The following is a 115,343-nucleotide window of genomic DNA, read 5'->3' on the forward strand; positions in this document are numbered from 1 at the left end:
AGGTATCGGCTTTGGCGTGCTGTTCGCGCTGGCGATCGCGGCGCTGTGGATCTGGCAGCGCCGGCAGGCATCATACTGAGTGAATATGCCGGGCGGCGAGTGCGTGTTATCCGGCTTACATTGTCTCTGTAAGCCCGGAAGCGTAGCGCCACCGGGCACTGACCATCACGGCGCCGGATAGGTATAAACCTGATGCGCCGCCTCAATCTCCGCCAGAACCTCTTCGCTTAACGTCAGATGCAGACTTTCCACATTCGTCTTGAGCTGCGCCATCGTGGTTGCGCCCAGTAACGTACTGGCGACAAACGGCTGGCGGCGAACAAAGGCCAGCGCCATTTGCGCCGGATCAAGATTGTGACGCTTCGCGATATCGACGTAGGCGGCAACGGCTTTTTGTGCCTGTTCGCCGCTGTAACGTGTGAAGCGGCTGAACAAGGTATTCCGCGCGCCTGCGGGTTTGGCCCCGTTCAGGTATTTACCGGTTAATGTGCCAAACGCCAGACAGGAGTAGGCGAGCAATTCAACACCTTCATACTGGCTGACTTCCGCCAGTCCGACCTCGTAGCTGCGGTTTAACAGGCTATAGGGGTTCTGGATCGTGACAATACGCGGCAGGTCATGTTTTTCCGCCAGGTGCAGATAGCGCATAACGCCAAACGCTGTCTCATTTGAAACGCCAATATAACGAATCTTACCCGCTCGCTGAAACTCACTTAGCGCGTCTAACGTCTCCAGCAGACTTACTACTGGCGTGGAGTCCGTCCAGTTATAGCCGAGTTTACCGAAGCAGTTAGTGGGGCGCTGCGGCCAGTGCACCTGATACAAATCCAGATAGTCGGTCTGCAACCGGGTCAAACTGTCGTGTAGCGCTTCGCGAATATTTTTACGATCCAGCGCCTGATGAGGCCGGATGCCTTGATCATTATTACGTGCCGGTCCGCTAACTTTGCTGGCGATGATCAGTTTTTCACGGTTGCCGCGTTTGGCGAGCCAGTTACCGATATAGGATTCCGTCAGCCCTTGTGTTTCCGGGCGCGGCGGTACCGGATACATCTCGGCGGCGTCGATAAGGTTAATGCCATTTGCGATGGCATAGTCGAGCTGTGCGTGAGCGTCGGCTTCGCTGTTTTGTTCACCAAATGTCATTGTGCCCAGCCCTAGCGTACTTACTTCGAGCGAGCTGTGGGGTATACGGTGATAGTGCATAGCCGTTTCCTTTTTATTATGAAGTCAGAAATTCCCGACAAAGGACAATAAAAATGGCAGAGGGAAGGCAAAAGGGAAAGTAAAATTGCAGGCTGCGCGGCGTAATTGTTACCGGGCGTGGTCGCCACGCACCGTTACGGGACGCAGCCTGAAGGCCTGCAGAACGCTGACCTTGATCACAGGCCACCGCTTAACGTTCGATGATTTGGGATACTTCGTCACGGTTGATTTGCATCTCGTTTCCCTGTGCATCGGTATAGCTGACCAGACCGGTATCATCGTCAACTTGCGGTTTTCCATCGGTCAGGATCATACGACCATCTTTCGTCGCCATTACATAATCGCTGCTGCATCCGGATACCGCAAAAGCCAACCCTACTGCGGAAATTACAACTGCCCACTTTTTCATCCGTTTGTCCTCACGTAGCCTGCATCTGATAATAGTCTGTTAATCATATGTCTGATAATAGTCTAGTAATAACGCGCAGCTCTGCATGTCGGAAGCAGCAAAATCTTAATCTGTGAGAAGAAAGGAAATAAAGTGAGTATTCGCTCCCCGGCGGGGGAGCGAGACAGGATTACAGCGGATTCTTTTTATTACGCAACAGGTTCAGGCTCTCTACTGCGATAGAGAAGAACATGGCGAAATAGATATACCCTTTCGGAACGTGAACGTCGAAACTTTCCAGAATCAGGGTAAAGCCAACCAGAATCAGAAAGGAGAGCGCCAGCATTTTTACCGACGGATGGCGATCGACAAACTCGCCGATGGGCCGTGCCGCAAACATCATGACGCCCACGGCAATAACGACTGCCGCCATCATAATAAACAGATGATCGGAGAGGCCAACCGCTGTGATAACTGAATCAAGGCTGAAAATAATATCCAGCAGCATAATCTGCACTATTGCGCCCAGGAAAGAAGAAACCCGGGTTTTTAACCCTTCTTCTTCGCCTTCGATGGACTCATGGATCTCCTTGCTGGCTTTCCAGATTAAAAATAACCCGCCCAGTAACAGAATGAGATCGCGGGCGGAAATCGCTTCGCCGAAAAGCTCAAACAGCGGATTAGTCAGACGAGTGACCCAGGCGATTGACGCCAGCAGCGCCAGGCGCATGACCATCGCCGCCGCCAACCCAAGCCGCCGTGCGTGGTTCCGTTGCGCCGTAGGAAGTTTTGCTACCACCAGAGAAAGAAAAATAATGTTGTCGATCCCAAGTACAATCTCCAGCAGCGTCAGCGTACCGAGCGCCAGCCAGGCATTAGGATCGGTTATCCATGCAAATAACATCGAACAAAGTCCTGCCAAAAAAAGAAGCGGTAATTATAGGCCCGTCGAGTGACGGGCGAAAGCCCAGGCTGAATTTGCGCAACCAGGAACGGTGTAAAATAGCGGCGACAATACGCTTACGTTTATCCGGCGCCGGCCCGATGCGTAGCCATAGCGGAGGCGCATTTGCGTGTAATGGACGTTACGGATTCTGCAATAAAAAATGGCGAGCCAGCAGCGCCTGCGTAAAATTTTTTTTCAGATAAAATCCACGCGGTAGCGTCAAAATAGGTTCCCCGCGCGCGCCGATAGCCTCGGTGAGCGCCCTGGCATTGGCGGCTTTGGGTCGCAGTTGCAAGACTTCGCCATGACGGGCGGTAATGCGTTCCACCTGGCCCAGCACTATCATGTCCATCAGCTCTTCCCAGTCGAGGCGTAGCTGCCTGTCCTCTTCTTCACTCGGACTCCAGAGTAGCGGCGAACCTACGCGGCGTTCGGCTAACGGTATGCTGCGATCGCCTTCGACCGGCACCCATAGCACGCGCTTCAATTTATGCCGTACGTGACTTGTCTCCCAGGTCACGCCGCTGTTACCGGTTAACGGCGCCACGCAAACAAAGGTTGTTTCCAGAGGACGACCCAGACTATCCACCGGGATGGTTTTCAGTTCTACGCCTAATGCGGCGAAATCCTGCTCCGGCTTGCTCCCGGCGCTGGCGCCGAGCCAGATCTCCAGCAAGACGCCGATCCAGCCTTTGTCTCGCTTCAAATCTTTAGGTGTGGTAATGCCGGCCATCGCCGCCAGCTCGCCTAACGTATAGCCGGAAAGCTGCCGCGCCTGGGCTAACAGCAATGCTTCCGAAGCAGGCGGAGTCAGTAGCGGACAAAGAGCGGACATGACAATTACCTTAGGTCAAAAAATGAGCAGTGATTTTATACCGTATGGGCAGAGTTTATCTTTTTCTGTGTCTTATATTCAATAGACTGATTTTTATTGCCTTTTTTGTGTTGTTTCTTCGTGTTGCGCAACGCTGAAGCGGGTTTTCCAATTCTGGTCACTGACAATAAACAGGATCTTACACTATGTTATCCACAGAAAGTTGGGATAACTGTGTAAAACCACCACTACTGTTTCCATTTACAGCCTTGACGTGCGACGAAAATCGAAAATTCAGACAAATAGTGCGTAAGTTATTGGCACAATCTGTGGATAAAACCGACGCTGGTTGATCTTTCATCAGCATAAGGATCTTAGATGTGATGCTGGTCACGCTTTATGAAGGTAGCATGTAAGATTTGTCTATAACGCAATGAATATAAGGCACTATTTTTACTGTTTTCCGCATGAGGAATTCAGACTGTTCTGGGTTTTCCCGTGGTAATTCCATACTTCTTCACAACTATATCCACAGAAAAGGTGAATAAAATGGCGCAAGGGCGTCATCATCTGTTTATAACTCGGCTATTTACTGTGAGTTATTCAATTGTTATTAGGCTGTGTCACTATTACAGAGTGGTTTACCGCCTCACTGGAGTATGAAACAATCGTTCATATATAAGGTTTATGTTGAGGTAGTCCGGTGATTGATGACGATGGCTACCGCCCAAATGTAGGTATCGTAATTTGTAATCGTCAGGGGCAGGTGATGTGGGCCCGGCGATTTGGTCAGCACTCCTGGCAGTTCCCGCAGGGCGGGATAAATCCAGGGGAGTCGGCAGAACAGGCGATGTACCGGGAACTGTTTGAAGAAGTTGGGTTAAGCCGTAAAGATGTGCGGATCCTTGCTTCTACTCGCAACTGGTTGCGTTACAAGTTACCAAAACGTTTGGTGCGTTGGGACACAAAGCCGGTATGTATCGGCCAGAAACAAAAGTGGTTTCTTTTGCAGTTAATGAGCGCCGACGCCGAAATCAATATGCAAACCAGCAGTACGCCGGAGTTTGACGGCTGGCGCTGGGTAAGTTACTGGTATCCGGTTCGACAAGTGGTGTCATTTAAACGCGATGTCTACCGCAGGGTAATGAAAGAGTTTGCAAGTGTTGTCATGGCGCTTCAGGATAATCCCCCTAAGCTACAAAGCGCGCCTGCTTATCGACGTAAAAGAGGTTAAGCCACGCAAATTATGCTCACTCGCCTGCGCGAAATAGTCGAAAAAGTGGCCAGTGCGCCGCGTCTGAACGAGGCGCTGAATATTCTGGTCACGGATATCTGTCTTGCGATGGATACAGAGGTTTGCTCGGTTTACCTGGCCGATCATGACCGACGCTGTTATTACCTGATGGCGACGCGGGGGTTGAAAAAACCGCGTGGTCGAACCGTTGCGCTTGCGTTTGATGAGGGGATCGTCGGTCTGGTGGGCAGACTGGCGGAACCCATTAACCTTGCCGATGCGCAAAAACATCCCAGCTTTAAATACATTCCTTCGGTAAAAGAGGAGCGTTTTCGCGCGTTTCTCGGCGTGCCGATCATTCAGCGTCGCCAACTTCTCGGCGTGCTGGTCGTACAGCAGCGCGAATTGCGCCAGTACGATGAAAGCGAAGAGTCTTTCCTCGTCACGCTCGCTACGCAGATGGCGGCTATCCTGTCACAGTCGCAGGTCACAGCGCTGTTCGGGCAATACCGGCAGACGCGAATCCGCGCGCTTCCTGCGGCGCCGGGCGTGGCTATCGCAACGGGCTGGCAAGACGCGACCATGCCGCTGATGGAACAGGTTTACGAAGCGTCTACGCTGGATACCTCTCTTGAACGCGAACGATTGACCAGCGCGCTGGAAGAGGCGGCGAACGAGTTCCGACGATACAGCAAACGCTTTGCCGCCGGCGCGCAAAAAGAGACGGCGGCCATTTTCGATCTGTACTCACACCTGCTTTCAGACGCCAGACTGCGTCGCGAACTCTTCGCCGAGGTCGACAAAGGCGCTGTTGCGGAGTGGGCCGTTAAAAAAATCATCGAAAAATTTGCCGAGCAATTTGCGGCGCTAACCGATAACTACCTCAAAGAACGTGCGGGAGACTTACGCACGCTGGGGCAGCGGCTGTTATTCCACCTTGATGATTCAGTTCAGGGGCCAAACGCCTGGCCGGAACGTTTTATTCTGGTCGCGGATGAGCTGTCGGCGACCACCCTGGCGGAGCTGCCGCAGGACAGGCTGGCGGGCGTTGTGGTGCGCGACGGCGCGGCAAACTCGCATGCGGCGATTATGGTGCGCGCGCTCGGTATCCCGACCGTCATGGGCGCGGATATCCAACCTTCGGTGCTACATCGCCGTACGTTGGTGGTGGATGGCTATCGCGGTGAATTACTGGTCGATCCTGAACCCGTGCTTATTCAGGAATATCAGCGGCTCATTAGTGAAGAGATAGAACTCAGTCGTCTGGCGGAGGACGACGTCAATCTTCCCGCCCAACTGAAAAGCGGCGAGCGAGTCAAAGTGATGCTGAATGCCGGGCTCAGTCCCGAGCATGAGGAAAAGTTAGGCAGTCGGATCGACGGTATCGGCCTGTACCGTACTGAAATTCCCTTTATGCTGCAAAGCGGGTTTCCCTCGGAAGAAGAGCAGGTGGCGCAGTATCAAGGGATGCTGCAAATGTTTAACGATAAACCGGTGACGCTGCGGACCCTGGATGTGGGAGCGGATAAGCAACTGCCCTATATGCCGATCAGCGAGGAGAACCCGTGCCTGGGCTGGCGCGGGATCCGCATTACGCTGGATCAGCCGGAGATCTTTTTGATCCAGGTCCGCGCGATGCTGCGCGCCAATGCGGCGACTGGCAACCTCAGCATTTTGCTGCCGATGGTCACCAGTATTGATGAAGTCGATGAAGCGCGACGTCTGATCGAACGCGCCGGGCGCGAGGTCGAGGAGATGATCGGCTATGCGATCCCGAAACCGCGTATCGGCATTATGCTGGAAGTGCCATCAATGGTATTTATGCTGCCGCATCTGGCTAACCGGATCGACTTTATCTCGGTCGGCACCAACGATTTAACGCAATATATCCTGGCGGTAGATCGCAACAATACCCGCGTGGCCAGTATTTACGACAGTCTGCATCCGGCTATGCTGCGCGCACTGAGCATGATTGCGCAGGAAGCCGAAAAAAATGGCCTCGATCTTCGCTTGTGCGGCGAGATGGCGGGCGATCCGATGTGCGTGGCGATTCTTATCGGTCTGGGATATCGCCATCTTTCGATGAATGGCCGTTCGGTAGCGCGTGTGAAATATCTGCTGCGGCATATCGATTTTGAAGACGCGCAAACCCTTGCCAGACGCAGCCTTGAGGCGCAGATGGCGACCGAAGTGCGTCATCAGGTGGCGGCGTTTATGGAGCGCCGCGGGATGGGGGGATTGATTCGAGGAGGGTTGTAACGACTGGAGCGGGAAAAGAGAGTGACTGTGGATTCACGGCGCAGACAACACGCCTGCAAGATGAAAGACAATGCGTATACATATCTTTTAACGGTAATCGGCATCTCGCTTTTAACCCTTGTGCTATTATTCGCACCTTTGGAGCGTCTGCAACGCGCAGGCGCGCTTATCAATCGCTATCTCTTCAGCGAAATAACAAGAAATTGTGGTGACAGATGACCAGTAGCTATCTGCATTTTCCGGACTTTGATCCGGTCATTTTCTCAATTGGGCCCGTCGCGCTTCACTGGTATGGCTTGATGTATCTGGTGGGGTTCGTTTTCGCGATGTGGTTGGCGGTGCGTCGCGCTAACCGTCCGGGAAGCGGTTGGACCAAAAACGAAGTTGAAAATTTACTCTATGCAGGTTTCCTGGGGGTCTTCCTGGGGGGGCGTATTGGCTATGTCCTGTTTTATAACTTCCCTCTGTTTCTGGATAACCCGCTCTATTTATTCCGCGTCTGGGACGGCGGCATGTCCTTCCACGGCGGGCTTATCGGCGTGATACTGGTGATGATTATCTTCGCCAGGCGCACGAAGCGCTCGTTCTTTCAGGTGTCTGATTTTATTGCGCCGTTAATTCCGTTCGGCCTGGGCGCCGGGCGTCTGGGCAACTTTATCAACGGTGAATTGTGGGGGCGCGTCGATCCTAACTTCCGGTTTGCCATGCTCTTTCCTGGCTCACGCGCGGAAGATATTGCGCTGCTGCCGTCACATCCGCAATGGCAGCCTATTTTTGATACCTACGGCGTATTGCCGCGCCACCCTTCCCAGTTGTATGAACTGGCATTAGAAGGCGTGGTGCTGTTTATCATCCTTAATCTCTTTATTCGCAAACCGCGTCCGATGGGCGCAGTCTCCGGATTATTCCTGATTGGCTATGGCGCGTTTCGTATCATTGTTGAATTCTTCCGCCAGCCGGACGCGCAATTTACCGGCGCGTGGGTACAGTACATCAGCATGGGGCAGATTCTCTCTATCCCGATGATTATCGCTGGCGCGATCATGATGGTTTGGGCATATCGCCGCCGCCCGCAGCAACACGTTTCCTGAGGAACCATGAAACAGTATTTAGAACTGATGCAAAAAGTGCTGGATGAAGGCACACAGAAAAACGACCGTACCGGCACCGGCACGCTTTCCATTTTTGGCCATCAGATGCGTTTTAACCTGCAGGAAGGCTTTCCTCTGGTGACGACGAAACGCTGCCATTTACGTTCAATTATTCACGAACTGCTATGGTTTTTGCAGGGCGATACCAACATCGCTTACCTGCACGAAAATAATGTCACCATCTGGGACGAATGGGCTGATGAGAACGGCGATTTAGGCCCGGTTTATGGTAAGCAGTGGCGTGCATGGCCAACACCGGATGGCCGCCATATCGATCAGATCGCCACGGTCTTAAGCCAGCTTAAAAACGACCCGGACTCTCGTCGTATTATCGTTTCTGCGTGGAACGTCGGCGAGCTGGATAAGATGGCGCTGGCGCCGTGTCACGCCTTTTTCCAGTTTTATGTCGCAGATGGAAAACTCTCCTGTCAGCTTTATCAGCGCTCCTGCGATGTGTTCCTCGGTCTGCCGTTCAACATTGCCAGCTACGCGTTACTGGTGCATATGATGGCGCAACAGTGCGACCTGGACGTCGGCGATTTTGTCTGGACCGGCGGCGACACGCACCTGTACAGCAACCATATGGAGCAGACGCACCTGCAATTAAGCCGTGAACCTCGCGCGCTGCCGAAATTGGTGATTAAGCGTAAACCCGATTCGCTTTTTGACTACCGGTTCGATGATTTCGAAATTGAAGGCTATGATCCGCACCCCGGTATTAAAGCGCCGGTCGCTATCTAAGCGCTGACGATCCTGCCATAACCGACGTCATTGCGCGTCGGTTTTTTTTACCCTTCGTCTCAATCTTCGGCGCGGATTCCTGAAATTTTGCAACGCGCTGCAAGACATGAACTTTTTCTCGTAACGCGCCGAACAATCTGTATTTGGCGCTCGTTATTTTTCCCCCGCCCGCCATACTGCCGACATGAAAAAACAACAGGGCTATACGCTCATTGAAACGGTGGTCGCGATGTCACTCATTATCATTCTCAGCGCCACAGGACTTTATGGCTGGCAACGCTGGCAACAGCAACAGCGCCTGTGGCAAACCGCATGTCAGGTGCGGGATTACCTGCTGCAACTTCGTGAGGACGCTCACTGGCATAACCGCGATCACATTCTTCGCGTGGTCAGCGAAGGTGGTTCATGGTGCTTTGTCAGCTCTGTTGCTACGCAAACATCGTGTACGCCATCTTCCCCCTTTGTGTTTACGCCCGACTGGCGTGATGTCGTCCTTGCCGATATCACGCCGTCGTTAGCCTTCTTTGGCCTGCGCAATACGGCATGGGCAGGGCACATCGTACTGAAAAACGCTGCCGGAGAGTGGCGTCTGGTCGTCTCTTCCTGGGGGCGAATCAGGCTATGTGAGCGTAACGAGGCCGCCACGTGTCAATAACCACGCGGGGGTTCTCGCTACTGGAGGTTGTGCTGGCGATGGCGATAGGTTCCATTTTACTGCTTGGGTCCGCACGATTTTTACCGGCGCTACAGCGTGAGATCTGGCACAACACGCGACAGTTATCGCTGGAAGATGAAATCTGGCAGCGAACCTATACCGTAGCGAAGCATCTTCAACGTGCGGGTTACTGTCATGGCCACTGCATTGGCGAAGGGTTACATCTTGCCGAACAGGGGCAATGCGTTATCGTTCAGTGGGACGGGAATAATAACGGGGTCTGGGATACCATACCGGCGAAAGAGGCCGACCAGACCGGGTTCCGTATGAAGGATAACGTTCTGGAGACATTACGCGGAGCAACATCTTGCCAGGGGAAGGGATGGGAAAAAATGACCGATCCCAATACGGTACTCATCACGGCGTTTACCGTTGAGCGCCAGGATATAACGGGATTCTCGCCAGTGCTCATGCTGCATCTGCGCGGTGCCAGCAAAGCCGAGCCTCAGACGGTTATTGACGCGCAATACAGCGTAACGGGATTTAATCTGTGAATCGGGAACGTGGCGCTTCTTCGCTAATACTGGCGCTTTTAATACTGATTCTGGGTAGTCTGCTACTGCAAGGCGTAAATCAGCAGCAGGCCAGCTATGCCGCCCGCGTAACGACGCAGAGCATGGCGATACAACGCCAGGCGCTCGTACAGTCGGCGCTGGAATGGGGGCGGGGGCAGCTATGGTCAGGCGTAACCGAAATGGAATGTCGGCGCTATTCCCCTTCAGGAGCGAGGGTCTGTTTGCGGAGATTATCGGGGGATGAGGTGGTGATGGCGGCGCAAGATGATGGCATGACGTTATGGCGTTTGGGCAACGTCATTCAGGGAAGCATTGTCTTTTCTCCCCACGGCTGGAGCGATTTTTGTCCGTTAAAAGAGGTGGCGTTATGTCGCATCCCCTGAATTTACAACGCGGGTTTAGCCTCCCGGAAGTTTTAGTGGCGATGGTTCTAATAGTAATGATCGTCACCGCGCTGTCAGGCTATCAGCGGGTATTAATGCACAGTTTTGCATTGCGACACCAGTATCTTCAGATCTGGCGGCAGGCGTGGCAGCAAACGGCGCTGTATCCATTTTCGCCTGCTGAGGACTGGAAGGCCAACCGGATGCAGACAACGCAATCGGGATGTGTCAGCATCAGCGTCACGATGGTTTCACCCTCTGGCAGGCAGGGGCAGATGACGCGCTTGCATTGTCCAAATCGTTAATCGTCAGGAGTAATTATGTTAAGGGTCTACCACTCCAATCGTCTGGATGTGCTGGAAGCGTTGATGGAATTCATCGTCGAACGCGAGCGGCTGGATGATCCCTTTGAACCAGAAATGATTCTGGTACAAAGCACGGGTATGGCGCAGTGGCTGCAGATGACCCTTTCACAAAAGTTTGGTATTGCGGCGAATATCGCTTTTCCGTTACCGGCGAGTTTTATCTGGGAGATGTTTGTCCGCGTATTGCCTGATATCCCCAAAGAAAGCGCTTTCAGCAAACAAAGCATGAGCTGGAAACTGATGACCTTGCTGCCGCAGTTGCTGGATAAGGATGAGTTTGTACTGCTGCGCCATTATCTGACCGACGACACCGATAAACGCAAACTCTTTCAGCTTTCCGCGCGCGCCGCCGACCTGTTCGATCAGTATCTGGTTTATCGGCCTGACTGGCTTACGCAGTGGGAAGCGGGAAAAACCGTGGAAGGTCTGGGGGAGGCGCAAAACTGGCAGGCGCCGTTGTGGAAAGCATTGGTGGAATATACCGCCGCGCTGGGGCAGCCGCGTTGGCATCGCGCCAATCTCTACCAACGCTTTATTCAGACGCTGGAGCGCGCGACCGCCTGCCCGCCAGGGTTGCCGTCCCGCGTTTTTATTTGCGGCATTTCCGCGTTACCGCCAGTGTATCTCAGCGCATTGCAGGCGCTGGGTAAACATATTGAAATCCATCTCCTTTTTACTAATCCGTGCCGGTATTACTGGGGGGACATTAAGGACCCAGCCTGGCTGGCAAAACTCATGGCTCGCCAGCGTCGTCACAGTTTTGAAGACCGTCATTTACCGTTGTTCCGTGAAAACCAGAATCCGGAAGCCTTATTTAACAGCGACGGTGAACAGGATATCGGTAATCCGCTACTGGCCTCATGGGGAAAACTGGGGCGGGATTATATCTACCTGCTATCTGAACTGGAAAACAGCCAGGAGCTGGATGCGTTTGTTGATATTACGCCAGATAATCTTTTGCATCGGATTCAGGCGGATATCCTTGAACTGGAAAGCCATGCGGTGGCGGGCGTAAATATTGAGGAGTATTCGCGCAGCGACAATAAGCGTCTGCTCGATCCCGAGGATAACAGCCTCTCTTTTCACGTTTGTCACAGCCCGCAGCGCGAGGTGGAAATACTGCACGATCGCCTGCTGGCGATGCTGGAAGCCGATCCGACGCTAACGCCGCGCGACATTATCGTTATGGTGGCTGATATTGACAGCTATAGCCCGTTTATCCAGGCGGTATTTGGTAGCGCGCCAACGGAGCGCTATCTGCCTTATGCCATTTCCGATCGGCGGGCGCGTCAGTCACATCCGGTGTTACAGGCATTTATCAGTCTGCTTTCGTTACCGGACAGCCGCTTCGTCTCCGAGGATGTTCTGGCGTTGTTAGACGTACCGGTATTGGCTGCCCGCTTTACGATCAACGAAGAAGGGCTGCGTTATTTGCGCTTGTGGGTCAATGAGTCAGGCATTCGCTGGGGAATTGACGATGACAACGTACGCGAGCTGGAACTTCCTGCCACGGGGCAGCATACGTGGCAATTTGGCCTGACGCGTATGCTGCTGGGGTATGCGATGGAAAGCGCCCAGGGCGAGTGGCAGTCGGTTCTGCCTTATGACGAATCCAGCGGTCTGATTGCTGAGCTGGTCGGGCATCTGGCTTCGCTGCTGATGCAGCTTAATATCTGGCGGCGCGGTCTGGCGCAGGAGCGACCGCTGGAAGAGTGGTTGCCCGTTTGTCGCGATATGCTCAATGATTTCTTCCTGCCCGATGCGGACACGGAAGCGGCAATGACATTGATTGAACAGCAGTGGCAGGCCATTATCGCCGAAGGCGTCGCGGCGGAATATGGCGACGCGGTACCGATTTCGCTACTGCGGGATGAGCTGGCGCAGCGTCTGGATCAGGAACGTATTAGCCAGCGCTTCCTGGCGGGCCCCATCAATATTTGTACGCTGATGCCGATGCGTTCCATTCCGTTCAGAGTCGTTTGCCTGCTGGGAATGAACGACGGCGTATACCCGCGCCAGCTTGCGCCGTTGGGCTTTGACCTGATGAGCCAAAAACCCATGCGCGGGGATCGTAGCCGTCGCGACGATGACCGCTACCTGTTTCTGGAAGCGTTAATTTCGGCACAGCAGACGCTGTATATCAGCTACATCGGTCGCTCCATCCAGGATAATAGCGAACGCTTTCCCTCTGTACTTGTGCAAGAATTGGTGGATTACATCGGGCAAAGCCACTATTTGCCGGGCGACGAAACACTGACCTGTGATGAGAGCGAAGCACGAGTCAAAGCGCATATTACGCGTCTGCATACCCGTATGCCTTTTGATGCGCAAAATTACCAACCCGGCGAACAGCAAAGTTATGCCAGAGAGTGGTTGCCCGCGGCGAGTCAGTCGGGAAAAGCGCATTCTGACTTTGTGCAGCCGCTTCCTTTTACGATGCCGGAAACATTGACTCTGGAAAGTCTGCAGCGTTTTTGGGCCCATCCGGTACGCGCATTTTTTCAGATGCGGCTTCAGGTTAATTTCCGCTCGGAAGAGAGTGAGATTCCTGATGCGGAACCGTTTGAATTAGAGGGATTGACGCGATATCAACTTAACCAACAGTTGCTCAATACGCTGGTTGAAGAGGACGATGCCGAACGCTTGTTCCGCCGTTTCCGGGCTGCGGGAGAGTTGCCTTACGGCGCGTTTGGCGAAATATTCTGGGATGCGCAATGTCAGGAGATGCAGCAACTGGCAAGCCGGGTTATCGCCTGTCGTAAGCCGAGCCAAAGCCTGGAAGTGGATCTGCTTTGCAATGGCGTTCAGCTAACCGGCTGGCTACCGCAGGTACAGGAGGATGGATTATTGCGCTGGCGTCCCGCTTTAATCAGCGTGGCGCAAGGTGTGCAACTTTGGCTGGAACACCTTGTCTATTGTGCCAGCGGCGGGAGTGGCGAAAGTCGCCTGTTTTTGCGCAAAGAGGGAGAGTGGCGATTTCCGCCTCTTGATAAAACGCAGGCAATGGCTTACCTGGCGCAACTGATTGAAGGCTACCGGGAAGGCATGTCTTCTCCGCTATTGGTACTGCCGGAAAGCGGCGGCGCATGGATAAAAGCCTGTTATGACGCTGAAAATGATGTCATGTTAGACGACGATGACACCTTACAGAAGGCCAGAACAAAGTTTCTACAGGCTTATGAAGGCAACATGATGGTGAGCGGCGAAGGCGAAGATATCTGGTATCAACGTCTTTGGCGTCAGCTGGAATCTGAAACGTTGCAGGCTATCATTGCGCAGTCACGGCATTACCTGTTACCGCTGTTTCGTTTTAATCAGTCTCGTTGATTGTATGAAAATCGCGCCATTAAAAGGCTTCGACTATGATGCGCTCTTCGTCACGGACTGATTACTGATAAAAAATGCTGCCTGGTTCAGCACAATAATATCCCGTTCCGCTCAGGTCGATGGTTTACGTGACCATACAGATGAGTGGGAATGAAAGTTAATGATGAGGTCCGTGAATGCCCCGCAGCACCTGGTTCAAAGCGTTATTGTTATTGGTCGCCCTCTGGGGGCCTGCAGTTCAGGCGGATATCGGTTGGCAACCGCTGCAAGAAACTATCCGTAAAAGCGATAAAGATACCCGGCAGTATCAGGCGATACGTCTTGATAATGACATGGTGGTGTTGCTGGTATCCGATCCGCAGGCTGTAAAGTCGCTTTCAGCGTTAGTGGTGCCCGTTGGATCGCTTGAAGATCCTGAGGCTCATCAGGGGCTTGCTCATTATCTTGAGCATATGTGCCTGATGGGGTCAAAAAAATATCCGCAGGCGGATAGCCTTGCCGAATACCTTAAAAGACATGGCGGTAGCCACAACGCCAGCACCGCGCCTTATCGAACAGCCTTCTACCTGGAGGTTGAAAACGACGCGCTTCCAGGTGCCGTAGATCGACTGGCCGACGCCATTGCCGCGCCATTGCTCAATAAAAAGTATGCCGAACGCGAACGAAACGCGGTGAATGCCGAGCTGACGATGGCGCGCACCCGCGACGGTATGCGTATGGCGCAGGTAAGCGCCGAAACCATTAACCCGGCGCATCCAGGCTCGCACTTTTCTGGCGGCAATCTGGAAACGCTAAGCGATAAGCCGGGAAATCCGGTGCAACAGGCGTTGATCGCTTTTCATGAAAAATACTATTCATCTAATCTGATGAAGGCGGTGATTTACAGTAATAAACCCTTGCCGGAACTGGCGAGTATTGCCGCCGCAACCTATGGTCGCGTGCCGAATAAACAGATTAAAAAACCGGAAATTACCGTACCTGTCATCACCGAGGCGCAGAAGGGCATCATTATTCATTACGTGCCGGCGCTACCGCGTAAAGTGCTGCGCGTGGAGTTTCGTATTGATAACAATAGCGCGCAGTTCCGTAGCAAGACCGATGAACTGGTCTCTTATCTGATTGGCAATCGTAGCCCGGGGACGCTCTCTGACTGGCTGCAAAAACAAGGACTGGTCGAAGGTATTAGCGCGGATTCCGATCCGATTGTTAATGGTAACAGCGGCGTATTTGCCATTTCGGCAACGCTGACCGATAAAGGTTTGGCCAATCGTGATGAAGTCGTCGCGGCTATTTTCAGCTATCTCAATACGTTACGTGAAAAAGGGATAGATAAACGTTACTTTGACGAGCTGGCGCATGTGCTGGATCTCGACTTCCGCTATCCGTCGATTACCCGCGATATGGACTATGTCGAATGGCTGGCGGACACTATGATCCGCGTCCCGGTAGCGCATACGCTGGATGCGGCGAATATCGCCGATCGTTACGATCCTGCCGCTATCAAAAATCGCCTGGCGATGATGACGCCGCAGAATGCGCGCATCTGGTACATCAGTCCCCAGGAACCCCATAATAAGACGGCGTATTTTGTGGATGCGCCTTATCAGGTCGATAAGATTAGCGAACAGACGTTTAAAAACTGGCAGCAAAAAGCACAGAGCATTGCGTTGTCGCTGCCGGAGTTAAACCCCTATATTCCTGATGATTTCACGCTTGTTAAGAATGACAAAAACTACGTGCGGCCAGAACTGATTGTCGATAAAGCGGATTTGCGCGTGGTTTATGCGCCGAGTCGTTATTTCGCCAGCGAGCCAAAAGCTGACGTGAGCGTGGTATTGCGTAACCCGCAGGCGATGGACAGCGCCCGCAATCAGGTACTGTTCGCCCTTAATGATTATCTGGCGGGAATGGCGCTCGATCAGCTCAGCAACCAGGCGGCAGTGGGCGGCATTAGCTTTTCCACTAACGCCAACAATGGTCTGATGGTCACTGCGAACGGTTATACCCAGCGTTTGCCGCAGCTTTTCCTGGCGTTGCTGGAAGGATATTTTAGCTACGACGCCACGGAGGAACAGCTGGCGCAGGCGAAATCCTGGTATACGCAGATGATGGATTCTGCGGAGAAGGGAAAAGCCTACGAACAGGCGATTATGCCGGTGCAGATGATTTCGCAGGTGCCTTATTTTTCCCGTGATGAACGTCGCGCTTTGCTGCCGTCCATTACGTTAAAAGAGGTGATGGCCTATCGTAATGCGTTAAAAACGGGCGCTCGTCCGGAATTTCTGGTTATAGGGAATATGAGCGAAGCCCAGGCGACCTCTCTGGCGCAAGATGTTCAAAAACAGCTCGCGGCGAACGGATCGGCGTGGTGTCGTAACAAAGACGTGGTGGTTGAGAAAAAGCAGTCCGTAATATTTGAAAAAGCGGGCAGTAGCACCGACTCCGCGTTAGCCGCGGTCTTTGTCCCGGTCGGCTACGACGAGTACGTCAGCGCCGCCTACAGCGCGATGTTAGGTCAGATTGTTCAACCGTGGTTTTACAATCAGCTACGAACCGAAGAGCAACTGGGATACGCTGTTTTCGCCTTTCCGATGAGCGTTGGCCGTCAGTGGGGAATGGGGTTCCTGCTACAGAGCAACGATAAACAGCCCTCTTACCTGTGGCAACGCTATCAGGCATTTTTCCCTGACGCCGAGGCGAAGCTGAGGGCGATGAAGCCGGAAGAGTTCGCCCAAATTCAGCAGGCGATCATTACGCAAATGCGCCAGGCGCCGCAAACGTTGGGCGAAGAAGCATCCCGTTTAAGCAAGGATTTCGATCGGGGTAATATGCGCTTTGACTCGCGTGATAAAATCATCGCTCAGATAAAATTGCTGACGCCACAAAAGATTGCCGACTTCTTCCACCAGGCGGTGGTGGAACCACAAGGTATGGCAATATTGTCACAGATTGCCGGTAGCCAGAATGGAAAAGCAGAATACGTGCATCCGACAGGCTGGAAAGTGTGGGATAACGTCAGCGCATTGCAGCAAACGTTACCTCTAATGAGCGAAAAGAATGAATGATGTCGCCGAGACTCTTGATCCTCTGCGCTTGCCCCTTACAGGCGAGCGTTTGATTGAAGCATCAGCGGGCACAGGCAAAACGTTTACTATCGCGGCGCTGTATCTGCGGCTACTGCTCGGTTTAGGCGGCAGTGCCGCATTTCCCCGTCCGTTGACCGTTGAAGAACTGCTGGTGGTAACCTTTACGGAGGCCGCCACTGAAGAGCTGCGTGGGCGAATCCGCAGTAATATCCATGAGTTGCGCATCGCCTGTCTGCGGGAAAGCACGGATAATCCGCTGTATGCCCGCTTGCTGGAAGAAATTAGCGACAAAAAGCAGGCCGCGCAGTGGTTATTACTGGCGGAACGACAAATGGACGAGGCCGCGGTTTTTACCATCCACGGTTTTTGCCAGCGTATGCTCAGCCTGAACGCTTTCGAATCCGGTATGTTGTTTGAGCAACAGCTTATTGAAGACGAATCTTTGTTGCGTTATCAGGCCTGCGCCGATTTCTGGCGGCGTCATTGCTATCCGCTGCCGCGCGACATCGCGCAGGTGGTGTTTGACGTGTGGAAGGGACCGAAGGCGCTCTTAAAGGATATCGATCGTTATCTGCAGGGCGAAGCGCCGGTCATTAAAGCGCCGCCATCGCAGGAGGAGACGCTGGCATCGCGTCATGAACAGATCCTGGCGCGCATCAACCAGGTGAAGCAGCAGTGGTGTGAGGCGGTTAGCGAGCTGGACGCGCTGATCGAATCATCCGGCATCGATCGCAGAAAGTTCAACCGCGGCAATCAGGCGAAATGGATCGAAAAGATCACCGCGTGGGCGCAAGAAGAGACGAAAAACTATCAATTACCCGAGGCGTTGGGAAAATTTTCACAGCGTTTTTTAGCTGAGCGCACCAAAGCTGGCGGCGTGACGCCCCAGCACCCATTGTTTGTCGCCATTGATAACCTGTTGGGCGAACCGCTATCGATTAAAGATCTGGTTCTTACCCGAGCGCTATCAGAGATCCGTGAAACGGTGGCTCAGGAAAAACGCCGGCGCGGCGAGCTGGGGTTTGACGATATGCTCAGCCGTTTAGATACCGCGCTGCGTAGTGAAAGCGGCGAGGCGCTGGCTGCGGCGATTCGTACCCGTTTTCCGGTGGCGATGATCGATGAATTTCAGGATACCGACCCACAACAGTACCGTATTTTTCGCCGTATCTGGCGACATCAACCCGATACGGCGCTATTGCTGATTGGCGATCCTAAACAGGCGATTTATGCGTTTCGTGGCGCGGATATCTTTACCTACATGAAGGCTCGCAGCGAAGTGAGCGCGCACTATACGCTTGACACTAACTGGCGCTCCGCGCCGGGGATGGTGAATAGCGTTAACAAGCTGTTCAGTCAGATGAACGACGCCTTTATGTTCCGCGATATTCCCTTCAGTCCGGTAAAGTTTGCGCCCAGAAACCAGTCGCTGCAATTTAAAGTGAATGACGCGCCTCAACCGGCGATGACCCTGTGGCTAATGGAGGGAGAAAGCTGCGGTTCGGGCGATTATCAAAGTTATATGGCGCAGGTGTGCGCCACACAAATTCGCGACTGGCTGCGTGCCGGGCAAACGGGCGACGCGCTGCTGACGAACGGCGATTCGTCGCGGCCCGTTCGTGCCTCGGATATCAGCGTGCTGGTGCGCAGCAGGCGGGAAGCCGCGCTGATACGGGATGCGCTGACCTTACTGGCGATCCCCTCCGTCTATCTTTCTAACCGCGACAGCGTATTCGAAACGCTCGAAGCGCAGGAGATGCTGTGGGTGTTGCAGGCGGTGATGGCGCCCGAACGTGAGAATACGCTGCGTAGCGCTCTGGCGACATCAATGATGGGCCTTACCGCGCTGGATATCGAAACGCTTAACAATGATGAAAATGCGTGGGATGCGGTTGTCGAAGAGTTTGATGGCTACCGACAGATTTGGCATAAACGCGGCGTGATGCCTATGCTGCGCGCGCTAATGTCGGCGCGCAATATTGCTGAAAACCTGCTGGCGACGGCGGGAGGCGAACGTCGGCTGACGGATATTTTGCATATTAGCGAGCTGTTACAGGAAGCCGGTTCGCAGCTGGAAAGCGAACATGCGCTGGTGCGTTGGCTGGCGCAGCATATCCTTGAACCCGATAGCAATGCTTCCAGCCAGCAACTACGTCTGGAAAGCGATAAGCATCTGGTGCAAATCGTCACCATTCATAAATCGAAAGGTCTGGAATACCCGCTGGTCTGGCTACCTTTTATCACCCATTTCCGCGTGCAGGACCAGGCTTTTTATCACGACAGGCACTCCTACGAGGCGGTGCTGGACCTTAGTCACGCCGAAGAGAGCGTAGCACTGGCGGAAGCCGAGCGCCTGGCGGAAGACCTGCGCCTACTTTATGTCGCGCTGACCCGTGCAGTGTGGCATTGCAGCCTCGGCGTCGCGCCGCTGGTACGGCGTCGCAGCGATAAGAAAGGCGAGACGGATGTGCACCAAAGCGCGCTTGGGCGACTCCTGCAAAAAGGCGAACCGATGGATGCCGCAGGCCTTCGCGCCTGTATTGAGGCGCTATGCGACGAGGATATCGTGTGTCGAACGCCAGGCAATACGGATAACGACCGCTGGCAAATTGCCGCTGCATCGCACGCGGAACTCAGCGCCAGAACGCTGCAACGCCTGCTTTATGATAGCTGGCGCGTCACCAGTTATTCCGGTTTGCAGCAGCGGGGACATAGCGTGGCGCAAGATCTTATTCCTCGTCTCGACATTGACGCCGCAGGCGTTGGCGAAGCGGCGGAAGCGCCGGCAATGACGCCGCATCACTTTCCTCGCGGGGCATCGCCGGGAACATTTTTGCACAGCCTGTTTGAAGAGCTTGATTTTACTCAACCGATAGACCCCCAATGGGTACAGGAAAAACTGGAGCTGAGTGGTTTTGAAACGCGATGGGAGCCCGTACTTACCCGCTGGCTGGACACCGTGTTGCACGTTCCCCTTAACGAGACGGGCGTTAGTCTGAGCGTGCTGACCGGGCGTGAAAAACAGGTCGAAATGGAGTTTTATCTGCCGATTGCCCAGCCGCTTACCGCCGGAGAGCTGGATGCGTTGATTCGTCGATACGACCCGCTTTCAGCAGGTTGCCCTGCTCTGGATTTCATGCAGGTTCGCGGCATGTTAAAGGGCTTTATCGACCTGGTGTTCCGTTATGAGGGGCGCTATTACCTGCTCGACTATAAATCTAACTGGCTGGGCGAGGATAGCGCCGCTTATACCCAGACGGCGATGGCTGCGGCGATGCAGGCGCATCGCTATGATTTGCAGTACCAGCTTTATACGCTGGCATTGCATCGTTACCTTCGTCATCGAATGGCGAATTACGACTATGAACGCCATTTCGGCGGCGTCATCTATCTCTTTTTACGCGGGGTGGATAGCGAACGTCCGCAGCAGGGTATTTTTACCACTCGCCCTGCGGCGGCGTTAATTAACCAACTGGATGATATGTTTGCAGGTGAAATGAGTGAGGAGGCGCAATGACAATCCAGGAGCGGTTGCTGGAGGCCGTTGGACAAAAACTATTACGGCCCATTGATGCCCAGTTTGCTTTAACCGTCGCCGGTAACGACGATCCCGCCGTGACGCTGGCGGCAGCGCTGCTTAGTCATGACGCAGGTGAAGGTCACGTGTGTCTGCCGTTGTCGCGTTTAACGTTAACGGAGGAGGCGCATCCCTTACTGGTCGCCTGGATAAGCGAAACGGCTACGCCAATCGACTGGAAAAAGCGGTTACTGGCGTCTGCGGCGGTTAGCTGCGGCGATAGCCCCGCGCCGTTAATTCTGTGCGGCGAGCGTCTCTACCTGAATCGCATGTGGTGCAACGAACGTACGGTTGCGCGCTTTTTTAACGAGGTTAACCAGGCCATCGCCGTAGATGAAGATCAGTTATCCCGTATTCTGGACGCGCTATTCCCTCCGACAGACGAGGTGAACTGGCAAAAGGTGGCCGCCGCCGTAGCGCTAACTCGCCGTATCTCCGTGATTTCAGGCGGTCCCGGCACCGGTAAAACCACCACCGTCGCGAAGCTGCTGGCGGCATTAATTCAAATGGCGGATGGCGAACGTTGCCGTATCCGGCTGGCGGCGCCGACCGGGAAAGCGGCCGCACGCCTGACGGAGTCGCTCGGCGCGGCGTTGCGTCAGCTTCCTCTTACCGATGCGCAGAAAAAGCGTATACCGGAGGACGCCAGTACGCTGCACCGACTGCTGGGCGCACAGCCCGGCAGCCAGCGATTACGCCATCATGCGGGCAACCCGCTGCATCTGGACGTGCTGGTGGTCGATGAAGCATCAATGATTGATTTGCCGATGATGTCACGTTTGATTGACGCTCTACCGCCTCATGGGCGGGTCATTTTTCTTGGCGATCGCGATCAGTTGGCATCCGTTGAGGCGGGCGCTGTGTTGGGCGATATTTGCGCCTATGTCAACGCAGGATTTACGGCGGAACGCGCCCGACAGTTAAGTCGACTAACAGGGAGCGCCATTCCGGCGGGGGCCGGAACGCAAGCCGCATCTTTACGCGATAGCCTCTGTTTGTTGCAAAAGAGCTATCGTTTCGGCAGCGATTCTGGCATCGGCAAGCTGGCGGCGGCGATTAACTGCGGCGACAGGTCGGCAATCCAGGCTGTTTTTCAGCAGGGGTTTAGCGATATAGAGAAGCGTACATTGCAAAGCAGCGACGATTATGCCGGGATGCTGGATGAAGCGCTGGCGGGCTATGGTCGCTACCTGCGGTTGCTGCATGAGAAAGCGACGCCGGAGGCAATCCTTCAGGCTTTCAATGAGTATCAACTGCTTTGCGCGCTGCGTGAAGGCCCATTTGGCGTGAGGGGACTGAATGACCGCATTGAGCAGGCGATGGTGCAGCAACGAAAAATTCAGCGGCACCCGCATTCTCGCTGGTATGAAGGGCGTCCGGTAATGATTGCGCGCAACGATAGCGCGTTGGGGCTATTTAACGGCGATATTGGTATTGCGCTCGATCGCGGGCAGGGGTTACGCGTCTGGTTTGTGATGCCGGACGGCACGATCAAGTCCGTTCAGCCCAGCCGTCTGCCGGAACATGATACAACCTGGGCGATGACGGTACATAAATCTCAGGGGTCTGAATTTGATCACGCCGCGCTGATTTTACCCAGCCAGCGTTCGCCGGTCGTGACGCGGGAGCTGGTGTATACCGCTGTTACGCGGGCGCGGCGGCGGTTATCGCTGTATGCCGATGAACGGATCCTGGCAGGCGCGATTGTGACGCGCACGGAGCGGCGCAGCGGATTAGCCACCTTATTTGATGAAGTCAGTCGTACCGGATAAGACGAGTTCTCGCCGGATGGCGACGCGTAGCGTCTTATCCGGCCTCCAAATGATGCTTTCGAGCGTAGGCCTGATAAGCGCAGCGCCATCAGGCCCCTCTTGTTATCCTAAATCCGCCATCAGCACCTTTGAACGTCGCTGATAGTTATACATTTTTTTCTTGCTCTCAGGCAGTAACTCAATATCGACAGGCGTGAAACCGCGCTCCTGGAACCAGTGAATACTGCGCGTCGTCAGCACAAACAATTTACTCAGCCCCATTTGCCGCGCCTGGGCGGCAACCCGCTCCAGAAGCACTTCTCCACGCGATGAGCTGCGATAATCCGGATGCACCGCTACGCAGGCCATTTCGCCTATTTTCTCTTCCACAAAAGGATACAGCGCCGCGCAGGCGATAGTCATATTATCGCGCTGAATAATGGTAAATTTATCGATCTCCATCTCCAGTTGTTCACGGGAGCGGCGTACCAGAATGCCCTGCTGCTCCAGTGGGCGGATAAGCTCCAGAATACCGCCAATATCGTTGATGGTAGCGCGGCGGATCTGCTCGGCGCTCTCCATGACGATCTGCGTACCGATACCGTCACGCGAGAACAATTCCTGTAATAGCGAGCCATCTTCCTGATAGCTGATCAGATGGCAACGACGAACGCCGCTACGACAGGCTTTTACCGCGCCGCGCAAAAAACGTACGGTTCCGGAGTTGTAATCGCCCTGCGCTTCCAACTCTTCCACCCGCGCCTGTGCTTCATTCGGGAAGAGTTCAGAAATGATGCCGCCCTCGCTATTGGTAACGCCCTGAGAAGAACAGAAACCGATCATTTTTTCCGCTTTCAGTTTAACGGCGAGTTGAGTGGCAATCTCTTCTGAGGTCAGATTAAAACTTTCACCGGTCACTGAGACGGCGACCGGCCCCATCAGAACGATCGCGCCGTTATCCAACTGGCGGTTGATCGCATCTTCATCAATGCGCCGGATACGGCCGCTATGACAGTAGTCCACGCCATCATCAACGCCCAGCGGCTGCGCAATGGTGAAATTGCCGCTGACGACATTAATGTGCGCGCCCTGCAACGGCGTATTGTTCAGACTCATCGACAGACGGGCGGTAATATCAAGCTGGAGTAAACCGGCGGCCTGTTTCACCAGCTCCAGTGCTTTGGCGTCCGTCACCCGCGTGTTTTTGTGGTAAATCGGTTCATGATGATGCGCGGCCAGATTGGCGTCGATTTGCGGTCGCGCGCCATACACCACGACAAGGCGAATACCGAGGCTATGCAGTAGCCCGATATCGCTAACGATGCTGGAAAAATTGTCATGCTCAATGGCTTCGCCGCCGAGCATAATGACAAAGGTTTTTCCGCGATGGGTATTGATATAGGGAACTGAATGGCGAAACCCTTCTACCAGTTCGGTTTTACGTTCCTTTATCATTGCGCGCCCCACTATTGAATTATTATTCGAAATTAGTGTATTTTTATTCTGTTTTTGCCCTCTGTGCAAGCGTAAATTTTATGCGGTCCGATCGCTTTTCTTAGTAATGCCGTGAATATAAAAAGAATGTTTACCCTTTTATAGATGACAGATTATGCGTCATTCGCTAAAGTTTCCGGTCAATTTGGATGAACTTTGTATGATCTCTATTTAGTTTTTGCTCGGGAGAAGCATGTCGGGAGCCAATTCAGCAATCAGCCGTCGCCGTTTACTACAAGGCGCGGGCGCCATGTGGCTATTAAGCGTGAGCCAGGTCGGGCTGGCTGCCGTAAGCCAGGTCGTTGCGGTGCGTATCTGGCCTGCGTCCAGCTATACCCGCGTCACGGTAGAGTCGAATCGTCTGCTGAAATATAAACAATTTGCCTTAAGTAACCCGGACCGCGTGGTAGTAGATATTGAGGATGTGAATCTGAACTCGGTGCTTAAAGGCATTGGCGCGCAGATTCGCAGCGACGATCCGTATATCAAATCCGCAAGGGTAGGGCAGTTTGATCCTAAGACTGTGCGTATGGTCTTTGAGCTAAAACAAAACGTGAAGCCGCAGCTATTTGCGCTGGCGCCTGTGGCAGGCTTTAAAGAACGTCTGGTGATGGATCTTTATCCTGCCAATGCGCAGGATATGCAGGATCCGCTGCTGGCGCTGCTGGAAGACTACAATAAAGGCGATCTGGATAAGCAGGTGCCGCCTTCGCAAAGCGGGCCGCAGCCCGGTAAAGCGGGGCGCGACCGCCCCATTGTTATTATGCTTGATCCGGGACACGGCGGCGAAGACCCCGGCGCGATAGGCAAATACAAAACACGTGAAAAAGACGTGGTGCTCCAGATAGCCCGCCGCCTGCGCGCGTTGATCGAAAAAGAAGGCAACATGAGGGTCTATATGACGCGCAATGAAGACATCTTCATTCCGTTAAAAGTCCGGGTGGCGAAAGCGCAGAAACAGCGCGCCGACCTGTTTGTCTCTATTCATGCGGATGCCTTCACCAGCCGGCAGCCTAGCGGTTCATCCGTATTCGCGCTATCGACCAAAGGCGCCACCAGTACCGCGGCGAAATATCTGGCGCAAACGCAGAACGCCTCGGACTTAATTGGCGGAGTGAGCAAAAGCGGTGACCGTTATGTCGACCATACGATGTTCGATATGGTGCAATCGCTGACCATTGCCGATAGTTTGAAATTCGGTAAAGCGGTGTTGAAGCAGCTTGGTAAAATTAATGACCTGCATAAAAACAAGGTCGAGCAGGCGGGGTTTGCGGTGTTAAAGGCGCCCGATATTCCGTCTATTCTGGTCGAGACGGCGTTTATCAGTAACATTGAAGAAGAACGCAAGCTCAAGACCGCGACGTTCCAGCAACAGGTCGCAGAGTCGATTCTGGCGGGCATTAAAGCGTATTTTGCCGATGGGGCGACGCTGGCGAGAAGAAGTTAACCTGAGATGACGGCGAGTTTATTGCGCGGGTAAGTAGGATGCTGCCCGCACTGTCGTTGCGGACCAGACGACAGATACAAAAAAACACCCGTAAGGGTGTTCATTAAGTTGGTTGCGGGGGCCGGATTTGAACCGACGACCTTCGGGTTATGAGCCCGACGAGCTACCAGGCTGCTCCACCCCGCGTCCGTCTAAACTTGCATTCTCATTGTAATTGGTTGCGGGGGCCGGATTTGAACCGACGACCTTCGGGTTATGAGCCCGACGAGCTACCAGGCTGCTCCACCCCGCGTCCGTGGATGCGCACTATACTCCGCTGAGCTTTTGTTGCAACCCTTTTTTCATATAAATCGCTAATTTCTCATGAATTGCGCAAATACACCGCAGATAGCGCGATTTTTAAACGAATTTACATAATGAGATCGCGATCGCATTTCATTACTCCGGACGGTTTGTTATCTTCACCGGGCACTTTCGATTACGCAGAAGACGAGACACCATGAAAGGACGTTGGGCAAAATATGTGGCGACAGGCGTAATGCTGGCAATGCTGGCTGCCTGTTCATCAAAACCGACCGATCGCGGTCAGCAATATAAGGACGGGAAATTTACCCAGCCCTTCTCCCTGGTAAACCAGCCGGACGCGGTGGGCGCGCCGATTAATGCTGGAGACTTTGCCGAGCAGGTCAACCAGATCCGTTCCGCGTCGCCGCGTTTATACACCAATCAAAGCAACGTCTATAACGCTGTCCAGAACTGGTTACGTTCCGGAGGCGATACGCGCACTATGCGTCAGTTTGGTATTGATGCCTGGCAGATGGAAGGCACCGACAACTACGGTAACGTCCAGTTCACGGGCTACTATACGCCCGTCGTTCAGGCTCGCCATACGCGCCAGGGCGCGTTCCAGTACCCTATCTATAGTATGCCGCCAAAACGCGGACGCTTACCGTCCCGCGCCCAGATCTACGCAGGCGCGCTGAGCGATAAGTACATCCTGGCCTGGAGTAATTCGCTGATGGATAACTTTATTATGGATGTCCAGGGCAGCGGTTATATTGATTTCGGTGATGGTAGTCCGCTGAACTTCTTTAGTTATGCCGGTAAAAACGGCTGGCCTTATCGCAGTATTGGTAAAGTGCTTATCGATCGCGGTGAAGTGAAAAAAGAAGATATGTCGATGCAGGCTATACGCGAATGGGGAGAGAAGCACAGCGAAGCGGAAGTGCGTGAATTACTGGAGCAGAACCCGTCGTTCGTCTTCTTTAAGCCGCAATCTTTTGCGCCGGTCAAAGGCGCCAGCGCTGTACCGCTGATTGGGCGAGCATCCGTCGCCTCCGACCGCAGCATCATTCCGCCTGGCACGACCTTGTTGGCGGAAGTACCGTTGCTGGATAACAACGGTAAATTTAGCGGTCAGTATGAGCTACGTTTGATGGTCGCGCTGGATGTCGGCGGAGCGATTAAAGGCCAGCACTTTGATATTTACCAGGGAATTGGCCCGGATGCCGGGCATCGTGCCGGATGGTATAATCACTATGGTCGCGTCTGGGTGTTAAAAAGCGCGCCGGGCGCCGGTAACGTGTTTAGCGGCTGATTGTGGTATTCTGCGACAACCGGATTGCCCGATAACGCGATTGCTATCGGGCCTGAAAATAGTGAGCAGGGGTGAGGAATAACCTCACCTTTTTTTATTCTGAGGTCATATGTCAGTGGTGATAAGTGATGCCTGGCGCCAACGCTTTGGCGGCACCGCGCGTCTGTACGGTGAAAAAGCGCTGCAGCGGTTTGCTGAGGCGCATATCTGCGTCGTGGGAATCGGCGGGGTGGGATCATGGGCGGCAGAGGCGCTGGCGCGTACGGGCATCGGCGCGATTACGTTGATTGATATGGACGATGTCTGCGTGACCAATACGAACCGCCAGATCCATGCGTTGCGTGATAACGTTGGGTTGGCGAAAGCGGAAGTGATGGCCGAACGGATTCGGCAAATTAACCCGGAGTGCCGGGTAACGGTTATCGATGATTTCATCACGCCGGATAATGTGGCGGGTTATATGAACGCGGATTTTACCTATGTCATTGACGCCATTGACAGCGTTCGTCCAAAAGCCGCGCTGATTGCGTACTGTCGCCGATATAAGGTTCCTTTAGTGACCACAGGCGGCGCGGGCGGGCAGATCGATCCGACGCAAATCCAGGTCGCTGATTTGGCGAAAACTATCCAGGATCCGCTGGCGGCAAAACTGCGTGAGAGATTGAAACATAATTTTGGCGTAGTGAAGAACAGTAAAGGTAAGCTGGGCGTGGACTGCGTTTTTTCCACCGAAGCGCTGGTTTACCCACAGGCGGACGGTTCCGTATGCGCGATGAAAGCTACCGCAGAAGGGCCAAAACGGATGGATTGCGCCTCTGGCTTCGGCGCGGCGACGATGGTGACGGCAACGTTCGGTTTTGTCGCCGTTTCCCATGCGCTGAAGAAGATCATGGCTAAAGCGGCGCGACAAGAATAAAAGGACGGGGCGGAGTGTCACGCAGACGCGTATCCGGCCCTGCGCCCTTCGTTAGCGAAAGAAGCGCTGTACCCTGCCGAACACCGGTTTCAGACGGGCGCGGAGATAATGGGAATATAAATTTTCAGATATGCATAGAAACAACCCGAACCATACTGCACAAAAGCAGAGCAGTTCCGCATAATTAATGTGTTCGCCAAATATCATAATGGCAAGTAAGAACTGTAAAGACGGCTCTATATATTGCGCCAGTCCGGTCACAATCAACGAGGTGTGATTTAACGCGATGGCAAATAATACCAGTGGAATGATCGTCACTGGCGCCGTCATGACATACAAAAAGAAAGGAGTATTAGCGGATATAATTGGTCCGCTATCGCTAAAGAGAAAAATTAATAGTGAGACAGGCAATGCCCATAATGTTTCAATCGTTATCGATGTCATCACATCATAATGTATAAACTTTCGCGCCAGGCCATATAGCGCAAATGATAATCCCATGGTTAGCGCCAGCGCCGGGAAATGCCGTAGCATGATAATTTGAAAAGTCAGGCCACAGACACCAGAAAAAACGGCGATGGCCTGAAACAACGACAGTTTTTCTTTAAGAAAAATGCATCCCAGCGCAATAACAAATAGCGGGTTGATAAAATAGCCGAGGCTGGCATCAAGTACCAGATGATGGGTTAGCGCATAAATAAAAGATGACCATGAGACAATCATCAAAAGTCCGGCGATCATGCAGAAGAAAAAAGATTTTTTATCTTTCCAAGCATCATGGAATCGCGTTCGCTGCCGAAATAACAACCTTACTACCAGTAATAATGGTATTGACCAGAACACCCGGTATATCAATATTTGTGCGAGGTTCCCCCCTGATAAATATTGATAGTATAAAGGTGTTAATCCCCATAATATAAATGCCAGCACCACAAACATGGTACCGTTACGCAGATATTTTTCCACTTATCCATATCCTGTTATAACTTCACCCGATGCGTATGAATTTTCCAGTTCTCCTGCTACGCTACATCGAGTGGCTTTATTTACTCTAAAATCTTCACGCCGTTTTAACATGGATTCTAACATTGTAATTTCATTGTGATAGCTGATAAAAATCAAAAGAATGTTTATCAGGGAAATCTGACGCCGAAACTAATAAAGTGACTGGATTATTTTATCTGCATCGCCTGACCGCCGCGGACGGCACTGTCAGGCGACAGGATATTTACGCTATTTCAACGCTTATGCGTTGCGGCAACAATCGCTTCGCTCAGCGCGTTCAGCCCCTGACTACGTGAGGCGCTAAGCTGGGCGCGTAAACCCAGCTCATCAAACAGCGCCAGCGGTGAACGAGCCTGCAACTCGGCGGCGTTTTTTCCTTCCACCGCGGTGAGCAATACCGCCAGCAGGCCGCGGACAATCCGCCCCTCACTGTCGCCGAAAAAGTGCATCGTTCCGTTATCTGACCGGGTAAAGCCCAGCCAGACGCGGTTCTCGCAGCCGGCTATCTCCTTCGCCTGCGCTTTGCATTCATCCGGCAGAGCGGGGAGCTGTTTTCCTAACAGAATCAACTGACGATATTTATCCTCCCACTGGGTCAGCGGGAGAAAGATAGCGCGTAACGTCTCTTCCGTTACCGTTGTGCCGAACGGGTGTCCGGTATAAAGAGGGTTTGTCATTAATCCACCAGCAGTTCCAGCGCGCGGTCAACGGCGTTAACCAACGCATCCACATCATGTTGGGTATTATACGGCGCAAAAGAGGCGCGCAGAGTCCCTGTGACGCCAAGTTCCGCCAGCAATGGCTGGGCGCAATGTTGCCCGGCCCGGAGCGCAATACCGTATTCCGCCAGCAGCGTCACCATATCGCCGTGGTGCACGCCGACAAAATCAAAGGCCAGCAGGCTGGAGTCCTGGCAGCGGAACGAACGAAAGCCCGGACGTTTCGCCAGTGCGTCTTCCGCCAGCGTCGCCAGCCCCCGGCTCCAGTTTTCGGCCTCTTCAATATCGATATCGGACAGCCATTCCAGCGCAGCGCTCAGGCCGATGACCCCGGCGACGTTCGGCGTCCCCGCTTCCAGCTTCCAGGGAGCGCTTTGAGTGGTGAAGCCTTCAAAGCTAACGTCACGGATCATCTTGCCGCCGCCAAGCCAAGGTGACATCGCCTCAAGAAGCTCCGGCTTACCGTACAGCACGCCGATACCGGTCGGGCCATACAGTTTGTGAGCGGAAAAAGCATAAAAATCGATATCAAGCTGCTGGACATCCGCCGGGAAGTGTACCGCGCCTTGCGCGCCATCTACCATCACGACCATTCCCGCTGCGTGAGCGGCGCTGATAGCGCTTGCGAGATCCGGGCAGCCGCCCGTTACGTTCGACATTTGCCCCAGCGCCAGAATCCGGCTGCGCGACGTGATCAGTTCCGGCAGACGCTCAACATCAGGAAGACGCCGGTCATTAAGCGGCAGTTTTATGACCTGCGCGCCGGTTTGTTGCGCCACCATCAGCCAGGGCACAAAGTTGGCGTGATGCTCGGCGACGCTAACGATAATTTCATCGCCGGAGCGCAGACGAGGACGGGCGTAACACTGCGCCACCATGTTGATCGCTTCGGTGGTGCCGCGTGTCCAGACGATACTTTTTTCATCGGGCGCGTTTAACAGTCGCGCTGCTTTTGCTCTGGCCGCTTCATATTGCGCCGTCAGGCGCTGCGCCTGCGCAAACTGGCTACGGTGAACGTTACCGGCGCTCAAACAATAAAACTGGTGCGTGGCGTCAATGACTGCCTGTGGCTTTAATGCCGTGGCGGCGCTATCGAGATAAACACCCGCATCGGCTAGCGCGGGAAACTGCGCGCGAAACTGCGTGGGATTAAAAGCGTTCATGATATTCCTCGGTTCAGTTTACCGATCGTGGCGTAAAAGCGCGGCTGATACAAGGTTTGTCCTAACCATCGGAATCGTCTGTATATCCTGGCGAATTATGTAAAGGAGGTTATGCTGAATAATGTTAGGCGAATGTTTAAGCCTGTTACGGAGTCCGCTTTAAATAGCACAAACAGCTTTAAGGAGAAGAAGATGAAAAAGACTGCCGCAATTATCTCTGCATGTATGCTGACTTTTGCCCTGAGCGCCTGTTCCGGTCCTAATTACGTTATGCACACCAATGATGGACGTAGCATTGTGACCGACGGTAAACCCCAGACCGATAACGATACCGGTATGATTTCGTATAAAGACGCTAATGGCAACAAACAGCAGATCAATCGTACTGACGTGAAAGAGATGGTGGCTCTGGAAAACTAACCGTTTGTTATACAAAAAAAAGCACCGCAATATGGCGGTGCTACATTAATCACTATGGACAGACAGGGTAAATGTACAGGAAGTGAAAAAGGGTAGTCTCGCTACCGTGGTCTGAATCGCAGACCAATTGCAAACACAACAACACAACATCACAACCGTAAGCCAAAAGCCCATCAGAACACGCATTCCGATAAAACTTTTCGTTCCGGCTCAGGAAGTGCCGCCACTATAGGTATTTGCTGGTAGAACCTCAACGGACAATTTATAATGTCTCAGATTAAAAAAACTAATAGGTTACATATTGTTACCTGTTTGTTAAATTCATTCGACATTAAGTCCAGAGGCCATGTCAAAACGATTACCTCCTTTAAATGCGTTACGTGTTTTTGATGCTGCCGCGCGCCATTTGAGCTTTACGCGAGCAGCGGAAGAACTTTTTGTGACGCAGGCCGCAGTAAGCCACCAAATTAAGTCACTTGAGGATTTTTTGGGGCTAAAACTGTTCCGCCGCCGCAATCGTTCGCTGCTGCTGACGGAAGAAGGCCAAAGCTATTTTCTCGATATTAAAGAGATATTTTCCCAGCTCACGGAAGCAACGCGTAAGCTCCAGGCGCGCAGTGCCAAAGGGGCGCTGACGGTGAGTTTACCGCCCAGTTTTGCCATCCAGTGGCTGGTGCCCAGGCTCTCCAGCTTTAACTCAGCTTATCCGGGAATTGACGTTCGGATACAAGCCGTTGACCGTCAGGAAGATAAACTGGCAGACGATGTCGATGTCGCGATTTTTTATGGCCGGGGAAACTGGCCGGGCTTGCGCGTCGAAAAATTATACGCAGAATATTTACTGCCCGTCTGTTCTCCTTTATTACTCACAGGCGAAAAACCGTTAAAGACGCCGGAGGATCTGGCGAAACACACGCTATTGCATGATGCCTCCCGGCGTGACTGGCAGGCCTATACTCGTCAGTTAGGGCTCAACCATATTAACGTTCAGCAAGGGCCGATATTTAGCCACAGCGCGATGGTGCTACAGGCCGCTATTCACGGACAGGGGATCGCGCTGGCGAATAATGTTATGGCGCAGTCGGAAATTGAAGCCGGGCGACTGGTGTGTCCATTTAACGATGTTCTGGTGAGTAAGAATGCTTTTTATCTGGTTTGTCATGACAGCCAGGCAGAACTGGGTAAAATAGCCGCCTTCCGTCAGTGGATTTTGGCGAAGGCGGCGACGGAGCAAGAAAAATTCCGTTTTCGTTACGAACAATAATTAACTTAGGGTATGACCATGACCAGCCGTTTTATGCTGATTGTCGCCGCTATCAGCGGTTTTATTTACGTTGCTCTGGGCGCGTTCGGGGCGCATGTTTTGAGTAAAACCCTGGGCGTGGTTGAAATGGGCTGGATTCAGACCGGCCTGCAATATCAGGCGTTCCATACGCTGGCGATCTTTGGCCTGGCGGTGGCGATGCAGCGCCGTATCAGCATCTGGTTTTACTGGAGCAGCGTTTTTCTGGCGCTGGGCACGGTGCTGTTTAGCGGCAGCCTGTACTGCCTTGCGCTTTCGCATTTGCGCCTGTGGGCGTATATCACGCCTGTCGGCGGTGTCAGTTTCCTGGTGGGCTGGGCGCTATTGCTGATTGGCGCCATTCGTATGAAACGTAAGGGCGCGAGCCATGAATAAAGTTGTCTTGCTCTGCCGTCCGGGATTTGAAAAAGAGTGCGCTGCAGAAATTACCGATAAAGCGGGAAAACGGGAAATATTTGGTTTTGCACGCGTAAAAGAGAACGCAGGCTATGTCATTTATGAATGCTACCAGCCGGAAGATGGCGAAAAGCTGATTTCAGAACTGCCGTTCAGTTCGCTGATTTTCGCCCGCCAGTGGTTTGTGGTGGGGGAACTGCTGCAACATTTACCGCCGGAAGACAGAATTACGCCGATTGTCGGCATGTTGCAGGGCGTAGTGGAAAAGGGCGGCGAGCTGCGGGTTGAAGTCGCCGACACCAATGAAAGTAAAGAACTGATGAAGTTCTGCCGCAAATTTACGGTGCCGCTGCGCGCGGCTTTGCGTGATGCGGGCGTATTGACGAATTATGAAACGCCGAAGCGTCCGGTCGTTCATGTCTTTTTTATCGCGCCAGGATGCTGCTATACCGGCTATTCGTTCACACATAACAATTCACCGTTTTATATGGGCATCCCGCGTTTGAAGTTTCCGTCTGATGCGCCGAGCCGCTCAACGCTGAAACTGGAAGAGGCGCTCCACGTTTTCATCCCGGAAGATGAGTGGGATGAACGTCTGGCGAACGGCATGTATGCGGTGGATTTGGGCGCCTGTCCCGGCGGATGGACGTACCAGTTAGTGAAGCGCAATATGTGGGTTTACTCCGTAGATAACGGCCCGATGGCGCAAAGCCTGATGGACACCGGACAGGTGACCTGGTTGCGTGAGGATGGCTTCAGGTACCGTCCGAACCGGAATAATATTTCATGGATGGTCTGCGATATGGTGGAGAAGCCGGCCAAAGTCACCGCGTTAATGGCGCAGTGGCTGGTGAACGGCTGGTGTCGGGAGACGATTTTTAACCTTAAACTGCCGATGAAAAAACGCTATGAAGAGGTGTCGCATAACCTGGCGTATCTTCAGGCGCAGTTGGATGAGCACGGCGTTAATGCGCAGATCCAGGCGCGTCAGCTTTATCACGATCGCGAAGAAGTGACGGTACACGTGCGTCGGTTGTGGGCGGCTGTTGGCGGGCGTCGCGACGAGCGATAAAAACGCGCTGCCGTCATCCGGCGCGTCATCAGCGCCGGATGACGCACGCTTATCCGGCCTATGACTGCGGCGCATCTGAAACAATATGCGTCACGTCATCCAGATGGCCGATGCGCGCCTCTCCTGAACGATTAAATTTACTTTTATCAATCAATAATAAAGACTGCGAGGCGCGCCTGAGCAGGATAGATTTAAAATCGGCGTTGATCGCATTGGAGTCCCACAGATCGCCGCCGCCGTCGATCCCCTCACAGGAAAAGATGAACAGATCGATATCAAGCGATTTTAGCTGTGAGATAAGCGACGGATTAACATAACAGCCATATTTACGTTCAAGCTGGCCGCCGGAACTTATCAGCGTAATGCGTTCGCGTTTTCCCAGCTCCTGACAGATAGGATGGCTATTGGTAAAAACCTGAATGGGAATATCCGGCAACTGGCGGGCCAGATACCAGCAGGTTGAACTGGCATCCAGCGCAATCGTCATTCCTTCTTCTATCCACGCTAACGCTTCACGGGCAATATCGGCTTTGTGCGCATAATGGCTTTTCAGGCGGATATGGAATGGATCGCCGCTGTCCTGATTTTCACGATGAATATATTTAGCTCGTCCGTGATTACGCAGCACTTTTCCCTGCGTCTGTAGTTCACTGAGATCGCGGCGGATGGTCTCTTTACTGACGTTAAGCCGGGTGGCCAGCGCTTCGGTGGTCAGACTTTTATGATTGATCAGCAGATCGACTATCGCTTGTTGGCGTGCCGCTTTCATTTTTCTCACCCCATCATTCGATGAACGCCCGCGTCATGCGGGCGCACCGGCAAGAGATTACGGCGTTACCCCTTTTTTTAAAAGAATATTTCCGTACTTCGCGCACTCACCTGTGATAACGATCGCAAACGCTTTTTGCGCCCGCTCATAAAACGCATAGCGGTCGATACGAACGATATCCGGGCACGGCGCTTCTAATGACAAGGCATCACGATAGCGCGCTTCAACGCTGGGGTCGAGCGTGTCGCCTTCCACGGCGGCCATCATCACCAGCGGCGGGGCGTAGCTATCCAGCTCAAAGAGCGGAATAATTGCCCGCAGTAGATCGCTGACGCTAAGACCATCGGCGCGAATCACCTGCGGGCCCAGGCTATGCGCGGGAAAGTGAGCGTCGGAAAAAATGATTTCGTCCCCGTGGCCCATCTCGGCCAGCACTTTGAGCAGTGTCGGGGAAATTAACGGTGAAATGGTTTTTAGCATTTCATACTCCCTCAATAATTTCAGGTTCGGTTTGCGGCCAGAAATAGCGATACTGATAATTGACCTGCGCACGCGCCTGCTCCGGGCTACTAAATTCGCCTACGCCGTACCAGCCAAACATGGCAGCGCCGGCCACGGTGGTTTCCGCGTCGTCCAGCACCTTGATAGGGAGAGCAAGCTGATTCGCTTTAATTTGATTCCACAAAGCGTTGCGACTGCCGCCGCCAACCAGTAACAGTTCTGTGGCGTTAAAATGACCGATTTTCTCCAGCGTGCGCAGATTACGCTGAAGTTGCGCCGTCAGGCCTTCCAGCGCGGCGCGATAGAAATGGCCGCGGGTGGTATTGAGCGTCACGCCCTGCCAGCCTGCATTTTGGCAGGCGAGCAGATCGCACTGCATCCGCACGCCTTCCGCGCCTGCGGGAATAGCGCGCGCTTCGTCGATCAGCGTTTGCCATGGTGTTTCCGGCGTCCACAGCAGTTTTCGTACCCATTCGAGTACGCCGGAGGCCAGCCACTGCATTCCGGGGTTATAAAGCCCCGACTGACTGTCCAGTTCACAGGTCGAGCCCGGATACTGACTGAGCAGCGAGGTATCCACCTGACCGCTGCGCACCATCAGAATCTCCCAGGTTCCGGAGGAGAGCACCGGTTCACCTTGCTGCGCGCCAGCGCCGAATAACGCGAACTGAGTATCGTGTCCGGCAGAGATCACCGGCACACCCGCCGGGAGACCGAGTAGCCTGGCCGCGTCTGTCTGTAGCGTGCCTATCGGGGCGCCCGCTTCCACGATACGCGGGAACAGGCGGCGCGCCAGGCCCGTCGCCTGCAGGATTTCCGGACTAAAGTCGCGCTGATGGATATCCAGTAGTTGGCTGGTGCCTGCCATAGTGATATCGGTCGTAAACTCACCGGTCAGACGGTGGTTAATCAGCGACGAGATAAACAGCCAGCAGTGAGCTTGTTCCAGCAGGCGCGGATGATTCTCTTTAAGCCAGACCAGTTTATACAGCGTGTTAAAGCTGAATGCGCCGACGCCGGAGAGCGTCTGCAATTGCCGGGGCGAGATAAAGCGCTCAATCGTTTCCATCACGGCGGCGGTTCGCGGGCATTTCCAACTGATGACCGGGTAGAGCAGCTTACCCTGCGCATCGACCAGCGCGCCATCGACGCCGAAAGTAGTCACCGTAATACCGCGAACAACACACTCCGACAGGGCGCTGGAGAGTGACCTGCAGCAGTCGGCGAAACGTTGCAGGATGGCGTCCAGCGACCACTGATGCCAGGCGCTATTTTCTGCGGCAATGTCGCTGGCGTTAGCGGTTGAGGCGCGGGCGACAATTTTCCCCTGGCGATCAACGGCGATCGCCCGAACGTTTGTCGCACCGCAGTCGAGAACCAGGATAACGTCTTGTTTCATAGATAACTCCATAAACGCCGCCCGATGGCGCTACGCTTATCCGGCCTACGGTTCACGCGCCCGTAGGCCCGGTAAGCCTGCGCCACCGGGCTAAGCCGCATTAACGTTTATACAGCGGGCCATAATTCTGGCAGGCGCGATAATCCTGGCCTTCGATATCCATACCGTGAGCCGCCCAGGCGGAAGGACGGTAGATCTTCGCCTCCTCCACGTTGTGCATACATACCGGGATACGCAGCATCGCGGCGAGAGTAATAAAATCCGCCCCTACATGGCCGATGGTGAGTACGCCGTGGTTAGCGCCCCAGTTCGCCATCACCGAATAGACATCGGTAAACGGGCCTTTGCCGGTAAGACGCGGCGCAAACCAGGTGGTAGGCCAGGTAGAGTTGGTGCGGGCATCAAGCTGATCGTGCATCGCTTTCGGCAGTTCGACGCTCCAGCCCTCGGCGATTTGCAGTACTGGCCCCAGGCCTTTGATGATATTCACGCGGGTCATGGTGAATGGTACGCCGCCTTCGGTCAGGAAACGGGATGAGTAGCCGCCGCCGCGGAAGTATTCGTGAATCGCCGGGCACCATTCGGTGGCCGCCAGACACGCATCCGCCTCTTGTTGGCTGATTTCCCAGTGCGGTTTCATGGTCGGCTTGCCTTCGCTGTCGCGCTGTTTACAGGCACCGTCCAGAGCGGCAGAACCGGAGTTAATCAGGTGAATAATGCCGTGCTCCGCCAGTCCGCTGAGTGCCTGGCCGGTGACGCGTTCTACGGCTTCCGGCGACCAGTAGGTTCGCACGTCGGCGAAGATCTGCGCGGTACCGGTGAGTTGATGGCCGAACAGCATCGCTACGCCGTTCAGACTGTCATTTTCGGTGGCGACGACAAACGGTTCGCGTACGCCGTTCCAGTCAAAAGAACTATTGAGCAGCGCTTCGGCGGTATCGCCGTTCGGGTATTGATCGGTCCAGTGGCGCTGGCCCTGGAAGCCGGCGGCAATGGCGTTGTAGCCCAGCGATTCTTCAACTAACCCTTTGTCCGCCAGCGTCTTGTTGCCCTGCATCATGTCGCGAATACACATCGCCATCAGCAGGCTCTCTTTTAGCACCGCGCGGTTCTGGGCTTCATTGCGCTTATACTGCGAGGCGTTTTGATCTTCGCCGTAGCGGAAGTTTTTATCCGCCCACGCCAGCGCCATCTCCAGTTCGGCCTCATCATAAATTTTTTGATCGATACGGCGGCGCAGTTCGGTCATATCTACCGCTTGCACCTTCATGCCCAGCCAGGATTCAAAGAAGTTATGATCGACAATGGAACCCGCGATCCCCATCGACACGCCGCCGACGGAGAGGTAGCTTTTGCCTTTCATACTGGCAACCGCTAACCCTGCCCGCGCAAAACGCAGCAGTTTTTCTTCGACGTCGGCTGGAATGGAGGTATCGTCGGCATCCTGCACGTCATGGCCATAAATGGAGAACGCCGGAATGCCTTTCTGGCTGTGCGCCGCCAGCGCTGCGGCAAGGTAAACCGCCCCGGGACGCTCTGTGCCGTTAAAGCCCCAGATGGCTTTCGGACGCATCGGGTCCATATCAATGGTTTCGCTGCCATAGCACCAGCACGGCGTAACGGTAATGGTCACGCCCACGTTCTGGCTACTGAATTTTTCTTCACAGGCGGCGGATTCCGCCATTCCGGCAATACAGGTATCCGCAATGACGCACTCCACCTGTGCCCCACAGGCGTGGCGGATTTTCTCGGTGATGAGCGCCGCCGTCGCTTTCGCCATATTCATGGTTTGCTCTTCGAGCGACTCGCGTACGCCCATACGACGTCCATCAATCACCGGGCGGATACCGATTTTCGGTAAGCTGATTTTTTTCATGACAGATTCCTCACGTTATTCGGATAAATGTTCAGTTTGTCGCCGCTTGTGAACGGAAACGGGCAAAAATGAAGATGACGGCAAAGCACAATGCCGGAACCAGTTCGGCGGTCGGGATTTTGCCTGCGGCGTCGCTAACGAAGCCCATTACTGGCGTGACAATACCGCCGCCAATAATGGTCATGACGATAAAAGACGAGCCGTACTTAGTGTCCTGTCCCAGATTTTTGATACCCAGCGAGAAGATGGTTGGGTACTGGATTGACATAAATGCGCTACACAACGTCAGCGCCAGCAGGCCGATATGTCCGCCGCTAAAGGCGGAAATCAGACACAGGAGCATGGCAAACAGGGCGTAGGCGGCCAGCACTTTATGCGGCGCGAAGCGGCTGATAAGCCAGGTCCCGGTGAAACGGCCGATAAAGAAGCACACCATCGTGCCGGTCAGGTAGTTGGCGGCGAAACCGGGCGTCATTCCAGGGATCTCCTCAATGGCGTAGCGGATCAGATAGCTCCAGCAGGCGGTTTGCGCCCCCACGTAGCAGAACTGCGCCAGCACCGCCCAGCGCCAGTGGCGGATACGGATGAGTCGGGAGAGAGAAGATAAGAAAGAGCTTTGTTTAGCATCGCTATGATCGTCACTTTGCAGGGCCGGAAATTTGGTCAGCATAATCAGCAGCGCAACTACTAATACGATGGCGACGATAATCATGTATGGCGTTTGTACCGATAACACCAGGCTGTGTTTATAGGCGCTAAGCTGATCCGGCGTCATTTTATCAAGCGCTTCTTGTGATTGATGCGGCACGTTAGACAAAATAAGGCTTTGCCCAAACACAACGGCGATAATAGCGCCAAAGGAGTTAAAAGTTTGCGCCAGATTAAGCCGGAAATGTCCGCCGCTTTCTGGACCTAATACCGTCACAAAAGGATTGGCCGCAGTTTCAAGGCAGCCTAAACCGGCGGCGATGATAAACAGGCCAATTAAAAATAATGTGTAATTCATTATCTCGGCGGCAGGCCAGAATAATGCGGCGCCAAAAGCATACAAAAAAAGCCCAGTGATAATCCCTGCTTTATAACTGAGTTTTTTCATCAAAATCCCAGCGGGAATTGGAATGACGAAATAACCGAAATAAAAGGCTGACTGAATAAGTCCGGCCTGGAAGTTAGTTAGCGTAAAAGCTTGTTGAAACTGCGGTAATAAAATGTCATTCAGATTATTGGCGACGGCCCACAGAAAAAATAGCGAGCAAAGTAAGGCGAATGGAATAATGTAGCGCTTGCTTTTGCTTTGCTCTGCATCCACAGCACGAAAACTCTGTGTTTGTATTGTTGTGTTTCCCATAGCATCCTCATCGGTTCAGAAGCTTTTGCGTGCGGTCGGTTCTGGTCACCAGACCGTAAAATTAGGTGAGTTCGCTTTTCTTACCGGTAATAAATTGGCGTCCGGAATGAACTCATGGAGTCATTTTCAAATAAAAAAGGCCTTTTAATATGATGGCGGTCACATTTATACCTGAGAGCATAGCGTTCTGTGATTATCATCACTTTAATTTTCATAAAAAAATGACCGTTTGAGATGTTTAATTTAAAAAACCACAGGCTGAATGCCCGAATTAAATTATTGCTACGAAAACGGTCAGTGGTAACTTATTTTTCATCTTTGCCCGTTTTGAAAAATATTATTAAGAGCGGGCATTTATCGGCGAGAGAAATGGCAGTCGTCTGGTTTATCGTGGCGAATTAATTGATGTGTATCACAAAATATTGTTATTTAAATTCCCTTCTCTTTATTCAGTATGATGATAGTTGCTAACTATTCGATTATTTCAACAGGACAGCAGCGTGATGCGAAAGGCGGTTTTGTTGTCTCATTTTGAATCACAGAGAGAGGTAAATAATGGAACGAAATAGACTGGCGCGGCAGATTATTGATACCTGTCTGGAAATGACGCGGTTAGGGTTAAATCAGGGGACGGCAGGTAACGTGAGCGTACGTTATCAGGGCGGATTGCTGATTACGCCGACGGGGATCCCCTACGAGAAGCTGACAGAGTCGCACATTGTCTTTATTGATGCAGACGGTCAGCATGAGCAGGGCAAGCTGCCTTCCAGCGAGTGGCGTTTTCATATGGCGGCATACCAGACGCGCCCTGACGCCAATGCCGTGGTACATAACCACGCTGTCCATTGTACGGCAGTCTCGATCCTGAATCGCCCGATTCCGGCGATTCACTACATGATTGCCGCCGCGGGTGGGAACTCTATTCCCTGCGCGCCCTACGCCACTTTTGGCACCCGCGAACTTTCTGACCATGTTGCTGTGGCGCTTAAAAATCGTAAAGCGACGCTGCTACAGCACCACGGGCTTATCGCTTGTGAAGAAAATTTAGACAAAGCGTTGTGGCTGGCGCATGAAGTGGAAGTGCTGGCGCAGCTCTATTTAAGTACGCTGGCCATTGTCGATCCGGTACCGGTACTGGATGACGAGGCGATCGCTATCGTACTGGAGAAATTTAAAACTTACGGGTTACGTATTGAAGAGTGATGTCAGGAGACAGGCGATGGCGAACAGAATGATTCTGAATGAAACGGCATGGTTTGGCCGGGGAGCGGTGGACGCATTAACCGATGAGGTGACGCGCCGCGGTTATCATAAAGCGCTGATTGTTACCGATAAAACGCTGGTGCAATGCGGTGTGGTCGATAAAGTGACAAGCAGAATGGATGCCGCAGGGCTGGCGTGGGAGATCTATGCGGGCGTGATCCCTAATCCTACGATTTCCGTTGTCCAGGAAGGGCTTAAGGTCTTTACCCAAAGCGGCGCGGACTATCTCATCGCCATTGGCGGCGGTTCTCCGCAGGATACCTGCAAAGCGATCGGTATTATCAGTAACAATCCGGAATTTGCCGATGTGCGCAGTCTGGAAGGGCTATCGCCGACCCGTAAACCCAGCGTGCCGATTATGGCGATCCCGACAACGGCGGGAACCGCGGCGGAAGTCACTATCAATTATGTGATTACCGATGAAGAGAAACGGCGCAAATTCGTTTGTGTCGATCCGCATGATATTCCGCAGGCGGCATTTATCGATGCTGATATGATGGACGGTATGCCGCCCGCGCTGAAAGCGGCAACGGGCGTGGATGCGCTAACCCATGCTATTGAAGGCTATATTACCCGGGCCGCATGGGCGCTGACGGATGCCTTACATATCAAAGCCATTGAGATTATTGCGGGTGCGCTGCGCGGCGCCGTAGCCGGAGAAAAAGAGGCCGGTGAGGCGATGGCGCTGGGGCAATACGTTGCCGGGATGGGGTTTTCCAATGTGGGGCTGGGGCTGGTGCATGGGATGGCGCATCCGCTGGGCGCGTTTTACAACACGCCGCACGGCGTCGCGAATGCTATTTTGCTTCCGCATGTGATGCGTTTTAATGCCGGGTCTACCAACGAGAAATTCCGTGATATCGCCCGGGCGATGGGGGTGAAGGTAGAAGGATTGAGCCTTGAAGAGGCGCGTAATGCCGCAGTGGAAGCCGTATTTACGCTAAATCGCGATGTGGGAATTCCGCTGCATTTGCGTGATGTCGGCGTTCGAAAAGAGGATATCCCGGCGCTGGCGCAGGCGGCGTTCGATGATGTCTGTACGGGCGGCAATCCGCGTGAAGCGAGTCTGGCGGACATTGTCGAACTGTATCATACCGCCTGGTAATTTTGCCGGATGGCGCTGCGCTTATCCGCTCTACATTTCGTGCAGTTCTGTAGGCCGGATAAGGCGTTCACGCCGCCATCCGGCAACAAAACTACCGTACCAGCCGTAGCTGCTGTAAGTTTCCGTCGATATGTAAATCGGTTTGCAGACGTGCAATATCGCGGCAAAGAAATGCCATTTCTTTATGCGTCTCAAGCTTTTTGCGCCACTTTTCCGGCACCTCGTCCAGATGGGCGTAAATTCCCTCCAGATTTTGAAACTGAATCAATAGCTGGGTCGCGCTTTTGGGGCCGATACCGGCAACGCCGGGGACTTTCGAACTGCTGATTCCTGCCAGACCCCAGTAATCCGGCAACTGCCGGGGGAGTACGCCAAACTCTTTTTCAATAAACGGCGCGTCCAGCCAGCGTTTCTGGAAGTAGTCGCGAATGCGCAATCCCGGAGAGAGCAACTGGCAATAGCCTTTATCGGTTGACACAATGGTTGCCTGGTGTCCGGCTTCGGTAACTTTTAGCGCCAGCGTCGCCGCCAGATCGTCCGCTTCATTACCATCTGATGCCCAACAGCGTACGCCGCGCTGTTCAAACGCGGCGCGTAGGGCGGGCATTTCATTATGTAAATCGTCAGGCATCGGCGGACGTCCTGCTTTGTAGTCCGGCAAACGCTGATGACGCCAGCCGCTGCTGCGCGCGTCGTCATCAAATACCGCTACGGCATGGGTTGGCTGGCTGTGGATAATCAATTGATCGAGCGCGTGTTGGCAGGTTTCCACACAGGGCGATCCCTGAACGGCGTGAATACGGCGAATCAAATTGAGCGCGTCGACGATAAGCAGATGAGCAGCCACGGTGTTCTCCCTTACAAACCTGCGCGTAGGGTAACATTCACGGCGGGGGGAGGCGAGCATTGCGAAATCGCGCTATCCGTAGGCCTGATAAGCGAGGCGCCATCAGGCAACAAAAGCCGGATGGCGGCGAGCGCCTTATCCGGCCTACAGATCCTAAAATGTGCTGAGAATTAATCGCAGGTAACGATCTTCATCGCCAGGCCGCCGCGCGAAGTTTCGCGGTACTTAGCGTTCATGTCTTTACCGGTTTCGTACATGGTCTCAATCACTTTATCGAGGCATACACGCGGTTCGCTGGTACGGCGCAGCGCCATACGCGCGGCGTTGACTGCTTTGACTGAAGCAATCGCGTTACGCTCAATGCAGGGAACCTGTACCTGACCGGCAACCGGATCGCAAGTTAACCCCAGATTATGCTCCATGGCGATTTCTGCGGCGATACACACCTGCGCCGGACTACCGCCCAGCAGCTCGGCCAGACCCGCTGCCGCCATGGAACAGGCCACGCCGACCTCTCCCTGACAACCCACTTCGGCGCCGGAAATAGAGGCGTTCATCTTATACAGCGAGCCAATCGCACTGGCGACCAGCATATAGCGAGCAAGCGAGTTAGCATTTACTTCGCGGATAAACTTGTCATAGTACGCCAGCACCGCCGGAACAATACCACATGCGCCGTTAGTCGGCGCAGTGACTACTCGTCCGCCTGCGGCATTCTCTTCGTTCACCGCCAGCGCGAACATATTGATCCAGTCGACGACCGCCATCGGATCGGTGGTGGTCTTATCCTGACTGACCAGCACCCGACGCAGCGCCGCCGCACGACGCGGAACGCGCAGTTTGCCCGGCAATACGCCCTCGGTGGTGATACCGCGCTCAATACCGCTGCGCATCACCTCCCAGACCCTGGCGAAGTGCTGCTCCAGCGCTTCTTTACTGTGCAGAGCCAGTTCGTTTTGCATCATCAGACCGGAGAGCGACAGACCCGTCTCCTGGCAATGGCGCTGTAAATCCGCGGCGGTTTTATAAGGATACGGTACGTTAACGGGTTCGCTATTTGTCAAACCAAAGTGCTCTTCATCGACGATAAAGCCGCCGCCAATGGAGTAGTAGGTTTGGCTGTAGAGCACTTTATCGCCCGCCAGCGCGGTAATACGCATCCCGTTCTCATGCAGAGACAGGTTGTCGGCGTGGAAATTCATGCACTTATCGACCGGAAATTCGACTTCATGCTGCCCATTGGCCAGTAGTAAACGCCCATGGGTGTTCACATCCTGAATAAAGGACGGAATGGCGTCGATATCGACGGTGTCCGGCAGATTCCCCGCCAGGCCCATAATAATGGCGATATCAGTGTGGTGGCCTTTACCCGTCAATGACAGAGAGCCGTAGACATCCACCACGACGCGGGTGACATCTGTAAGGATATGGCGGGCAATCAGATCGTCCGTGAACTGCTTGCCTGCTTTCATTGGTCCGACGGTGTGAGAACTGGAAGGGCCAATGCCGATTTTAAAAATATCGAATACGCTAATCATAGGGCATCCATTGCGGTTGTATCATAGAGAAGCGCCGCGGTAAGCGGCGCTAAAGGACTTAGCTGAACAGTGAGTAGAAAATAGCGGAGATGGCAATCAGGCCCATAATCACAACGAATACGTTGCTGATATGACCGCTGTACTTACGCATTGCCGGTACTTTCTGGATGGCATACATCGGCATCAGGAACAGAATCATCGCGATGATCGGGCCGCCCAGGGTTTCAATCATGCCCAGGATGCTGGGGTTCAGCGTCGCCACAATCCAGGTGGTGACCAGCATGAACAGCGCGGTAATTTTATTCAGTTTGTTGATTTCGATGGATTTACCTTTACCACGCAGCGATTTAATCACCATCCCGTTAAAGCCTTCACGCGCGCCCAGGTAGTGGCCGAGGAAGGATTTGGTGATAGCAATCATCGCAATGATCGGCGCCATCCAGGCGATGATCGGCGCGTTAAAGTGGTTCGCCAGGTAAGACAGAATAGAGATGTTCTGCTCTTTTGCCGCTGCCAGATCTGCCGGCGTCAGGCTCAGCACGCAGCTGAAGACGAAGAACATCACGGTCAGCACCATCATGATGTGGGCGAAGGCCAGAATTTTAGAACATTTCTTCTCAGCGCCTTCACCGTACTCTTCACGCTTCGCAACCGCGAAGGAGGAGATGATCGGGGAGTGGTTGAAAGAGAAAACCATCACCGGAATCGCCAGCCACAGCGTCATCCACAGACCGTTACCGGTAGACGCGGCGGAATCAAAGGACAGAGTTTCCAGCGCCGCGCCGTTCCACTGCGGGATCAGGTACAAGGCCAGCAGCATCAGCGCAGCGACGAACGGGAATACCAGGATACTCATCGCCTTAACGATCATTTGCTCGCCGAAGCGCACGATGGTCATCATGCCAACAATCAGGATCAGGGAAAGAATCGCCCGCGGCGGCGGATTAATCGCTAACTGGTGGGTCAGGAAGCTTTCCACGGTATTAGTAATCGCCACGCTGTAAACCAGCAGGATGGGATAAATCGCGAAGAAGTAGAGCAGGGTAATCAGTTTACCTGCGCCGATACCGAAGTGTTCCTCAACGACTTCAGTGATGTCTTCACCCGGGTTTTTACCGGACAGCACGAAGCGGGTTAAACCACGGTGTGCGAAAAAGGTCATCGGGAAAGCGAGAATCGCCATGATGATGAGCGGAATCATGCCGCCGACGCCTGCGTTGATCGGCAGGAACAGAACGCCCGCGCCGATAGCCGTGCCGTAAAGGCCCAGCATCCACATGGTATCCGTTTTGCGCCATGCGCTTCGAGAGTCAATCGAAGCAATCGTGCTGGTCTGAGTGGTTTCCATCTATTTCTCCTGGAGGATGCTAAAAATCAGGTTGCTGGTCTAATCCAATGAAAAAAGACCTGATCGTAAAATGAAATCTGCTTAGGGACGCTTTTTATATAATTTTTCGCCGTAATAATTTTCGGGCGGAAAGATACATTTAAGTGATGAATCTATCAGTGATCCCGATCTCAAATGCAATAATCCGCTTCTTACATGGATAAATTTGGACCATTAATCTATTAAAAAAACGTCATAACGAATTTCCGGGCGCGAAGGCTACCATTAACGATATAAGGCCGGAAAGATTGGGGCGCAAGATACGGAGGTTTGACTATAAAAATCAAGGTTTTTAGTAGATTCTGGCGAAGAATAAGAGTTTGAACCGATAAATCACGGTAAGAGGAGTCAGGTAAACGTTTGCCTGGCAATCTATTTATGATGAATTATAAATGGTGTTTATAAAACAATGCGGGCTATGCCTCTGATGATCATCATAAAAAATGAAGGCATACGTTAATTGCCGTACCGCAATGAAAGGAATTGGAGAAGCGCCCGGCTGCTGGCGGCAACCGGGCATAAGCGTTAAGCGCAGATCTCGTAACAGGGGATGTAGGCGGAACCTGGCAATTTCATACGATGCTGCGCGACGAAACCCTGCAGCAGATCGTCCATGCGACGCATCATTTCTCGATCGCCGTGGATTTTATACGGACCATTAGCTTCAATGGCGCGTATCCCGACCTCCTTCACGTTCCCCGCGACAATACCGGAGAAGGCGCGCCGCAGATCCGCCGCCAGAATCTCAACCGGCTGATCCGGGTACAGTTTCAGGTTGGCCATATTCTCATGCGACGGCTCAAACGGCACCTGAAGATCCGGTGCAATACGCATCGACCAGTTAAAACTATAGGCGTCGCCGGTATCGCGGCGATTCTCTTTCACTTGCGGCATCGCTTTCTTCATCAGTCGCGCTACTTCCGCCGCATCGTCAATGATGATGCGGTAATGACGGCGGGCCGCTTCGCCCAGCGTATGGGTAATAAACTCATCCAGCACGCGGAAGTAATCGGCGCTCTCTTTTGGTCCGGTCAGGATCAGCGGCAGCACCTGATTTTTATTGGCTGGATTCATCAGAATACCCAGCAAATAAAGCAGCTCTTCCGCCGTACCCACGCCGCCCGGGAAGATGATGATACCGTGTGCGATACGGACGAACGCTTCCAGGCGTTTTTCGATATCCGGCATGATGATCAGTTCGTTCACCAGCGGGTTAGGCGGTTCAGCCGCAATAATGGAAGGCTCAGTCATGCCGATAAAGCGGCTGTCTTTATAGCGCTGCTGCGCGTGACCGACCGCCGCTCCCTTCATGGGGGCTTCCATCGCCCCAGGGCCGCAGCCGGTGCAGATGTTCAGCTCGCGCAATCCCAACTGCGTGCCGACGCGACGGGCATACAGGTACTCGTTTTCGTTAATTGAGTGGCCGCCCCAGCATACCACCATGTTTGGCGCTTCGCCGACGTGCAGCGCCCGGGCGTTGCGCAAAATGGAGAACACCAGATTGGTGATATGTGTTGAGCTTTCAAGATCCAGATGCTGGAAACGGCCGGCATTGTGGATCTGCCCATTCACAAAGAGAATGTCGCGCAGCACCGCGAACAGGTTAGCCTGTAGCGCACGAATAATCCGCCCGTCAACAAAGGCGTCTTCAGGCGGATTAATCAATTCCAGCTTCACGCCGCGCTCGCGGCGCAGTACGTTAATATCGAAATTTTCAAAGCGGGACAGCAGCTCTTTGCTGTTGTCGGTCAGGCTGCCGGAGTTAAGAACGGCAAGTGAACAGTTACGAAACAGTTGATACAGGTCGCTACTGGCCGTGCGTTTCAGCATGTCCACTTCCAGTTGCGACAACATATCCATTGAGCCAAGCGGGCTAATATGTGTAATCAAGTAAACTCCTTATGGGACGCAACACGCCATTCCCTGTTGATTACAATAGCCCTGGCTGATGACCTTTCACAACCTTACATGCGCAATCCGGCACGCAAAATTGACAAAAAAGATTACTGACGCGCCAGCCTGCCCGTGGCGGGCACAAAATCGGTATTGCTGCGCCAGGGATTAATGTCCAGCCCGCCGCGGCGGGTATAGCGCGCATAAACGCTTAACGTTTCCGGCTGGCAGAAGCGCAGAATGTCATTGAAAATACGCTCTACGCACTGCTCGTGAAATTCATTATGGTGACGGAAGGAGACCAGATAACGCAGCAGTTTTTCCCTGTCGATTTGGCACCCGCGATACTGAATTTGTATCGAGCCCCAGTCCGGTTGGTGGGTGATCAGGCAGTTGGATTTCAACAGATGACTGACCAGCGTTTCTTCTACTTGCTTCTCGCCGCTGACCGCATGTTGCAGATAGTCGGTAGTAAACTGGTAGTTGTCGATACTGATATCCTGATCGTCAATACAGGTGCCGTGGAAATGGGCGACAGGCTGTCCTTCCAGCTCATCAAGACGATGAAGCCTCACGCTAACGTTGCCCTGCGCACAGGCGCGCAGATCGCGCTCCAGCGTCTGGCGCACCGTCTCCCAGGTGTCAAAGCGCGTCTGGTTAAAGCTGTTCAGATACAGTTTAAAGCTTTTGGATTCGATTAAATTAACGCTGGTGTAATCCAGTTCGACATGCCCGACGGCGACCTGCGGAAGACCCTGGCTGTTAAGCCAGGAAAGTTCATACAACGTCCAGATATCCGCGCCGTGGAACGGTAAATTATCGGCTGTTAATCCGAGCGGGTCGCGATTCAAACTGCGCGGTACGCCCTGCAGCAGGCTTGCGTCATAATTGTCCCGGTAATCCGTTGATTTTCCGAGAGTCAGGCCATCGAGAGCCTGATGGTTTTCATAAGAAGACATGTTTCACCGTCATAAACCAGATACACTATGCGCCAAGTGTATCCTGGCTTTTATGAAGAGAGAAACTGGTGGACGAACTGACAGCGCAGGCATTGAAAGCCTTTACGACGCGTTACTGCGACGCGTGGCAAGAAAAACACGGTAGCTGGCCGTTGAGCGAAGAACTGTATGGCGTACCTTCTCCGTGCATTATTTCTTCAACCCGCGATGCCGTTTACTGGCAGCCGCAACCTTTTGAAGGCGAAGAAAATGTAAACGCGGTTGAACGCGCCTTTGATATTATGGTACAACCTGCGCTCCACGCGTTTTACACCACGCAGTTTGCTGGCGACATGCCCGCGCAGTTTGCGGATGAAAAGCTTACGCTACTGCAAACCTGGAGTCAGGATGACTTTCGGCGCGTGCAGGAAAATCTGATAGGCCACCTGGTCACGCAAAAGCGGCTCAAGCTTCCTCCCACGCTTTTTATTGCGACGCAGGAAAATGAGCTTGAGGTCATTTCGGTCTGTAATCTGTCCGGCGAGGTGATTAAAGAAACGCTGGGCACCCGCAATCGTACCGTTCTTGCCGCAACGCTTGCGGAATTCCTTACGCAACTTAATCCTCTTCTGTAATCGTTTGCCCTAACGGGTGTGAGAGATCTCTTACAAAGTCTGTAGGAGATCGCCAGGATATCAGCGGATACTGAGTCCCGTTTTCTTATGTAAGTCTATATAAAACAACTAATTAAAATGTTTTTGCGCACTTTCATATGAAAATTTACTTAAGGTATTGTCTGTAAGCGTCTTGTAAGACAAGGTGAAACAGGCGATTCTATCTTCGTCGACAGGGAGTCGTACAACGAAGCGAACGTCAGGATGATGACGCTTCAGCAGGACACGCCAGGATGGTGTTACAAGGAAAGGCTTCAGGATGAAGCAAAGTGGAAAGCGCAGGATGCGTTAAAGGACACCTCCAGGACGGAGAACGAGAGCCGATCAGGATGTTCGGCGGGTCTGGATGACCAGGGACGCTTCAGGATGAAGCTATCACATCGGGCGATGTGCGCAGGATGCAAACGTTCAGGATGAACAGGCCGTAAGGTCACAGGAAAAGTTGTCACGGATGAGCAGGGAGCACGAAAAGTAGCTGGAATGCTGCGAAACGAACCGGGAGCACTGTTTATACAGTGCTCCCTTTTTTTTGTTATTCTGCGCGCCAGATTTTCATCATTGAGGTTTTAACATGACGACTCATGACCGTGTGCGTCAGCAGTTACATGCGCTTGAAACGCTGCTGCGCGAGCATCGCCACTGGCGGCTGGATGCGCCGCAGGCGCATTTGTTTACCAGCACCCAACCATTTTTTATGGATACCATGGAACCGCTGGAATGGCTGCAATGGGTATTGATCCCACGTATGCATACCCTACTTGATAATGCGCAGCCGCTGCCCGAGGCGTTTGCCGTCGCCCCTTATTATGAAATGGCGCTGGCGGCGGATCATCCGCAGCGGGAGGCGATCCTGGCGGTTTTGCAGGATCTGGATGCGCTATTCGTCCGCGATAAATCCTGATGCTGGAGATCCTCTATCAAGACCCGTGGCTGGTTGCCGTGAATAAACCCGCAGGCTGGCTTGTTCACCGGAGCTGGCTGGATCGCGACGAAAAAGTCGTGGTCATGCAAACGGTGCGCGACCAAATCGGCCAGCATGTTTTTACCGCCCACCGTCTCGACAGGCCCACGTCGGGCGTACTGTTAATGGGGCTGTCCAGCGAAGCGGGACGCCGTCTGGCGCAGCAGTTCGAGCAGCACCACATCCGTAAACGCTACCATGCCATTGTGCGCGGCTGGCTGATGGATGACGCGGTACTGGATTATCCGCTGGTGGAAGAGCGCGATAAAATTGCCGATAAATTCGCCCGCGAAGATAAAGCGCCCCAGCCGGCTGTAACGCAGTATCGCGGGCTGGCGACGGTCGAAATGGCGGTGCCGACCGGGCGTTATCCCACCACGCGTTATGGCCTGGTTGAGCTGGAACCAAAAACGGGACGCAAGCACCAGCTTCGTCGTCATCTGGCGCATCTGCGTCATCCTATCATCGGCGACAGCAAGCATGGCGATTTGCGACAAAACCGCAGCGCCGCAGAGCATTTTGCCTGTCGTCGCCTGATGCTTCATGCCAGTCGGCTTGAACTGACGCACCCCTTCACCGGACAGCCGTTGATAATTCAGGCCGGGTTGGATGAAACCTGGATGCAGGCGCTGACACAGTTTGGCTGGCGGGGACTTCTCCCTGACAATGAAAGGGTTGAGTTTACGGCGGCGTCCCGGCAGGATGAGACTCATCAGGCATAATTCAGGGAGATACGCATAATGGCAGAAATTGGTATTTTTGTCGGGACCATGTATGGCAACTCACTGCTGGTGGCGGAAGAAGCGGAAGCGATCCTCGCCAGACAGGGCCACAGCGCGACCGTGTTTGAAGATCCTGAACTGTCCGACTGGCAGCAATATCAGGATAAGGTTGCGCTGGTCGTTACCTCGACGACCGGGCAGGGCGATCTACCGGATAGCATTGCGCCGCTCTTTCACGGCATTAAAGATACGTTGGGTTTTCAGCCAAACCTGCGTTACGGGGTGATTGCGCTAGGTGATAGCAGCTACCCCAATTTCTGTAATGGCGGCAAACAGTTTGATGCCCTGTTGCAAGAACAAAGCGCGCAGCGGGTGGGGGAGATATTATTCATTGACGCCAGCGAACATCCGGAGCCGGAGAGCCAATCCAATCCCTGGGTTGAAAACTGGGGAACTTTACTTTCCTGAGGTAAATCCCTCCCCCCTACGGGAGGGTACCTTTTCGTTTGCTTGCGTTGCCAGTAAGCAAAATCACGACCTGTATACAGTGTAAAGTAACTGAATCGTGTTAGCTTTGGGCATATGCCCGCAAAAGCGGCAGTTTTTTACGGGCGTTTTCATGTGATCAAGCGACCTGTTTCACATTCTTCTCTTTTTATTCCTCCTGCGTCGACGCCTGGCGCCTTCTGATTTCATTTCCGTGAAGTGGCTTCCACTGTCCTGGGCTTTTGCCATAAACAGGCGTAATTCATCGCCAAAATACTGTGTTGTTGCACGGTGAGTGTGTGTGGCGCGCTTTTTATACTTCTCCTGCCAGTGAATAAAAGCATGCAGCGTGCAAAGCAAACGACCTAATAAAAGCTGCAACAAGGAAACGTTATCTCTGATTCCCTACCGGTTGTGCAGTTCAGAGTGAGCGTAGCTAACGCGAAATTTCAGGAGTGCAACAATGAGTTCATTAAGTCACGCGGCGAGCAGTGCGGAGAAACGCACGAACGCCCGCTACTGGATAGTGGTGATGCTGTTTATCGTCACATCCTTCAACTACGGCGACCGCGCCACATTGTCCATTGCCGGCTCAGAAATGGCCAAAGATATCGGCCTTGATCCGGTAGGCATGGGCTATGTTTTTTCTGCTTTTTCATGGGCCTATGTTATCGGGCAGATCCCGGGCGGCTGGCTGCTGGACCGCTTTGGTTCCAAACGCGTCTATTTCTGGTCTATTTTCATTTGGTCAGTCTTCACCCTGTTGCAGGGTTTTGTCGATATCTTTAGTGGTTTCGGCATTATTGTCGCCCTCTTTACGCTTCGTTTCCTGGTTGGTCTGGCGGAATCGCCTTCTTTCCCGGGTAACAGTCGCATCGTTGCAGCCTGGTTCCCGGCGCAGGAGAGGGGAACGGCGGTGGCCATCTTTAACTCCGCGCAATACTTTGCCACGGTTATTTTCGCGCCGATTATGGGCTGGCTGACGCACGAAGTGGGCTGGTCGCATGTCTTCTTCTTTATGGGCGGGTTAGGGATCATCATCAGCTTTATCTGGTTGAAAGTTATCCATGAACCAAATAACCATCCGGGCGTAAATAAGAAAGAGTTGGAGTACATCGCAGAAGGCGGCGCGCTGATCAATATGGATCAGAAAGACACTAAAGCGAAAGTACCGTTTAGCGTCAAATGGGGCCAGATCAAACAGCTGCTGGGCTCTCGTATGATGATTGGCGTTTACATCGGTCAGTACTGTATTAACGCATTGACCTATTTCTTTATTACCTGGTTCCCGGTCTATTTGGTCCAGGCGCGCGGCATGTCGATTCTCAAAGCGGGCTTTGTCGCCTCGGTTCCTGCGGTCTGCGGCTTTATCGGCGGCGTGTTGGGCGGCATCATTTCCGACTGGCTGATGCGTCGTACCGGCTCCCTGAATATCGCGCGCAAGACGCCGATTGTGCTGGGGATGTTGCTGTCAATGGTCATGGTGTTCTGTAACTATGTGAACGTGGAATGGATGATCATCGGCTTTATGGCGTTGGCCTTCTTCGGTAAAGGTATCGGCGCGTTGGGCTGGGCAGTAATGGCGGATACCGCGCCGAAAGAGATCAGCGGTCTTTCCGGCGGCTTGTTTAATATGTTCGGCAATATCTCCGGTATTGTGACGCCAATCGCGATTGGTTACATCGTTGGCACCACCGGTTCCTTCAACGGCGCGTTGATCTATGTCGGCGTACATGCCCTGGTGGCCATCATCAGCTATCTGGTGCTGGTAGGCGATATTAAGCGTATTGAACTGAAACCTGTCGCAGGACAATTATCATGACAACGCAATCCAGTCCCGTTATTACGGACATGAAGGTCATTCCGGTTGCCGGACATGACAGTATGCTACTCAACATCGGCGGCGCGCATAACGCGTACTTCACCCGTAACATCGTCGTCCTCACCGATAACGCCGGGCATACTGGCGTCGGCGAGGCGCCGGGCGGAGAAGTGATTTATCAGACGCTGGTCGATGCTATTCCGATGGTATTAGGCCAGGAAGTCGCCCGCCTGAACAAAGTGGTGCAACAGGTGCATAAAGGCAACCAGGCTGCTGATTTTGACACCTTTGGTAAAGGCGCATGGACGTTTGAACTGCGGGTTAACGCGGTGGCAGCTTTGGAAGCGGCGCTGCTTGATCTACTGGGGCAGGCGCTTAATGTGCCGGTCTGTGAACTGTTAGGACCCGGTAAACAGCGCGATGCCGTCACCGTGTTGGGCTATCTCTTCTATATTGGCGATCGCACTAAAACCGATCTGCCGTATCTGGAAAGCACGCCGGGCAGTCATGAATGGTATCGCCTGCGCCATCAGGAAGCGCTGAACAGCGACGCGGTCGTGCGGCTGGCGGAAGCGTCTCAGGATCGCTACGGCTTTAAAGATTTTAAACTCAAGGGCGGCGTGCTGCCGGGCGAACAAGAGATTGATACCGTTCGCGCGCTAAAAAAACGCTTCCCGGACGCGCGTATTACCGTGGATCCGAACGGCGCCTGGCTACTGGATGAAGCCATTGCGTTGTGCAAAGGGCTGAATGATGTACTGACCTACGCGGAAGATCCGTGCGGCGCGGAGCAAGGATTCTCTGGTCGTGAAGTCATGGCGGAGTTCCGCCGCGCGACAGGACTGCCGGTGGCGACCAATATGATTGCCACCAACTGGCGTGAAATGGGACACGCGGTGATGCTCAACGCGGTAGATATTCCTCTTGCCGACCCGCATTTCTGGACCCTCACCGGCGCCGTTCGCGTTGCGCAACTGTGCGATGACTGGGGGCTAACCTGGGGCTGCCATTCGAATAACCATTTTGATATTTCACTGGCGATGTTTACCCATGTCGGCGCGGCGGCGCCAGGCAAACCCACCGCTATTGATACGCACTGGATCTGGCAGGAGGGCGATTGCCGCCTGACTAAAAATCCGCTGGAAATTAAAAACGGCAAAATTGCCGTTCCGGATGCGCCAGGACTGGGCGTGGAGCTTGACTGGGAACAGGTGCGAAAAGCGCATGACGCGTATAAAAAGCTGCCAGGCGGCGCGCGTAATGATGCAGGCCCGATGCAATACCTGATCCCCGGCTGGACTTTTGACCGCAAACGCCCTGTTTTTGGTCGTCACTAATTCTGAATAAGGACACAGTTATGAGTACTCAATTTACGACGCCTGTAGTGACTGAAATGCAGGTTATCCCGGTTGCGGGTCATGACAGTATGCTGATGAACCTGAGCGGCGCGCACGCCCCGTTCTTCACGCGCAACATCGTCATTATTAAAGATAACTCCGGCCATACCGGGGTCGGCGAGATTCCGGGCGGCGAAAAAATTCGCAAAACGCTGGAAGATGCGATCCCACTGGTGGTGGGAAAAACGCTGGGTGAATATAAAAATGTCCTGACCGCCGTTCGCAACCAGTTTGCCGATCGCGATGCGGGCGGACGCGGTTTACAAACATTCGATCTCCGTACCACTATCCATGTGGTGACTGGTATTGAAGCGGCAATGCTTGACCTTTTGGGCCAACACCTGGGCGTCAACGTCGCTTCGCTGTTAGGCGACGGTCAGCAGCGCAGCGAAGTCGAAATGCTGGGTTATCTGTTCTTTGTCGGCAATCGCAAGGCTACGCCGCTGCCGTATCAGAGCCAGCCGGATGAGCAATGCGACTGGTATCGTCTGCGCCATGAAGAGGCGATGACGCCGGAAACGGTAGTGCGTCTGGCGGAAGCTGCCTATGAAAAATACGGCTTCAACGACTTCAAACTGAAAGGCGGCGTGCTGGCGGGCGAAGAAGAGGCCGAGTCAATAGTAGCGCTGGCGAAACGTTTCCCACAAGCGCGCGTCACGCTCGATCCAAACGGTGCCTGGTCGCTGAACGAAGCGATCAGCATTGGTAAATACCTGAAAGGTTCTCTGGCCTATGCAGAAGATCCGTGTGGCGCGGAACAGGGTTTTTCCGGGCGTGAAGTGATGGCGGAATTCCGTCGCGCGACCGGATTACCGACGGCCACCAATATGATAGCGACCGACTGGCGTCAAATGGGGCATACGCTGTCGCTGCAATCCGTCGATATCCCGCTGGCGGACCCGCACTTCTGGACTATGCAAGGCTCTGTACGCGTGGCGCAAATGTGTCATGAGTTCGGTCTGACCTGGGGCTCGCACTCTAACAACCACTTTGATATTTCGTTGGCGATGTTTACCCATGTTGCCGCGGCGGCGCCGGGCAAGATCACCGCGATCGATACCCACTGGATCTGGCAGGAAGGCAACCAACGTCTGACTAAAGAACCGTTTGAAATTAAAGGCGGCATGGTGCAAGTACCGACCAAACCGGGGCTGGGCGTTGAGCTCGATATGGATCAGGTGATGAAAGCGCATGAGCTCTATCAAAAACATGGCTTAGGCGCGCGTGACGACGCGATGGGAATGCAGTACTTAATTCCTGGCTGGACGTTTGATAATAAGCGTCCTTGCATGGTGCGTTAAGTCAGAACCGGTTCCGTAAGGAACCGGTGCTTCTCTGGGTGTATGCTTAACAGGATCAACATGCGTAAGGACGACTTATGAAAATAGTGATCGCACCAGACTCGTATAAGGAAAGTTTGAGTGCTCTTGAGGTAGCGACCGCCATTGAACAAGGATTTCGCGAGATCTGGCCTGACGCCGATTACCTGAAATTGCCGCTGGCTGATGGCGGAGAAGGTACTGTCGAAGCGATGGTTGAAGCGACGGCGGGTCGAATCGTGCATGTTGAGGTCACCGGGCCGTTGGGGCATCGCGTCAATGCGTTTTATGGGCTTTCCGGCGATGCGCGTTCCGCGTTCATTGAAATGGCGGCCGCCAGCGGGCTGGAGCAGGTGCCGCCCGCGCAACGCGATCCGCTGAAGACCACGTCATGGGGAACCGGCGAGCTGATCCGTCATGCGCTGGATGCGGGCGTTGAGCATATCATTATTGGTATCGGCGGTAGCGCCACCAACGATGGTGGCGCGGGGATGGTACAGGCGCTGGGGGCCAGGCTACGGGATGCGCAGGGCAATGATATTGCGCAAGGCGGCATTGGGCTGGAAACACTCGCCAGCATTGATATCAGCGGCCTGGATAAGCGTTTGTCGGCGTGCCATATAGAGGTCGCCTGCGATGTCACGAATCCCCTTACCGGCAAAGAGGGCGCGTCTGCGGTTTTTGGTCCGCAAAAAGGGGCGACGCCGGAAATGATTGAACGCCTGGATACGGCATTGACTCGCTATGCGCATTTGATTGCCCGCGATCTGCATGTCGATGTGTTGGATCTGGCAGGCGGCGGCGCGGCAGGCGGCATGGGGGCGGCGTTATACGCGTTTTGCGGCGCGCAGCTACGGCGTGGTATTGAGATTGTCACCGATGCGCTTCATCTGGAAGCGTGTCTTGCGGATGCTGATTTAGTCATCACCGGCGAGGGACGCATCGACAGTCAGACCATTCACGGTAAAGTCCCTATTGGCGTGGCAAACATCGCCAAACGGTATAACAAGCCGGTAATTGGTATTGCGGGTAGCCTGACGGCGGACGTTGGCGTGGTTCATGAACATGGGCTTGATGCCGTTTTCAGCGTGATTTATACCATCTGCACGCTGGAGGACGCGCTGAAGAATGCGAGTGAAAACGTACGAATGACCGCGCGCAACGTGGCTGCAACGCTGAAAGCGGGGCAACAGTTACGCTGAGTTGTAGGCCGGATAAGGCGGTCACGCCGCCATCCGGCGAATATCAGCCTAATATCTTCTTCGCTTCACGCGCGACATTATCCATCTCATCCAGCAGCTCCAGAAACTCAGGCTCCAGCTCCTCTTCGTGGACGCCGCTGCGAAGCTGTTGCTCAATAAGCTGGCAAAGGTTCTTCATCCGCGGTACGCCGCTATAGCCGCAGCTCCCGTGTAGCTTATGGACCAGATCGACCAGACCGTTGGGATTTTCTCCCACCAGTTGTTCTTCAATTTTGTTGCGCACTTCCGGCAGAAAATCAATCAGCATTTGCAGCATATCCCGCGCCAGATCGGGCTTACCGGCAGCCTGGCGGAGCGCAAGCTGCCAGTCGAGCGTTGCATTCGGATTGAAGATAAATTCAGCCGGTTCCGGCGCCATCAGACGCGCTGCTACGTTGGCGCCAGGTTTATAGCGCAGCAACAGATTATGCAACTTCTCTTCTTCTATCGGTTTAGCCAGATAGTCGTTCATGCCCGCGCTGAGCAACTTCTCTTTTTGCCCGGCCATCGCATGTGCCGTAACGGCAATAACCGGTGTTTGCTGCTGATGAGGAAGCTGGTGAATCAATTCGCAGGCGCGTATGCCGTCCATATCCGGCATCTGAATATCCATCAAAATCAGATCAAACTGCATTTGTTTCGCCCGATCCACCGCCTGATGTCCGCTATCACAAAGTTCTACGTGCTGGACTTTATCTTCCAGTAACGCGCCGATAAGCTTCAGATTAGCGGGATTATCATCAACCGCCATAACCGTCATGGTGATTTTACTGGTATCCATTAGCAGCGGTTCAGGATGGTGATTCAACTGGCAATATTCCGTCAGCGCTGGCAACAGGCGCGTTGACGTCAATGGTTTTAACAGACAGGCCGCCGCGCCTCCTTGTTTCAGCTTTTCGGCGTTAATTTGCGCATGGCAAGGTAGCGCCAGCAGTAGAAAGTCCGTCATTGACGCTGCTTTCGCCAGACGTTCATGCTGCATGGTGAGCGGCTCGCGGAAGGTCACCGGAACGCTCAAAATCATAATATCGTAGTGCGCTAACGGCAGCGCGGAGAAGGTCGGGCTGTAAACCACTTCCACCGGCGTGTCGCTCAGCAGATCCAGGGTACATTGCGCGGCGGTAGCATTCGGTTCGATATAAGCCAGTCGTTTCCCGGCCAGACACGCGGTCGACGGCCCGTCAATAATGACATTTGGGTTAAGATCAAGATTAATATGAAACCAGAAGGTCGAGCCGCGATTAGGCTGGCTGTGGAAAGAGATATCCCCGCCCATTTCGTTGACCAGCTTTTGCGTAATCACCAGCCCAAGCCCGGTGCCGCCGTGACGGCGAGAAATACTGGCATCGGCCTGGCGAAACGCCTGAAACAGTCGCGACTGGTCGCGCTCCGGAATGCCGATCCCCGTATCCCGGATCTGCACTTCAATCTGTACTTTGGTGTTACTGAGCGCCCGCTTTTCTACCAGAATGTCGATATTGCCACTCTCGGTGAACTTAATGGCATTACCCACCAGATTAGTAATGACCTGTTGCAGGCGCAGCGGGTCGCCAATCACATTATCCGGGACGTCGTTTTTAATATTTAACGTCAACTCCAGCCCTTTATCATGCGACGAGTGGGCCAGCAGCGTAACCACTTCATCCAGCGTGTTGCGCAGTGGAAAAGGGATACTTTCCAGAATGAGCTTACCGGCTTCCAGCTTGGAGAAGTCGAGCACGTCATTAATGATCGCCAGCAGATTATTCGCGGAACGCTCAATGGTGTTCAGATGGTCACGCTGGGTGGGGTTCAGCTCCGTTTTTAATGTCAGGCGGGTAAAGCCAATGACGCCGTTCAGCGGCGTTCGCAGTTCGTGCGACATGTTCGCCAGGAACTCCGACTTAATACGCGCCGCTTCCTGGGCACGCTTTTTCGCCAGATCCAGCTCAACGTTTTGGATTTCCATCTGCTCAAGGGTTTCACGCAGGTCCGAAGTGGCCTGATCGATATTATGCTGCATCTCTTCGTGATAGGCGGCAAGCGACATCGCCATGGAATTAATGCCGTTTTTCAGCATATCCAGTTCGCCCAGCATAAATCCTTCCACCCGGCTATCCAGTTGTCCGCGGCGAATGCGGTCAACGGTATTCACCATATTACGGATAGGCCCGGTGACATCGCGCATAAGCCGCCAGCCAAAGATCAGCGCAATGCCAATACAAAAAAGCATCATCACGCTGGAGATAAAAATCTCTTTGTATTGCTGTAGCCTGACCGACTTGAGATCCAGTTCAAGCGCCACATACCCCAGCATATTTTTGGTATTTTTCGCGTCGGCAATCGCTGACTCGTCCGGCGAATAGCTCTCCGAGATAATCGGGGTGCGCAGAATCATAATATCGCCGTGGCGATCGACGCTCAGACGACGTGGAAACGGCGCTCCGGCGGGAAGCTGCATCTGTGAGGGGTCCAGATGGAAATTAGACGTTACAAACAGGCGGTTATGATCGTCATAAACGGAAATCGCCCGCACAATATCAGAGTGTCTGCGGTGCAGGACGCTGATAAGTTGGCCGATAGACTCCCGGTTTTGTAAGTTCATACCATATTCGCTGGAGACGGCGAGCGGTTCAATAATACTGGCGCCGGCATCTTCCAGTTGACGCTGCAGGTCGTTATAGCGGTGCACTACAAAAAAGATACTGAGCAGCAAACCTATCAGGACGGTCGGGGCCAGGATCAGAATCATCATGCGTGCGCGCAGGCTGTAGTTGGTCATGGAGTTCCGTTATGGGACAATTAGGGTCACACTGTTAAATTGAGAAAAAGCTGGTCAATGGCGCAATTCTACTCTGCAAAACGGCGCGTGACGACGCGTCAGATCATAACCGTTAAAGTCAATGACCTCGATTCATTTGGTCAGGGCGTAGCCCGTCATAACGGAAAGGCGCTGTTTATCCCCGGTTTATTGCCTGAGGAAAGCGCAGAAGTCATTATTACAGAAGATAAAAAGCAATTTGCCCGCGCACGCGTTTCGCGCCGTTTGAATGATAGCCCGGAACGAGAAACGCCGCGCTGCCCGCATTTTGGCGTCTGCGGCGGTTGTCAGCAACAGCATGTCAGCATCGCCCTGCAACAACGCAGCAAAAGCGCGGCGCTGGCGCGTTTGATGAAACACGAGGTGAATGACATCATCGCCGGCGCGCCCTGGGGTTATCGGCGTCGTGCGCGGTTAAGTCTGAATTGCCCGCCGGATAAACCGCTGCAAATGGGATTTCGCAAAGCGGGTTCCAGCGATATCGTCAATGTCGAACAGTGCCCCGTTTTGGCGCCCCAGCTTGAAGCATTGCTGCCCCGAATCAGGGCGTGTCTGGCGAGTTTACACGGCACCCGACATCTTGGGCATGTTGAGCTGGTACAGGCGGGAAGCGGTACGCTGATGATCCTGCGCCATACCGCGCCATTAAGTGCGGCGGATAAAGAAAAACTGGAACGCTTTTCGCATTCTGAGGGATTGTCTCTGTTCCTGGCGCCGTTTAGCGAGATACTGGAAACGGTATCTGGCGAAGCGCCCTGGTATGATTCGCACGGCTTACGTTTAGCCTTCAGTCCGCGAGACTTTATTCAGGTTAATGAGGCGGTAAACCAGCAAATGGTCGCCCGCGCGCTGGAGTGGCTTGATGTGCGCGCCGAGGATCGTGTCCTGGATCTGTTCTGCGGAATGGGGAATTTTACGCTACCGCTGGCAACGCGTGCGGCAAGCGTGGTAGGGGTTGAGGGCGTTCAGGCGCTGGTAGAAAAAGGCCGTGAAAACGCCATCCGCAATGGTTTACATAATGTGACATTCTTCCACGAGAACCTGGAGGAAGATGTCACGAAGCAGCCGTGGGCGAAAAACGGCTTTGACAAAGTCTTACTCGATCCTGCGCGTGCGGGGGCTACAGGAGTGATGCGACATATTATAAAATTAAAACCTATTCGCATTGTTTATGTATCCTGTAACCCGGCGACGCTGGCGCGCGATAGTGAAGCGCTAGTCAATGCGGGATATGAGGTTACGCGTTTAGCGATGCTCGACATGTTCCCGCACACAGGACATCTGGAATCCATGGTTCTGTTCGAGCGCATGTAATGATTACCGGCTTACCGACTTCGGTAGGCCTGGTCCCTTAAGGAGAGGACGATGGTCGCGGTAAGAAGTGCACATATTAATAAAGCTGGTGAATTTGATCCGAAGAAGTGGATCGCAAGCCTGGGAATTTCCAGCCAGCAGTCGTGTGAGCGCTTAGCCGAAACCTGGGCGTATTGCCTGCAACAGACACAAGGACATCCGGATGCGGATCTGTTGCTGTGGCGTGGCGTGGAGATGGTAGAAATTCTTTCCACGCTGAGTATGGATATCGACACGCTGCGGGCGGCGCTACTGTTCCCTCTGGCTGACGCCAACGTAGTCAGCGAAGATGTACTGCGCGAAAGCGTCGGCAAATCTATCGTTACCCTGATTCATGGCGTGCGCGATATGGCGGCGATCCGCCAGTTAAACGCCACTCATAATGATTCTGTTTCTTCGGAGCAGGTCGATAACGTCCGTCGAATGTTATTGGCGATGGTGGATGATTTCCGCTGCGTGGTGATCAAACTGGCCGAGCGAATCGCTCATTTGCGCGAAGTGAAAGAGGCGCCGGAAGATGAGCGCGTGCTGGCGGCGAAAGAATGTACCAACATCTATGCGCCGCTCGCTAATCGTCTGGGCATCGGGCAACTGAAGTGGGAACTGGAAGACTACTGTTTCCGCTACCTGCATCCGGCGGAATACAAACGCATCGCCAAACTGCTGCATGAGCGCCGTCTCGATCGCGAACATTACATCGAAGAGTTTGTTGGACATCTGCGCGCCGAAATGAAAAACGAAGGCGTGCAGGCGGAAGTCTACGGACGACCAAAACATATTTATAGCATCTGGCGCAAAATGCAGAAAAAGCATCTGGCGTTTGATGAACTCTTTGACGTGCGCGCCGTGCGTATTGTCGCTGAACGTCTGCAGGACTGCTACGCCGCGTTGGGGATAGTGCATACGCACTATCGTCACCTGCCGGATGAATTCGATGATTATGTCGCTAACCCCAAACCGAACGGTTACCAGTCTATCCACACCGTGGTTCTGGGGCCGGGCGGTAAAACCGTTGAGATCCAGATCCGTACCAAACAGATGCATGAAGACGCCGAACTGGGCGTGGCGGCACACTGGAAGTATAAAGAAGGCGCCGCGTCCGGCGGCGTGCGTTCCGGTCATGAAGACAGAATTGCGTGGCTGCGTAAGCTGATCGCCTGGCAGGAAGAGATGGCCGATTCCGGCGAAATGCTGGATGAAGTGCGCAGCCAGGTGTTTGACGATCGGGTCTACGTTTTTACGCCAAAAGGCGACGTGGTTGACTTGCCTGCCGGATCTACGCCGCTCGATTTTGCTTACCACATCCACAGCGATGTCGGGCACCGCTGCATCGGCGCGAAAATTGGTGGGCGCATCGTACCGTTTACCTACCAGTTACAGATGGGCGATCAGGTTGAAATTATCACGCAGAAGCAGCCGAATCCCAGCCGCGACTGGCTGAATCCAAACCTGGGCTATGTGACGACCAGCCGTGGACGCTCGAAAATTCACGCCTGGTTCCGTAAACAGGACCGTGACAAAAATATCCTGGCTGGACGGCAGATCCTCGACGATGAGCTGGCGCATTTGGGGATTAGCCTGAAAGAGGCCGAGAAACATCTGCTGCCGCGCTACAACTTTAATGAGCTGGAAGAGTTGCTGGCGGCGATAGGCGGCGGCGATATCCGTCTTAATCAGATGGTGAATTTCCTGCAATCGCAGTTCAATAAGCCGAGTGCGGAGGAGCAGGATGCAGCGGCGCTGAAACAGCTTCAGCAAAAAACATACGCGCCGCAAAATCGTCGTAAAGACGACGGGCGCGTGGTGGTAGAAGGCGTGGGTAACCTGATGCACCACATTGCCCGCTGCTGCCAGCCGATTCCGGGGGATGAAATTGTCGGCTTCATTACTCAGGGGCGGGGGATTTCCGTGCACCGGGCCGACTGCGAACAGCTGGCGGAACTGCGCTCCCATGCGCCGGAGCGGATCGTAGAGGCGGTATGGGGCGAAAGCTACTCGGCGGGATATTCGCTGGTGGTGCGCGTCCAGGCCAACGATCGCAGCGGTTTATTGCGTGATATCACCACCATTCTGGCTAACGAAAAAGTCAACGTGCTGGGTGTCGCCAGCCGCAGCGACATTAAACAGCAGATCGCCACCATTGATATGACCATCGAGATCTACAACCTGCAGGTGCTGGGCCGCGTGCTCGGTAAGCTGAACCAGGTGCCGGATGTGATTGATGCACGGCGACTGCACGGGGGGTAAACCCCAGACACTAATAGTGTAGCGGCTTTGCTACTCGTTCAGCAAAGCCGCATTAGCAACCCCATAAGCATGAGATATGGGGTATGTTTTTGACGTACATTTCATTTCCGGTGTACTCTTATGTAAGATTTATACTTACAGTGGAGGCTGTTATGGCCAGAACAATGACCGTTGATCTTGGCGATGAACTGCGCGAGTTTATTGAATCGCTCATAGAATCAGGTGATTACAGAACACAAAGTGAAGTGATCAGAGAGTCTCTTCGTCTGCTGAGGGAAAAACAGGCCGAGTCACGACTTCAGGCGTTACGTGAACTTCTGGCTGAAGGTCTGAACAGCGGAGAGCCGCAGGCCTGGGAAAAGGATGCCTTTTTACGGAAGGTCAAAACAGGGATGATCAAACCCGATGAGAATGGTAAAATTAACGCCAAAGGCCAGTGAAGATCTGGAAAATATCTGGCATTACGGCTGGCAGCATTTTGGCGAAATAAAGGCCGATCGATATATTAATCATCTATCAGAAATATTCAGCATTATGAGTGCCAATAACATTGGCACGCCTCGACCTGAACTGGGTGAATACATTTATGCCTTACCGTTTGAAAGGCATATTATCTATTTTATACAATCAGTTACGGAAGTTATCGTGATACGTATTCTGAGCCAGAATCAGGATGCTGGTAAGCATGTAAATTGGTTATAGCCTTTTTATCTAAAAAACAAGTGTGAGAGAGCAGGGGGAATCAACAATATTACCAAGGAAAGTGACCTTCGCTGTGTTGCTACCCGCGGCTTGAGCGCCGGAGACAATTCCCATAACTAAAGATGCAGTTACTGCCAGTTTACAAAAATGAGATGACTTCATCGTGTTATCCTTAATTAACGTGTTTTATGGCAACATTTTGTACGCGTATACCAAGGGATATGCGGCATAGAGCCATGCTGCGGGCTTTGGGTAAAAAATAGGTCATAATAAAAATATTATATTTCTACATTTTTATGAGTATATTCTTATGAGCTGAATGATCGTACCTGCTCATAGAATATTATATGTAATACTTTCAATATATTTATTTCATGTATGTTCCAGAAAAAACAAAAAAAGTGGTCTTTTTTGAATATTAAACTGGCGTGCATGCTACTCGTTTTTCCGTAAAAGTGAAATAATTTATTTTTTTTGAAAGGGAAGTCTCTTTGGGTGGGGTGCTTATAGTGTTTGCATAATTTTTTTACTTAATTGATGTTATTTATAATGTCTGGTACAAATATCTGTTTTTTTAATAAATTAGTTATATGATTATTATATTGTTGTGTATCGATTAATAATTTTAAAGTTATACGGGAAAGGTAGCATTCAACACCTGTTAACAATATATTTTATTATATAGGCGTTGTCGTAGTGTCTCTGTGCGTGAATGGTTAAGAATAATACGTTACAATTGTCGCTAGTATTTACAACCGATTAAAAACCATGACAACTAACCATCAAATTGACCGTCTTCTCACCCTCATGCAGCGCCTGCGTGACCCGGAAAACGGCTGCCCGTGGGATAAAGAGCAGACCTTCGCCAGCATCGCGCCTTATACGCTGGAAGAAACCTATGAAGTACTGGATGCGATTGCGCGTGAGGATTTTGACGATTTGCGCGGCGAACTGGGCGACCTGTTGTTCCAGGTGGTGTTTTACGCGCAGATGGCGCAGGAAGAAGGCCGCTTCGATTTTAATGATATCTGCGCTGCCATCAGCGACAAGCTGGAGCGCCGCCATCCGCATGTTTTTGGCGAGCTTTCCGCGGATAATAGCGAAGAAGCATTAGTTCGCTGGGAACAAATCAAAATGGAAGAGCGCGCGCAAAAAGCGCAGCATTCCGCGCTGGACGATATTCCGCGTAGTTTACCGGCCTTAATGCGCGCGCAAAAAATCCAGAAACGGTGTTCAAACGTGGGCTTCGACTGGACGACGCTGGGGCCGGTCGTCGATAAGGTCTATGAAGAGATCGATGAGGTGATGTTCGAGGCGCGGCAGGCGGTTGTTGATCAGGCTAAACTGGAAGAGGAAATGGGCGATTTGCTCTTTGCCACGGTCAACATGGCGCGTCATTTAGGTACGAAAGCGGAGCTCGCTTTGCAAAAAGCGAACGATAAATTTGAACGTCGTTTTCGCGAAGTTGAACGTATTGTCGCAGCCAGAGGCCTGGAAATGACCGGGGTGGACCTGGAAACAATGGAAGAAGTTTGGCAGGAAGTAAAACGCCAGGAAATTGATCTCTAAAGGTTTTAGGCGGTCAAGAGCGATTTGTGTGATTTTTTAAATAACAAGCGCTTGATTTACGTCAAAAACATTTACCTCAAAGGGGCTATTTTCTCCCTCCCTGTGTGAATGTCAGCCTGACGAAGAGGAGGAATAATGAAAGTTTGTGGCGTAGGTCATGTTCGGGTATACTGCTTTCCCGTCCTGGTTATTCCATCGTCTTTTAAACCTAACTTCTCAGGTTCCGCATGACAACGAACTATATTTTTGTGACCGGCGGGGTCGTATCCTCTCTGGGTAAAGGCATTGCCGCAGCCTCCCTCGCAGCCATTCTGGAAGCCCGTGGTCTCAACGTGACCATCATGAAACTGGATCCGTACATCAACGTCGATCCGGGTACTATGAGCCCAATCCAACACGGGGAAGTGTTCGTTACTGAAGACGGCGCTGAAACCGACCTGGACCTGGGGCACTACGAGCGTTTCATCCGCACCAAGATGTCTCGCCGCAACAACTTCACGACTGGCCGTATCTACTCCGACGTTCTGCGTAAAGAACGCCGTGGCGACTATCTGGGCGCAACCGTACAGGTCATCCCTCACATCACTAACGCGATTAAAGAGCGCGTGCTGGAAGGCGGCGAAGGCCACGATGTGGTACTGGTGGAAATCGGCGGTACCGTCGGTGATATCGAATCGCTGCCGTTTCTTGAGGCGATTCGTCAATTGGCGGTAGATATCGGTCGTGAACACGCGCTGTTTATGCACCTGACGCTGGTACCTTACCTGGCGGCTGCGGGCGAAGTGAAAACTAAACCGACTCAGCACTCCGTGAAAGAGCTGCTGTCTATCGGTATTCAGCCCGATATTCTGATCTGTCGTTCCGACCGCGCGGTTCCTGCCAACGAGCGTGCAAAAATTGCATTGTTCTGTAATGTGCCGGAAAAAGCCGTTATTTCAATGAAAGATGTCGATTCCATTTATAAAATTCCAGGCCTGTTGAAATCTCAGGGGCTTGATGATTATATTTGTAAACGATTCAGCTTGAACTGTCCGGAAGCTAACCTGTCTGAATGGGAACAGGTCATTTACGAAGAAGCGAACCCGGCAGGCGAAGTGACTATCGGCATGGTCGGCAAATATATTGAACTGCCGGATGCCTATAAGTCGGTGATCGAAGCGCTGAAACACGGTGGTCTGAAAAACCGCGTTACCGTCAACATCAAATTGATCGATTCGCAAGATGTTGAAACGCGCGGCGTCGAAATTCTGAAAGATTTGGACGCTATCCTGATCCCCGGCGGCTTCGGCTATCGTGGCGTTGAAGGTAAAATCGCCACTGCGCGCTATGCGCGTGAAAATAATATTCCTTATCTGGGCATTTGCCTGGGGATGCAGGTTGCGTTGATTGAGTTCGCTCGTAACGTGGCCGGCATGGACAACGCCAACTCAACGGAATTTGTGCCAGACTGTAAGTACCCGGTTGTGGCGTTAATTACCGAGTGGCGCGATGAAGACGGTAACGTTGAAGTCCGTAGCGAGAAGAGCGATCTGGGCGGCACCATGCGCCTGGGCGCGCAGCAGTGCCAGCTTAGCGATGACAGCTTGGTACGTCAGTTGTACGGCGCGCCGACGATTGTTGAACGTCATCGCCATCGTTACGAAGTCAACAATATGTTGTTGAAACAAATTGAAGCAGCGGGTCTGCGTGTCGCAGGCCGTTCCGGTGATGATCAGTTAGTCGAGATCATTGAGGTACCGAATCATCCGTGGTTCGTGGCCTGTCAGTTCCATCCGGAATTTACTTCCACGCCGCGTGATGGACATCCGTTGTTCGCCGGCTTTGTTAAAGCCGCCAACGAGCATCAGAAACGTCAGGCGAAGTAAAAAAGTTAGAACGGCGGTGCACCCTCAGCGGTGCACCGTTTGTCTGAAGTTTTAGTTTAACTAGTGACTTGAGGAAAACCTAATGTCCAAAATCGTTAAAGTCATCGGTCGTGAAATCATCGACTCCCGTGGTAACCCGACTGTTGAAGCTGAAGTACACCTGGAAGGTGGTTTCGTAGGTATGGCGGCGGCTCCGTCAGGTGCTTCTACTGGTTCCCGCGAAGCGCTGGAACTGCGCGATGGCGACAAATCCCGTTTCCTGGGTAAAGGCGTAACCAAAGCTGTTGGCGCGGTTAACGGCCCGATCGCTCAGGCTATTCTTGGCAAAGACGCTAAAGACCAGGCTGGCATCGACAAAATCATGATCGACCTGGACGGTACTGAAAACAAATCTAACTTCGGTGCAAACGCCATTCTGGCTGTCTCTCTGGCTAACGCCAAAGCTGCTGCTGCCGCTAAAGGTATGCCGCTGTACGAGCACATTGCTGAACTGAACGGCACTCCGGGCAAATACTCCATGCCGGTTCCGATGATGAACATCATCAACGGCGGCGAGCACGCTGACAACAACGTCGACATCCAGGAATTCATGATCCAGCCGGTTGGCGCGAAAACGGTTAAAGAAGCCATCCGTATGGGTTCTGAAGTTTTCCATCACCTGGCAAAAGTGCTGAAAGGCAAAGGCATGAACACCGCTGTGGGTGACGAAGGCGGCTATGCGCCGAACCTGGGCTCCAACGCGGAAGCACTGGCTGTTATCGCTGAAGCGGTTAAAGCGGCTGGTTACGAGCTGGGTAAAGACATCACCCTGGCGATGGACTGCGCAGCATCTGAATTCTACAAAGACGGTAAATACGTTCTGGCTGGCGAAGGCAACAAAGCGTTCACCTCCGAAGAATTCACCCACTTCCTGGAAGAACTGACCAAACAGTACCCGATCGTTTCCATCGAAGATGGTCTGGACGAGTCTGACTGGGACGGTTTTGCATACCAGACCAAAGTACTGGGCGACAAAATCCAGCTGGTTGGTGACGACCTGTTCGTAACCAACACCAAAATCCTGAAAGAAGGCATCGAGAAAGGCATCGCTAACTCCATCCTGATCAAATTCAACCAGATCGGTTCTCTGACCGAAACTCTGGCTGCAATCAAGATGGCGAAAGACGCTGGCTACACTGCTGTCATCTCTCACCGTTCTGGTGAAACTGAAGACGCTACCATCGCTGACCTGGCTGTTGGTACCGCTGCAGGTCAGATCAAAACCGGTTCTATGAGCCGTTCTGACCGCGTTGCTAAATACAACCAGCTGATTCGTATCGAAGAAGCTCTGGGCGAAAAAGCACCGTACAACGGTCGTAAAGAGATCAAAGGCCAGGCGTAATCCTGCTTTTAGCTCTTAACGTAAAAACCCGCTTCGGCGGGTTTTTTTGTATCGGTTCAATAGCGCAGCCGCTGTGCATGACCGGGCAGACGAAATCTGCAATAATTAACGATTATCCCCTTAACAGAGAACGCTATGCAGTACCCGATTAACGAGATGTTCCAGACCCTACAAGGCGAGGGTTATTTTACCGGCGTCCCCGCTATTTTTATTCGTTTACAGGGATGTCCGGTCGGCTGTGCCTGGTGTGATACTAAGCATACCTGGGATAAACTGAGCGATCGGGAAGTGTCTCTGTTCAGCATTCTGGCAAAAACCAAAGAGAGCGACAAATGGGGTGCTGCGAGCAGTGAAGACTTGCTGGCAGTGATTAATCGTCAGGGCTATACCGCGCGTCACGTTGTCATCACCGGTGGCGAACCCTGTATTCACGACCTCATGCCGCTCACCGATCTGCTTGAAAAGAGTGGCTTTAGTTGTCAGATTGAGACCAGCGGGACGCACGAAGTGCGCTGTACGCCCAATACCTGGGTAACGGTTTCACCAAAAGTGAATATGCGCGGAGGATATGACGTGCTTTCCCAGGCGCTGGAGCGCGCCAATGAAATCAAGCATCCCGTTGGGCGAGTTCGTGATATTGAGGCGCTGGATGAACTGTTAGCCACGTTGAGCGATGATAAACCGCGCGTGATTGCTTTGCAGCCCATTAGCCAGAAAGAAGACGCGACGCGTCTGTGTATTGAAACGTGTATTGCACGTAACTGGCGGCTGTCTATGCAAACGCATAAATATTTAAATATCGCCTGATGCATTACTAATCTTACAGACGGCCTGCCGATGCCGTCTGTGACTCATCCATTACCTTGCATTGTTTATTTTCTCTATGTGAATTTCGATGAGTGTATAAAAGCGCTGATAAATTTTTCCATAGCGATGCACGGATCACGCTATTTTGGTAAATTTAAAGAAAAAATCATTCTATAAACTTTTTTGCATCAAAATCAGCAAATTAGCTGTTCTTTAATAATTTAAATTGCTGCGATTATGTTGGTAGAATGTGGTGCTGATAAAAAGTAGTTTATAAACAATGATATACGTTTAGTGTGTTCCCCGCGCCAGCGGGGATAAACCGATGATTCTTTAGCCATTAATCACTGAGAAGGTGTGTTCCCCGCGCCAGCGGGGATAAACCGATGTGTCCGCAATTGAGCGTTTCTCGGCTGATGTGTTCCCCGCGCCAGCGGGGATAAACCTACATCATTCAGCCCCTTGCACAACGCAATGGCGTGTTCCCCGCGCCAGCGGGGATAAACCAACCATTTAACTCACTGGATTTCGTGTACAGCCGTGTTCCCCGCGCCAGCGGGGATAAACCGATAACCAATTTGTTGGATATCGTAAGGATGAGGTGTTCCCCGCGCCAGCGGGGATAAACCGTGCAGGGTTTGGGGGTACGATGGTGCAGAGGCGTGTTCCCCGCGCCAGCGGGGATAAACCGAAAACCAAAAGGATTAACTTGCGTTTAATTCAGTGTTCCCCGCGCCAGCGGGGATAAACCGTGTGGCGTTACGTTCGTCATTTGTAGTCACTGGTGTTCCCCGCGCCAGCGGGGATAAACCGCATCGTGACGTTTGAATTTGTTAATGACAAAAGTGTTCCCCGCGCCAGCGGGGATAAACCGTGACGGCAGTCAGGGCTAAACCAGGCCAGACCGTGTTCCCCGCGCCAGCGGGGATAAACCGATCGCTATATTTAGCCCGCAGCTCACTAATAAGTGTTCCCCGCGCCAGCGGGGATAAACCGGCCTGGCTGGACAGCGAACTAAACACAGAAGAGTGTTCCCCGCGCCAGCGGGGATAAACCGAATGGAAAATCTGCAATAGCGGCGGCCGTTGGGTGTTCCCCGCGCCAGCGGGGATAAACCGCGCTGGCTAGGAAAATCCGTATTGCTCACCGGGTGTTCCCCGCGCCAGCGGGGATAAACCGCGCCTGTCTATGAATGGCAAGGAAACGCAGCGGTGTTCCCCGCGCCAGCGGGGATAAACCGTGTTTGAGGTCGATCAGGCCCAGCTTCAGATCGTGTTCCCCGCGCCAGCGGGGATAAACCGCCACGGCAATGGCACCGGCCACTAACACCCCAGTGTTCCCCGCGCCAGCGGGGATAAACCGATCTGCAACCAGGCGGCACGCGCTTAATTTTCGTGTTCCCCGCGCCAGCGGGGATAAACCGCGGCTTTTTTTGTGCCCGCGATTTGTCGTGGGGTGTTCCCCGCGCCAGCGGGGATAAACCGGGTAAGCAAAATGGGCTTGTGACCTGGAATGAGTGTTCCCCGCGCCAGCGGGGATAAACCGACGCTTTAATCGATTTCTGAACGCGGCGCAGGCGTGTTCCCCGCGCCAGCGGGGATAAACCGACGCGAAACCTGAACCATTCAGATTGGACAAAGTGTTCCCCGCGCCAGCGGGGATAAACCGAAAACTGCACCGCCGCTGCCACTGAGTTTGCTGTGTTCCCCGCGCCAGCGGGGATAAACCGGCGCAGAATTTACAGGTGTCACTGTTGTCCGGGTGTTCCCCGCGCCAGCGGGGATAAACCGGGCGTGGTGTATATCGGTCTTGATGCGTTGTCGTGTTCCCCGCGCCAGCGGGGATTAACCGGTCACGAGGTCTGACGCGGATGTGATGAGTTAGTGTTCCCCGCGCCAACAAGGATAGCCGTTGCATAATCATAATCTGTGTACCAGTAATGGCTGCTACAAACCTGTAAAGTAAAAAGGCCGCGTTTTCCCGGGGAGGCTTTTATACAGGAGAAGGCCATGGCGTTAAGGATCAGGGTATTGCTCGAAAATCATAAGGGAGCTGGAGCGGATAAATCGTTGAAGGCCCGGCCAGGATTAAGCCTGTTGGTCGAGGATGAGTCTACGTCTATCTTGTTCGATACCGGCCCTGATGGCAGTTTTATGCAAAACGCGTCGGCGATGGGGATCGACCTGTCCGATGTGTCTGCTGTGGTGCTTTCGCATGGTCATTACGATCATTGCGGCGGCGTGCCGTGGCTTCCTGACAACAGTCGAATCATCTGCCATCCCGATATTGCGCGCGAACGTTATGCGGCAATGACTTTTCTCGGTATTACCCGAAAAATAAAAAAATTGTCGTGTGAGGTGGACTATTCACGCTATCGAATGATGTACACGCGTGACCCCCTGCCGATTGGCGAAAACTTTATCTGGTCAGGGGAAATACCGGTGGTCGCGCCTGAAGCCTACGGCATTTTTGGCGGCCACGATGCGGAGCCGGACTCTATTTTGGATGAGGGCGTACTGATTTACCAATCGACAAAAGGATTAGTCATCATTACGGGATGCGGGCATCGGGGGATCGCAAATATTGTCCGGCACTGTCAGAATATTACTGGTATAAAGCGGATTTACGCGCTTGTCGGCGGATTTCATCTCCGCTGCGCATCACCGTTCACGCTGTGGCGAGTCAGGCGCTTTCTGCAAGAACAAAAACCTGAAAAACTATGCGGTTGTCACTGTACAGGGGCCTGGGGGCGGTTGTGGCTACCGGAAATAACCGCACCTGCAACCGGTGATGTGCTGCGTTTTTAACACCGCGCGCTGGACAATGTTTTCACTGATAAAACGTCGTGTGGATAGGCTGGAATCAATTTGCCATCCAGCCCACGCGTTAATAAACCTTATTCGCCGCGATAGACGCAGCCGGCTGTACAGGTCTCTTTCACCATCACGGCGCTCAGTAGCGGCACGACGGGCTTAACCTGATCCCAAATCCATTTTGCCAGCACTTCGCTGGTGGGATTGGACAGCCCTGGAATATCATTCAGATAGTAGTGATCAAGACGATCGTAAGTCGGTTTAAACGCCGCTTTGAGATCCGCGAAATCCATAATCCAACCGGTATGCGGATCGACTTCACCGGTAATTTCGAGACGCACCATAAACGAGTGTCCGTGCAGGCGGCCGCACTTATGCCCTTCAGGCACGTGAGGCAGGCGGTGAGCGGCTTCAAAGGTGAAATCTTTATACAACGTGGTGGACATGATGAACTCTCAGGCAATAAAAAAACCGCCGTAGGGTACCGGAAAGCGCATTTTTTATCATTAACTAAAACCATTCTCCGCCTTGTGACGGGCAATTAATTTAAGAATTTCCAGAAAATTTAATAATTATCAATCAATTATAAAATCGATTTTGGCGTTAATAACGATAACTAAAACAGGTTAGTTCATTTGGTTATTTGTTATTTCCAACCCTTCTTTAATTGTTATTCCTCTCACCGTTACCCTTATCCTTAGTTTGGGATTTATCGCTTATACACTTCATCCTTCAAGCCGCATCTGTGTTGACTGCGTTTACTCGCCCCAGTCACGTATTTATGTACGCTCCTGGGGCGCGATCAGCTTACAGTCTGGCTACAGCGAACTTGAATGATTTTGTGTATAGATCCGCTTTGCTTACTGGAACATAACGACGCATGACGACACCGGCTCCACTGACTGGGTTGCTTCCGCTTAATCCGGAGCAACTGGCGCGCCTTCAGGCCGCGACAACCGACCTTACTCCCGAACAGCTTGCCTGGGTCTCCGGCTATTTTTGGGGCGTACTGAACCCGCGCTCAGGCGCTGTTGCCGTCACGCCTGCTCCTGAGGGGAAGATGCCGGGGGTTACGCTTATCTCCGCTTCGCAAACCGGCAACGCGCGTCGTGTGGCGGAAGCGCTGCGTGATGATCTGCTGGCGGCCAACCTTAATGTGACACTGGTGAACGCCGGCGACTACAAATTCAAACAGATTGCCAGTGAAAAACTGCTGGTGATAGTGACGTCCACCCAGGGAGAAGGCGAGCCGCCGGAAGAGGCCGTCGCGCTGCATAAATACCTGTTCTCGAAAAAAGCGCCGAAACTGGAAAACACCGCTTTTGCCGTGTTTAGCCTCGGCGACACCTCTTATGAATTTTTCTGCCAGTCCGGAAAAGATTTCGACAGCAAACTGGCGGAACTGGGCGGTGAACGTCTGCTCGACCGTGTCGATGCTGACGTTGAATATCAGGCAGCTGCCAGCGAATGGCGCGCCCGCGTGGTTGATGTTCTGAAGTCCCGCGCACCTGTCGCGGCACCTTCGCAATCCGTCGCTACTGGCGCGGTAAACGACATCCACACCAGCCCCTATACCAAAGACGCGCCGCTGACCGCGACCCTCTCCGTGAATCAGAAAATCACCGGTCGCAACTCGGAAAAAGACGTTCGTCATATTGAGATTGATTTAGGCGACTCCGGTCTGCGTTACCAGCCGGGCGATGCGCTGGGCGTCTGGTATCAGAACGATCCGGCTCTGGTGAAGGAACTGGTTGAGTTGCTGTGGCTGAAAGGCGATGAGCCGGTGACGGTTGATGGTAAAACCCTGCCGCTCGCCGAAGCGCTGGAGTGGCACTTCGAGCTGACGGTGAATACCGCCAACATTGTTGAGAACTACGCGACCCTGACGCGCAGTGAGTCGCTGTTGCCATTAGTGGGCGACAAAGCGCAGCTCCAGCACTACGCCGCGACCACGCCCATTGTTGATATGGTGCGTTTCTCTCCGGCGCAGCTGGATGCTCAGGCGCTAATCGACCTGCTGCGCCCGCTGACGCCGCGTCTGTACTCTATCGCCTCTTCGCAGGCGGAAACTGAAAACGAAGTCCACGTCACCGTTGGCGTGGTTCGTTATGACATTGAAGGCCGCGCCCGCGCCGGTGGCGCCTCCAGCTTCCTCGCCGACCGCGTGGAAGAAGAGGGCGAAGTGCGCGTCTTTATTGAGCATAACGATAACTTCCGCCTGCCAGCGAACCCGGAAACGCCGGTCATTATGATTGGCCCTGGTACCGGCATCGCGCCGTTCCGCGCCTTTATGCAACAGCGTGCGGCGGAAGGGGCGGAAGGCAAGAACTGGCTGTTCTTCGGCAACCCGCACTTTACCGAAGATTTCCTCTATCAGGTGGAGTGGCAGCGCTACGTGAAAGAAGGCGTGCTGAGCCGGATCGATCTGGCCTGGTCACGCGATCAAAAAGAAAAAATTTACGTACAAGACAAGCTGCGTGAACAGGGCGCCGAGCTGTGGCGCTGGATCAATGATGGCGCGCATATTTATGTCTGCGGCGACGCCAGGCGCATGGCCGCAGATGTCGAAAAAGCATTGCTGGAAGTGATCGCTGAATTCGGCGGTATGGACCTCGAATCGGCAGATGAATATTTAAGTGAGCTGCGCGTGGAGCGCCGTTATCAGCGAGATGTCTACTAATGAGCGAAAAACATCCAGGCCCACTGGTGGTCGAAGGTAAACTGTCCGATGCCGAGCGCATGAAGCTGGAAAGCAACTACCTGCGCGGTACCATTGCGGAAGATCTGAACGACGGTCTCACCGGCGGTTTTAAAGGCGACAACTTCCTGCTAATACGCTTTCATGGCATGTATCAGCAGGATGACCGCGATATTCGCGCCGAGCGTGCGGCGCAGAAGCTGGAGCCGCGCCACGCCATGCTGCTGCGCTGCCGTCTGCCGGGCGGGGTGATTACTACGACGCAATGGCAGGCGATCGATAAATTCGCGGCGGATAACACGATTTATGGCAGTATCCGTCTGACCAACCGTCAGACCTTCCAGTTCCACGGCATTCTGAAGAAGAACGTTAAGCCGGTGCACCAGATGCTGCACTCGGTGGGGCTGGATGCGCTGGCAACCGCTAACGACATGAACCGTAACGTGCTGTGCACCTCCAACCCGTACGAATCGCAGTTGCACGCGGAAGCCTACGAGTGGGCGAAGAAGATCTCCGAACATCTGCTGCCGCGCACCCGTGCGTATGCGGAGATCTGGCTCGATCAGGAGAAGGTCGCGACCACTGACGAAGAACCGATCCTCGGCGCAACCTATCTGCCGCGTAAATTTAAAACCACGGTGGTGATCCCGCCGCAAAATGATATCGATCTGCACGCCAACGACATGAACTTTGTGGCGATTGCCGAGAACGGCAAGCTGGTCGGCTTTAACCTGCTGGTGGGCGGCGGTCTGTCTATTGAGCATGGTAATAAGAAAACGTATGCCCGTACCGCGAGCGAGTTTGGCTATCTACCGCTGGAGCATACGCTGGCGGTGGCGGAAGCGGTGGTGACAATCCAGCGTGACTGGGGGAACCGTACCGATCGTAAAAATGCGAAAACCAAATACACGCTTGAGCGCGTCGGTGTCGACACGTTCAAAGAAGAAGTGGAGCGTCGCGCGGGGATCAAATTCGAGCCGATCCGCCCGTATGAGTTTACCGGTCGCGGCGATCGCATCGGTTGGGTGAAAGGGATCGACAACAACTGGCACCTGACGCTGTTTATCGAAAACGGTCGTATCCTGGATTATCCGGGGCGCCCGCTGAAAACCGGCCTGCTGGAGATCGCGAAGATTCATCAGGGCGAGTTCCGTATTACCGCTAACCAGAACCTGATTATTGCCAGCGTGCCGGAAAGTCAGAAAGCGAAGATCGAGACGCTGGCGCGCGATCATGGGCTGATGAATGCGGTGAGCGCGCAGCGTGAAAACTCAATGGCCTGTGTATCGTTCCCGACCTGCCCGCTGGCAATGGCGGAAGCCGAGCGTTTCCTGCCGTCGTTCACGGACAAAGTGGAAGCGATTCTGGAAAAACACGGTATTCCTGATGAGCATATCGTGATGCGCGTGACCGGCTGCCCGAACGGCTGTGGTCGCGCGATGCTGGCGGAAATTGGCTTAGTAGGGAAAGCGCCTGGTCGTTATAACCTGCATCTTGGTGGCAACCGCATCGGGAGTCGTATCCCACGGATGTATAAAGAAAATATCGCCGAGCCGGATATTCTGGCCTCGCTGGATGAACTGATTGGGCGCTGGGCGAAAGAGCGTGAAGCGGGTGAAGGCTTCGGCGACTTTACGGTGCGTGCGGGCATCATTCGCCCGGTGCTCGATCCCGCGCGTGATTTCTGGGAATAACCTGAATTGCCGGATGGCGTCTGTGTAGGCCTGATAAGCACAGCGCCATCAGGCAAGGCAAACAGTGAGGAACTCATGTCCCAACTCGATCTCAACGCATTGAATGAACTGCCAAAAGTCGATCGCGTAATGGCTCTGGCGGAAACCAACGCCCAACTGGAAAAACTGAGCGCCGAAGAACGCGTGGCCTGGGCGCTGGAAAATCTGCCCGGCGAATACGTGCTCTCCTCAAGCTTTGGCATCCAGGCGGCGGTGAGCCTGCACTTGGTGAACCAGATTCGCCCGGATATCCCGGTGATCCTCACCGATACCGGCTATTTGTTCCCGGAAACCTACCAGTTTATTGATGAGCTAACGGACAAACTCAAACTCAACCTGAAAGTTTACCGCGCGGGCGAAAGTCCGGCCTGGCAGGAAGCGCGCTACGGCAAGCTGTGGGAGCAGGGCGTTGAGGGCATTGAGAAATACAATGAGATCAACAAAGTCGAGCCGATGAACCGGGCGCTCAAAGAGTTAAACGCGCAGACCTGGTTTGCGGGTCTGCGTCGCGAGCAGTCCGGTAGCCGCGCGCATTTACCCGTTCTCGCTATCCAGCGCGGCGTGTTTAAAGTGCTACCGATTATCGACTGGGATAATCGCACCGTTTACCAGTACCTGCAAAAGCATGGCCTGAAATACCATCCGCTGTGGGATCAGGGCTATCTGTCGGTGGGCGATACGCACACCACCCGCAAGTGGGAGCCGGGCATGGCGGAAGAAGAGACACGCTTCTTCGGGCTGAAGCGCGAGTGCGGGCTGCATGAAGGGTGATTGTCCTTACGCGGTATGATTATACTTGCTGTTATGAAAAATCCGGCAGGCAGCCGGATTTTAAATTGGTTATATACCCAAAATAATTCGAGTTGGTTAAAGGCGGCAAGGGAGTGAGTCCCCAGGAGCATAGATAACTATGTGACTGGGGTGAACGAGCGTAGCCAACACATAAGCAACTTGAAGTATGAAGGGTATATTACTGACTATCTTTATGTCAGTAATATATTACGACTGCACCCATCTTTACCAATGTGCAAAGAACGTTCATGGGTTAGATATAGTTTTTCAAGAATTACATCAATAAACATTTTTTTTGCATGATAGTCGTTATAATCCTGATTAAGTTTTTTTAAAAAACCAGAATTTGTTGGTTTAAACTCTGAAAACGGTGAATAGCTATGTAGTAAATAGGAGATGCACGGATGCATCATGCTAAAAGCGACTTCACCTTGTACCTCCTGATAACCTATTTTGCAAAACTGAGTCGTAGGCTCAAAGTTACCGGCATTAATACAGGCCAGCATTGATTTTTCATCTGCAGTAAGTGAGTCCTGCCATTCGACAAGCGGGTGGTCTGGAGCCTCTGCGGGACGCATCATCTCATAAACCGCCGTTTTGATTTGTGCATTTCCCGTCACTTCTTTTCGTAGAGTTGAAATCGACTCCTGAAGTAATTCCGGGTGCCAGGTCATCTTCGCACCAATCACCTCACATATTTGTAAAAATAATTGTCTCTCCTCTCTACTCATAGATTCTATCACTGCATCATCTGATATATTAAGGATGTCCTTAATATTGCTTTGGCTGATCACCGTGTCGCCGACCATAAGTAAAAATTGTGTCTGAGAAGCGTCCATCTTGATAGTAAACAGATCTTGATGAGCCGGGCAGGCCAGATGTTGTAGCCGTTTAAAGGCGTAAATTTTATTTATATCCTCTACGTTAACTTCCATCTCTCCAGGTTCACCACGGCCCTGCCCGTGAATGATGGAGTGTAACACTTCCAGCGCATGGTCCTTTTTTTCCGCTCTAAAATGATCCTGGACTTTATCCCAGCCCCCCATATGGATTGCTTTTTCTTTATCTGCGCTTAACAGATGAGCAAGCCGACTTTCATTAAGCGTATAATTTTGATGATTACCGAAGCTTAAAGTGACTGGCATAATATTTTCCTTCAAATTTATATTATTCAATATCCGGAGTAAAATATATCGTTCAATTCTCTCTTTTTTATTAAACAGATAAAGTTTACTACAGGAGAGAATTTGAACGACATTATTAATACAGCACATTTATGGTTGGTAATCCTTTGTGGTGACGATAATTCAGACAAAAGGTAGATGATTCGCCGAAAATGGTCGTTTTTTTTAAATTTTGGTTTGTCATGAATGGTGTTGATGCTGAGAGATAAAGTATGATGAAATGAAGTAGTTAAATTTAATTAATTAAAGGTATTCATGGAAATGGATGTAGATAGAGAAGCTACAAAGATTTTAGTGAATCTAATGTAATAACTTCTCTATACAACGGAGTTAGAATAATACCTGTTATCCAACCAATCCAAAACGTTTACTGTAATAGCTAGCTTCTCCGGCATCAGATACCAGCACAATCTGTCCGGAAGGGCGATGGTGGCGTTTTCTGAAACAGGCTAATGTTTCCTCATCTGGACATTGGAATGTACCAGAATTTTTTTGCCACCATGATTTTCGGACGGATAAGCGACTTTTTTCCCAGCAGAAATCTATTTCATCAACTAAAGGGCGTAGCTGTCCATCAATGTCTTTTCTGGCGAGATAAACATCAACACTCTCTTCACCCAGACGGGTAGAAAATTCTCTATCTTTATCCCATAAAAAGTCGCTGGCTTCTCGATCGTAACCGAGATCGTAACGTAATAAATTTTGCGCAGCCACTGAACGTTGGCTAAGGACTTTGCCAAAGGCAACGTCAGAGATCGTCTGCAAGCCTGCTGGCGCAGCAATTTTCTGCTCGTATACGCCGTCAACGAGTGCTCTGGCATTATCCGGCATACGGATCTCACCATGTTGACGCAGCAGCGCCTGTGTACGCCACAGGCAGGCATGATCGGCGTAAACAAAGCCGGTACCTTTTAGCTCTTGCCCCAACCAGCCCTCTTCTGCCTGCTCCTGCCAGTGAGGGGCCAGAATATGCAATACTGGTGGCTGGCGTTCATCCGGAAGCGTAGATTTTCGTTGCCCATGGGCATCGCGGATATGGCGTTGCAGGCGACCGGCGCGCTGGATCAATAAATCAATCGGCGCCAGATCGGTGATCATCCAGTCAAAGTCCAGATCGAGACTTTGTTCAACGACTTGTGTGGCGATTAATACCTTACCACGTCGTTCAGAAACGGGGGCATTGTTACCAAACCAGTTTAACGTTTTATTTTCAATAGCAATACGATCGATAAAAGCAAAACGGCTGTGGAAAAGCAAAAGATCCTGCTGTGGAACGATTCCCTCGTGTAGCAACTGCTGGTAAGTATCCAGCGCATCATCAACCGTGTTGCGGATCCAACAAATGCACTGTCCGGTTGCCACAACGCGATAAATAATGTCCAGTGCTTCCTGGCGCTGCTGTATCCAATTAACGGCTACAGTCCTTTGGACTTCGGGACGTGTGGCCAGTGGTTGCTCTAACAGACCGGAGGAAGTGAGGTGGCTTAACCATGGATAACCCGCGTTATCGCTACCACCAGCGCTCATAAATCCCGCGCCATCGCTAAACGCATTAAGTAATTTTTCCCGTAAAGCGGCGGGAAGAGTGGCGCTCAGAATAATAGCGCTACCGCCCTGGGCGGCATGGAAGCGCAATAAACCTTCCAGCAATTTAACCATATAACCATCATAGGCGTGCACTTCATCCAGCAGCAGGATTTTGTCGCGCATCCCTAGCAATCGGAGTGATTGATGGCGAAAAGGCATCACCGCCATTAAGAGTTGATCCAGAGTACCTACGCCGACTTCCGCCAGCAGCGCTTTTTTGCGTGAATCTGCAAACCAGGTATGGCACTCAGTAGTCGCGTTGCCATCATCACGGGCATAATCTTCAGCTATATTTTCTGTTGGCTGCCAGATGGATTGTCGGAAAGAGTCCGACATTTCTCGCCCACCGTGTGCCAGGATGAGCGATGGCCTGGACTCATCGGTAAATAGCGCATGATAAGCCGATGCCAGGCGCTGATACATGGCGTTTGCGGTGGCCATTGTCGGCAACCCAACGTAGAGACCGTGGCCTTTATTGGCTGACATTAAGCGGTGAGTCAGAATCAGCGCGGCCTCTGTTTTGCCTGCTCCGGTAACGTCTTCCAGGACAACCAGTTGTGCACCGGGTGCTGAAATATCCAGTTCGCTTGCTCGTTGTTGAAGAGGGGTGAGTGTCTGAATGAACGGAAATAATGCCCGGTGATCTTGATAATGGCTGTGCTGAGATAACGGCGGCATTCGGAGGATGGCCTGTTGGGCTTTTTCACAAGCGAGAGGCCAATAATCTTTCAATGGCATGGCGCTGCTGAGCAGTGGAAACTGGCTTTCATCCGAGCCCATCCAGTCGGCAAGGGTGACAAGCCCAGCGAAAAACCAACTGTGCTGTTTTAAACATTTTCTCCCTGCTTTGGTTTTCCACTCCTGAGGTAGAGTGAAAGGAAATAATTCACTTAATGCTTCCAGATAATGCGTTGCTGCGACAATGTCTTCATCGGTGAATGCCAGCGAGCTTCTGTTTTTCATGGTGTCCGGCGGGATGCCATGGTGCCCGGTGCTAATAAGCATCCAGCTATTTAAAGCGCTTTCAAACCTGTTGCGGTTTTCTGGTTCAATGCCTGCGATAATTTCATTACTTCCTGAACTCCACGCTTCAAATAATTTACCCCATAAATAGAAGCCTAAGGAATCATGTCTCTCAAATGCGGAAACACCGCTAACGGGAGAGACTAAGGGAGAGTCTGGGAATTCGGCGTATTTTTGAAATCCTCTGGCGAATTTTCCGATATCGTGGCTGGCAAGAAACCAGATTATCCAGTTTTCTGCATTTGTACCGATTATTCCACATTTTTCTAAGATACTTCTAGAGTCAAAAATATTATTTTTAATTATGTAATAACCACAGGCAGCAACATCAAGGCAATGGTATGCCAGTAAATGATAAGGGGGGGTTATATCTTTGTTTGATTTATTGGTTTTCCCCCAATACCGGAGGTAGTTCAGATATTCCATCTGCGTCATCTTTTTCCTGTTGGGAGGAGGGTACAATGACGTCAATTTTAATGTGAGATAAGAAAAGTTGGCTAGGTGTTTTTGGGTTCAGCCAAGGTTATCCCCGCTGACGCGGGGAACGTCGTTTGAGGCTACCAAGTAGCCGGTTCATCCCTGCGCTCGCCTCGCGGGGAACTTACAGGAAAAGGATAGCACAAATTATAAATGCAATTGGTCTGAGTTTTGGGTGTCATATGAGGTACCATGTAGCCTTATGTTTGAGGTACCATGTAGCCTTAAAATTTTCTTTGATCATTTGAGATCATGTTGCTACCATCACTTCAACAGAAAGGCCCCAGTGTTGAGGTGGTTTCTGGATATAGAACGTCCAACACCGGGGCAGCTTCGACAACTGCATCTTACTATGGAATGGGCGTTCAGATCATCAGTGCCTGAAAAGGAAGCGATAAATGATGGTTTCTTTGACGTTCAGTCATGAGGAAATGATGTTGATGTTTGCATTTCTCTTGGCCGGTTTGAGGCGTTTGTAATGCACTGGCCCTTTGGGGCCAGTTATTCTGGAGAAACTGGATGAATTTAATTACGGAAAAATGGCTTCCCGTCATATTCTCAAGCGGCGAAAAAACGAGAATATCATTACGCGATCTTCTGGATAACCGCATTCAGGATCTTGCATACCCCCGGCCCGATTTCCAGGGGGCAGCATGGCAAATGCTGATTGGTATTTTACAATGTACCATCGCGCCGGAAGATAAAGAAGAATGGGCGGATATCTGGCATGACGGTATCGAATTCGAACAATGGGAGAAGGCGTTAAATACGATTTCTCTGGCTCTACAGTTCGGCGAGCAAAAACCTTCCTTCCTGCAAAGTTTTGATCCTCTCGATAGTGAATATGGTTCTATTGCCGGGCTGCTGGTGGATGCGCCGGGCGGTAATACGCTCAAGCTCAATAAAGATCATTTTGTAAAACGTGGCAATGTGGAGCAAATTTGCCCCCACTGCGCGGCGATAGCGCTATTTGCGATTCAAACCAATTCACCTGCCGGCGGGGCGGGTTACCGGGTAGGGATGCGCGGCGGTGGTCCGCTGACTACGCTGGTGGTACCGCAGGAAGAAGATAAATATCCACTATGGAAAAAACTTTGGCTTAACGTTTTGCCGCAGGAAGAGCCGCCGAATGTTACACAGCATCCACTCATTTTTCCCTGGCTTGCGCCGACGAAAACCAGCGAAAAAGCGGGAAATGTGGTCACGCCGGATAACTCGCACCCATTGCAAGCCTACTGGGGGATGCCGCGACGCATAGAACTGGATTTCACTCACACTGTGGCAGGTATCTGCGATTTGTGCGGGGAGCATCACGAATCACTGCTACTGCAAATGCGTAGTAAAAATTATGGCGTTCAGTACGACAGTTGGCTACATCCCTTCTCCCCATATCGGCAGGCATTGAAAGATCCATCCGCACCCTGGCTGGCGTTTAAAGGGCAGCCGGGCGGGTTAAGTTATAAAGACTGGCTGGGGCTGATGCTTAATCGCGAGGATAAGTTCAACAAAATGCAGCCTGCGAAGGTCGTTCGTGCCGCCGGACAGCGGAACAATATGAGCCTGTGGTGTTTTGCATTTGATATGGATAACGCCAAGGCTCGCTGTTGGTATCAGCACCGAATTCCGCTCATTAGCGTTTCCCATGAAGAGCAATTTCTCGCTGCACTTAACACCGTGCTGGTGCTGGCATCAGAAGCGCTGTCACTGCTGAGAAATGCGCTAAAAAGCGCCAAATTCGATTGTCCGAAAGAAGCCAAAATGGATTTCAGTATGGTGGATATCGCCTTCTGGCAGGAAACCGAACCCGCTTTTCGGGAGTTGCAAGAGGCGCTGGCTGTCGATCCGCTTCGGCAGGATACGCAGACTCGTCACGCAGTAAGTCAGTGGGAGGCGGAATTAGCACACTATCTATTTCACGTTTTTGACCGTGATGCCCTGACCAACCCCGACTGCCCGGACGATATCCTGCAGCGCCAGCTGACGGCCCGACAGGATTTAGCCAGCAGTTATCGTAAACATAAAGCGCGCAAGGATGTGTTGGCGCTGGTCGAATAACAGAAGGAAGCCAAATATGCTGAACAGCAATACCGCAGCGTTATGCAGAATTCTCCACCCCGATGCGCAGAAGGCGCTACTTGACTGGTTTGCTACGTTGTCTGAGCGTTATGAGCGCAAGGATGGTAAACGAGTCAACGGTCGCGTCTGGCGGGCTGAGTTGAAAAGAATGGCGCCGCCATATGGCGTAATGATATGTGAAGGGTATGACGCCCTCCGCCAGACGCTGCTTAAACATATGCGACTGCAACCTCTTGATGAGATGGCTCTGGCGCTGTTTGTCAGCGTCGCTGTGCATATTAAGAGTCATAAGGAGAATATTAGTTTCGCTGCGCAGTTAGGGGAAAAGCTTAACGGTTCTACGCCGTGCGTTTCTGTTCTGCGTTTTGAACGTTTGCAAAAAGCGTCCGACCCGGAAACATTTTGCCAGTTGTTGATTCAGGCAGTGAAGATTCGCGGTACGGAGGGGGTGAATGTTCTTTCACTTGCCGATGGCATTTTCCTGTGGATGGAAGAGTGGCAACGACGCGAAAACCATCAGCCGGAATTCCGTACCCCCTTTGAACGAAATCGCATCCGTTGGGCGAACGAATATCTTTCCACGTCGCGTGGCAAATAATCATTTTTAGAAGGATTTGATAATGACAACTTTTATTCAACTGCATTTATTGACTGCTTATGCGCCCGCTAACCTGAACCGTGATGACTCTGGGCGACCGAAAACAGCGTATATGGGCGGCGTAGAGCGTCTGCGCGTATCATCGCAAAGCCTGAAACGCGCCTGGCGCGTATCGGAAACCTTTGAAGGCGCGATGGATGGATTTATGGGTAAGCGTACTCGTCGAATTGGCGTGGATTATGTTTATCGTCCGATGATTGCCGCTGGCGTTACCGGGAAAATAGCGAAAAGCGCAGCGGAGAAAATTGCTGCGCAATTTGGCAAGTTAAAGAGTGATAAAAATGCGCCCGAAGAAAAAAATCTCGAAATTGAGCAGATCGTTCACGTCAGTAACCATGAAATTAGTTTGATTAAGCAACTGGTTGATACGCTAATTGCCGACAAACGCGAACCTAACGATGAAGAAGTGGAGTTGTTGCGCAAAGAGCAGCGTAGCGTAGATATGGCGCTGTTTGGCCGTATGCTGGCGTCATCGCCTGAGTTCAACGTCGAGGCTGCTTGTCAGGTATCCCATGCGTTGGGCGTAAGTGCCGTGACCGTTGAGTCTGATTTTTTCACCGCCGTTGACGATCTGAATAATAAAGAGGAAGACGCAGGTTCCGGGCATATGGGCGAGCAGGGTTTTGCCTCGGCGCTTTTCTATACCTATGTCTGTATCAGCCGCGATCTGCTGGTGGAAAACCTGGGTGGTAACGAAGAACTGGCGAAGCGTACTATCGCGGCACTCACTGAAACAGCGTTAACCGTCTCGCCAACCGGTAAACAAAACAGCTTCGCTTCTCGTGCCTATGCCACCTATGCGTTGGCCGAAGTCGGGCAAAAACAACCGCGTTCTCTGGCGGCGGCATTTTTCCAGCCAGTGCGCGATACCGATCAAATTCCTGCGGCAATAACCCGTTTAAAACAGCAGCGCGCCAGCTTCGATAGCGTATACGGAAACTGTGCAGACGATTATCGCGAGTTGAACGTTCAGGAAGGTACGGGATCTCTGGCGGAATTACTGGCCTTTGTTAGCCAGTAAGGATGAATAATGAAGGAATATCTGGTTTTTCAGCTTTATGCGCCGCTGGCGTCGTGGGGGGAAGAAGCGTCTGGCGAGATTCGCCACTCAGCTACGGTTCCCACGCGCTCTGCGCTATTGGGTCTGCTTGCCGCAGCGTTAGGAATTCGTCGCGACGAAGAAGCGCGGCTGAATAACTTTAACCGGCACTATCATCTGGCGGTGCACGCGTTGGCTTCACAAGATCGTTGGCTGCGAGATTATCACACGGTTAGCGCGCCGCGAGAAAACAAAAAGTATCGTTATTACACGCGCCGGGATGAACTGACTCTCGCGCCGGATGAAGTGGGGACGCTTATCTCGCAGCGAGAATATCGCTGCGACGGCTACTGGCATGTGGCAATAAGCGCCACGCCTGATGCACCACATTCGCTTAGCGAATTGCGAGAGGCGCTGCTGACACCGCATTTTCCGCTCTATCTGGGGAGAAAATCCTGCCCGCTGGCGTTACCGTTAGCGGCGCGTTTAATGACCGGCACCTTAAAAGAGGTATTCACCCATGCTGTGGAGGAGATTTCCGCAGCAGAATTAAGTGGATTTACCCTGCGTGAGGGCATTTGTTATTGGGATGATCCTGATGAGGAGAGTCTGGTCTGGCAACAAAAGCAGCATAGCAATAACCAGCCAGTTAGCCGCCAACGCTGGCAGTTTGGCGGCTACACCCGCTTCAATGGGCCGTTGCAGGAGAGAACATAATGTATCTTTCTCGTATTCAACTCCGGTTTAATAATTTGCGACCGGAGATGTTGGCAAAGTGGAATTCAGCCAGGCCTTATGCCAGCCACCAGTGGTTATGGCAGCTCTTTCCGGAACAGGAATTGCGTCAGTTTCTGTTTCGCGAAGAGGCGCATGGCGGCTTTTTTATGCTCTCGGCAATACCGCCGTTATTGCAGCACTCCCTGTTTCTTATTGAAACCAAACCATTTAATCCGCAACTGACAAATGGTCTTGAGCTTGATTTTCAACTACGAGCTAACCCGGTGATAACCCGTAACGGTAAGCGCAGTGACGTGATGATGAACGCGAAACATCAGGCGAAGGCGAATGGTGTGGAGAAAGAGCGGTGGTGGGAGCTTCAACAGCAGGCCGCGCAGGCGTGGCTGGAACAACAAGGGCAGCAGCATGGTTTCCGGTTGATTGCACCGGAACCTGATGATTTCGCTATGTGGGCTGGTGACGAGTACAGTGAATTGCAGGCGCATTGTGGATGCGTGCAAGCGTATCAGCAGCATCGTTTTGTCCGTAAAGACCAGGAAACCCCAATCACTTTCAGTAGCGTTGATTTTAGCGGTGCGCTCTGTATCACCGATGCAGCACTGTTTAAACAGGCTTTATTTTCCGGATTAGGTAAAAGTAAAGCGCTGGGCTGCGGAATGCTGATGGTAAAAAGGAAACGCTGATGAGCTGGCTGCCGCTGAATCCCATCCCGTTGAAAGACCGTGTTTCGATGATATTTCTCCAGTACGGACAAATAGATGTGATCGACGGTGCGTTTGTGCTTATCGATAAAACGGGTGTACGTACCCATATTCCTGTTGGATCGGTGGCCTGCATCATGCTGGAACCGGGGACGCGGGTTTCCCATGCCGCCGTGCGACTTGCGGCAACGGTGGGTACGTTACTGGTGTGGGTGGGGGAAGCGGGCGTACGCGTTTACGCTTCGGGGCAGCCTGGTGGTGCCCGTTCCGACAAATTGCTTTATCAGGCGAAACTTGCACTGGATGAAGATTTGCGGCTGAAGGTCGTGCGTAAAATGTTTGAATTACGTTTTGGCGAACCCGCGCCGAGCCGTCGTTCTGTAGATCAATTGCGTGGTATTGAGGGGAGCCGTGTGCGGGCAACCTATGCACTACTTGCTAAGCAGTATGGCGTGAAATGGCAGGGACGTCGCTACGATCCGAAAGACTGGGAGAAAGGCGATGTCATTAATCAGTGTATCAGCTCGGCAACCTCCTGCCTCTATGGCGTAACGGAGGCGGCAATACTGGCTGCCGGATATGCGCCCGCGATTGGATTTGTGCACACCGGCAAGCCGCTTTCTTTTGTCTATGATATTGCCGATATCATTAAATTTGAGACCGTTGTACCGAAAGCATTTGAAATTGCGCGACGTAATCCTGCCGAGCCTGATCGTGATGTCCGTATTGCCTGCCGGGATATCTTCCGCAGTGGAAAAACATTGGCGAAATTGATTCCTCTTATTGAAGATGTTCTCGCGGCAGGGGAAATTCAACCGCCGTTACCTCCTGAAGATTCACAACCCATAGCGATCCCTCTTCCTGTTGCGTTGGGAGATTCCGGTCATCGGAGTACCTAACGATGAGTATGCTGGTTGTCGTTACCGAAAATGTTCCTCCTCGTCTGCGGGGGAGGCTGGCCGTCTGGTTACTGGAAATTCGAGCTGGTGTGTATGTTGGTGATGTTTCCGCAAAGATCCGCGAGATGATATGGCAACAGGTTTCCGTTCTGGCAGATGAGGGAAATGTTGTTATGGCGTGGGCGACAAATACAGAATCAGGTTTTGAGTTTCAGACTTTTGGTGTAAATCGACGTATTCCGGTAGATCTTGATGGACTGCGATTGGTGTCGTTTCTACCTGTTGAAAATCAATAAGTTAGAGATCTTTAAAAATTAGGAAAAGTTGGTGGTTTTTTTGTGTGCTAAAAAAGTATTTAAATTCAATTGGGTAGATTTAGAGTGTTCCCCGCGCCAGCGGGGATAAACCGCGTGCAGGGGGTTAAATAAAGAACACGCTGACGTGTTCCCCGCGCCAGCGGGGATAAACCGATGAGCTTATCCGCGTGATCGGATTCATCAGCGTGTTCCCCGCGCCAGCGGGGATAAACCGCATCTGGCCTGTAGTTCGGGCCGTGTAAGATGGTGTTCCCCGCGCCAGCGGGGATAAACCGCGATCGGTAATTCTATGGCCGTGCCGGTGATGGTGTTCCCCGCGCCAGCGGGGATAAACCGGGCGCGTTTTGTCGTCTTTTGCCGCCATTGCAGTGTTCCCCGCGCCAGCGGGGATAAACCGGCGATCCTGGGGAAAGAATAGCCCCAGGTGCTGTGTTCCCCGCGCCAGCGGGGATAAACCGGGATCGGCATGGTTATTCATTTTCACGGCTTGGTGTTCCCCGCGCCAGCGGGGATAAACCGCACTGCTAACACCGCTATTGCTGTGATAAATAGTGTTCCCCGCGCCAGCGGGGATAAACCGATGCCCGGGAGGAATACTACTGCGAGCCGAAGGTGTTCCCCGCGCCAGCGGGGATAAACCGACCAGTTTAGTCGCGGGTGCAGCAACTCATTTGTGTTCCCCGCGCCAGCGGGGATAAACCGACTGCGTGACGCCGCCATCAGAAATGTTAATAGTGTTCCCCGCGCCAGCGGGGATAAACCGGCCATTGAAATCATTAACAGCGATAAAATTTGGTGTTCCCCGCGCCAGCGGGGATAAACCGGCGGGTAAAAATGCAGACTGATATCAAACGCAGTGTTCCCCGCGCCAGCGGGGATAAACCGCGGATCATATAGGTGAGAATTTCTTCTTTTTTGTGTTCCCCGCGCCAGCGGGGATAAACCTCAATCCTCGCCCCATTCATCGCAGTACGCATCGTGTTCCCCGCGCCAGCGGGGATAAACCGAGAAAATCGACAACATGACGGACGCCGACTACGTGTTCCCCGCGCCAGCGGGGATAAACCGCCCCGGAAGTGGCCGGGGAAACAAGGCAAGTCGTGTTCCCCGCGCCAGCGGGGATAAACCGTACCAGGATACCCTGAAACGCTACCGTGTCCCGTGTTCCCCGCGCCAGCGGGGATAAACCGCAAACATGACAGTAAAACGCCGGATTGATGTTGTGTTCCCCGCGCCAGCGGGGATAAACCGTATGGAAATCAAGGCGCTGGCAGACGGGGAGTGTGTTCCCCGCGCCAGCGGGGATAAACCGGACCAGATTAAAAAAACGGGCTGGACATGGGGGTGTTCCCCGCGCCAGCGGGGATAAACCGTCTGGCAGTTGCGACAATAACTATGTGTATTAGTGTTCCCCGCGCCAGCGGGGATAAACCGCTGGCATAGTCTTTTGCAATAGCGATAGCAGTGTGTTCCCCGCGCCAGCGGGGATAAACCGCAGCTGCGGTCCGGCGTTATCGTCAGACCAGCGTGTTCCCCGCGCCAGCGGGGATAAACCGAAGACAACTCCTGTCTTTCCATCACTCGAAGCGTGTTCCCCGCGTCAGCGGGGATAAACACGTTTCACCAGCATATCAGGACGTTTTTTCCGCCTTCGCCAGCTCTTTTACCAACGGCAGCATTATCCGCACTACATCGCGGCTACGGCGCTCAATTCGCCCAGGCAGCGCCTTGTCAATATGCTGTTGATTATCAAGCCGTACGTCGTGCCAGCTATTGCCGTTCGGGAAGGATGCATTTTTCACGCGTTGCTGGTATCCGTCTTTTTTACCCAGATTCCAGTTCGTCGCCTCAACAGAAAGCACCGATATTCCCGCTTTATCGAAAACCTCCGCATCATTACAGCAACCCGTTCCTTTGGGGTAGGATGGATTGCGTCCCGGATTGGTGTTGGCGGCGATACCATAACGGCGCGCAATCGCTAATGCCCGATCGCGGGTCAGTGTACGCACCGCTTCAGGCGTATTTTTCCCGCTATTAAAATAGAGCTTGTCGCCAACAATCAGGTTATCGAGATTAATCACCAGCAGCGTATTTTTCTTCTCAGCGTCACTCATTCGTTTGAGTAAATTTTCCGCGCCTAGCTTTCCCTCTTCTTCCCCGCTGGTGGCGATAAAACGAATCCCGTAATGGGTCGGTATATCTTTCAGACGCGCCGCCAGTTCCAGCATAACGCCTAATCCCGCGGCATTATCATCCATTCCCTGTAACGTTAAACCGCCCAGATTGGCATCGACATCAGCGTCGCTCTGCGGAGCGTACGTATCCAGATGCGCCATAATGATGATCTGTTGCGGCACGCGCCCTTCATGGGCGGCGATGACCGTACTGCCCGTCACGTTATGCCAGTTTTTGCGATTATCCTTCGTGGTATAAATAAATCGGCTATTAAACGTTCGAATATCGCTTTGGTATCCCATCTGGGTAAATTGTTGGCGTAAATAATCGGCAGACAACATCTCGGCGGGGGAGCCAGTCATTCTCCCGGGAAAAAAGGTGGCGATATGTCGTGCCTGAGTATTCGCTATTTCACCAGGCCCTGGTGATGCTGCTTGTGCAGGAAGGATAAAGCCTACGCCGAGCGCCAGAATGACGGCAAAGCGGCGCGTTGCGGAAAACATAATGAGTCCTTAAATACAGAACAAAATTTTACGGGGCTAGTATGAAACCGCGATCGTGTTAATACAATTTCATTTGCTCCTAAATGCTGGCAATCCGGTACGTTAAGCATTTTTTGATATTGGTTTTTGGGCCGCGTTATTCCTTTGAGGAACTACTCATTCCAATTCGTCATTTCATTCACTCTCCTGCGCTCCCTATAGTCGTGTAATCGAAATGTTTAGCAAAAAACGGTATTGCAAAGGAACGGTTATGGATCAAAAACGACTCACCCACCTGCGGCAACTGGAGGCGGAAAGTATCCACATTATCCGTGAAGTGGCAGCGGAATTCGCTAATCCGGTCATGCTGTACTCCATTGGTAAAGACTCCAGCGTCATGCTGCATCTGGCGCGTAAGGCGTTTTATCCGGGTACGTTACCGTTCCCGCTATTGCACGTTGATACCGGTTGGAAATTCCGTGAGATGTACGCCTTTCGCGATCGTACCGCCAACGCATACGGCTGCGAATTGCTGGTACATAAAAATCCGGAAGGCGTGGCGATGGGCATCAATCCGTTCGTTCACGGTAGCGCTAAACACACCGACATTATGAAAACCGAAGGGTTAAAGCAGGCGCTGAATAAGTACGGTTTTGATGCCGCGTTCGGCGGCGCACGGCGCGATGAGGAAAAATCCCGTGCGAAAGAACGTATTTACTCCTTTCGTGACCGTTTCCATCGCTGGGACCCGAAAAATCAGCGTCCAGAGTTGTGGCGTAACTATAACGGTCAGATTAATAAAGGCGAAAGTATACGCGTCTTCCCGCTCTCCAACTGGACAGAGCAGGATATCTGGCAATACATCTGGCTGGAAAACATCGACATCGTGCCGCTGTATTTGGCTGCTGAACGCCCGGTTCTGGAACGTGACGGCATGTTGATGATGGTGGATGACGATCGTATCGATCTCCAGCCTGGCGAAGTCATCAAAAAAAGGATGGTGCGCTTCCGTACACTTGGCTGTTGGCCGCTCACCGGGGCGGTGGAATCCCACGCGCAAACGCTGCCGGAAATTATCGAAGAGATGCTGGTTTCTACCACCAGCGAGCGCCAGGGGAGGATGATTGACCGCGATCAGGCGGGGTCGATGGAGCTTAAAAAACGTCAGGGGTATTTCTAAGGAGCCGCCATGAACACCATACTTGCACAACAAATCGCCAATGAAGGCGGCGTCGAAGCCTGGATGATGGCCCAACAACACAAAAGCCTGCTGCGTTTTTTAACCTGTGGCAGCGTTGATGACGGTAAAAGTACGTTGATAGGTCGTTTGCTGCACGATACCCTGCAAATTTATGAAGATCAGCTCTCTTCTCTGCATAATGACAGTAAACGTCATGGCACGCAGGGAGAAAAACTCGATCTGGCGCTGCTGGTAGATGGGCTACAGGCCGAGCGTGAGCAGGGCATTACTATTGACGTCGCGTACCGCTATTTCTCCACGGAAAAACGAAAATTTATTATCGCCGACACGCCGGGCCATGAACAATATACTCGTAATATGGCGACCGGGGCGTCCACCTGCGATCTGGCGATCCTACTGATCGACGCGCGTAAAGGCGTGCTGGATCAGACGCGTCGCCATAGCTTTATCTCCACTCTGTTGGGGATCAAACACCTGGTGGTGGCAATCAACAAAATGGATCTCGTTGACTACCGCGAAGAGACCTTCGCCCGTATTCGTGAAGATTATCTGACCTTTGCTGAACAGTTGCCGGGCGATCTGGATATTCGCTTTGTCCCGCTTTCGGCGCTGGAAGGGGATAATGTCGCCGCGCAGAGCGCCAATATGCGCTGGTACAGCGGTCCGACGCTGCTGGAAGTCCTGGAAACGGTAGACATACAGCGTGCGGTAGACCGTCAGCCGATGCGCTTTCCGGTACAATACGTCAATCGCCCGAATCTTGATTTTCGGGGGTATGCCGGCACTCTGGCGTCTGGTAGCGTCAAAGTCGGAGAGCGCATTAAAGTGCTGCCGTCCGGCGTGGAATCCAGCGTGGCGCGTATCGTCACTTTTGATGGCGATAAAGAAGAAGCCTGTGCGGGCGAAGCCATTACCCTGGTACTCAACGACGACATTGATATTAGCCGCGGCGATCTGCTGCTGGCGGCAAACGAGACGCTGGCACCTGCGCGGCACGCCGCGATCGATGTGGTATGGATGGCGGAACAGCCGCTGGCGCCGGGCCAAAGCTACGACGTTAAACTCGCGGGCAAGAAAACCCGCGCGCGTATCGAGGCTATTCGCTATCAGATTGATATCAACAATCTGACCCAACGAGACGTCGAGAGTCTGCCGTTAAACGGTATTGGTCTGGTGGAGATGACATTCGATGAGCCGCTCGCGCTGGATATTTATCAGCAAAATCCGGTGACGGGCGGGTTGATTTTTATCGACCGACTTTCTAACGTCACCGTGGGCGCTGGCATGGTGCGGGAACTGGACGAACGCGGAGCGACGCCGCCCGTGGAATACAGTGCGTTTGAGCTGGAGCTGAATGCGCTGGTACGCCGTCATTTTCCGCACTGGGACGCCCGCGATTTGCTGGGAGATAAACATGGCGCTGCATGATGAGAACGTGGTCTGGCACTCTCATCCCGTTACTGTCGCCGCTCGTGAACAGCTCCACGGCCACCGTGGCGTGGTGCTGTGGTTTACCGGACTCTCCGGTTCGGGAAAGTCAACGGTGGCCGGCGCGCTGGAAGAGGCGTTACATCACCGTGGCGTCAGTACCTACCTGTTGGATGGCGATAATGTGCGCCACGGTTTATGCCGTGATTTAGGCTTTAGCGATGCCGATCGCCAGGAAAATATCCGGCGGGTAGGCGAAGTGGCCAGTCTGATGGCGGACGCCGGCCTGATTGTTTTGACGGCATTTATTTCTCCGCACCGCGCCGAGCGGCAACTGGTAAAAGAGCGCGTCGGCCACGATCGTTTTATCGAGATTTATGTCAATACGCCGCTGGCTATCTGTGAACAGCGCGATCCTAAAGGGTTGTATAAAAAAGCGCGCGCGGGCGAGTTGCGTAACTTTACCGGTATCGACGCCATTTACGAAGCGCCTGACTCGCCACAGGTTCATCTTAATGGTGAACAATTAGTAACAAATTTGGTTTCCCAATTATTAGACCTGCTGAGACGGCGCGATATTATCAGATCCTGAGACACCACCGGGCTTGTATGCCCGGTATGGTCAAGGTTACAGGATTTAATATGCGTAATAGCCATAACATTACTTTCACAAGGTCAGACGCCTTCATGGTCGACGATGACGCCACCAGTGCATTTCCGGGGGCGGTGGTCGGCTTTGTGTCATGGCTGCTGGCGTTGGGGATCCCTTTTCTGCTTTATGGCCCTAACACGCTGTTTTTTTTCCTCTATACCTGGCCCTTTTTCCTCGCGTTAATGCCGGTATCGGTGATTATCGGCATTGCGTTGCATCTGTTGGTAAAGGGCAAAATACTTTTTAGCATCATGTTTACTCTACTGGCCGTAGGCGCGCTGTTCGGCGCGTTATTCATATGGCTATTAGGGTAGACGGGTTATCACTGCGCCTCCGGTCATAATTCAAACCGTAACCAACAATGAGATTATGTTCTCCTTACTCGGGTATACGTAACATCCGGCAAATGTGGTACATTTGCCGGCGTTGTCGCGGCAATCCCGTCCTGAATGTGGAGTCACAGAGGACGTTATGGGATGATGATGCCGTTTTTCAGGGGGCAGGATGGGTAAACTAACGCTGCTGTTGCTGGCTTTACTGGTCTGGCTACAGTACTCGCTGTGGTTCGGTAAGAACGGCATACATGACTATAGCCGCGTCAACGATGATGTGGTCGCGCAGCAGGCGACAAACGCCAAACTTAAAGCGCGTAACGATCAGCTTTTTGCCGAAATTGACGATCTCAATGGCGGCCAGGAAGCGATAGAGGAGCGCGCGCGCAACGAACTTAGCATGACCAAACCGGGCGAAACCTTCTATCGTCTGGTGCCTGACGCCTCAAAACGCGCGGCAACGGCGGGGCAAACTCATCGATAAACCATCCAGGGATTTAACATGGCAGCCACTTTATTGGACGTTTGCGCCGTGGTGCCGGCGGCCGGATTTGGCCGCCGAATGCAAACAGAATGTCCTAAGCAGTATCTCTCAATCGGTAATAAAACCATTCTGGAGCACTCAGTTCATGCGCTGCTGGCGCATCCTCGGGTGACACGCGTTGTTATTGCTATCAGCCCTGGCGATCATCGCTTTGCCCAACTTCCGCTGGCGGATCATCCGCAAATCACCGTTGTGGATGGCGGCAACGAACGCGCTGATTCCGTTTTGGCCGGGTTACAGGCCGTTGCAGAGGCGCAGTGGGTGCTGGTGCACGACGCGGCAAGACCCTGTTTGCATCAGGATGACCTTGCGCGGTTACTGGCCATCAGCGAAAACAGCCGGGTCGGCGGTATTCTCGCCAGTCCGGTGCGCGACACCATGAAACGCGGCGAACCGGGGAAAAACGCGATTGCCCATACCGTAGAGCGCGCCGATTTATGGCACGCGCTCACCCCGCAGTTTTTCCCCCGCGAACTCTTGCACGATTGTCTGACGCGTGCGCTGAATGAAGGCGCGACCATCACCGACGAGGCGTCAGCGCTGGAGTATTGTGGTTTTCATCCGGCGCTGGTAGAAGGTCGCGCGGATAACATCAAGGTCACCCGTCCGGAAGATCTGGCGCTGGCGGAATTTTATCTGACCCGAACCATCCACCAGGAGAAAGCATAATGCGAATTGGACACGGTTTTGACGTACACGCGTTTGGCGGAGAAGGGCCGATTATTATTGGCGGCGTGCGTATCCCTTATGAAAAAGGGCTATTGGCGCATTCCGATGGCGATGTGGCGTTACATGCGCTGACCGATGCGCTGCTGGGCGCGGCGGCGCTTGGCGATATCGGCAAGCTCTTCCCGGATACCGATCCGGCATTTAAGGGAGCGGATAGCCGCGAACTACTGCGTGAAGCCTGGCGTCGTATTCAGGCCAAGGGGTACACCCTCGGCAACGTGGATGTCACCATTATTGCGCAGGCGCCGAAAATGCTGCCGCATATTCCGCAAATGCGCGTCTTTATCGCCGAAGATCTCGGCTGCCATATGGATGACGTTAACGTGAAGGCGACGACGACGGAAAAGCTCGGATTTACCGGACGCGGAGAAGGCATTGCCTGCGAAGCGGTCGCGTTGCTGATGAAGGCGGCGAAATGACAGAGTTTGACAATCTCACCTGGCTGCACGGAAAACCACAAGGTAGCGGATTGCTGAAAGCGAATCCGGAAGATTTTGTGGTGGTCGAAGATTTAGGCTTTACGCCGGATGGTGAAGGCGAGCACATTCTGCTGCGTATTTTGAAAAACGGTTGCAATACCCGTTTTGTCGCTGACGCGCTGGCGAAATTCCTGAAAATTCACGCTCGCGAAGTGAGCTTTGCCGGGCAAAAAGATAAACACGCCGTTACCGAGCAGTGGCTGTGCGCGCGCGTGCCGGGGAAAGAGATGCCCGATTTCAGCGCCTTTCAGCTGGAAGGTTGTAAAGTACTGGAATACGCGCGTCACAAGCGTAAGCTGCGTTTAGGCGCGCTGAAAGGCAATGCCTTTACGCTGGTATTGCGTGAAATAAGCGATCGCCGCGATGTCGAAACACGATTGCAGGCGATTCGCGATGGCGGCGTGCCGAACTATTTCGGCGCACAACGATTCGGCATTGGCGGCAGCAACTTGCAGGGCGCGCTGCGCTGGGCGCAAAGTAACGCGCCGGTGCGCGATCGCAATAAACGCAGTTTTTGGTTGTCGGCGGCACGTAGCGCGTTGTTTAATCAAATTGTTCACCAGCGGCTGAAGAAACCAGACTTTAATCAAGTTGTTGACGGCGATGCGCTACAATTAGCGGGGCGTGGAAGCTGGTTCGTCGCGACATCTGAAGAACTGCCTGAATTGCAGCGCCGGGTAGACGAAAAAGAGCTGATGATTACAGCGTCGTTGCCGGGCAGCGGAGAGTGGGGAACACAGCGTGCGGCGCTGGCGTTTGAGCAAGATGCCATTGCCCAGGAAACGGTGTTGCAATCGCTGTTGCTGCGCGAAAAAGTAGAGGCGTCGCGCAGAGCGATGCTGCTTTATCCGCAACAATTAAGCTGGAACTGGTGGGATGACGTTACCGTCGAGTTACGTTTCTGGCTGCCCGCAGGCAGTTTTGCCACCAGCGTAGTAAGGGAACTGATCAACACAATGGGTGATTATGCGCATATTGCTGAGTAACGATGACGGGGTTCACGCGCCCGGTATACAAACGCTGGCGAAAGCGCTGCGTGAGTTTGCTGATGTACAGGTCGTAGCCCCGGATCGTAACCGCAGCGGCGCGTCTAATTCCCTCACGCTGGAATCTTCGCTTCGTACTTTTACCTTTGATAATGGCGATATCGCCGTACAGATGGGGACGCCGACCGATTGCGTCTATCTGGGCGTTAATGCCTTAATGCGTCCGCGTCCGGATATTGTCGTTTCCGGTATTAACGCGGGTCCGAATCTGGGCGATGATGTGATCTATTCCGGTACTGTCGCCGCGGCGATGGAAGGTCGTCATCTCGGCTTTCCGGCATTAGCGGTCTCCCTTAACGGCTATCAGCATTATGATACGGCTGCGGTCGTGACTTGCGCGCTTTTGCGAGGGTTAAGCCGGGAGCCGTTGCGTACCGGGCGTATTCTCAACGTGAATGTCCCGGATCTACCGTTAGCGCAGATTAAAGGCATCCGCGTGACTCGCTGTGGTAGCCGCCATCCAGCGGATAAAGTAATCCCGCAGGAAGATCCGCGCGGTAATACATTGTACTGGATTGGCCCGCCAGGCGATAAATACGATGCCGGGCCGGATACCGATTTCGCGGCGGTGGATGAAGGCTACGTCTCCGTCACGCCGTTGCATGTGGATTTAACCGCGCACAGCGCGCATGATGTGGTTTCAGACTGGTTAGACAGCGTGGGAGTTGGCACGCAATGGTAAGTGGACGTGTACAGGCTCTTCTTGAACAATTGCGCGCGCAGGGCATCAGAGATGAGCAGGTGCTTAATGCGCTTGCCGCAGTGCCGCGCGAGAAATTTATTGATGAAGCGTTTGAACATAAGGCCTGGGAAAATATCGCTTTGCCGATAGGCCAGGGTCAGACGATTTCGCAGCCCTATATGGTGGCGCGAATGACGGAACTGCTCGAACTGACGCCGCAATCCAGGGTGCTGGAAATTGGCACCGGTTCCGGCTATCAGACGGCGATTCTGGCGCATCTGGTACATCACGTTTGCTCCGTTGAGCGGATTAAGGGGCTGCAATGGCAGGCGCGTCGCCGCCTGAAGCAGCTCGATTTACATAATGTTTCTACCCGTCATGGCGATGGCTGGCAAGGCTGGCAGGCGCGTGCGCCGTTTGACGCTATCATTGTGACGGCCGCGCCGCCGGAAATTCCTACCGCGCTCATGGCACAGTTGGATGAAGGCGGCATTCTTGTTCTGCCCGTGGGCGATGAGCAGCAGTTTTTGAAACGCGTGCGTCGCCGGGGCGGCGAATTTATTATCGATACCGTGGAGGCCGTTCGCTTCGTCCCGTTAGTCAAGGGAGAGCTGGCCTAGTTTGCCCTGCAAACACCCACTCTTACGCCTGATGAAGCCGAAACGAATACCTGGAGTTTTCCTGGTTATTCCCGGTGGGTTAAGCGTATCGTGAACACATTTTCCCGTGTTCACTTAATGCGTTGCACGGTTCTTACGTCACTGGTTGTTAACCAAATTTTTTCCTGGGGGATAAATGAGCGCGGGAAGCCCAAAATTCACCGTTAGTCGCATTGCGGCACTATCACTGGTTTCACTATGGCTGGCAGGTTGTACCAGTTCGTCAAACCCTCCGGCGCCGGTTACGTCTGTGGACAGTGGTTCATCATCAAATACCAATTCCGGGATGTTGATCACACCGCCGCCAAAAATGGGCGCGACGACGCAACAAACGCCGCAACAAGCGCCGCAAATTCAACCCGTTCAGCGTCCTGTAACGCAGCCCATGCAAACTCAACCTGTCACGGAACAGCCCGTGCAGATGGAAAATGGGCGAATTGTATACAATCGCCAGTATGGGAATATTCCGAAAGGTAGCTATACGGGTGGCAGTACTTACACCGTGAAAAAGGGTGATACGCTTTTTTACATCGCCTGGATTACCGGGAACGATTTCCGCGATCTGGCCCAGAGAAACAGTATTTCTGCCCCGTATAGCCTGAATGTAGGGCAAACTTTGCAAGTTGGTAACGCATCCGGTACGCCAATTACTGGCGGAAATGCGATCACCCAGGCGGATGCAGCACAGCAAGGAGTTGTGACCAGGTCTGCACAAAATTCCACCGTTGCAGTTGCGTCTCAACCAACAATTACGTATTCTGAGGGCTCAGGTGAACAAAGTGCTAACAAAATGTTGCCAAACAACAAGCCTGCTGGGACGGTTGTCACAGCGCCTGTAACGGCACCAACGATAAGCACGACCGAACCAAATGCAAGCAGTACGTCAACCAGCGCGCCGATTTCCGCATGGCGCTGGCCGACGGATGGCAAAGTGATCGAAAACTTTGGCGCTTCCGAAGGGGGCAATAAAGGGATCGACATTGCAGGCAGTAAGGGACAGGCTATCGTCGCAACCGCTGATGGGCGCGTCGTATATGCCGGTAACGCACTGCGTGGTTACGGTAATCTTATTATCATCAAACATAACGATGATTACCTGAGTGCCTACGCCCATAATGATACGATGCTGGTCCGGGAACAACAGGAAGTTAAGGCGGGGCAAAAAATCGCTACTATGGGTAGCACCGGCACCAGCTCTACACGCTTGCATTTTGAAATTCGTTACAAGGGGAAATCCGTAAACCCGCTGCGTTATTTACCGCAGCGATAAAGCGGCGGAACCAGGCTTTGACTTGCTAGTTCCGTCAAGGGATCACGGGTAGGAGCCACCTTATGAGTCAGAATACGCTGAAAGTTCATGATTTAAATGAAGACGCGGAATTTGATGAGAACGGAGTAGAGGCTTTTGACGAAAAAGCCTTGAGTGAAGAGGAACCCAGTGATAACGACCTGGCTGAAGAAGAGCTGTTATCGCAAGGGGCCACACAGCGTGTGTTGGACGCGACTCAGCTTTACCTTGGTGAGATTGGGTATTCACCACTGTTAACAGCCGAAGAAGAAGTCTATTTTGCGCGTCGCGCACTGCGTGGAGATGTCGCTTCTCGCCGTCGCATGATTGAGAGTAACCTGCGTCTGGTGGTAAAAATTGCCCGCCGTTATGGCAATCGTGGACTGGCGTTGCTGGACCTGATTGAAGAGGGCAACCTGGGGCTTATCCGTGCAGTCGAGAAGTTTGACCCGGAACGCGGGTTCCGCTTCTCAACATACGCAACCTGGTGGATTCGCCAGACAATCGAACGGGCGATTATGAACCAAACCCGTACGATTCGCTTGCCGATTCACATTGTTAAAGAGCTGAACGTATACCTGCGCACCGCACGTGAGTTGTCGCATAAACTGGACCACGAACCGAGTGCGGAAGAAATTGCAGAGCAACTGGATAAACCGGTTGATGACGTCAGCCGTATGCTTCGTCTCAACGAGCGCATTACCTCGGTAGACACCCCGCTGGGCGGTGATTCCGAAAAAGCGTTGCTGGACATCCTGGCCGATGAAAAAGAGAACGGTCCGGAAGACACCACGCAAGATGACGATATGAAACAGAGCATCGTCAAATGGTTGTTCGAACTGAACGCCAAACAGCGTGAAGTGCTGGCGCGCCGTTTCGGTCTGCTGGGATATGAAGCTGCGACACTGGAAGATGTAGGCCGTGAAATCGGTCTTACGCGTGAACGTGTTCGTCAGATTCAGGTTGAAGGCCTGCGCCGTCTGCGCGAAATTCTGCAGACGCAGGGGCTGAATATCGAAGCGCTGTTCCGCGAGTAAGTACCCTTGTCAAAAAAAGGCCAGTCGACAGACTGGCCTTTTTTTTACCGTTTGTCTTCTGCCAGCAGCGGCGGGATACTCGGCACCATTGGCGCGTCATCAATATCTTTTTGCGTCATGCGAAACGCTTGTGGATAGTGTTCGCGGCTGGTACGGCGTAACGGTTCGGTATCGCGCCAGGTATACAGACAATGCTGACACTGATATACCGTCCAGACTCCTTTTACCGGCGAAGTCGCCATGAGTTCAATATGTGCATCGGCACAGCGTGGACAAATCATCGGTTACTCCTTATTTACGGTTGGCCAGCATGGCGGTCAGCTTTTCAGCCCAGGCTTTAGTTTCCGGTAAATCAACAACCGGCTGGCTATAGTGACCACGGTTATCTGGCGCAACCGGCGTGGTGGCGTCAATGATCAGCTTGTCGGTAATCCCCGCCGGGCTTGAGCCCGGATCCAGTTCCAGGACGGACATATTCGGTAGCTGTACCAGATCGCCTGCCGGATTCACTTTCGACGACAATGCCCACATCACCTGTGGCAGATTGAATGGATCGACATCTTCATCGACCATGATCACCATCTTCACATATCCCAGACCGTGCGGCGTTGTCATCGCTCGCAGGCCCACCGCGCGGGCAAAGCCGCCGTAGCGTTTTTTGGTCGAGATGATGGCCAGCAGGCCGTGGGTGTACATGGCGTTTACCGCCTGCACTTCCGGAAATTCGGCTTTCAGCTGTTGATACAGTGGCACGCAGGTCGCCGGCCCCATCAGGTAGTCGATTTCCGTCCACGGCATCCCCAAATAGAGCGATTCAAAAATGGGTTTGCTGCGGTAAGAGACCTTATCGATACGCACCACGGTCATGTTGCGACCGCCGGAATAGTGGCCGGTAAATTCGCCGAACGGTCCTTCAATTTCACGTTTACGGCTTTCGATGACCCCTTCAAGAATGACTTCAGATCCCCACGGCACATCAAAACCGGTCAGCGGCGCGGTGGCGATAGGATAGGGGCTTTCACGCAGCGCGCCTGCCATTTCATACTCTGACTGATCGTATTTCAGCGGCGTTGCGCCCATCAGGGTAATGATCGGATCGTTACCCAACGTGATCGCAATCGGCAGATCTTCTCCGCGCTCTTCAGCTTTGTGCAGGTGCAATGCGATATCATGCATCGGCACTGGTTGCAGACCCAGCTTACGCTTGCCTTTAACTTCCATACGGTAGATGCCGACATTCTGCTTGCCGAAGTTATCGGGATCGAGCGGATCGCGTGATACCACACAGGCTTTATCCAGATAGAATCCACCGTCGCCGTCGTTCAGACGAAACAGCGGCAGGATATCAAACAGGTTGATCGCGTCGCCGTCGACGGTATTTTCCGCCCAGCCTGGATTGGCGCGGCGCTCCGGCGCAACCGGAAAATTGTCCCAGCGGCGAATAAATTCATCGATCTGTTTTTTAACCGGCGTGTTAGGCGGCAAACCCAGTGAGATGGCATGGTTCTGCCAGGAACCGATGGTATTCATCGCCACGCGGGCGTCGGTAAAACCACGAATATTGTCAAACCACAGCGCGGGCGCGCCATCGCCGATTCGTCCCGTTGCGTTGGCAGCGGCGGCGAGATCCGGCTCCGCATTCACTTCCTCGCTGATTTTCAGCAGTTGTCCCTGCTGATCCAGCGCATGTAAAAAACTGCGCAAATCATCAAATGCCATTATCCATTCTCCTGTGAAAAATTTGCTGCCTGTCGCAGTCCTTGCCAGCGGCGCGTGCGCGTATGCTCCAGACCAAACTGGTCGAGAACGCGCGCTACGATGTGCTGGATAATATCGTCAACGGTTTGCGGCAGGTTGTAGAACGCGGGCATGGGCGGCACTATCGCCACCCCCATACGAGAAAGCGCTAGCATGTTTTCCAGATGAATCGTGCTGAGCGGCATTTCCCGCGGCACAAGCACCAGCTTGCGACCCTCTTTCAACACGACATCGGCAGCGCGTCCCACCAGCCCCTCGGCATAGCCGGCGCGAACCCCAGCCAGTGTTTTCATACTGCAGGGGATAATAATCATGCCGTCGGTACGAAATGAGCCGGAGGAAATGGTTGCCGCCTGATCGGCCGGGCTATGACAATAATCTGCCAGGGCGGCTACCTCAGCGGGCGTGTAGGGCGTCTCCAGTTCAATAGTGGTTTTCGCCCACTTTGACATCACCAGATGCGTTTCAACATCAGGTATCGCCCGCAATGCCTGGAGTAGCTCGACGCCAAGCGGCGCGCCGGTCGCACCGGTCATCCCCACAATCAATCTCATTTCTTACCTCAAATATCGTTCGTATACGAACATTTTGATCAAAATACGCCCACACGGCCTTTGCGACAAGATCGCTCCCGACGCCTGCGCACGTTTAGCTAAAGCATTCGTCATTAAAAAACCGTGCATAAGTCGTTATGATAGAAAAAGTTAATTTATCCGGAGCGCTCATGGAGTTACGAAACACCGCGTTTCATCTGTTACGCCAACTTTTTCAGCAACATACCGCACGCTGGCAGCATGAACTACCGGAGCTCACCAAACCTCAATATGCGGTGATGCGCGTTATTGCTGAACATCCGGGTATTGAACAGGTCGATCTGACCGAAGCGGCGGTCAGCACTAAAGCGACGCTGGCGGAGATGTTAAGCCGGATGGAAAATCGTGGGCTGGTAAAGCGAGAAAACGATCCGCTGGATAAACGTCGGCGTTTTGTCTATCTCACCGTTCAGGGCCAAACGTTGCTCGCCGCCGCGATACCACTGGGGGATCGCGTTGACGATGAATTTTTGGGGCGACTGAGCGCTGAAGAACGCGAACAGTTTACGCAACTGGTACGCAAGATGATGACGTAAGCGGCTTGCGCCGCTTCGCTATTGTTTGGCCATCAGCAGTGAGATATCCACTTTAGCCAGCGCCCGAATTGCGCTTTCCGGCAGGCCGTCATCGGTGACGATTTGGTTGAATTCCGCCAGCGGTAACGCCAGCCACGTCGCGACCTGGCCGTATTTGGTCGCGTCGCACACCAGAATTTTTTGGCGGCTGGCGCTGGCGACGGCCCGTTTCACCGTGACTTTATCTTCTGCCGGCGTTGAAATACCGCGCACGCTCCAGGAAGAGGCGGAAATAAAGGCCTGGTCAATCATCAGCCCGCGCAAAAGCGTCGCCGCGGCTTCACCGACGCACGACCGGTTTTCCCGGCATACCGCCCCGCCAGTGTGAATAATTGTGCAATCGCTATTGTCCATCAGGTAATCGGCGATAACGAAATCATTGGTCACCACCGTAAGTTTATTCATCGTAACCAGCTGCCTGGCGATCGCCAGCGTGGTCGTACCTGCATCAAGGTAGATACAGCTTTCTGGCTGTACCAGGCTGGCGGCCAGTTTGCCAATTGCCGCTTTCTGCGGCGTCGCCAGTTCGGTTTTGATCTGATGCGAGGGTTCGTGCGCCACGCGAGTCGATGATTGCACGCCGCCAGAGACCTGGATTACCGCGCCTTGCTGCTCCAGTTTTTGTAAATCACGGCGGATAGTCATGTGGGATACATGCATGCGCTCGGTCAGTTCAGCGATACTGACGATGCCTTTCTCCGCTACCATATCAAGAATGATTTGTCGACGCTCAGTAGGTATCAACGTCTGCTCCTTTCTTTAGTCCTGTCGCGATTTTACGCGATTTCTCGTCACAGCGTGTGAAGTTCTATGAGGATTGCCTTCACAAAAAATAACACATTTTGTTATTTTTTGTGAAACAACTCACCGCAATTGTTTACAAAAACGCCTATATTCACATAACAAAACATAATATCACGTAAATTAACATGGAGTGATAATGACAACAGGAACTGATTTTCATGTCGGCATTGTGGGACTTGGCTCAATGGGAATGGGCGCTGCGCGTTCATGCCTGCGCGCCGGGCTTTCCACATGGGGGGCCGATCTTAACCCGCAAGCGTGCGCGAATCTTCTTGCTGAAGGGGCTTGTGGAGCTGCCGCCAGCGCCAGGGAGTTCGCCGGCGTCGTGGATGCGTTAGTCATTCTGGTCGTCAATGCCGCCCAGGTCAGACAGGTGTTATTCGGTGAGGATGGCGTCGCCCATCTGATGAAACCCGGAGGCGCGGTGATGGTCTCGTCTACGATCTCAAGCGCCGACGCGCAAGAGATCGCCGCGGCGTTGACGGCATTGAATCTTAACATGCTGGATGCGCCGGTTTCCGGCGGCGCGGTAAAAGCGGCGCAGGGCGAAATGACGGTGATGGCCTCCGGGAGCGAGGCGGCGTTTACCCGCCTGAAGCCTGTGCTGGACGCCGTTGCCAGCAACGTTTATCGCATCAGCGATACGCCGGGCGCAGGCTCAACCGTCAAAATCATTCATCAACTGCTGGCTGGCGTGCATATTGCAGCGGCGGCCGAAGCGATGGCGCTGGCCGCGCGGGCCGGTATTCCTCTGGACGTGATGTATGACGTCGTGACCCATGCCGCCGGAAACTCCTGGATGTTCGAAAACCGTATGCAGCATGTCGTTGACGGCGACTATACCCCGCGTTCGGCCGTCGACATTTTTGTCAAAGATTTGGGGCTCGTTGCCGACACGGCGAAAGCGCTGCGCTTCCCCTTACCGCTGGCCTCTACGGCGTTAAATATGTTCACCAGCGCCAGTAACGCCGGTTATGGCAAAGAGGATGACAGCGCTGTGATCAAAATTTTCTCAGGGATTACTCTGCCTGGCGTTACGCCTGAGGAGTCGTCATGTTAAAAATTGGCGTCATTGCCGACGATTTTACCGGCGCGACTGACATCGCCAGTTTTCTGGTCGAAAACGGGATGCCAACAGTGCAGATCAATGATGTCCCAACCGGGACGCAACCGGAAGGGTGCGACGCGGTGGTTATCAGCCTGAAAACCCGCTCATGCCCGGCGCAAGAGGCGATAAAACAATCGCTGGCGGCGCTGGTATGGCTGAAAAAACAGGGCTGCCAGCAAGTCTATTTCAAATATTGCTCGACTTTCGATAGTACCGCCGAAGGCAATATCGGCCCGGTCACCGATGCGCTGATGGTGGCGCTGGATACCTCATTTACCGTGATTTCTCCCGCGCTGCCGGTTAACGGACGCACGGTTTATCAGGGCTATCTGTTTGTCATGAACCACTTGCTGGCGGAGTCCGGTATGCGCCACCACCCTATCAATCCGATGACCGACAGCTACCTGCCGCGTCTGATGGAAGCGCAGGCGCAAGGGCGCTGCGGCGTTATTCCGGCTCAGACGCTTGATGAAGGCGTTGCCGCGACCCGTGCGGCGCTGTCGCGTTTACAGCAGGAAGGATATCGCTACGCGGTACTTGACGCGCTCAATGAGCGGCACCTGGAAATCCAGGGCGAGGTTTTGCGTGATGCCCCGCTGGTGACTGGCGGTTCCGGGTTGGCAATGGGGCTGGCGCGTCAGTGGGCGAAGCACGGCGTTTCTCAGGCCCGTTCCGCAGGCTATCCGCTGAGCGGTCGCGCGGTGGTGCTTTCCGGTTCCTGTTCGCAAATGACGAATCAGCAGGTGGCCTTCTATCGACAACATGCTCCCACACGCGACGTTGACGTGGCGCGCTGCCTGTCATCCGAGGCGCGCGAGGCCTACGCCGAAGCGCTGGCGCAGTGGGTGTTCAGTCAGGACAGCGAACTGGCGCCAATGATTAGCGCCACCGCCTCCACGCAGGCGCTGGCTGCCATCCAGCAGCAATATGGCGCTACCGAAGCCAGCTATGCGGTAGAGGCGCTCTTTTCCCTGCTGGCCGCTCGCTTAGCGGAAGGCGGTATCACCCGGTTTATTGTGGCGGGCGGCGAAACCTCGGGCGTGGTGACGCAAAGCCTCGGTATTACCGGTTTCCACATTGGACCGTGCATTTCACCCGGCGTGCCGTGGGTCAACGCGCTCCATGCGCCAGTCTCGCTGGCGCTAAAGTCAGGCAATTTTGGCGATGAATCCTTTTTCATCCGCGCTCAAAGGGAGTTTCAGGTATGACGACACTGGCAAAAGAAGAGCACGCTTTGCGAGAAGAGATGGTCAGGATAGCCGCCTCGTTTTTCCAGCGCGGCTATGCCACCGGCTCGGCAGGCAATCTCTCGCTGCTACTGCCGGACGGCAATATTCTGGCGACGCCCACCGGTTCGTGTCTGGGTAATCTCGACCCGCAGCGGCTATCCAAAGTGGACCCGCAGGGCGAATGGCTCAGCGGCGATAAACCGTCTAAAGAGGTGCGTTTTCATCTGGCGTTGTATCGCAATAACCCTTGCTGCAAGGCCGTGGTACATCTGCACAGCACCTGGTCAACGGCGCTTTCCTGTCTCGAAGGGCTGGACCCGCAAAATGTGATTCGCCCGTTTACCCCCTATGTGGTGATGCGGATGGGAGACATTCCGCTGGTTCCCTACTATCGCCCGGGGGATGACCGAATTGCTCGCGATTTGGCTGCGCTGGCGGCCCGGCATCAGGCCTTTTTACTGGCTAATCATGGGCCGGTCGTGTGCGGGGAGAATTTGCAGGAAGCCGCTAATAATACCGAGGAGCTGGAAGAGACGGCAAAGCTGATTTTTATCCTTGGCGAACGCCCGATTCGTTATTTAACCACCGAAGAAATTGCGCAGTTAAGGAGATAACCCGATGCCGCGTTTTGCCGCCAATTTGTCGATGATGTTTACCGAAGCGCCGTTTATCGAGCGTTTTGCCGCCGCTGCCGCAGCCGGTTTTCAGGCCGTTGAGTTTCTGTTCCCCTACGGCTTTGCCGCGAGCGAGATTAAAGCCCAGCTATCGCGTCATGATCTGACGCTGGCGCTGTTTAATACTTCGGCGGGCGATACCGCGGCGGGCGAGTGGGGACGTGCCGCGCTACCGGGGCGCGAACACGACGCGCGCGCCGATATCGATCTGGCTCTGGAATACGCTCTGGCGCTGGAATGCGAGCAGGTTCACATCATGGCGGGCGTAGTGCCGGACGGCGCTGATGGCGCACGTTATCGCGCCACGTTTATCGATAATTTGCGTTATGCCGCCGACCGGTTTGCCGCCCACGATAAACGTATTTTGATCGAAGCGCTGAGTCCCGGCGTTAAACCCGGCTACCTCTTTTCCAGCCAATATCAGGCGCTGGGCATCGCAGAAGAGGTTGACCGCCCGAATGTGTTCATCCAGCTCGACACTTTCCACGCGCAAAAAGTGGATGGCAATTTGAGTCACCTGATTCGCGAGTATGCGGGCCGCTATGCCCATGTACAAATCGCCTCGCTACCGGACAGACATGAACCGGATGATGGCGAGATCAACTACCCGTGGCTGTTCCGGCTGTTCGATGACGTAGGTTATCGCGGCTGGATAGGCTGCGAATACCAACCACGGAATACCACTCAGGACGGGCTTGGCTGGTTTAACGCCTGGCGCTAACCCTGAACTACCCTACACAACAATAAAGAGGACATCCGGATGCAGATTATCATTACCGGCGGGGGCGGCTTTTTAGGCCAGAAACTCGCAAGCGCCTTATTAAACTCATCGCTGGCGTTTAACGAACTGCTTCTTGTTGATTTAAAAATGCCTGCACGGTTATCAGATTCCCCTCGTTTACGCTGCCTGGAAGCTGACTTAACCCAGCCGGGCGTACTGGAGAATGTGATTACCGCTAATACCTCTGTTGTTTATCATCTCGCTGCGATTGTCAGCAGTCATGCGGAAGACGATTTCGATCTGGGATGGAAAGTTAACCTGGATCTTACCCGCCAGTTACTTGAGGCGTGTCGTCGGCAACCGCAGAAAATTCGTTTTGTCTTCTCCAGCTCGCTTGCCGTTTATGGCGGTACGCTGCCGGAATGCGTCACCGATACCACCGCGCTCACGCCGCGCTCGTCTTATGGCGCGCAGAAGGCCGCCTGTGAACTGTTGGTCAACGACTATACCCGCAAAGGCTATGTGGATGGGCTGGCGCTGCGTTTGCCGACGATCTGTGTTCGCCCGGGTAAACCAAACCGCGCCGCTTCTTCTTTTGTCAGCGCGATTATTCGTGAACCGTTGCAGGGCGAGACGACCATCTGTCCGGTGTCGGAAAGTTTGCGGCTGTGGATTTCCAGCCCGGCGACGGTGATCCATAACCTGTCGCTGGCCGCAACGTTACCCGCGCCTGGCGAGGCGAGCAGCATCAACTTACCCGGGATCAGCGTAACCGTGGGCGAGATGCTGGAAACGTTGCGTCAGGCGGGCGGCCAGGCGGCGCGCGATCGGGTTACGCATCAGCGCGACGAAGGCGTCGAGAAAATTGTCGCCTCCTGGCCGGGACGTATCGATAACCAGCGTGCGCTGGCGTTAGGTTTTGTCGCCGATAAACGCTTCGATGACATTATTGAACGCTTTCGACAAGATGATATGGAGGGGAGGTCATGACAAGTTTACCGACCCCAATTATCGGCCTGATCGTTGCCGTTTTCGTGCTGGTATGGCTGGTGTTACGCACCCGTGTTCATGCGCTGATCGCGATGCTGGCGGCAGCCTGTATCGCCGGTCTGTTGGGGGGAATGGGCATTGATAAAACGCTCTCTGTCATCACCAGCGGATTCGGTACGACGCTGGGCAGCATTGGCCTGGTGATTGGTCTCGGCGTAATGATGGGGCGCTTGCTGGAGGTTTCCGGCGCGGCGGAGCGTATCGCCTGGAGCTTTATCAAATGGCTGGGGAAACGCCGTGAAGAGTGGGCGCTGGCAATCACGGGTTATATTGTCAGCATCCCCATTTTCGTCGATTCCGCTTTTGTCATTCTTTATCCGGTGGCGAAAGCGCTGGCGAAAAGCGGTAAACGTTCGCTACTGACGCTGGGCGTCGCGCTGGCGGGCGGGCTGGTGGTCACGCACCATACGGTACCTCCGACGCCCGGTCCGCTGGGGGTAGCCGGGATTTTTAACGTCGACATCGGCGCAATGTTATTGACCGGGATGGCGCTGGCGGTGCCCTGTGTGATCGGCATTGTGTTCTATGCGCAGTGGCTGGATAAACGCTACCCTGATTTCGTGCCGCGTACGCTGAACGCCGATGAAGTTAATGCCGCGCTGGAGCAGTACAATAAAGAGAAAGAGCAAAAGGATCTGCCGAGCCTGACGCTCTCTCTGCTGCCTATTGTGGTGCCGATCGTGCTGATCTTCCTGAAGGCTATCTGCTCCACTCTCGCCACCATAGAAGGATGGTCCGGCCTGGCGACGCATCCGGTGGTACAGGCAATCAACTTTGTGGGAAGTCCGGTGATCGCGTTGGCCATCAGCGTTCTGCTGGCGGTGTATACGCTGGTGCCGCGCATGGATAAACATACCACTGCAGAGCGTCTGGAAGAGGGCTTGCAAAGCGCCGGGATTATCTTACTGGTCACGGGCGCTGGCGGCGCGTTGGGCGCGATCCTGCGCGACAGCGGCGCGGGGCAACAGCTGGCGGAGCAGGTTGCCAACCTGCCGATCTCGCCGATCCTGATCCCGTTTATCGTGGCGACGCTGGTACGCCTGATTCAGGGATCGGGGACGGTGGCGATGATCACTGCCGCCTCGATTTCCGCGCCGATCCTGGCGCAGATCCCCGGCATCAATATGTTGCTTGCCGCTCAGGCCGCAACGATGGGGTCGCTGTTCTTCGGCTACTTCAACGACAGCCTGTTCTGGGTGGTTAACCGCATGATGGGCGTCTCTGATGTCAAACAGCAGATGGTGGTTTGGTCTGTACCGACGACCATTGCCTGGGCGATTGGCGGCACCGGCGTGGCGCTGATAAACCTGCTGTTCGGTTCCGGCGGCAGTTGGCTCGATCCGTTACTGCCGATCGTCGTTCTGGCGGCAATTATGCTGTGGGTGCGTTGGCAGGCGCAGGGGATCAAAGACAAGCTGGTAGTTAAGGATTAAGACGGTATTATCCGTCCGGGAGCGCAATGCTCCCGGACTGGTTACAATGATGGGGCGTACTCCCCGCAATCCCATTGCGAACGTAAAAAATCAATAAATGCGCGTACTTTTGTCGATACATGGCGGGCGTCCGGATAAACGGCATAAATGCCCTGACGGGGAAAATGATAGTCGGGTAACACGTGAATTAACGTTCCATCCTCCAGTGCGGTGTTGACTAACCATTGCGGCAGTAATGCGACGCCGCTTCCCGCGAGAGCGAAGGCCATCAGCGAGCGCGCGCTGTCGACAGAAATTTTGCCGGCTTTGCTTATCTCCAGGCGTGAGTGTTGGCCATGATTATTCGTTACTGTCCACCGTAGCGGCGTAGGTAATCGCTCATGAATAATCCATTCCGCCTGGGCCAACGACTCCAGCGACGACACGGGGTGGCGGGCGAGCCACTGCGGCGCGGCGACCGGCAGAATGGTAAAGCGGGATATCAGCGCGGCGCGATAGCGGGAGTCCGCCAGCGAGCCAAGCCGAATCGCCACATCAAAGCGCTCGGCAATTAAATCGGCATGATGTGATGAGGACATATGCCGAATACGGAGATCGGGATGGCGCTGACTAAACTGCGCCAGTACCGGAATGACCACCTGTTCGCCAAACTCGGGCGTAGTGGTAATACGTAACTCGCCGCCCAGCCCACTATGGCTGGCACGCACTTCATCCTGCAAATTTTTCGCGGCATTGAGTAAATTCACGCCTTTTTGGTAAAAGAGGACGCCGGCGTCTGTGAGCGTCAGTCGTCGGGTGGAACGTAGCAGTAACGTTACGCCAAGCTCTTTTTCAAGCTGCCGAATATTAAAACTCACTACCGCTTTTGTTTGGCCCGATGCGGCGGCGGCGGCCGTGAAGCTGCCGCTATCTACCACGGCGATAAACAGCGACATACGCTGCAAATTGAGCATGGCGAGCTCCTTTACTGTCAAAATTATTTTGACAGTATATCGTTGAAGCGCGGACTTATCTGGCTTTCTCCGGACGGCTACATTAGCGCCTCTGACGGAGGATGCATAATGACGTATCGCAGTAAAGTGGCAGTGGTTTACCTGCTCGGCTTCTTTCTTGATCTGATTAATCTGTTTATTGCCAGCGTGGCTTTTCCTGCGATGTCCGTGGAGCTGCATACGTCCATATCGGCGCTGGCATGGGTGAGTAACGGTTATATCGCAGGATTAACGCTGATCGTTCCGTTTAGCGCGTTTCTTTCGCGTTATCTCGGCGCACGACGGCTGATCATATTTTCGCTCATTCTGTTTAGCGTTGCCGCCGCTGCCGCAGGTTTTGCCAATTCCTTACACAGCCTTGTTTTCTGGCGTATTGTGCAGGGGGCGGGCGGTGGCTTATTGATCCCGGTTGGTCAGGCGTTAACCTGGCAACAGTTTAAACCGCATGAACGCGCTGGCGTGTCATCGGTTGTCATGATGGTGGCGCTACTGGCGCCGGCATGTTCGCCTGCGATTGGCGGGCTGCTGGTGGAAACGTGCGGCTGGCGCTGGATATTCTTTGCCACGCTGCCAGTGGCCGTTCTCACTTTATTGCTCGCTTATTGTTGGCTGAACGTTGCGTCGACGACAATGGCGTCAGCAAGATTGCTCCATCTGCCTTTGTTGATGGACAAGCTGCTGCGTTTTGCCATGATCGTCTATCTGTGCGTACCGGGTATGTTCATTGGTATCAGCGTGGTCGGGATGTTTTATCTACAGAACGTCGCGCAGCTATCGCCTGCGGCGGCGGGGTCGCTGATGATCCCCTGGTCGATCGCTTCATTTGTCGCCATTATGCTTACCGGACGTTACTTCAATCGGCTTGGGCCGCGTCCGCTGATTATCGTCGGCTGTCTTCTTCAGGCCGCAGGGATACTGCTTTTAACTAACGTTACGCCTGCGACATCGCACCGTGTACTGATGATGATATTCGCCTTAATGGGCGCTGGCGGCAGTTTGTGCAGCAGTACTGCGCAGAGTGGCGCTTTCCTGACTATTGCTCGCCGGGACATGCCTGACGCCAGCGCGCTATGGAATCTTAATCGTCAGCTCAGCTTTTTCCTTGGCGCGACGCTGTTGACGCTGCTGTTAAACGCGCTCCAGCGCGTTATGTCGCTTGAGGTTGCTTATCGCTGGACCTTTATTGCCGCCGCCGGTATCACCCTGCTGCCCCTTATTTACGCTGTCTGTCTAAACAATAGACAGGCGCTTCTGTGCCTGAAAAAGGAAAGATCATGAATCCATATAAAGAAGATATTATTCACGCCCATGCGGCGATTGAGAACTGGCTTAGTAAGGGGATGGGTAGCCTGGAGGCGTTGATAGCACGTTTCGCTGTTGATTTTACGATGATAACGCCAGGAGGTATTTGTCTGGATTATCCGGCGCTGGGCGCTTTTTTCCAGGCGCAGCGCGCGTGTCGCCCGGGGCTGGTTATCGTGGTTGAGCACATTGACCTTGTGGCGGAGTGGCCGGAAGGCGCCGCGCTGCGTTATCGTGAGCGCCAGCAACTGCCGGGCCAGGCTGAGACGGTACGCTGGTCGACGGTCATTTTAAAAAGGGAAAGAAGACGGATAGTCTGGCGTCATTTACATGAAACGACAGTCACAGCTTGAAAAGCCTGTTCCGGCGCGCAGACCCGATAGCGCGGCGCTATCGGGTCTGACACGTTTACACCAGACTTTTCAGCCGATAGATCCACTCCAGCGCCTGGCGTGGCGTCAGGGAGTCCGGATCGAGATTCTCCAGCGCTTCAACGGCGGGCGATGTCTCCTCCGGGGCGGCAAGCAACGACATTTGCGTGCCGTCCACCTGCGTTGCCGCCGCATTGGGCGAGATGCTTTCCAGCTCGCGGAGTTTTTGGCGCGCGCGTTTGATGACTTCTTTAGGGACGCCCGCAAGCGCCGCGACCGCCAGGCCATAGCTCTTACTTGCCGCGCCGTCCTGCACGCTGTGCATAAACGCGATAGTATCGCCGTGTTCTAGCGCATCCAGGTGGACGTTCGCCACGCCTTCCATTTTCTCCGGTAATTGGGTCAGCTCGAAGTAGTGGGTAGCGAACAGCGTTAACGCTTTAATCTTATTCGCGAGATTCTCCGCGCAGGCCCAGGCCAACGACAGCCCGTCATACGTGGAGGTACCGCGCCCGATTTCATCCATCAATACCAGACTGTTTTCCGTGGCATTATGCAGAATGTTCGCGGTTTCGGTCATCTCCACCATAAAGGTCGAACGCCCGGAGGCCAGGTCATCCGCTGCGCCGACGCGGGTAAAAATACGGTCGATGGGGCCGATTTCCACGTTTTGCGCCGGAACGTAACTGCCGATATAGGCCAGCAGGGCGATCAATGCCGTTTGCCGCATATAGGTACTTTTACCGCCCATATTGGGGCCGGTAATGATCAACATCCGGCGCTGCGGCGACAGGTTGAGCGGGTTAGCGATAAACGGCTCATTCAGTACCTGTTCAACCACCGGGTGGCGACCTTCGGTAATACGGATACCGGGTTTATCGGTAAATGTCGGGCAGGTGTAATTCAGCGTCCAGGCGCGTTCGGCCAGGTTAACCAGCACATCCAGCTCCGCCAGCGCGTTGGCGCTCTGCTGTAAATCGGCCAGATGCGGCAACAGCAGATCAAACAATTCGTCATATAGCTGTTTTTCCAGCGCCAGCGCTTTGCCTTTCGAGGTCAGAACT

General features: G+C 53.3%; 100 protein-coding genes, 2 tRNA genes, 1 pseudogene and 2 CRISPR repeat arrays (2 of these 105 cut by a window edge). Of the genes and pseudogenes, 70 read left to right on the forward strand and 33 right to left on the reverse strand.

The annotated features are described in order from the left end of the window. Nucleotides 1-79, forward strand: the final stretch of a protein-coding gene (gene lplT, locus NA197_RS06340) for a lysophospholipid transporter LplT (RefSeq protein WP_000004689.1). 1,124 nt of this gene lie to the left of the window's left edge; the window shows 79 of its 1,203 coding nt (coding positions 1,125-1,203); the start codon falls outside the window, past its left edge; the stop codon is at nt 77-79. Nucleotides 80-165: 86 nt separating this feature from the next. Here the strand turns inward: lplT and NA197_RS06345 are convergent, their stop codons facing one another. The 4 genes from NA197_RS06345 to mutH all read right to left on the reverse strand — a co-directional run bounded on the left by NA197_RS06345 (nt 166) and on the right by mutH (nt 3,375). Next, a complete protein-coding gene (locus tag NA197_RS06345) occupies nt 166-1,206 on the reverse strand; it encodes an NADP(H)-dependent aldo-keto reductase (RefSeq protein WP_000558960.1) in 1,041 nt (346 codons plus the stop codon). A gap of 190 nt (nt 1,207-1,396) precedes the next feature. After that, nucleotides 1,397-1,615: a YgdI/YgdR family lipoprotein gene (locus NA197_RS06350; RefSeq protein WP_000758662.1), complete on the reverse strand. Its 219-nt coding sequence runs from the start codon at nt 1,613-1,615 to the stop codon at nt 1,397-1,399. A gap of 169 nt (nt 1,616-1,784) precedes the next feature. Further along, nucleotides 1,785-2,498: a TerC family protein gene (locus tag NA197_RS06355; protein WP_000895635.1), complete on the reverse strand. Its 714-nt coding sequence runs from the start codon at nt 2,496-2,498 to the stop codon at nt 1,785-1,787. 181 nt (nt 2,499-2,679) lie between these two features. After that, complete coding sequence (mutH, locus tag NA197_RS06360) at nt 2,680-3,375, reverse strand: DNA mismatch repair endonuclease MutH (protein ID WP_001274930.1); 696 nt, start codon at nt 3,373-3,375, stop codon at nt 2,680-2,682. 682 nt (nt 3,376-4,057) lie between these two features. Between mutH and rppH the strand changes: the two genes are divergently transcribed. The 12 genes from rppH (at nt 4,058) to recD (ending at nt 22,479) form a co-directional block, all read left to right on the forward strand. Then, nucleotides 4,058-4,588, forward strand: a complete 531-nt coding sequence (gene rppH / locus NA197_RS06365) for an RNA pyrophosphohydrolase (protein WP_000564481.1) — start codon at nt 4,058-4,060, stop codon at nt 4,586-4,588. Between the two features lie 12 nt (nt 4,589-4,600). Next, the gene (ptsP, locus tag NA197_RS06370) at nt 4,601-6,847 is read left to right on the forward strand and encodes a phosphoenolpyruvate--protein phosphotransferase (RefSeq protein WP_023227736.1); all 2,247 of its coding nucleotides are present in this window, start codon (nt 4,601-4,603) and stop codon (nt 6,845-6,847) included. Between the two features lie 215 nt (nt 6,848-7,062). Beyond that, nucleotides 7,063-7,938 (forward strand): prolipoprotein diacylglyceryl transferase, encoded by an 876-nt coding sequence (lgt, locus tag NA197_RS06375; protein WP_000204647.1) that lies wholly within the window; start codon nt 7,063-7,065, stop codon nt 7,936-7,938. 6 nt (nt 7,939-7,944) lie between these two features. Further along, nucleotides 7,945-8,739, forward strand: a complete 795-nt coding sequence (gene thyA / locus NA197_RS06380) for a thymidylate synthase (protein ID WP_000816247.1) — start codon at nt 7,945-7,947, stop codon at nt 8,737-8,739. 184 nt (nt 8,740-8,923) lie between these two features. After that, entirely contained in the window at nt 8,924-9,394 is a 471-nt protein-coding gene (locus tag NA197_RS06385; RefSeq protein ID WP_000744668.1) for a prepilin peptidase-dependent protein, read from the forward strand. Next, nucleotides 9,385-9,948: a prepilin peptidase-dependent protein gene (locus NA197_RS06390; RefSeq protein ID WP_064043407.1), complete on the forward strand. Its 564-nt coding sequence runs from the start codon at nt 9,385-9,387 to the stop codon at nt 9,946-9,948. Before NA197_RS06385 ends, NA197_RS06390 begins: the two co-directional genes overlap by 10 nt. Continuing rightward, on the forward strand, nt 9,945-10,352 hold the full coding sequence (locus tag NA197_RS06395) for a DUF2509 family protein (protein WP_001078535.1): 408 nt from the start codon (nt 9,945-9,947) through the stop codon (nt 10,350-10,352). Before NA197_RS06390 ends, NA197_RS06395 begins: the two co-directional genes overlap by 4 nt. Next, complete coding sequence (locus NA197_RS06400) at nt 10,337-10,657, forward strand: prepilin-type N-terminal cleavage/methylation domain-containing protein (protein WP_000019283.1); 321 nt, start codon at nt 10,337-10,339, stop codon at nt 10,655-10,657. The genes NA197_RS06395 and NA197_RS06400 overlap by 16 nt, the downstream gene beginning before the upstream one ends. A 15-nt stretch (nt 10,658-10,672) precedes the next feature. Then, on the forward strand, nt 10,673-14,044 hold the full coding sequence (gene recC / locus NA197_RS06405; RefSeq protein WP_001582230.1) for an exodeoxyribonuclease V subunit gamma: 3,372 nt from the start codon (nt 10,673-10,675) through the stop codon (nt 14,042-14,044). 176 nt (nt 14,045-14,220) lie between these two features. After that, nucleotides 14,221-17,109 (forward strand): pitrilysin, encoded by a 2,889-nt coding sequence (gene ptrA / locus NA197_RS06410; RefSeq protein ID WP_064043405.1) that lies wholly within the window; start codon nt 14,221-14,223, stop codon nt 17,107-17,109. After that, nucleotides 17,102-20,647, forward strand: coding sequence for an exodeoxyribonuclease V subunit beta (gene recB / locus NA197_RS06415; RefSeq protein WP_079849397.1), 3,546 nt, complete (start codon nt 17,102-17,104; stop codon nt 20,645-20,647). Before ptrA ends, recB begins: the two co-directional genes overlap by 8 nt. Then, complete coding sequence (gene recD / locus NA197_RS06420) at nt 20,644-22,479, forward strand: exodeoxyribonuclease V subunit alpha (RefSeq protein WP_064043403.1); 1,836 nt, start codon at nt 20,644-20,646, stop codon at nt 22,477-22,479. The genes recB and recD overlap by 4 nt, the downstream gene beginning before the upstream one ends. A 102-nt stretch (nt 22,480-22,581) precedes the next feature. Here the strand turns inward: recD and argA are convergent, their stop codons facing one another. Continuing rightward, nucleotides 22,582-23,913, reverse strand: a complete 1,332-nt coding sequence (gene argA, locus NA197_RS06425) for an amino-acid N-acetyltransferase (RefSeq protein WP_000588965.1) — start codon at nt 23,911-23,913, stop codon at nt 22,582-22,584. A 232-nt stretch (nt 23,914-24,145) separates the two neighbouring features. Between argA and amiC the strand changes: the two genes are divergently transcribed. Further along, a complete protein-coding gene (amiC, locus tag NA197_RS06430; protein ID WP_000011922.1) occupies nt 24,146-25,399 on the forward strand; it encodes an N-acetylmuramoyl-L-alanine amidase AmiC in 1,254 nt (417 codons plus the stop codon). 109 nt (nt 25,400-25,508) lie between these two features. Here the strand turns inward: amiC and NA197_RS06435 are convergent. Further along, a tRNA-Met gene (locus NA197_RS06435) sits at nt 25,509-25,585 on the reverse strand. A 29-nt stretch (nt 25,586-25,614) separates the two neighbouring features. Next, nucleotides 25,615-25,691 (reverse strand) — tRNA-Met (locus NA197_RS06440). 207 nt (nt 25,692-25,898) lie between these two features. Here NA197_RS06440 and mltA point away from each other — a divergent pair. Further along, nucleotides 25,899-26,996 carry a murein transglycosylase A gene (gene mltA, locus NA197_RS06445; RefSeq protein WP_000678626.1) on the forward strand — a complete coding sequence of 366 codons (1,098 nt, stop codon included), beginning with the start codon at nt 25,899-25,901 and terminating at the stop codon, nt 26,994-26,996. Nucleotides 26,997-27,105: 109 nt separating this feature from the next. Then, on the forward strand, nt 27,106-27,912 hold the full coding sequence (gene tcdA, locus NA197_RS06450) for a tRNA cyclic N6-threonylcarbamoyladenosine(37) synthase TcdA (protein WP_000117743.1): 807 nt from the start codon (nt 27,106-27,108) through the stop codon (nt 27,910-27,912). Nucleotides 27,913-27,963: 51 nt separating this feature from the next. On the opposite strand, the gene rarD is transcribed toward tcdA, so the two are convergent. The 3 genes from rarD to csdA form a co-directional block, all read right to left on the reverse strand. Next, a complete protein-coding gene (rarD, locus tag NA197_RS06455; RefSeq protein ID WP_077906292.1) occupies nt 27,964-28,851 on the reverse strand; it encodes an EamA family transporter RarD in 888 nt (295 codons plus the stop codon). Nucleotides 28,852-29,150: 299 nt separating this feature from the next. Continuing rightward, nucleotides 29,151-29,594: a cysteine desulfurase sulfur acceptor subunit CsdE gene (gene csdE, locus NA197_RS06460; RefSeq protein WP_000184199.1), complete on the reverse strand. Its 444-nt coding sequence runs from the start codon at nt 29,592-29,594 to the stop codon at nt 29,151-29,153. Then, entirely contained in the window at nt 29,594-30,799 is a 1,206-nt protein-coding gene (gene csdA, locus NA197_RS06465; RefSeq protein ID WP_064043136.1) for a cysteine desulfurase CsdA, read from the reverse strand. Before csdA ends, csdE begins: the two co-directional genes overlap by 1 nt. 192 nt (nt 30,800-30,991) lie before the next feature. Between csdA and NA197_RS06470 the strand changes: the two genes are divergently transcribed. The 4 genes from NA197_RS06470 to rlmM all read left to right on the forward strand — a co-directional run bounded on the left by NA197_RS06470 (nt 30,992) and on the right by rlmM (nt 33,990). Beyond that, nucleotides 30,992-31,219 (forward strand): YgdI/YgdR family lipoprotein, encoded by a 228-nt coding sequence (locus NA197_RS06470; protein WP_000750393.1) that lies wholly within the window; start codon nt 30,992-30,994, stop codon nt 31,217-31,219. A 346-nt stretch (nt 31,220-31,565) separates the two neighbouring features. Next, a complete protein-coding gene (gene gcvA / locus NA197_RS06475; protein WP_000044409.1) occupies nt 31,566-32,483 on the forward strand; it encodes a glycine cleavage system transcriptional regulator GcvA in 918 nt (305 codons plus the stop codon). A gap of 18 nt (nt 32,484-32,501) precedes the next feature. Continuing rightward, nucleotides 32,502-32,897 (forward strand): DUF423 domain-containing protein, encoded by a 396-nt coding sequence (locus tag NA197_RS06480; protein WP_000203913.1) that lies wholly within the window; start codon nt 32,502-32,504, stop codon nt 32,895-32,897. Next, on the forward strand, nt 32,890-33,990 hold the full coding sequence (rlmM, locus tag NA197_RS06485) for a 23S rRNA (cytidine(2498)-2'-O)-methyltransferase RlmM (RefSeq protein ID WP_017465992.1): 1,101 nt from the start codon (nt 32,890-32,892) through the stop codon (nt 33,988-33,990). Before NA197_RS06480 ends, rlmM begins: the two co-directional genes overlap by 8 nt. A 58-nt stretch (nt 33,991-34,048) precedes the next feature. Here the strand turns inward: rlmM and fucR are convergent, their stop codons facing one another. From fucR to fucP, 5 genes are all read right to left on the reverse strand, one after another. Continuing rightward, nucleotides 34,049-34,759 (reverse strand): L-fucose operon activator, encoded by a 711-nt coding sequence (gene fucR, locus NA197_RS06490; protein WP_000642333.1) that lies wholly within the window; start codon nt 34,757-34,759, stop codon nt 34,049-34,051. Nucleotides 34,760-34,816: 57 nt separating this feature from the next. Continuing rightward, nucleotides 34,817-35,239 carry an L-fucose mutarotase gene (gene fucU / locus NA197_RS06495; protein WP_000920848.1) on the reverse strand — a complete coding sequence of 141 codons (423 nt, stop codon included), beginning with the start codon at nt 35,237-35,239 and terminating at the stop codon, nt 34,817-34,819. Between the two features lies 1 nt (nt 35,240). Next, nucleotides 35,241-36,659 (reverse strand): L-fuculokinase, encoded by a 1,419-nt coding sequence (fucK, locus tag NA197_RS06500; RefSeq protein ID WP_001670246.1) that lies wholly within the window; start codon nt 36,657-36,659, stop codon nt 35,241-35,243. Between the two features lie 100 nt (nt 36,660-36,759). Beyond that, nucleotides 36,760-38,535: an L-fucose isomerase gene (fucI, locus tag NA197_RS06505; RefSeq protein WP_000724126.1), complete on the reverse strand. Its 1,776-nt coding sequence runs from the start codon at nt 38,533-38,535 to the stop codon at nt 36,760-36,762. A 31-nt stretch (nt 38,536-38,566) separates the two neighbouring features. After that, on the reverse strand, nt 38,567-39,883 hold the full coding sequence (gene fucP, locus NA197_RS06510) for an L-fucose:H+ symporter permease (protein ID WP_000528620.1): 1,317 nt from the start codon (nt 39,881-39,883) through the stop codon (nt 38,567-38,569). A gap of 555 nt (nt 39,884-40,438) precedes the next feature. On the opposite strand from fucP, the gene fucA reads away from it, so the two are divergent. Both fucA and fucO read left to right on the forward strand, forming a co-directional pair. After that, nucleotides 40,439-41,086, forward strand: coding sequence for an L-fuculose-phosphate aldolase (gene fucA, locus NA197_RS06515; RefSeq protein ID WP_000440819.1), 648 nt, complete (start codon nt 40,439-40,441; stop codon nt 41,084-41,086). A gap of 16 nt (nt 41,087-41,102) precedes the next feature. Further along, on the forward strand, nt 41,103-42,251 hold the full coding sequence (gene fucO / locus NA197_RS06520; RefSeq protein WP_000013565.1) for a lactaldehyde reductase: 1,149 nt from the start codon (nt 41,103-41,105) through the stop codon (nt 42,249-42,251). A 91-nt stretch (nt 42,252-42,342) separates the two neighbouring features. Here fucO and xni read toward each other — a convergent pair whose 3' ends face one another. From xni to queF, 5 genes are all read right to left on the reverse strand, one after another. Further along, the gene (gene xni / locus NA197_RS06525) at nt 42,343-43,098 is read right to left on the reverse strand and encodes a flap endonuclease Xni (protein ID WP_001818022.1); all 756 of its coding nucleotides are present in this window, start codon (nt 43,096-43,098) and stop codon (nt 42,343-42,345) included. 170 nt (nt 43,099-43,268) lie between these two features. Beyond that, nucleotides 43,269-44,636 carry an L-serine ammonia-lyase II gene (gene sdaB, locus NA197_RS06530; RefSeq protein WP_000626384.1) on the reverse strand — a complete coding sequence of 456 codons (1,368 nt, stop codon included), beginning with the start codon at nt 44,634-44,636 and terminating at the stop codon, nt 43,269-43,271. Nucleotides 44,637-44,694: 58 nt separating this feature from the next. Continuing rightward, a complete protein-coding gene (sdaC, locus tag NA197_RS06535) occupies nt 44,695-45,984 on the reverse strand; it encodes an HAAAP family serine/threonine permease SdaC (RefSeq protein ID WP_000450462.1) in 1,290 nt (429 codons plus the stop codon). Between the two features lie 564 nt (nt 45,985-46,548). Beyond that, on the reverse strand, nt 46,549-47,913 hold the full coding sequence (gene ppnN, locus NA197_RS06540) for a nucleotide 5'-monophosphate nucleosidase PpnN (RefSeq protein WP_000627973.1): 1,365 nt from the start codon (nt 47,911-47,913) through the stop codon (nt 46,549-46,551). A 113-nt stretch (nt 47,914-48,026) separates the two neighbouring features. After that, nucleotides 48,027-48,875 carry an NADPH-dependent 7-cyano-7-deazaguanine reductase QueF gene (queF, locus tag NA197_RS06545; protein WP_023261238.1) on the reverse strand — a complete coding sequence of 283 codons (849 nt, stop codon included), beginning with the start codon at nt 48,873-48,875 and terminating at the stop codon, nt 48,027-48,029. A 68-nt stretch (nt 48,876-48,943) separates the two neighbouring features. Between queF and syd the strand changes: the two genes are divergently transcribed. The 8 genes from syd to NA197_RS06585 all read left to right on the forward strand — a co-directional run bounded on the left by syd (nt 48,944) and on the right by NA197_RS06585 (nt 57,437). Beyond that, nucleotides 48,944-49,489 (forward strand): SecY-interacting protein, encoded by a 546-nt coding sequence (syd, locus tag NA197_RS06550; protein ID WP_000343990.1) that lies wholly within the window; start codon nt 48,944-48,946, stop codon nt 49,487-49,489. A gap of 610 nt (nt 49,490-50,099) precedes the next feature. Further along, on the forward strand, nt 50,100-50,429 hold the full coding sequence (locus NA197_RS06555) for a YqcC family protein (protein WP_000207010.1): 330 nt from the start codon (nt 50,100-50,102) through the stop codon (nt 50,427-50,429). Beyond that, a complete protein-coding gene (gene truC / locus NA197_RS06560) occupies nt 50,429-51,211 on the forward strand; it encodes a tRNA pseudouridine(65) synthase TruC (protein ID WP_000890028.1) in 783 nt (260 codons plus the stop codon). The genes NA197_RS06555 and truC overlap by 1 nt, the downstream gene beginning before the upstream one ends. Before the next feature lie 18 nt (nt 51,212-51,229). Beyond that, nucleotides 51,230-51,679 (forward strand): flavodoxin, encoded by a 450-nt coding sequence (locus NA197_RS06565; protein WP_000807735.1) that lies wholly within the window; start codon nt 51,230-51,232, stop codon nt 51,677-51,679. 481 nt (nt 51,680-52,160) lie between these two features. Then, the gene (gene gudP / locus NA197_RS06570) at nt 52,161-53,519 is read left to right on the forward strand and encodes a galactarate/glucarate/glycerate transporter GudP (protein WP_000097015.1); all 1,359 of its coding nucleotides are present in this window, start codon (nt 52,161-52,163) and stop codon (nt 53,517-53,519) included. After that, nucleotides 53,516-54,856, forward strand: a complete 1,341-nt coding sequence (locus NA197_RS06575) for an enolase C-terminal domain-like protein (protein WP_000211806.1) — start codon at nt 53,516-53,518, stop codon at nt 54,854-54,856. Before gudP ends, NA197_RS06575 begins: the two co-directional genes overlap by 4 nt. A 20-nt stretch (nt 54,857-54,876) precedes the next feature. Next, a complete protein-coding gene (gudD, locus tag NA197_RS06580; protein ID WP_000107113.1) occupies nt 54,877-56,217 on the forward strand; it encodes a glucarate dehydratase in 1,341 nt (446 codons plus the stop codon). A gap of 77 nt (nt 56,218-56,294) precedes the next feature. Next, nucleotides 56,295-57,437 (forward strand): glycerate kinase, encoded by a 1,143-nt coding sequence (locus NA197_RS06585; protein WP_000706477.1) that lies wholly within the window; start codon nt 56,295-56,297, stop codon nt 57,435-57,437. Between the two features lie 43 nt (nt 57,438-57,480). Here the strand turns inward: NA197_RS06585 and barA are convergent, their stop codons facing one another. Beyond that, nucleotides 57,481-60,237, reverse strand: a complete 2,757-nt coding sequence (gene barA / locus NA197_RS06590) for a two-component sensor histidine kinase BarA (protein WP_000186397.1) — start codon at nt 60,235-60,237, stop codon at nt 57,481-57,483. A 57-nt stretch (nt 60,238-60,294) separates the two neighbouring features. Between barA and rlmD the strand changes: the two genes are divergently transcribed. The 4 genes from rlmD to NA197_RS06610 all read left to right on the forward strand — a co-directional run bounded on the left by rlmD (nt 60,295) and on the right by NA197_RS06610 (nt 64,578). After that, a complete protein-coding gene (gene rlmD, locus NA197_RS06595; RefSeq protein ID WP_023244875.1) occupies nt 60,295-61,590 on the forward strand; it encodes a 23S rRNA (uracil(1939)-C(5))-methyltransferase RlmD in 1,296 nt (431 codons plus the stop codon). A 51-nt stretch (nt 61,591-61,641) separates the two neighbouring features. After that, entirely contained in the window at nt 61,642-63,876 is a 2,235-nt protein-coding gene (gene relA, locus NA197_RS06600) for a GTP diphosphokinase (protein WP_000226841.1), read from the forward strand. 83 nt (nt 63,877-63,959) lie between these two features. Continuing rightward, nucleotides 63,960-64,316, forward strand: a complete 357-nt coding sequence (locus NA197_RS06605) for a type II toxin-antitoxin system ParD family antitoxin (protein WP_000480218.1) — start codon at nt 63,960-63,962, stop codon at nt 64,314-64,316. Next, nucleotides 64,282-64,578, forward strand: coding sequence for a type II toxin-antitoxin system RelE/ParE family toxin (locus tag NA197_RS06610; RefSeq protein ID WP_001581580.1), 297 nt, complete (start codon nt 64,282-64,284; stop codon nt 64,576-64,578). The genes NA197_RS06605 and NA197_RS06610 overlap by 35 nt, the downstream gene beginning before the upstream one ends. Nucleotides 64,579-64,596: 18 nt before the next feature. On the opposite strand, the pseudogene NA197_RS06615 reads toward NA197_RS06610, so the two are convergent. Then, nucleotides 64,597-64,740 (reverse strand): annotated as a pseudogene (locus NA197_RS06615) (fimbrial protein); the annotation flags it as partial. 606 nt (nt 64,741-65,346) lie between these two features. Between NA197_RS06615 and mazG the strand changes: the two are divergent. From mazG to NA197_RS06640, 5 genes are all read left to right on the forward strand, one after another. After that, nucleotides 65,347-66,147 carry a nucleoside triphosphate pyrophosphohydrolase gene (gene mazG / locus NA197_RS06620; protein ID WP_064042871.1) on the forward strand — a complete coding sequence of 267 codons (801 nt, stop codon included), beginning with the start codon at nt 65,347-65,349 and terminating at the stop codon, nt 66,145-66,147. A 227-nt stretch (nt 66,148-66,374) separates the two neighbouring features. Beyond that, nucleotides 66,375-68,012, forward strand: coding sequence for a glutamine hydrolyzing CTP synthase (pyrG, locus tag NA197_RS06625; protein ID WP_000210861.1), 1,638 nt, complete (start codon nt 66,375-66,377; stop codon nt 68,010-68,012). Nucleotides 68,013-68,094: 82 nt separating this feature from the next. Continuing rightward, nucleotides 68,095-69,393 carry a phosphopyruvate hydratase gene (gene eno, locus NA197_RS06630; protein WP_000036734.1) on the forward strand — a complete coding sequence of 433 codons (1,299 nt, stop codon included), beginning with the start codon at nt 68,095-68,097 and terminating at the stop codon, nt 69,391-69,393. Nucleotides 69,394-69,528: 135 nt separating this feature from the next. Beyond that, complete coding sequence (queE, locus tag NA197_RS06635; RefSeq protein ID WP_001199961.1) at nt 69,529-70,200, forward strand: 7-carboxy-7-deazaguanine synthase QueE; 672 nt, start codon at nt 69,529-69,531, stop codon at nt 70,198-70,200. Between the two features lie 296 nt (nt 70,201-70,496). Further along, a CRISPR array of direct repeats spans nt 70,497-72,051; the repeat unit is 29 nt; unit sequence GTGTTCCCCGCGCCAGCGGGGATAAACCG. 158 nt (nt 72,052-72,209) lie between these two features. Further along, nucleotides 72,210-73,007 (forward strand): MBL fold metallo-hydrolase, encoded by a 798-nt coding sequence (locus NA197_RS06640; protein ID WP_064042870.1) that lies wholly within the window; start codon nt 72,210-72,212, stop codon nt 73,005-73,007. Between the two features lie 89 nt (nt 73,008-73,096). Here the strand turns inward: NA197_RS06640 and queD are convergent, their stop codons facing one another. Continuing rightward, a complete protein-coding gene (gene queD, locus NA197_RS06645; protein ID WP_000108313.1) occupies nt 73,097-73,459 on the reverse strand; it encodes a 6-carboxytetrahydropterin synthase QueD in 363 nt (120 codons plus the stop codon). A gap of 434 nt (nt 73,460-73,893) precedes the next feature. Here queD and cysJ point away from each other — a divergent pair, with 434 nt between their 5' ends. The 3 genes from cysJ to cysH all read left to right on the forward strand — a co-directional run bounded on the left by cysJ (nt 73,894) and on the right by cysH (nt 78,215). Further along, nucleotides 73,894-75,693, forward strand: a complete 1,800-nt coding sequence (gene cysJ, locus NA197_RS06650) for an NADPH-dependent assimilatory sulfite reductase flavoprotein subunit (RefSeq protein WP_064042869.1) — start codon at nt 73,894-73,896, stop codon at nt 75,691-75,693. After that, nucleotides 75,693-77,405 carry an assimilatory sulfite reductase (NADPH) hemoprotein subunit gene (gene cysI, locus NA197_RS06655; RefSeq protein WP_064042868.1) on the forward strand — a complete coding sequence of 571 codons (1,713 nt, stop codon included), beginning with the start codon at nt 75,693-75,695 and terminating at the stop codon, nt 77,403-77,405. The genes cysJ and cysI overlap by 1 nt, the downstream gene beginning before the upstream one ends. Before the next feature lie 75 nt (nt 77,406-77,480). Further along, nucleotides 77,481-78,215, forward strand: coding sequence for a phosphoadenosine phosphosulfate reductase (gene cysH / locus NA197_RS06660; protein ID WP_000080405.1), 735 nt, complete (start codon nt 77,481-77,483; stop codon nt 78,213-78,215). A gap of 212 nt (nt 78,216-78,427) precedes the next feature. Here the strand turns inward: cysH and sopD are convergent, their stop codons facing one another. Together sopD and NA197_RS06670 are read right to left on the reverse strand one after the other, a co-directional pair. Then, entirely contained in the window at nt 78,428-79,381 is a 954-nt protein-coding gene (gene sopD / locus NA197_RS06665; RefSeq protein WP_074181573.1) for an SPI-1 type III secretion system effector SopD, read from the reverse strand. A 384-nt stretch (nt 79,382-79,765) separates the two neighbouring features. Then, the gene (locus NA197_RS06670; protein ID WP_064042866.1) at nt 79,766-82,465 is read right to left on the reverse strand and encodes a CRISPR-associated helicase/endonuclease Cas3; all 2,700 of its coding nucleotides are present in this window, start codon (nt 82,463-82,465) and stop codon (nt 79,766-79,768) included. A gap of 561 nt (nt 82,466-83,026) precedes the next feature. Here NA197_RS06670 and casA point away from each other — a divergent pair. From casA to cas2e, 7 genes are read left to right on the forward strand one after another with little or no spacing between them, the layout of a single operon-like run. After that, on the forward strand, nt 83,027-84,562 hold the full coding sequence (gene casA, locus NA197_RS06675; protein ID WP_064042865.1) for a type I-E CRISPR-associated protein Cse1/CasA: 1,536 nt from the start codon (nt 83,027-83,029) through the stop codon (nt 84,560-84,562). Between the two features lie 16 nt (nt 84,563-84,578). After that, complete coding sequence (casB, locus tag NA197_RS06680; protein ID WP_000935101.1) at nt 84,579-85,181, forward strand: type I-E CRISPR-associated protein Cse2/CasB; 603 nt, start codon at nt 84,579-84,581, stop codon at nt 85,179-85,181. Nucleotides 85,182-85,203: 22 nt separating this feature from the next. Next, complete coding sequence (gene cas7e / locus NA197_RS06685; RefSeq protein WP_064042864.1) at nt 85,204-86,262, forward strand: type I-E CRISPR-associated protein Cas7/Cse4/CasC; 1,059 nt, start codon at nt 85,204-85,206, stop codon at nt 86,260-86,262. 9 nt (nt 86,263-86,271) lie between these two features. Continuing rightward, complete coding sequence (cas5e, locus tag NA197_RS06690) at nt 86,272-86,997, forward strand: type I-E CRISPR-associated protein Cas5/CasD (protein WP_000666424.1); 726 nt, start codon at nt 86,272-86,274, stop codon at nt 86,995-86,997. Then, the gene (gene cas6e / locus NA197_RS06695) at nt 86,997-87,701 is read left to right on the forward strand and encodes a type I-E CRISPR-associated protein Cas6/Cse3/CasE (protein WP_000281412.1); all 705 of its coding nucleotides are present in this window, start codon (nt 86,997-86,999) and stop codon (nt 87,699-87,701) included. The genes cas5e and cas6e overlap by 1 nt, the downstream gene beginning before the upstream one ends. Continuing rightward, nucleotides 87,701-88,618, forward strand: coding sequence for a type I-E CRISPR-associated endonuclease Cas1e (gene cas1e / locus NA197_RS06700; RefSeq protein WP_000118674.1), 918 nt, complete (start codon nt 87,701-87,703; stop codon nt 88,616-88,618). Before cas6e ends, cas1e begins: the two co-directional genes overlap by 1 nt. A 2-nt stretch (nt 88,619-88,620) precedes the next feature. Next, a complete protein-coding gene (gene cas2e / locus NA197_RS06705; RefSeq protein ID WP_000062282.1) occupies nt 88,621-88,914 on the forward strand; it encodes a type I-E CRISPR-associated endoribonuclease Cas2e in 294 nt (97 codons plus the stop codon). An 84-nt stretch (nt 88,915-88,998) separates the two neighbouring features. Beyond that, a CRISPR array of direct repeats spans nt 88,999-90,552; the repeat unit is 29 nt; unit sequence GTGTTCCCCGCGCCAGCGGGGATAAACCG. A gap of 14 nt (nt 90,553-90,566) precedes the next feature. Here the strand turns inward: cas2e and NA197_RS06710 are convergent. Next, nucleotides 90,567-91,613 (reverse strand): aminopeptidase, encoded by a 1,047-nt coding sequence (locus tag NA197_RS06710; RefSeq protein ID WP_000490481.1) that lies wholly within the window; start codon nt 91,611-91,613, stop codon nt 90,567-90,569. Nucleotides 91,614-91,863: 250 nt separating this feature from the next. Here NA197_RS06710 and cysD point away from each other — a divergent pair, with 250 nt between their 5' ends. The 10 genes from cysD to NA197_RS06760 all read left to right on the forward strand — a co-directional run bounded on the left by cysD (nt 91,864) and on the right by NA197_RS06760 (nt 99,305). After that, nucleotides 91,864-92,772 carry a sulfate adenylyltransferase subunit CysD gene (gene cysD / locus NA197_RS06715; protein ID WP_000372384.1) on the forward strand — a complete coding sequence of 303 codons (909 nt, stop codon included), beginning with the start codon at nt 91,864-91,866 and terminating at the stop codon, nt 92,770-92,772. 9 nt (nt 92,773-92,781) lie between these two features. Continuing rightward, complete coding sequence (gene cysN, locus NA197_RS06720) at nt 92,782-94,221, forward strand: sulfate adenylyltransferase subunit CysN (RefSeq protein WP_001092269.1); 1,440 nt, start codon at nt 92,782-92,784, stop codon at nt 94,219-94,221. Then, entirely contained in the window at nt 94,208-94,813 is a 606-nt protein-coding gene (cysC, locus tag NA197_RS06725) for an adenylyl-sulfate kinase (protein WP_001173659.1), read from the forward strand. Before cysN ends, cysC begins: the two co-directional genes overlap by 14 nt. Before the next feature lie 50 nt (nt 94,814-94,863). Continuing rightward, on the forward strand, nt 94,864-95,187 hold the full coding sequence (locus tag NA197_RS06730) for a DUF3561 family protein (protein WP_001537530.1): 324 nt from the start codon (nt 94,864-94,866) through the stop codon (nt 95,185-95,187). Nucleotides 95,188-95,377: 190 nt separating this feature from the next. After that, nucleotides 95,378-95,689 (forward strand): cell division protein FtsB, encoded by a 312-nt coding sequence (gene ftsB / locus NA197_RS06735; RefSeq protein WP_000517480.1) that lies wholly within the window; start codon nt 95,378-95,380, stop codon nt 95,687-95,689. Between the two features lie 18 nt (nt 95,690-95,707). After that, nucleotides 95,708-96,418 (forward strand): 2-C-methyl-D-erythritol 4-phosphate cytidylyltransferase, encoded by a 711-nt coding sequence (gene ispD, locus NA197_RS06740; protein WP_000741641.1) that lies wholly within the window; start codon nt 95,708-95,710, stop codon nt 96,416-96,418. Then, nucleotides 96,418-96,897 carry a 2-C-methyl-D-erythritol 2,4-cyclodiphosphate synthase gene (ispF, locus tag NA197_RS06745; RefSeq protein WP_001219244.1) on the forward strand — a complete coding sequence of 160 codons (480 nt, stop codon included), beginning with the start codon at nt 96,418-96,420 and terminating at the stop codon, nt 96,895-96,897. Before ispD ends, ispF begins: the two co-directional genes overlap by 1 nt. After that, nucleotides 96,894-97,943 carry a tRNA pseudouridine(13) synthase TruD gene (truD, locus tag NA197_RS06750; RefSeq protein ID WP_000134246.1) on the forward strand — a complete coding sequence of 350 codons (1,050 nt, stop codon included), beginning with the start codon at nt 96,894-96,896 and terminating at the stop codon, nt 97,941-97,943. The genes ispF and truD overlap by 4 nt, the downstream gene beginning before the upstream one ends. Further along, on the forward strand, nt 97,924-98,685 hold the full coding sequence (surE, locus tag NA197_RS06755) for a 5'/3'-nucleotidase SurE (RefSeq protein WP_064042863.1): 762 nt from the start codon (nt 97,924-97,926) through the stop codon (nt 98,683-98,685). Before truD ends, surE begins: the two co-directional genes overlap by 20 nt. After that, nucleotides 98,679-99,305 carry a protein-L-isoaspartate(D-aspartate) O-methyltransferase gene (locus NA197_RS06760; protein WP_000253545.1) on the forward strand — a complete coding sequence of 209 codons (627 nt, stop codon included), beginning with the start codon at nt 98,679-98,681 and terminating at the stop codon, nt 99,303-99,305. Before surE ends, NA197_RS06760 begins: the two co-directional genes overlap by 7 nt. A gap of 138 nt (nt 99,306-99,443) precedes the next feature. Here the strand turns inward: NA197_RS06760 and NA197_RS06765 are convergent, their stop codons facing one another. After that, nucleotides 99,444-99,602: a peptidase gene (locus NA197_RS06765; protein ID WP_223148970.1), complete on the reverse strand. Its 159-nt coding sequence runs from the start codon at nt 99,600-99,602 to the stop codon at nt 99,444-99,446. Between NA197_RS06765 and nlpD the strand changes: the two genes are divergently transcribed. Both nlpD and rpoS read left to right on the forward strand, forming a co-directional pair. Continuing rightward, nucleotides 99,532-100,614: a murein hydrolase activator NlpD gene (nlpD, locus tag NA197_RS06770; protein ID WP_226996199.1), complete on the forward strand. Its 1,083-nt coding sequence runs from the start codon at nt 99,532-99,534 to the stop codon at nt 100,612-100,614. The two genes, NA197_RS06765 and nlpD, sit on opposite strands and share 71 nt — an antisense overlap. Nucleotides 100,615-100,676: 62 nt before the next feature. Continuing rightward, nucleotides 100,677-101,669 (forward strand): RNA polymerase sigma factor RpoS, encoded by a 993-nt coding sequence (rpoS, locus tag NA197_RS06775; RefSeq protein ID WP_000081498.1) that lies wholly within the window; start codon nt 100,677-100,679, stop codon nt 101,667-101,669. Between the two features lie 44 nt (nt 101,670-101,713). Here rpoS and NA197_RS06780 read toward each other — a convergent pair whose 3' ends face one another. Genes NA197_RS06780 through NA197_RS06790 form a run of 3 tightly spaced genes read right to left on the reverse strand, consistent with a single transcriptional unit; the run spans nt 101,714 to nt 103,981 of the window. Next, nucleotides 101,714-101,950, reverse strand: a complete 237-nt coding sequence (locus NA197_RS06780) for a non-oxidative hydroxyarylic acid decarboxylases subunit D (protein ID WP_000562964.1) — start codon at nt 101,948-101,950, stop codon at nt 101,714-101,716. Nucleotides 101,951-101,960: 10 nt separating this feature from the next. Further along, nucleotides 101,961-103,388, reverse strand: a complete 1,428-nt coding sequence (locus NA197_RS06785; protein WP_000863168.1) for a non-oxidative hydroxyarylic acid decarboxylases subunit C — start codon at nt 103,386-103,388, stop codon at nt 101,961-101,963. After that, the gene (locus NA197_RS06790; protein WP_001237181.1) at nt 103,388-103,981 is read right to left on the reverse strand and encodes a non-oxidative hydroxyarylic acid decarboxylases subunit B; all 594 of its coding nucleotides are present in this window, start codon (nt 103,979-103,981) and stop codon (nt 103,388-103,390) included. Before NA197_RS06790 ends, NA197_RS06785 begins: the two co-directional genes overlap by 1 nt. A gap of 170 nt (nt 103,982-104,151) precedes the next feature. Here NA197_RS06790 and NA197_RS06795 point away from each other — a divergent pair, with 170 nt between their 5' ends. Beyond that, complete coding sequence (locus tag NA197_RS06795) at nt 104,152-104,556, forward strand: MarR family winged helix-turn-helix transcriptional regulator (RefSeq protein ID WP_000423338.1); 405 nt, start codon at nt 104,152-104,154, stop codon at nt 104,554-104,556. An 18-nt stretch (nt 104,557-104,574) separates the two neighbouring features. Here the strand turns inward: NA197_RS06795 and ygbI are convergent, their stop codons facing one another. After that, a complete protein-coding gene (gene ygbI / locus NA197_RS06800) occupies nt 104,575-105,339 on the reverse strand; it encodes a DNA-binding transcriptional repressor YgbI (RefSeq protein ID WP_000613179.1) in 765 nt (254 codons plus the stop codon). Between the two features lie 196 nt (nt 105,340-105,535). Here ygbI and ltnD point away from each other — a divergent pair, with 196 nt between their 5' ends. Genes ltnD through NA197_RS06830 form a run of 6 tightly spaced genes read left to right on the forward strand, consistent with a single transcriptional unit; the run spans nt 105,536 to nt 111,614 of the window. Continuing rightward, a complete protein-coding gene (ltnD, locus tag NA197_RS06805; protein WP_023234652.1) occupies nt 105,536-106,459 on the forward strand; it encodes an L-threonate dehydrogenase in 924 nt (307 codons plus the stop codon). Further along, nucleotides 106,453-107,715: a 3-oxo-tetronate kinase gene (otnK, locus tag NA197_RS06810; protein WP_023204586.1), complete on the forward strand. Its 1,263-nt coding sequence runs from the start codon at nt 106,453-106,455 to the stop codon at nt 107,713-107,715. Before ltnD ends, otnK begins: the two co-directional genes overlap by 7 nt. Further along, entirely contained in the window at nt 107,712-108,350 is a 639-nt protein-coding gene (otnC, locus tag NA197_RS06815; protein ID WP_000209068.1) for a 3-oxo-tetronate 4-phosphate decarboxylase, read from the forward strand. Before otnK ends, otnC begins: the two co-directional genes overlap by 4 nt. A 4-nt stretch (nt 108,351-108,354) precedes the next feature. Beyond that, nucleotides 108,355-109,131, forward strand: coding sequence for an HPr family phosphocarrier protein (locus NA197_RS06820; RefSeq protein ID WP_064042862.1), 777 nt, complete (start codon nt 108,355-108,357; stop codon nt 109,129-109,131). Nucleotides 109,132-109,170: 39 nt separating this feature from the next. Beyond that, nucleotides 109,171-110,121: a D-erythronate dehydrogenase gene (gene denD, locus NA197_RS06825; protein ID WP_001165727.1), complete on the forward strand. Its 951-nt coding sequence runs from the start codon at nt 109,171-109,173 to the stop codon at nt 110,119-110,121. After that, on the forward strand, nt 110,118-111,614 hold the full coding sequence (locus NA197_RS06830; RefSeq protein WP_000202719.1) for a GntP family permease: 1,497 nt from the start codon (nt 110,118-110,120) through the stop codon (nt 111,612-111,614). The genes denD and NA197_RS06830 overlap by 4 nt, the downstream gene beginning before the upstream one ends. A gap of 41 nt (nt 111,615-111,655) precedes the next feature. Here the strand turns inward: NA197_RS06830 and NA197_RS06835 are convergent, their stop codons facing one another. Continuing rightward, on the reverse strand, nt 111,656-112,588 hold the full coding sequence (locus tag NA197_RS06835) for a LysR family transcriptional regulator (RefSeq protein ID WP_074181571.1): 933 nt from the start codon (nt 112,586-112,588) through the stop codon (nt 111,656-111,658). Nucleotides 112,589-112,675: 87 nt separating this feature from the next. On the opposite strand from NA197_RS06835, the gene NA197_RS06840 reads away from it, so the two are divergent. Both NA197_RS06840 and NA197_RS06845 read left to right on the forward strand, forming a co-directional pair. Continuing rightward, entirely contained in the window at nt 112,676-113,884 is a 1,209-nt protein-coding gene (locus tag NA197_RS06840; RefSeq protein ID WP_064042860.1) for an MFS transporter, read from the forward strand. Further along, a complete protein-coding gene (locus NA197_RS06845) occupies nt 113,881-114,261 on the forward strand; it encodes a DUF4440 domain-containing protein (protein ID WP_064042859.1) in 381 nt (126 codons plus the stop codon). Before NA197_RS06840 ends, NA197_RS06845 begins: the two co-directional genes overlap by 4 nt. A 55-nt stretch (nt 114,262-114,316) precedes the next feature. Here NA197_RS06845 and mutS read toward each other — a convergent pair whose 3' ends face one another. Next, a protein-coding gene (gene mutS / locus NA197_RS06850) for a DNA mismatch repair protein MutS (protein WP_001005807.1) crosses the window boundary here: on the reverse strand, nt 114,317-115,343 show its 3' end. 1,541 nt of this gene lie beyond the right edge of the window; only the last 1,027 of its 2,568 coding nucleotides appear in the window; its start codon lies beyond the right edge, outside the window; the stop codon is at nt 114,317-114,319.

The organism is Salmonella sp. NW884 (genome assembly GCF_051700745.1).
GTDB lineage: Bacteria > Pseudomonadota > Gammaproteobacteria > Enterobacterales > Enterobacteriaceae > Salmonella > Salmonella enterica.

Excerpts from the sequence above, each read along its gene's own strand:
- NA197_RS06345 (WP_000558960.1), bottom strand. The coding sequence starts at position 1,206 with ATGCACTATCACCGTATACCCCACAGCTCGCTCGAAGTAAGTACGCTA.
- NA197_RS06350 (WP_000758662.1), bottom strand. The coding sequence starts at position 1,615 with ATGAAAAAGTGGGCAGTTGTAATTTCCGCAGTAGGGTTGGCTTTTGCG.
- NA197_RS06355 (WP_000895635.1), bottom strand. The coding sequence starts at position 2,498 with ATGTTATTTGCATGGATAACCGATCCTAATGCCTGGCTGGCGCTCGGT.
- mutH (WP_001274930.1), bottom strand. The coding sequence starts at position 3,375 with ATGTCCGCTCTTTGTCCGCTACTGACTCCGCCTGCTTCGGAAGCATTG.
- ptsP (WP_023227736.1), top strand. The coding sequence starts at position 4,601 with ATGCTCACTCGCCTGCGCGAAATAGTCGAAAAAGTGGCCAGTGCGCCG.
- lgt (WP_000204647.1), top strand. The coding sequence starts at position 7,063 with ATGACCAGTAGCTATCTGCATTTTCCGGACTTTGATCCGGTCATTTTC.
- thyA (WP_000816247.1), top strand. The coding sequence starts at position 7,945 with ATGAAACAGTATTTAGAACTGATGCAAAAAGTGCTGGATGAAGGCACA.
- NA197_RS06385 (WP_000744668.1), top strand. The coding sequence starts at position 8,924 with ATGAAAAAACAACAGGGCTATACGCTCATTGAAACGGTGGTCGCGATG.
- NA197_RS06400 (WP_000019283.1), top strand. The coding sequence starts at position 10,337 with ATGTCGCATCCCCTGAATTTACAACGCGGGTTTAGCCTCCCGGAAGTT.
- recC (WP_001582230.1), top strand. The coding sequence starts at position 10,673 with ATGTTAAGGGTCTACCACTCCAATCGTCTGGATGTGCTGGAAGCGTTG.
- ptrA (WP_064043405.1), top strand. The coding sequence starts at position 14,221 with ATGCCCCGCAGCACCTGGTTCAAAGCGTTATTGTTATTGGTCGCCCTC.
- recB (WP_079849397.1), top strand. The coding sequence starts at position 17,102 with ATGAATGATGTCGCCGAGACTCTTGATCCTCTGCGCTTGCCCCTTACA.
- recD (WP_064043403.1), top strand. The coding sequence starts at position 20,644 with ATGACAATCCAGGAGCGGTTGCTGGAGGCCGTTGGACAAAAACTATTA.
- argA (WP_000588965.1), bottom strand. The coding sequence starts at position 23,913 with ATGATAAAGGAACGTAAAACCGAACTGGTAGAAGGGTTTCGCCATTCA.
- amiC (WP_000011922.1), top strand. The coding sequence starts at position 24,146 with ATGTCGGGAGCCAATTCAGCAATCAGCCGTCGCCGTTTACTACAAGGC.
- mltA (WP_000678626.1), top strand. The coding sequence starts at position 25,899 with ATGAAAGGACGTTGGGCAAAATATGTGGCGACAGGCGTAATGCTGGCA.
- tcdA (WP_000117743.1), top strand. The coding sequence starts at position 27,106 with ATGTCAGTGGTGATAAGTGATGCCTGGCGCCAACGCTTTGGCGGCACC.
- rarD (WP_077906292.1), bottom strand. The coding sequence starts at position 28,851 with ATGTTTGTGGTGCTGGCATTTATATTATGGGGATTAACACCTTTATAC.
- csdE (WP_000184199.1), bottom strand. The coding sequence starts at position 29,594 with ATGACAAACCCTCTTTATACCGGACACCCGTTCGGCACAACGGTAACG.
- csdA (WP_064043136.1), bottom strand. The coding sequence starts at position 30,799 with ATGAACGCTTTTAATCCCACGCAGTTTCGCGCGCAGTTTCCCGCGCTA.
- NA197_RS06470 (WP_000750393.1), top strand. The coding sequence starts at position 30,992 with ATGAAAAAGACTGCCGCAATTATCTCTGCATGTATGCTGACTTTTGCC.
- gcvA (WP_000044409.1), top strand. The coding sequence starts at position 31,566 with ATGTCAAAACGATTACCTCCTTTAAATGCGTTACGTGTTTTTGATGCT.
- NA197_RS06480 (WP_000203913.1), top strand. The coding sequence starts at position 32,502 with ATGACCAGCCGTTTTATGCTGATTGTCGCCGCTATCAGCGGTTTTATT.
- rlmM (WP_017465992.1), top strand. The coding sequence starts at position 32,890 with ATGAATAAAGTTGTCTTGCTCTGCCGTCCGGGATTTGAAAAAGAGTGC.
- fucR (WP_000642333.1), bottom strand. The coding sequence starts at position 34,759 with ATGAAAGCGGCACGCCAACAAGCGATAGTCGATCTGCTGATCAATCAT.
- fucU (WP_000920848.1), bottom strand. The coding sequence starts at position 35,239 with ATGCTAAAAACCATTTCACCGTTAATTTCCCCGACACTGCTCAAAGTG.
- fucK (WP_001670246.1), bottom strand. The coding sequence starts at position 36,659 with ATGAAACAAGACGTTATCCTGGTTCTCGACTGCGGTGCGACAAACGTT.
- fucI (WP_000724126.1), bottom strand. The coding sequence starts at position 38,535 with ATGAAAAAAATCAGCTTACCGAAAATCGGTATCCGCCCGGTGATTGAT.
- fucP (WP_000528620.1), bottom strand. The coding sequence starts at position 39,883 with ATGGGAAACACAACAATACAAACACAGAGTTTTCGTGCTGTGGATGCA.
- fucA (WP_000440819.1), top strand. The coding sequence starts at position 40,439 with ATGGAACGAAATAGACTGGCGCGGCAGATTATTGATACCTGTCTGGAA.
- fucO (WP_000013565.1), top strand. The coding sequence starts at position 41,103 with ATGGCGAACAGAATGATTCTGAATGAAACGGCATGGTTTGGCCGGGGA.
- sdaB (WP_000626384.1), bottom strand. The coding sequence starts at position 44,636 with ATGATTAGCGTATTCGATATTTTTAAAATCGGCATTGGCCCTTCCAGT.
- sdaC (WP_000450462.1), bottom strand. The coding sequence starts at position 45,984 with ATGGAAACCACTCAGACCAGCACGATTGCTTCGATTGACTCTCGAAGC.
- queF (WP_023261238.1), bottom strand. The coding sequence starts at position 48,875 with ATGTCTTCTTATGAAAACCATCAGGCTCTCGATGGCCTGACTCTCGGA.
- NA197_RS06555 (WP_000207010.1), top strand. The coding sequence starts at position 50,100 with ATGACGACTCATGACCGTGTGCGTCAGCAGTTACATGCGCTTGAAACG.
- truC (WP_000890028.1), top strand. The coding sequence starts at position 50,429 with ATGCTGGAGATCCTCTATCAAGACCCGTGGCTGGTTGCCGTGAATAAA.
- NA197_RS06565 (WP_000807735.1), top strand. The coding sequence starts at position 51,230 with ATGGCAGAAATTGGTATTTTTGTCGGGACCATGTATGGCAACTCACTG.
- gudP (WP_000097015.1), top strand. The coding sequence starts at position 52,161 with ATGAGTTCATTAAGTCACGCGGCGAGCAGTGCGGAGAAACGCACGAAC.
- NA197_RS06575 (WP_000211806.1), top strand. The coding sequence starts at position 53,516 with ATGACAACGCAATCCAGTCCCGTTATTACGGACATGAAGGTCATTCCG.
- gudD (WP_000107113.1), top strand. The coding sequence starts at position 54,877 with ATGAGTACTCAATTTACGACGCCTGTAGTGACTGAAATGCAGGTTATC.
- NA197_RS06585 (WP_000706477.1), top strand. The coding sequence starts at position 56,295 with ATGAAAATAGTGATCGCACCAGACTCGTATAAGGAAAGTTTGAGTGCT.
- barA (WP_000186397.1), bottom strand. The coding sequence starts at position 60,237 with ATGACCAACTACAGCCTGCGCGCACGCATGATGATTCTGATCCTGGCC.
- rlmD (WP_023244875.1), top strand. The coding sequence starts at position 60,295 with ATGGCGCAATTCTACTCTGCAAAACGGCGCGTGACGACGCGTCAGATC.
- relA (WP_000226841.1), top strand. The coding sequence starts at position 61,642 with ATGGTCGCGGTAAGAAGTGCACATATTAATAAAGCTGGTGAATTTGAT.
- NA197_RS06605 (WP_000480218.1), top strand. The coding sequence starts at position 63,960 with ATGTTTTTGACGTACATTTCATTTCCGGTGTACTCTTATGTAAGATTT.
- NA197_RS06610 (WP_001581580.1), top strand. The coding sequence starts at position 64,282 with ATGAGAATGGTAAAATTAACGCCAAAGGCCAGTGAAGATCTGGAAAAT.
- mazG (WP_064042871.1), top strand. The coding sequence starts at position 65,347 with ATGACAACTAACCATCAAATTGACCGTCTTCTCACCCTCATGCAGCGC.
- pyrG (WP_000210861.1), top strand. The coding sequence starts at position 66,375 with ATGACAACGAACTATATTTTTGTGACCGGCGGGGTCGTATCCTCTCTG.
- eno (WP_000036734.1), top strand. The coding sequence starts at position 68,095 with ATGTCCAAAATCGTTAAAGTCATCGGTCGTGAAATCATCGACTCCCGT.
- queE (WP_001199961.1), top strand. The coding sequence starts at position 69,529 with ATGCAGTACCCGATTAACGAGATGTTCCAGACCCTACAAGGCGAGGGT.
- NA197_RS06640 (WP_064042870.1), top strand. The coding sequence starts at position 72,210 with ATGGCGTTAAGGATCAGGGTATTGCTCGAAAATCATAAGGGAGCTGGA.
- queD (WP_000108313.1), bottom strand. The coding sequence starts at position 73,459 with ATGTCCACCACGTTGTATAAAGATTTCACCTTTGAAGCCGCTCACCGC.
- cysJ (WP_064042869.1), top strand. The coding sequence starts at position 73,894 with ATGACGACACCGGCTCCACTGACTGGGTTGCTTCCGCTTAATCCGGAG.
- cysI (WP_064042868.1), top strand. The coding sequence starts at position 75,693 with ATGAGCGAAAAACATCCAGGCCCACTGGTGGTCGAAGGTAAACTGTCC.
- cysH (WP_000080405.1), top strand. The coding sequence starts at position 77,481 with ATGTCCCAACTCGATCTCAACGCATTGAATGAACTGCCAAAAGTCGAT.
- sopD (WP_074181573.1), bottom strand. The coding sequence starts at position 79,381 with ATGCCAGTCACTTTAAGCTTCGGTAATCATCAAAATTATACGCTTAAT.
- NA197_RS06670 (WP_064042866.1), bottom strand. The coding sequence starts at position 82,465 with ATGACGCAGATGGAATATCTGAACTACCTCCGGTATTGGGGGAAAACC.
- casA (WP_064042865.1), top strand. The coding sequence starts at position 83,027 with ATGAATTTAATTACGGAAAAATGGCTTCCCGTCATATTCTCAAGCGGC.
- casB (WP_000935101.1), top strand. The coding sequence starts at position 84,579 with ATGCTGAACAGCAATACCGCAGCGTTATGCAGAATTCTCCACCCCGAT.
- cas7e (WP_064042864.1), top strand. The coding sequence starts at position 85,204 with ATGACAACTTTTATTCAACTGCATTTATTGACTGCTTATGCGCCCGCT.
- cas5e (WP_000666424.1), top strand. The coding sequence starts at position 86,272 with ATGAAGGAATATCTGGTTTTTCAGCTTTATGCGCCGCTGGCGTCGTGG.
- cas6e (WP_000281412.1), top strand. The coding sequence starts at position 86,997 with ATGTATCTTTCTCGTATTCAACTCCGGTTTAATAATTTGCGACCGGAG.
- cas1e (WP_000118674.1), top strand. The coding sequence starts at position 87,701 with ATGAGCTGGCTGCCGCTGAATCCCATCCCGTTGAAAGACCGTGTTTCG.
- cas2e (WP_000062282.1), top strand. The coding sequence starts at position 88,621 with ATGAGTATGCTGGTTGTCGTTACCGAAAATGTTCCTCCTCGTCTGCGG.
- NA197_RS06710 (WP_000490481.1), bottom strand. The coding sequence starts at position 91,613 with ATGTTTTCCGCAACGCGCCGCTTTGCCGTCATTCTGGCGCTCGGCGTA.
- cysD (WP_000372384.1), top strand. The coding sequence starts at position 91,864 with ATGGATCAAAAACGACTCACCCACCTGCGGCAACTGGAGGCGGAAAGT.
- cysN (WP_001092269.1), top strand. The coding sequence starts at position 92,782 with ATGAACACCATACTTGCACAACAAATCGCCAATGAAGGCGGCGTCGAA.
- cysC (WP_001173659.1), top strand. The coding sequence starts at position 94,208 with ATGGCGCTGCATGATGAGAACGTGGTCTGGCACTCTCATCCCGTTACT.
- NA197_RS06730 (WP_001537530.1), top strand. The coding sequence starts at position 94,864 with ATGCGTAATAGCCATAACATTACTTTCACAAGGTCAGACGCCTTCATG.
- ftsB (WP_000517480.1), top strand. The coding sequence starts at position 95,378 with ATGGGTAAACTAACGCTGCTGTTGCTGGCTTTACTGGTCTGGCTACAG.
- ispD (WP_000741641.1), top strand. The coding sequence starts at position 95,708 with ATGGCAGCCACTTTATTGGACGTTTGCGCCGTGGTGCCGGCGGCCGGA.
- ispF (WP_001219244.1), top strand. The coding sequence starts at position 96,418 with ATGCGAATTGGACACGGTTTTGACGTACACGCGTTTGGCGGAGAAGGG.
- truD (WP_000134246.1), top strand. The coding sequence starts at position 96,894 with ATGACAGAGTTTGACAATCTCACCTGGCTGCACGGAAAACCACAAGGT.
- surE (WP_064042863.1), top strand. The coding sequence starts at position 97,924 with ATGCGCATATTGCTGAGTAACGATGACGGGGTTCACGCGCCCGGTATA.
- NA197_RS06760 (WP_000253545.1), top strand. The coding sequence starts at position 98,679 with ATGGTAAGTGGACGTGTACAGGCTCTTCTTGAACAATTGCGCGCGCAG.
- rpoS (WP_000081498.1), top strand. The coding sequence starts at position 100,677 with ATGAGTCAGAATACGCTGAAAGTTCATGATTTAAATGAAGACGCGGAA.
- NA197_RS06780 (WP_000562964.1), bottom strand. The coding sequence starts at position 101,950 with ATGATTTGTCCACGCTGTGCCGATGCACATATTGAACTCATGGCGACT.
- NA197_RS06785 (WP_000863168.1), bottom strand. The coding sequence starts at position 103,388 with ATGGCATTTGATGATTTGCGCAGTTTTTTACATGCGCTGGATCAGCAG.
- NA197_RS06790 (WP_001237181.1), bottom strand. The coding sequence starts at position 103,981 with ATGAGATTGATTGTGGGGATGACCGGTGCGACCGGCGCGCCGCTTGGC.
- NA197_RS06795 (WP_000423338.1), top strand. The coding sequence starts at position 104,152 with ATGGAGTTACGAAACACCGCGTTTCATCTGTTACGCCAACTTTTTCAG.
- ltnD (WP_023234652.1), top strand. The coding sequence starts at position 105,536 with ATGACAACAGGAACTGATTTTCATGTCGGCATTGTGGGACTTGGCTCA.
- otnK (WP_023204586.1), top strand. The coding sequence starts at position 106,453 with ATGTTAAAAATTGGCGTCATTGCCGACGATTTTACCGGCGCGACTGAC.
- otnC (WP_000209068.1), top strand. The coding sequence starts at position 107,712 with ATGACGACACTGGCAAAAGAAGAGCACGCTTTGCGAGAAGAGATGGTC.
- NA197_RS06820 (WP_064042862.1), top strand. The coding sequence starts at position 108,355 with ATGCCGCGTTTTGCCGCCAATTTGTCGATGATGTTTACCGAAGCGCCG.
- denD (WP_001165727.1), top strand. The coding sequence starts at position 109,171 with ATGCAGATTATCATTACCGGCGGGGGCGGCTTTTTAGGCCAGAAACTC.
- NA197_RS06830 (WP_000202719.1), top strand. The coding sequence starts at position 110,118 with ATGACAAGTTTACCGACCCCAATTATCGGCCTGATCGTTGCCGTTTTC.
- NA197_RS06840 (WP_064042860.1), top strand. The coding sequence starts at position 112,676 with ATGACGTATCGCAGTAAAGTGGCAGTGGTTTACCTGCTCGGCTTCTTT.
- NA197_RS06845 (WP_064042859.1), top strand. The coding sequence starts at position 113,881 with ATGAATCCATATAAAGAAGATATTATTCACGCCCATGCGGCGATTGAG.